105 protein-coding genes and 4 tRNA genes (1 of these 109 cut by a window edge) are annotated in these 113,897 nt (G+C 62.9%); 66 read left to right on the plus strand and 43 right to left on the minus strand.

Translation table 11 applies throughout. The annotated features are described in order from the left end of the window. From QZ634_RS02375 to QZ634_RS02420, 10 genes are all read right to left on the minus strand, one after another. Positions 1-97 carry the beginning of a PAS domain-containing protein gene (locus QZ634_RS02375; protein WP_291985238.1) on the minus strand. Its footprint begins 3,131 nt before the window's first position, so the window shows 97 of its 3,228 coding nt (coding positions 1-97); it begins with the start codon at positions 95-97; its stop codon lies beyond the left edge, outside the window. A 20-nt stretch (positions 98-117) separates the two neighbouring features. Next, a complete protein-coding gene (locus QZ634_RS02380; protein ID WP_291985241.1) occupies positions 118-939 on the minus strand; it encodes a substrate-binding domain-containing protein in 822 nt (273 codons plus the stop codon). A 61-nt stretch (positions 940-1,000) separates the two neighbouring features. Continuing rightward, positions 1,001-2,107 carry a two-component system response regulator gene (locus QZ634_RS02385; protein WP_291985243.1) on the minus strand — a complete coding sequence of 369 codons (1,107 nt, stop codon included), beginning with the start codon at positions 2,105-2,107 and terminating at the stop codon, positions 1,001-1,003. A gap of 132 nt (positions 2,108-2,239) precedes the next feature. Then, positions 2,240-2,632: a hemerythrin domain-containing protein gene (locus QZ634_RS02390; RefSeq protein ID WP_291985245.1), complete on the minus strand. Its 393-nt coding sequence runs from the start codon at positions 2,630-2,632 to the stop codon at positions 2,240-2,242. Positions 2,633-2,949: 317 nt separating this feature from the next. Continuing rightward, positions 2,950-6,378 carry a hypothetical protein gene (locus tag QZ634_RS02395; protein WP_291985247.1) on the minus strand — a complete coding sequence of 1,143 codons (3,429 nt, stop codon included), beginning with the start codon at positions 6,376-6,378 and terminating at the stop codon, positions 2,950-2,952. 157 nt (positions 6,379-6,535) lie between these two features. Beyond that, entirely contained in the window at positions 6,536-8,260 is a 1,725-nt protein-coding gene (locus tag QZ634_RS02400; RefSeq protein ID WP_291985249.1) for a hypothetical protein, read from the minus strand. A gap of 256 nt (positions 8,261-8,516) precedes the next feature. Beyond that, entirely contained in the window at positions 8,517-9,218 is a 702-nt protein-coding gene (locus QZ634_RS02405; RefSeq protein ID WP_291985251.1) for a hypothetical protein, read from the minus strand. A gap of 59 nt (positions 9,219-9,277) precedes the next feature. After that, positions 9,278-10,573, minus strand: coding sequence for an ISL3 family transposase (locus QZ634_RS02410; RefSeq protein ID WP_291985253.1), 1,296 nt, complete (start codon positions 10,571-10,573; stop codon positions 9,278-9,280). Between the two features lie 102 nt (positions 10,574-10,675). Next, the gene (locus tag QZ634_RS02415) at positions 10,676-12,535 is read right to left on the minus strand and encodes an alkaline phosphatase family protein (protein ID WP_291985255.1); all 1,860 of its coding nucleotides are present in this window, start codon (positions 12,533-12,535) and stop codon (positions 10,676-10,678) included. 84 nt (positions 12,536-12,619) lie between these two features. Continuing rightward, positions 12,620-13,696: a metallophosphoesterase gene (locus QZ634_RS02420; RefSeq protein ID WP_291985257.1), complete on the minus strand. Its 1,077-nt coding sequence runs from the start codon at positions 13,694-13,696 to the stop codon at positions 12,620-12,622. A gap of 609 nt (positions 13,697-14,305) precedes the next feature. Here QZ634_RS02420 and QZ634_RS02425 point away from each other — a divergent pair. The 6 genes from QZ634_RS02425 to QZ634_RS02450 all read left to right on the plus strand — a co-directional run bounded on the left by QZ634_RS02425 (position 14,306) and on the right by QZ634_RS02450 (position 22,573). After that, complete coding sequence (locus QZ634_RS02425; RefSeq protein WP_291985259.1) at positions 14,306-16,153, plus strand: type I secretion system permease/ATPase; 1,848 nt, start codon at positions 14,306-14,308, stop codon at positions 16,151-16,153. A gap of 18 nt (positions 16,154-16,171) precedes the next feature. Further along, positions 16,172-17,560 (plus strand): HlyD family type I secretion periplasmic adaptor subunit, encoded by a 1,389-nt coding sequence (locus tag QZ634_RS02430; protein ID WP_291985261.1) that lies wholly within the window; start codon positions 16,172-16,174, stop codon positions 17,558-17,560. Between the two features lie 2 nt (positions 17,561-17,562). Beyond that, a complete protein-coding gene (locus tag QZ634_RS02435) occupies positions 17,563-18,945 on the plus strand; it encodes a TolC family outer membrane protein (RefSeq protein ID WP_291985263.1) in 1,383 nt (460 codons plus the stop codon). 154 nt (positions 18,946-19,099) lie between these two features. Then, on the plus strand, positions 19,100-20,539 hold the full coding sequence (locus QZ634_RS02440) for a heavy metal sensor histidine kinase (protein WP_291985265.1): 1,440 nt from the start codon (positions 19,100-19,102) through the stop codon (positions 20,537-20,539). Positions 20,540-20,639: 100 nt separating this feature from the next. Continuing rightward, positions 20,640-21,782 (plus strand): M12 family metallopeptidase, encoded by a 1,143-nt coding sequence (locus QZ634_RS02445; protein ID WP_291985267.1) that lies wholly within the window; start codon positions 20,640-20,642, stop codon positions 21,780-21,782. Between the two features lie 68 nt (positions 21,783-21,850). Beyond that, positions 21,851-22,573, plus strand: coding sequence for a dienelactone hydrolase family protein (locus QZ634_RS02450; RefSeq protein WP_291985269.1), 723 nt, complete (start codon positions 21,851-21,853; stop codon positions 22,571-22,573). Positions 22,574-22,660: 87 nt separating this feature from the next. Here the strand turns inward: QZ634_RS02450 and pcaF are convergent, their stop codons facing one another. The 6 genes from pcaF to QZ634_RS02480 form a co-directional block, all read right to left on the minus strand. Further along, entirely contained in the window at positions 22,661-23,866 is a 1,206-nt protein-coding gene (gene pcaF, locus QZ634_RS02455; RefSeq protein WP_291985271.1) for a 3-oxoadipyl-CoA thiolase, read from the minus strand. A 163-nt stretch (positions 23,867-24,029) separates the two neighbouring features. Then, positions 24,030-24,431, minus strand: a complete 402-nt coding sequence (locus QZ634_RS02460) for a hypothetical protein (RefSeq protein WP_291985272.1) — start codon at positions 24,429-24,431, stop codon at positions 24,030-24,032. 46 nt (positions 24,432-24,477) lie between these two features. Further along, on the minus strand, positions 24,478-25,110 hold the full coding sequence (gene paaY, locus QZ634_RS02465) for a phenylacetic acid degradation protein PaaY (RefSeq protein WP_291985274.1): 633 nt from the start codon (positions 25,108-25,110) through the stop codon (positions 24,478-24,480). Positions 25,111-25,149: 39 nt separating this feature from the next. Further along, a tRNA-His gene (locus QZ634_RS02470) sits at positions 25,150-25,225 on the minus strand. An 8-nt stretch (positions 25,226-25,233) separates the two neighbouring features. Then, a tRNA-Arg gene (locus QZ634_RS02475) sits at positions 25,234-25,310 on the minus strand. A gap of 69 nt (positions 25,311-25,379) precedes the next feature. After that, a tRNA-Pro gene (locus tag QZ634_RS02480) sits at positions 25,380-25,456 on the minus strand. Between the two features lie 256 nt (positions 25,457-25,712). Here QZ634_RS02480 and QZ634_RS02485 point away from each other — a divergent pair. Continuing rightward, a complete protein-coding gene (locus QZ634_RS02485; RefSeq protein ID WP_043570195.1) occupies positions 25,713-27,353 on the plus strand; it encodes an electron transfer flavoprotein-ubiquinone oxidoreductase in 1,641 nt (546 codons plus the stop codon). Positions 27,354-27,429: 76 nt separating this feature from the next. On the opposite strand, the gene queG is transcribed toward QZ634_RS02485, so the two are convergent. Beyond that, complete coding sequence (gene queG, locus QZ634_RS02490; RefSeq protein WP_291987961.1) at positions 27,430-28,560, minus strand: tRNA epoxyqueuosine(34) reductase QueG; 1,131 nt, start codon at positions 28,558-28,560, stop codon at positions 27,430-27,432. On the opposite strand from queG, the gene tsaE reads away from it, so the two are divergent. The 4 genes from tsaE to QZ634_RS02510 all read left to right on the plus strand — a co-directional run bounded on the left by tsaE (position 28,495) and on the right by QZ634_RS02510 (position 30,893). Continuing rightward, positions 28,495-29,046, plus strand: a complete 552-nt coding sequence (tsaE, locus tag QZ634_RS02495) for a tRNA (adenosine(37)-N6)-threonylcarbamoyltransferase complex ATPase subunit type 1 TsaE (protein WP_366145351.1) — start codon at positions 28,495-28,497, stop codon at positions 29,044-29,046. The two genes, queG and tsaE, sit on opposite strands and share 66 nt — an antisense overlap. Beyond that, positions 29,001-30,353 (plus strand): N-acetylmuramoyl-L-alanine amidase, encoded by a 1,353-nt coding sequence (locus QZ634_RS02500; protein WP_291985278.1) that lies wholly within the window; start codon positions 29,001-29,003, stop codon positions 30,351-30,353. Before tsaE ends, QZ634_RS02500 begins: the two co-directional genes overlap by 46 nt. Before the next feature lie 129 nt (positions 30,354-30,482). Further along, positions 30,483-30,558 (plus strand) — tRNA-Thr (locus QZ634_RS02505). 164 nt (positions 30,559-30,722) lie between these two features. Next, on the plus strand, positions 30,723-30,893 hold the full coding sequence (locus tag QZ634_RS02510) for a hypothetical protein (RefSeq protein WP_291985280.1): 171 nt from the start codon (positions 30,723-30,725) through the stop codon (positions 30,891-30,893). A gap of 132 nt (positions 30,894-31,025) precedes the next feature. On the opposite strand, the gene QZ634_RS02515 is transcribed toward QZ634_RS02510, so the two are convergent. The 3 genes from QZ634_RS02515 to QZ634_RS02525 are packed head-to-tail and all read right to left on the minus strand — an operon-like array spanning position 31,026 to position 32,676. Beyond that, positions 31,026-31,511, minus strand: a complete 486-nt coding sequence (locus QZ634_RS02515; RefSeq protein ID WP_291985282.1) for a copper chaperone PCu(A)C — start codon at positions 31,509-31,511, stop codon at positions 31,026-31,028. Between the two features lie 54 nt (positions 31,512-31,565). Beyond that, positions 31,566-32,195 carry an SCO family protein gene (locus QZ634_RS02520; RefSeq protein ID WP_291985284.1) on the minus strand — a complete coding sequence of 210 codons (630 nt, stop codon included), beginning with the start codon at positions 32,193-32,195 and terminating at the stop codon, positions 31,566-31,568. 13 nt (positions 32,196-32,208) lie between these two features. Further along, a complete protein-coding gene (locus QZ634_RS02525) occupies positions 32,209-32,676 on the minus strand; it encodes a hypothetical protein (protein ID WP_291985286.1) in 468 nt (155 codons plus the stop codon). 278 nt (positions 32,677-32,954) lie between these two features. On the opposite strand from QZ634_RS02525, the gene nosZ reads away from it, so the two are divergent. The 15 genes from nosZ (at position 32,955) to QZ634_RS02600 (ending at position 46,927) form a co-directional block, all read left to right on the plus strand. Continuing rightward, a complete protein-coding gene (gene nosZ / locus QZ634_RS02530; protein ID WP_291985288.1) occupies positions 32,955-35,252 on the plus strand; it encodes a Sec-dependent nitrous-oxide reductase in 2,298 nt (765 codons plus the stop codon). Between the two features lie 91 nt (positions 35,253-35,343). After that, positions 35,344-35,658 (plus strand): cytochrome c, encoded by a 315-nt coding sequence (locus tag QZ634_RS02535; protein ID WP_291985290.1) that lies wholly within the window; start codon positions 35,344-35,346, stop codon positions 35,656-35,658. A 153-nt stretch (positions 35,659-35,811) separates the two neighbouring features. Then, positions 35,812-36,543, plus strand: a complete 732-nt coding sequence (locus QZ634_RS02540) for a c-type cytochrome (protein ID WP_291985292.1) — start codon at positions 35,812-35,814, stop codon at positions 36,541-36,543. 201 nt (positions 36,544-36,744) lie between these two features. Next, entirely contained in the window at positions 36,745-37,734 is a 990-nt protein-coding gene (locus QZ634_RS02545; protein WP_291985294.1) for a hypothetical protein, read from the plus strand. Between the two features lie 3 nt (positions 37,735-37,737). Then, positions 37,738-39,162, plus strand: coding sequence for a nitrous oxide reductase family maturation protein NosD (gene nosD, locus QZ634_RS02550; RefSeq protein WP_291985296.1), 1,425 nt, complete (start codon positions 37,738-37,740; stop codon positions 39,160-39,162). Continuing rightward, a complete protein-coding gene (locus tag QZ634_RS02555; protein WP_291985298.1) occupies positions 39,159-40,061 on the plus strand; it encodes a 4Fe-4S dicluster domain-containing protein in 903 nt (300 codons plus the stop codon). The genes nosD and QZ634_RS02555 overlap by 4 nt, the downstream gene beginning before the upstream one ends. Further along, positions 40,061-41,023, plus strand: a complete 963-nt coding sequence (locus QZ634_RS02560; protein ID WP_291862678.1) for a NapH/MauN family ferredoxin-type protein — start codon at positions 40,061-40,063, stop codon at positions 41,021-41,023. The genes QZ634_RS02555 and QZ634_RS02560 overlap by 1 nt, the downstream gene beginning before the upstream one ends. A gap of 9 nt (positions 41,024-41,032) precedes the next feature. Beyond that, on the plus strand, positions 41,033-41,905 hold the full coding sequence (locus QZ634_RS02565; protein ID WP_291985300.1) for an ABC transporter ATP-binding protein: 873 nt from the start codon (positions 41,033-41,035) through the stop codon (positions 41,903-41,905). A gap of 79 nt (positions 41,906-41,984) precedes the next feature. Beyond that, complete coding sequence (locus QZ634_RS02570; RefSeq protein WP_291985302.1) at positions 41,985-42,392, plus strand: protein NosL; 408 nt, start codon at positions 41,985-41,987, stop codon at positions 42,390-42,392. Positions 42,393-42,402: 10 nt separating this feature from the next. Next, positions 42,403-43,230: an ABC transporter permease subunit gene (locus QZ634_RS02575; protein ID WP_291985304.1), complete on the plus strand. Its 828-nt coding sequence runs from the start codon at positions 42,403-42,405 to the stop codon at positions 43,228-43,230. Between the two features lie 13 nt (positions 43,231-43,243). Further along, on the plus strand, positions 43,244-43,744 hold the full coding sequence (locus tag QZ634_RS02580; protein ID WP_291985306.1) for a TlpA disulfide reductase family protein: 501 nt from the start codon (positions 43,244-43,246) through the stop codon (positions 43,742-43,744). Positions 43,745-43,809: 65 nt separating this feature from the next. Further along, on the plus strand, positions 43,810-44,973 hold the full coding sequence (locus QZ634_RS02585; protein ID WP_291987963.1) for a cytochrome D1 domain-containing protein: 1,164 nt from the start codon (positions 43,810-43,812) through the stop codon (positions 44,971-44,973). 7 nt (positions 44,974-44,980) lie between these two features. Further along, entirely contained in the window at positions 44,981-45,961 is a 981-nt protein-coding gene (locus QZ634_RS02590) for an AsnC family transcriptional regulator (protein WP_291985308.1), read from the plus strand. Then, positions 45,954-46,433, plus strand: coding sequence for an Lrp/AsnC family transcriptional regulator (locus QZ634_RS02595; protein WP_291985310.1), 480 nt, complete (start codon positions 45,954-45,956; stop codon positions 46,431-46,433). Before QZ634_RS02590 ends, QZ634_RS02595 begins: the two co-directional genes overlap by 8 nt. Next, entirely contained in the window at positions 46,430-46,927 is a 498-nt protein-coding gene (locus tag QZ634_RS02600; RefSeq protein WP_291985312.1) for an AsnC family transcriptional regulator, read from the plus strand. The genes QZ634_RS02595 and QZ634_RS02600 overlap by 4 nt, the downstream gene beginning before the upstream one ends. A gap of 36 nt (positions 46,928-46,963) precedes the next feature. Here QZ634_RS02600 and QZ634_RS02605 read toward each other — a convergent pair whose 3' ends face one another. The 4 genes from QZ634_RS02605 to QZ634_RS02620 all read right to left on the minus strand — a co-directional run bounded on the left by QZ634_RS02605 (position 46,964) and on the right by QZ634_RS02620 (position 51,708). After that, positions 46,964-49,207: an AsmA family protein gene (locus QZ634_RS02605; RefSeq protein ID WP_291985314.1), complete on the minus strand. Its 2,244-nt coding sequence runs from the start codon at positions 49,205-49,207 to the stop codon at positions 46,964-46,966. A gap of 15 nt (positions 49,208-49,222) precedes the next feature. Beyond that, positions 49,223-50,056 (minus strand): enoyl-ACP reductase FabI, encoded by an 834-nt coding sequence (fabI, locus tag QZ634_RS02610; protein WP_291985316.1) that lies wholly within the window; start codon positions 50,054-50,056, stop codon positions 49,223-49,225. 320 nt (positions 50,057-50,376) lie between these two features. Next, positions 50,377-51,387: a zinc-binding alcohol dehydrogenase family protein gene (locus tag QZ634_RS02615; protein ID WP_291985318.1), complete on the minus strand. Its 1,011-nt coding sequence runs from the start codon at positions 51,385-51,387 to the stop codon at positions 50,377-50,379. A 30-nt stretch (positions 51,388-51,417) separates the two neighbouring features. Beyond that, the gene (locus QZ634_RS02620) at positions 51,418-51,708 is read right to left on the minus strand and encodes a putative quinol monooxygenase (protein WP_291985320.1); all 291 of its coding nucleotides are present in this window, start codon (positions 51,706-51,708) and stop codon (positions 51,418-51,420) included. Positions 51,709-51,806: 98 nt separating this feature from the next. Between QZ634_RS02620 and QZ634_RS02625 the strand changes: the two genes are divergently transcribed. Continuing rightward, a complete protein-coding gene (locus QZ634_RS02625; RefSeq protein WP_291985322.1) occupies positions 51,807-52,703 on the plus strand; it encodes a LysR family transcriptional regulator in 897 nt (298 codons plus the stop codon). Between the two features lie 409 nt (positions 52,704-53,112). After that, positions 53,113-54,576: a PEP-CTERM sorting domain-containing protein gene (locus tag QZ634_RS02630; RefSeq protein ID WP_291985324.1), complete on the plus strand. Its 1,464-nt coding sequence runs from the start codon at positions 53,113-53,115 to the stop codon at positions 54,574-54,576. Between the two features lie 231 nt (positions 54,577-54,807). Here QZ634_RS02630 and QZ634_RS02635 read toward each other — a convergent pair whose 3' ends face one another. Then, positions 54,808-55,086, minus strand: coding sequence for a hypothetical protein (locus tag QZ634_RS02635; RefSeq protein WP_291985326.1), 279 nt, complete (start codon positions 55,084-55,086; stop codon positions 54,808-54,810). A 784-nt stretch (positions 55,087-55,870) separates the two neighbouring features. On the opposite strand from QZ634_RS02635, the gene QZ634_RS02640 reads away from it, so the two are divergent. The 7 genes from QZ634_RS02640 to QZ634_RS02670 all read left to right on the plus strand — a co-directional run bounded on the left by QZ634_RS02640 (position 55,871) and on the right by QZ634_RS02670 (position 63,700). Continuing rightward, positions 55,871-57,781: a BTAD domain-containing putative transcriptional regulator gene (locus QZ634_RS02640; RefSeq protein ID WP_291985328.1), complete on the plus strand. Its 1,911-nt coding sequence runs from the start codon at positions 55,871-55,873 to the stop codon at positions 57,779-57,781. Between the two features lie 147 nt (positions 57,782-57,928). Then, a complete protein-coding gene (locus QZ634_RS02645) occupies positions 57,929-58,330 on the plus strand; it encodes an OsmC family protein (protein ID WP_291985329.1) in 402 nt (133 codons plus the stop codon). Positions 58,331-58,450: 120 nt separating this feature from the next. Continuing rightward, positions 58,451-59,323, plus strand: coding sequence for a methyltransferase domain-containing protein (locus QZ634_RS02650; RefSeq protein ID WP_291985331.1), 873 nt, complete (start codon positions 58,451-58,453; stop codon positions 59,321-59,323). 82 nt (positions 59,324-59,405) lie between these two features. Further along, the gene (locus tag QZ634_RS02655; RefSeq protein WP_291985333.1) at positions 59,406-59,837 is read left to right on the plus strand and encodes an MAPEG family protein; all 432 of its coding nucleotides are present in this window, start codon (positions 59,406-59,408) and stop codon (positions 59,835-59,837) included. Between the two features lie 163 nt (positions 59,838-60,000). Next, positions 60,001-60,978: an MBL fold metallo-hydrolase gene (locus QZ634_RS02660; protein ID WP_291985335.1), complete on the plus strand. Its 978-nt coding sequence runs from the start codon at positions 60,001-60,003 to the stop codon at positions 60,976-60,978. A 128-nt stretch (positions 60,979-61,106) separates the two neighbouring features. Further along, positions 61,107-61,541: a thioredoxin TrxC gene (trxC, locus tag QZ634_RS02665; protein ID WP_291985336.1), complete on the plus strand. Its 435-nt coding sequence runs from the start codon at positions 61,107-61,109 to the stop codon at positions 61,539-61,541. A 266-nt stretch (positions 61,542-61,807) separates the two neighbouring features. Next, positions 61,808-63,700 carry a DUF4914 family protein gene (locus QZ634_RS02670; protein WP_291985338.1) on the plus strand — a complete coding sequence of 631 codons (1,893 nt, stop codon included), beginning with the start codon at positions 61,808-61,810 and terminating at the stop codon, positions 63,698-63,700. A gap of 88 nt (positions 63,701-63,788) precedes the next feature. On the opposite strand, the gene QZ634_RS02675 is transcribed toward QZ634_RS02670, so the two are convergent. The 5 genes from QZ634_RS02675 to QZ634_RS02695 all read right to left on the minus strand — a co-directional run bounded on the left by QZ634_RS02675 (position 63,789) and on the right by QZ634_RS02695 (position 67,941). Then, complete coding sequence (locus tag QZ634_RS02675; RefSeq protein ID WP_291987966.1) at positions 63,789-64,157, minus strand: phosphate acyltransferase; 369 nt, start codon at positions 64,155-64,157, stop codon at positions 63,789-63,791. A gap of 6 nt (positions 64,158-64,163) precedes the next feature. Continuing rightward, positions 64,164-64,694 (minus strand): GNAT family N-acetyltransferase, encoded by a 531-nt coding sequence (locus QZ634_RS02680; RefSeq protein ID WP_291985340.1) that lies wholly within the window; start codon positions 64,692-64,694, stop codon positions 64,164-64,166. A gap of 94 nt (positions 64,695-64,788) precedes the next feature. Continuing rightward, entirely contained in the window at positions 64,789-65,640 is an 852-nt protein-coding gene (locus QZ634_RS02685; RefSeq protein WP_291985342.1) for an EAL domain-containing protein, read from the minus strand. 50 nt (positions 65,641-65,690) lie between these two features. Beyond that, entirely contained in the window at positions 65,691-67,250 is a 1,560-nt protein-coding gene (gene malQ / locus QZ634_RS02690; RefSeq protein ID WP_291985344.1) for a 4-alpha-glucanotransferase, read from the minus strand. A gap of 121 nt (positions 67,251-67,371) precedes the next feature. Further along, complete coding sequence (locus tag QZ634_RS02695) at positions 67,372-67,941, minus strand: lipid-binding SYLF domain-containing protein (protein WP_291985346.1); 570 nt, start codon at positions 67,939-67,941, stop codon at positions 67,372-67,374. A gap of 420 nt (positions 67,942-68,361) precedes the next feature. On the opposite strand from QZ634_RS02695, the gene QZ634_RS02700 reads away from it, so the two are divergent. Further along, a complete protein-coding gene (locus tag QZ634_RS02700; protein ID WP_291985348.1) occupies positions 68,362-69,546 on the plus strand; it encodes an acetate kinase in 1,185 nt (394 codons plus the stop codon). A 57-nt stretch (positions 69,547-69,603) separates the two neighbouring features. Here QZ634_RS02700 and QZ634_RS02705 read toward each other — a convergent pair whose 3' ends face one another. Further along, on the minus strand, positions 69,604-70,851 hold the full coding sequence (locus QZ634_RS02705; RefSeq protein WP_291985350.1) for a cation:proton antiporter: 1,248 nt from the start codon (positions 70,849-70,851) through the stop codon (positions 69,604-69,606). 642 nt (positions 70,852-71,493) lie between these two features. Between QZ634_RS02705 and QZ634_RS02710 the strand changes: the two genes are divergently transcribed. Then, positions 71,494-71,937, plus strand: a complete 444-nt coding sequence (locus QZ634_RS02710) for a universal stress protein (RefSeq protein WP_291985352.1) — start codon at positions 71,494-71,496, stop codon at positions 71,935-71,937. Between the two features lie 129 nt (positions 71,938-72,066). Here the strand turns inward: QZ634_RS02710 and QZ634_RS02715 are convergent, their stop codons facing one another. The 3 genes from QZ634_RS02715 to QZ634_RS02725 form a co-directional block, all read right to left on the minus strand. Then, positions 72,067-72,972: a glutamate/aspartate ABC transporter substrate-binding protein gene (locus QZ634_RS02715; RefSeq protein ID WP_291985354.1), complete on the minus strand. Its 906-nt coding sequence runs from the start codon at positions 72,970-72,972 to the stop codon at positions 72,067-72,069. 90 nt (positions 72,973-73,062) lie between these two features. Beyond that, positions 73,063-74,475: a DASS family sodium-coupled anion symporter gene (locus tag QZ634_RS02720; protein WP_291985356.1), complete on the minus strand. Its 1,413-nt coding sequence runs from the start codon at positions 74,473-74,475 to the stop codon at positions 73,063-73,065. Beyond that, positions 74,472-74,981, minus strand: coding sequence for a hypothetical protein (locus tag QZ634_RS02725; RefSeq protein WP_291985359.1), 510 nt, complete (start codon positions 74,979-74,981; stop codon positions 74,472-74,474). The genes QZ634_RS02720 and QZ634_RS02725 overlap by 4 nt, the downstream gene beginning before the upstream one ends. A 348-nt stretch (positions 74,982-75,329) precedes the next feature. Between QZ634_RS02725 and QZ634_RS02730 the strand changes: the two genes are divergently transcribed. Continuing rightward, the gene (locus tag QZ634_RS02730) at positions 75,330-76,358 is read left to right on the plus strand and encodes a hypothetical protein (RefSeq protein WP_291985361.1); all 1,029 of its coding nucleotides are present in this window, start codon (positions 75,330-75,332) and stop codon (positions 76,356-76,358) included. A 276-nt stretch (positions 76,359-76,634) separates the two neighbouring features. On the opposite strand, the gene QZ634_RS02735 is transcribed toward QZ634_RS02730, so the two are convergent. From QZ634_RS02735 to QZ634_RS02750, 4 genes are all read right to left on the minus strand, one after another. Next, positions 76,635-78,077: an efflux transporter outer membrane subunit gene (locus tag QZ634_RS02735; protein WP_291985363.1), complete on the minus strand. Its 1,443-nt coding sequence runs from the start codon at positions 78,075-78,077 to the stop codon at positions 76,635-76,637. Continuing rightward, positions 78,070-81,288, minus strand: coding sequence for a multidrug efflux RND transporter permease subunit (locus tag QZ634_RS02740; protein WP_291985365.1), 3,219 nt, complete (start codon positions 81,286-81,288; stop codon positions 78,070-78,072). The genes QZ634_RS02735 and QZ634_RS02740 overlap by 8 nt, the downstream gene beginning before the upstream one ends. A 6-nt stretch (positions 81,289-81,294) precedes the next feature. Further along, the gene (locus QZ634_RS02745) at positions 81,295-82,524 is read right to left on the minus strand and encodes an efflux RND transporter periplasmic adaptor subunit (protein ID WP_291985367.1); all 1,230 of its coding nucleotides are present in this window, start codon (positions 82,522-82,524) and stop codon (positions 81,295-81,297) included. 433 nt (positions 82,525-82,957) lie between these two features. After that, positions 82,958-85,807, minus strand: a complete 2,850-nt coding sequence (locus tag QZ634_RS02750) for an Rne/Rng family ribonuclease (protein WP_291985369.1) — start codon at positions 85,805-85,807, stop codon at positions 82,958-82,960. A 407-nt stretch (positions 85,808-86,214) separates the two neighbouring features. On the opposite strand from QZ634_RS02750, the gene QZ634_RS02755 reads away from it, so the two are divergent. Genes QZ634_RS02755 through QZ634_RS02770 form a run of 4 tightly spaced genes read left to right on the plus strand, consistent with a single transcriptional unit; the run spans position 86,215 to position 89,138 of the window. Continuing rightward, a complete protein-coding gene (locus QZ634_RS02755) occupies positions 86,215-87,207 on the plus strand; it encodes an RluA family pseudouridine synthase (protein ID WP_291985371.1) in 993 nt (330 codons plus the stop codon). Further along, complete coding sequence (locus QZ634_RS02760; RefSeq protein ID WP_291985373.1) at positions 87,191-87,847, plus strand: HAD-IA family hydrolase; 657 nt, start codon at positions 87,191-87,193, stop codon at positions 87,845-87,847. Before QZ634_RS02755 ends, QZ634_RS02760 begins: the two co-directional genes overlap by 17 nt. After that, entirely contained in the window at positions 87,826-88,185 is a 360-nt protein-coding gene (locus QZ634_RS02765) for a Rieske 2Fe-2S domain-containing protein (RefSeq protein WP_291985375.1), read from the plus strand. Before QZ634_RS02760 ends, QZ634_RS02765 begins: the two co-directional genes overlap by 22 nt. 59 nt (positions 88,186-88,244) lie before the next feature. Further along, entirely contained in the window at positions 88,245-89,138 is an 894-nt protein-coding gene (locus QZ634_RS02770) for a S49 family peptidase (protein ID WP_291987968.1), read from the plus strand. Positions 89,139-89,148: 10 nt separating this feature from the next. On the opposite strand, the gene QZ634_RS02775 is transcribed toward QZ634_RS02770, so the two are convergent. Both QZ634_RS02775 and QZ634_RS02780 read right to left on the minus strand, forming a co-directional pair. Beyond that, entirely contained in the window at positions 89,149-89,859 is a 711-nt protein-coding gene (locus QZ634_RS02775) for an SAM-dependent methyltransferase (RefSeq protein ID WP_291985378.1), read from the minus strand. Positions 89,860-89,892: 33 nt separating this feature from the next. Continuing rightward, on the minus strand, positions 89,893-90,477 hold the full coding sequence (locus QZ634_RS02780; protein WP_291985380.1) for a Maf family nucleotide pyrophosphatase: 585 nt from the start codon (positions 90,475-90,477) through the stop codon (positions 89,893-89,895). 188 nt (positions 90,478-90,665) lie between these two features. Between QZ634_RS02780 and QZ634_RS02785 the strand changes: the two genes are divergently transcribed. From QZ634_RS02785 to QZ634_RS02825, 9 genes are all read left to right on the plus strand, one after another. Then, positions 90,666-91,085, plus strand: a complete 420-nt coding sequence (locus QZ634_RS02785) for a YceD family protein (protein ID WP_291985382.1) — start codon at positions 90,666-90,668, stop codon at positions 91,083-91,085. 23 nt (positions 91,086-91,108) lie between these two features. After that, positions 91,109-91,288, plus strand: a complete 180-nt coding sequence (gene rpmF, locus QZ634_RS02790; protein WP_043568578.1) for a 50S ribosomal protein L32 — start codon at positions 91,109-91,111, stop codon at positions 91,286-91,288. 69 nt (positions 91,289-91,357) lie between these two features. Beyond that, positions 91,358-92,371 carry a phosphate acyltransferase PlsX gene (gene plsX, locus QZ634_RS02795; protein WP_291985384.1) on the plus strand — a complete coding sequence of 338 codons (1,014 nt, stop codon included), beginning with the start codon at positions 91,358-91,360 and terminating at the stop codon, positions 92,369-92,371. A 1-nt stretch (position 92,372) separates the two neighbouring features. Next, positions 92,373-93,332, plus strand: coding sequence for a beta-ketoacyl-ACP synthase III (locus tag QZ634_RS02800; protein WP_291985386.1), 960 nt, complete (start codon positions 92,373-92,375; stop codon positions 93,330-93,332). A gap of 17 nt (positions 93,333-93,349) precedes the next feature. Further along, entirely contained in the window at positions 93,350-94,291 is a 942-nt protein-coding gene (gene fabD / locus QZ634_RS02805) for an ACP S-malonyltransferase (protein WP_291985388.1), read from the plus strand. Between the two features lie 20 nt (positions 94,292-94,311). Continuing rightward, positions 94,312-95,058, plus strand: coding sequence for a 3-oxoacyl-ACP reductase FabG (gene fabG / locus QZ634_RS02810; protein ID WP_291985390.1), 747 nt, complete (start codon positions 94,312-94,314; stop codon positions 95,056-95,058). A 118-nt stretch (positions 95,059-95,176) separates the two neighbouring features. Next, entirely contained in the window at positions 95,177-95,413 is a 237-nt protein-coding gene (gene acpP / locus QZ634_RS02815; RefSeq protein WP_291985392.1) for an acyl carrier protein, read from the plus strand. A 116-nt stretch (positions 95,414-95,529) separates the two neighbouring features. Continuing rightward, entirely contained in the window at positions 95,530-96,768 is a 1,239-nt protein-coding gene (gene fabF / locus QZ634_RS02820; protein WP_291985394.1) for a beta-ketoacyl-ACP synthase II, read from the plus strand. Between the two features lie 35 nt (positions 96,769-96,803). Continuing rightward, positions 96,804-97,241: a protein YgfX gene (locus QZ634_RS02825; RefSeq protein ID WP_291985396.1), complete on the plus strand. Its 438-nt coding sequence runs from the start codon at positions 96,804-96,806 to the stop codon at positions 97,239-97,241. Here QZ634_RS02825 and nadB read toward each other — a convergent pair. Then, complete coding sequence (gene nadB, locus QZ634_RS02830) at positions 97,213-98,796, minus strand: L-aspartate oxidase (RefSeq protein ID WP_291985398.1); 1,584 nt, start codon at positions 98,794-98,796, stop codon at positions 97,213-97,215. The two genes, QZ634_RS02825 and nadB, sit on opposite strands and share 29 nt — an antisense overlap. A gap of 194 nt (positions 98,797-98,990) precedes the next feature. Here nadB and rpoE point away from each other — a divergent pair, with 194 nt between their 5' ends. The 13 genes from rpoE to nagZ all read left to right on the plus strand — a co-directional run bounded on the left by rpoE (position 98,991) and on the right by nagZ (position 109,515). Beyond that, entirely contained in the window at positions 98,991-99,590 is a 600-nt protein-coding gene (gene rpoE, locus QZ634_RS02835) for an RNA polymerase sigma factor RpoE (RefSeq protein WP_291985400.1), read from the plus strand. A gap of 138 nt (positions 99,591-99,728) precedes the next feature. Further along, positions 99,729-100,145 (plus strand): SoxR reducing system RseC family protein, encoded by a 417-nt coding sequence (locus QZ634_RS02840; RefSeq protein WP_291985402.1) that lies wholly within the window; start codon positions 99,729-99,731, stop codon positions 100,143-100,145. 79 nt (positions 100,146-100,224) lie between these two features. Further along, positions 100,225-101,685: a DegQ family serine endoprotease gene (locus QZ634_RS02845; protein ID WP_291985404.1), complete on the plus strand. Its 1,461-nt coding sequence runs from the start codon at positions 100,225-100,227 to the stop codon at positions 101,683-101,685. Then, positions 101,682-101,933, plus strand: coding sequence for a glutaredoxin family protein (locus QZ634_RS02850; RefSeq protein WP_291985406.1), 252 nt, complete (start codon positions 101,682-101,684; stop codon positions 101,931-101,933). Before QZ634_RS02845 ends, QZ634_RS02850 begins: the two co-directional genes overlap by 4 nt. Positions 101,934-102,025: 92 nt before the next feature. Continuing rightward, positions 102,026-103,816: a translation elongation factor 4 gene (gene lepA, locus QZ634_RS02855; RefSeq protein WP_291985408.1), complete on the plus strand. Its 1,791-nt coding sequence runs from the start codon at positions 102,026-102,028 to the stop codon at positions 103,814-103,816. A gap of 14 nt (positions 103,817-103,830) precedes the next feature. Then, positions 103,831-104,619, plus strand: a complete 789-nt coding sequence (gene lepB, locus QZ634_RS02860) for a signal peptidase I (RefSeq protein WP_291985410.1) — start codon at positions 103,831-103,833, stop codon at positions 104,617-104,619. Positions 104,620-104,630: 11 nt separating this feature from the next. Further along, positions 104,631-105,002, plus strand: a complete 372-nt coding sequence (locus tag QZ634_RS02865) for a DUF4845 domain-containing protein (protein ID WP_291985412.1) — start codon at positions 104,631-104,633, stop codon at positions 105,000-105,002. Further along, positions 104,999-105,667: a ribonuclease III gene (rnc, locus tag QZ634_RS02870; RefSeq protein ID WP_291985414.1), complete on the plus strand. Its 669-nt coding sequence runs from the start codon at positions 104,999-105,001 to the stop codon at positions 105,665-105,667. Before QZ634_RS02865 ends, rnc begins: the two co-directional genes overlap by 4 nt. Beyond that, positions 105,667-106,551 carry a GTPase Era gene (gene era / locus QZ634_RS02875; protein ID WP_291985416.1) on the plus strand — a complete coding sequence of 295 codons (885 nt, stop codon included), beginning with the start codon at positions 105,667-105,669 and terminating at the stop codon, positions 106,549-106,551. The genes rnc and era overlap by 1 nt, the downstream gene beginning before the upstream one ends. Before the next feature lie 66 nt (positions 106,552-106,617). Then, the gene (gene recO, locus QZ634_RS02880; RefSeq protein WP_291985418.1) at positions 106,618-107,334 is read left to right on the plus strand and encodes a DNA repair protein RecO; all 717 of its coding nucleotides are present in this window, start codon (positions 106,618-106,620) and stop codon (positions 107,332-107,334) included. Continuing rightward, a complete protein-coding gene (locus tag QZ634_RS02885) occupies positions 107,331-108,098 on the plus strand; it encodes a pyridoxine 5'-phosphate synthase (RefSeq protein ID WP_291985420.1) in 768 nt (255 codons plus the stop codon). The genes recO and QZ634_RS02885 overlap by 4 nt, the downstream gene beginning before the upstream one ends. Continuing rightward, on the plus strand, positions 108,095-108,481 hold the full coding sequence (gene acpS, locus QZ634_RS02890; RefSeq protein WP_291985421.1) for a holo-ACP synthase: 387 nt from the start codon (positions 108,095-108,097) through the stop codon (positions 108,479-108,481). The genes QZ634_RS02885 and acpS overlap by 4 nt, the downstream gene beginning before the upstream one ends. Next, positions 108,478-109,515, plus strand: a complete 1,038-nt coding sequence (gene nagZ, locus QZ634_RS02895) for a beta-N-acetylhexosaminidase (RefSeq protein WP_291985423.1) — start codon at positions 108,478-108,480, stop codon at positions 109,513-109,515. Before acpS ends, nagZ begins: the two co-directional genes overlap by 4 nt. A gap of 67 nt (positions 109,516-109,582) precedes the next feature. On the opposite strand, the gene efp is transcribed toward nagZ, so the two are convergent. Next, positions 109,583-110,140, minus strand: a complete 558-nt coding sequence (gene efp, locus QZ634_RS02900; RefSeq protein WP_291985425.1) for an elongation factor P — start codon at positions 110,138-110,140, stop codon at positions 109,583-109,585. A gap of 37 nt (positions 110,141-110,177) precedes the next feature. After that, positions 110,178-111,329 (minus strand): elongation factor P maturation arginine rhamnosyltransferase EarP, encoded by a 1,152-nt coding sequence (gene earP, locus QZ634_RS02905; protein WP_291985427.1) that lies wholly within the window; start codon positions 111,327-111,329, stop codon positions 110,178-110,180. Between the two features lie 157 nt (positions 111,330-111,486). On the opposite strand from earP, the gene uvrC reads away from it, so the two are divergent. Then, on the plus strand, positions 111,487-113,301 hold the full coding sequence (gene uvrC, locus QZ634_RS02910) for an excinuclease ABC subunit UvrC (protein WP_291985429.1): 1,815 nt from the start codon (positions 111,487-111,489) through the stop codon (positions 113,299-113,301). Next, positions 113,301-113,879 carry a CDP-diacylglycerol--glycerol-3-phosphate 3-phosphatidyltransferase gene (gene pgsA, locus QZ634_RS02915; RefSeq protein ID WP_291985431.1) on the plus strand — a complete coding sequence of 193 codons (579 nt, stop codon included), beginning with the start codon at positions 113,301-113,303 and terminating at the stop codon, positions 113,877-113,879. The genes uvrC and pgsA overlap by 1 nt, the downstream gene beginning before the upstream one ends. The last annotated feature ends 18 nt before the right edge of the window (positions 113,880-113,897 follow it).

Consider the following 113,897-nt stretch of genomic DNA (forward strand, 5'->3'; position numbering starts at 1 on the left):
TGACGCTGGCGCGGACATAGAGCAGGTAGACGGCGCTCGGCACGACGGCGACGACCAGCGCCAGCACTGCTGCCAGGCGTGTGAGCAACCTGACCATCGGCTGATGCAGGCCGGCTGTCACTGCACGCCCGCCAGATAGTCATGCGCTTGCAGGATGCGGGCGGCTGTCGGGGAGCGCAGGAAAGCGGCGAAGCGCGCGGCCAGCGCGCCAGGTTGCCGGGGCAGAACGACGGTAAGCGCCTTGCACCAGGGGTAGGAGCCATTCATCAGGTTGGCCAGCGAAGGCGTGACGCCGTTGATCGGGATGACAGATACGCGTGTGTCGGTGGTCTTGAGCATACCCAGCGTCGTCGGGCCCAGCGAGCCGGGGGTGCCCGCGATCAGCTTCAGCGTGTGGAAATCATTGTCGCCGGTGACCATTCCCGGTCGCAGTGCCGCGGCCACGACAGCCTTGTCCATCGTTGGCGACATGCCCCTCAGCACCAGCGTATCGCTCTCGAAGCTCGGGCGCAGGATCAGCCGGATCGGCGACCCGTCGTCCCAGCTTCGCAAGTGCCCTTCATAGATTTGTGTCAGCTGTTCGAGGGTAAAGCCATCCGCCGGTTTCCCGTCGCGCGAAGCGAGGACGAAAGCCGTGTCGGCAAGCAGAAAATGCTCGCCGACGCCTGGCGACTCTCCGGGTTGCAACGGACGCCCGATGACGCCCAGATCGATTCTGCCCGCGGCCAGCGCTTTGAGCGCGCCGCCCGAGCCGATGGGAGGGGAGAGTTGCCTGAGAGTGACCCCTGGCGCCTGCTTGCGAAACTCGTCGAAGAGGAGTTGGATGATCGGCTGCGAGGATCCGGTACCGCCGACCACCAGTTCTTCCGCGCTTGCCGAAAGCCCGGCCAGCAATAGATGGAGCAGGGCGAGCAGCTGCCAGAACGAGCTGCGCATCATTCGCCTCGCTTCAGGGTGAGCAGGCAGCGCGGCCGGCCAGAGGTGTTGGTGTTGATCGCTCTCAGCCCTTCGCTGCGCTGGTCCGTGGGGTTTCGCCAGCAGCGTGCTGGGCGGCAATGGCGAGGAACACGTCCTGGCGGGCAAAGAAGGCGTCGACCACGTCCGGGTCGAAGTGGCTGCTTCGCCCGTTACGAATGATCTGTAGCGCTTCTTCGACGGGGAGTCCTGCCTTGTAGACCCGATGTGCAAGCAAGGCATCAAAGACGTCGGCGAGCGCCATCAGTCGTGCCGAAATCGGAATGACGTCGCCAGCGAGCCCGTCCGGATAGCCCGAACCATCCCATTTCTCATGGTGGTAGTGGGCGATTTCCTTGGCCATGCTGAGGAATTCGATTCGGTGCTCTGCATCCTGCTCGGCCTGTTCGATGGCCAGGTAACCGAGACGGGAATGCGTTTTCATGATTAACCATTCGTCCGCCGTCAGCTGGCCGGGTTTGAGCAGAATGTGGTCAGGAATGCCGACTTTGCCGATGTCGTGCAGCGGTGCGGACTTGACCAGAACCTCAATGTTGTGAGCCGTCAGGAAGGCTGCGAAACGTGGGTGGAAGCGAAGCTGCATGGCCAGCGTGCGAACATAGCCCTGCGTGCGGCGCAGGTGGTTGCCGGTTTCCGGGTCGCGGATCTCGGCCAGCCGCCCCAGCGCGCGAATGCTGACATCCTGGATTTGGAGATTCTCGGCCATCCGCCGGTCGATCTCCCGCTGCAGGCTGTGGTTGTGATCACGCAGCAAGTCACGCGCGGCTTTCAGCTCGATCTGCGCCCTTACCCGCGCCAGGACGATCGACGGCCGGATCGGCTTGGTGATGTAGTCGGCCACGCCCAGTGCCAGTCCACGTTCCTCGGCGCCGCTGCTGTCGAGCGCGGTGACGAAGATCACCGGGATGTCGGCGGTCGCCGGGTTGGCCTGTAATCGGCTGAGTACCTGGTAGCCGTCCATTTCCGGCATCATCACGTCGAGCAGGATCAGATCGGGTCGCGGCTGGCTGGCGGCTGCCTGCAAGGCCCGCTGTCCCGAGTTGACCGCGCGCACCCGATACAGCGGGCTGAGCAGGCCGCTCAGTACCGACAGGTTTTCGGGGGCGTCATCGACGATCAGAAGTGTTGCCATCAGGATCCTGCTGGGGAAGTCACAAGCGGCCAGAATGAATTATGGCCGCTTTGCCAAGCCTGAACTGTGAATAAAGTCTCGCCGCGCGCCGCTGCCTTGCGCAAGCCCGGGCAGATGGCGCAGGGGAAGCGCTCAGTCTTGCTGGTCGAGGCGCAGCTGTGCGGCTGCGAACAGTTCTCGCTCCTCAAAGCGTACGTGCGCCGAGAGCAGGTCGGCAAAACTCAGCAGGGTGGTCGCGTCGGCATCCGGCAAGCGGCCGACCAGGGCACGCAGCTCGGCGTGCTCACGCAATGTGCGCGCGACCAGCGCCTCTTCGCCCGCCTCCAGCATGGCCGGCAGGAGGCCGGATTCCTCGCTGCTGAAATGAGGTTCGAGGGCGGCAGCAAAAACCTTGGTGCAGTTCGCCGCTGCCCCGGCGACCCTCTCCGCATCGCCCGAAGTGGCCGCGCGGCGAGCGTCGAGCGCCAGCTTGAGCGCCGTGTGGTGCTCGCGAGAGAGGTCCTGGAGGGTATCGTGGCGTTTCATTGCAAGGGTCCGTGGTCGTTGTTCGGGAAAGCCCGGAGCGCGCGTGCAAACAACGTCTGGCCGATGTCGGTTGCGCTGGTTGTACCGGAATTCGTGGCGCCGAGCGACAGAGTCTCCGGGCGGGCAGCTGATGCGACAAGCGGCCGCGAGCGCGCGCCGACGATCTGCGATTGTAGCCAATGACCGCCAGCAGTGCCGGCGTTTCGGGTGCGTCGTTTGACGGCCGGCACCGGTAGCCGTGGGAGCGGTGCCGGGCGCGGCGCGCGGCGAGAAAATGGCAGCCCCGGCCGGCGCAGGTTCGATCTTCCTTCTTCCGATCAGTCGACGATTGCTTCAGCGGTTTGCAGACCTGAATAGGCGATGTTGGCCACCGCCATCACGCCGATGGCGATGGCTTTGGATTCCGGATCGTCGTCATTGACCGCGAGGGTGTAGGAAACGCGGGAAATGTAGGAGGTCAGGTTGCTCACTTCTTCAATGATGGCATCAGAGCGGGTCTTCCCGGCTGGCGCTTGCGACAACTCGTAGAAATGCCAACCCGTGCAGGCCAGTGCCGGGATGACGAGAACGGCGTTCACGATTGCTCCGGTTGCCCGCCCATCGGCCGCTTTGAGTTTGCTCATGACGCCTTTGGAGGCGCCGAACTCTTTTTGCAGTGGGCCCGAGAAAACGATCTTGCACAAAATGACCAGACCGGTCGTCGCGGTGCTTATCGTGCTCACGGCGGTCTGCTTTATGGGATCCTTGGGGACCAGGAAGTTGGCAATGCCAACCGAGCCGCCCATGATGATTCCCATGACCGCCGACGGGATGCCCCACGGATTCTCGCCGGATTCCTCGGCCGCCTCGAAGGTGGCCACGAAGTCGCTCATCAAGGACATGAAACCGGCGATCGCGTGGCCTGAAACAAAGACGGCTGTCTGCGCGCTGTCCGATATCTTGAACATGGCCGCGCCCACCGAACCCTGTCCGGCGGGACCAAAACCGTGCTGCAGGTCTTCCAGACTGCGGGTGTTGATCAGGAAGTCGGTGTTCATGTCGTCCGGGAACGGCGCGCTGCCGGCGGCGATTTTGTAAACCACGGTATAAGCCACGGCCGAGATCCAGCAGAACAGGTCGAGGAAGGAGATGTCGGAAATTCCGATTGCATTGAGGATGTCGGAAATGATCGGAATATGGATCTTTGCGTCAAGAATACTCATCGCCGCCGAGGCGACGTCGTGGAGGATCTTCAACAGGGCATCGACAACGACCTTGGCACTGCTGAGTACCCCGTCGACCAGGATGCCAAGCAAGCGCTTGAGCACATCCTCGACGCTGAGCTTCGGGAAGTCATGGGCCAGCGTTTCCAGTCGTGTGATCAGCGTATCGAGCACCTGGCCTTCCTGCTTCAGCGCGTTCAACAGATCGTCGATCAGGTTCTGAACCAGGCTCAGCGACGGTGCACCGCTCTTTATGGAGATGTTGTTCGCGTTGTTCTGGAAATGGTGCGAAAGGTGCAGTGATCCCGAGTTCTGGCCTTGCATCGGATTGCTTGCACTACGACTTGGCGGCTTGGACGCGGCGGGGCCGAGATTCGACCAGTCCTGAATTCCTGCCCAACTGTCGATGCGCGATTCAACGTCGTCGATCATGTTGTCGAAAGCGTGTTCGAAGCTTGCTATCGAATCGACCTGGCCCTGAAGAAAGGCCTTGGTCAAATTGTGGACGACGTCCTTGGTGCGCTTTATATCGTCCCATTCGAACAGGAACTCGACGAACTTGATGATGTCTTGAACCGCTGTCTTGATCGCGTTGAATACCCACACAACGGCACCGACGACCGCTTCAGCGGTATCCAGAATGGCTCGATACACCTTGCCGGCAATCGTGGCGACGAAATGCCATGCTGCTGTCGCTGTATCTTCAATCACCTCGATGACCGCGTCTATTCCGGACTCCAGCCATTGGAACAGATCGCCAGCTGCGACGAGCATGTCATTGCCGAGGTTTCTTGCGGCGGCAGGAGTGGGCGCGGGGCCAGCGGCGGCAAGTGCGAGTGCCCCGGGAGTCGCCGAGCCTATGGAGTCAAAGCTCGTGCCGAGATTGGCCAGCCCTCTGGCAACGCTCTTGAGGTCGTTAGCGGGCGCGCTGGCAACGAGGGGCCTGGTTCTTCCGTTACTCTCGTTGATCGTTGCCGCCTTGAGCTTTCCGCTGTTCCCTTTGTCATCACCCAGTGCCGCGAGTTTGTTGAACGGCGCGACCATCGGGTTGATGGTCACCGAAGCGCCGCTGCCGGTGGATACGGTGAAAATCGTGCCGTTCAGCGTCTCTGTGGACTCGACGATCGTAATGGAGCCAAGGGAGTTGGTCTTGATGTGAATCGGTGTGCTGTCGACGATGTAGTAAAGGCCATTGATATACACTGCACATCGGCTGTTCGCACTCAGGCTGAGCGAGGCATTCTTCAGCGGGAGACGCTGCTCGTCTGCCACCTGAATGGTCGTCGTGTAGGAGTTGAACGAGATGGACTTGCTCGTCGGTGGAACGGGAAGGGTGATCTGGTCGGTCTGCCACAGTTTTGACGTCGACCGGGAAGCCTGAGTAATCCTTTGCAGCTTTCCCGCACCACTGGCGAAGATCGTATTGCCCCCGTCAACCCGATTGACGTAGGGCGATATTTCCTCGATAGCGGAGAGAATTGGCAGCGGAACGCTCCACGCCGAGGGGTGCGAGACCTGCGACTGCAGGCAACTGGTGTAGTAGACCTGGTCACTCGCATTGCGCCCCCAGAGGGTAATCACGCCGTCGTGATACATCGCCGCGAGCCTGCTTGTGTCTGACAGCACATTGCTGGTGATCAAAGGAGTTGCTGTTGCACCGTCGGCCTGGTTGGTGCTGGCGAAGTAGTACAGGGTGCTGCCGCTGAGCGCAAATAGATCCGTCGACAGGTCCGCATTTCGCGTTGCGGCAATGGCGCCGGGCACCACGCCCCCAGGCAGGTTCAGTCGCACAGGTAAGGGCGGGCCAGATCCGTAAACATTGATCACCGGACGAAACTCCAACTGACCGCCTGCCCCCGCGTGACCAGCCGTATACAGACCGTCAACATATCCCTTTGGCAATCTGCCGAGACAGCTGTCATAGCTGTCGACCTCGATATCAATCGGCAGATCGTGCTTGTTCCAGTAGTGTCCGTTGGCTTTGCCGGGGTCGATATAGTATCTGCTGACGTTTTTCACGGTGCTGTTTGGATCGCGAACGATATCAACGACGATGTACTGCACCTTCCCGGTCGTCTCACAAAAGAAGACGTTGGCGATTTCAAGTCTGGACAACGGCGCGCCTGGATCGTCGTACGCGTACGAAACCCAGTTCGGTGAGTCTGCCCATGAAATATCCTTGTTGGAATTGCCGAGAGACAAATACAGGTGGTCACCGGCGCTCGTCGTGACGACCATGGCCAGGCCAAGTGAACCGTTCTGCACGCTTTGTCCGGCGTCGAACGTCCGACAGGTGACGCCGGATTGACCGGAGAAGTCGGCCTTGATCCGAGTACTGCTCAGGTCCGTTTTCGACCAGCCTGCAGCCGACTGTCCACTTGCTTCACGAGTGAGGTAGAAGGCCCCGTCGGTTCCGACAGAGAACAGAAGCGAATGGCCGTCGCTGCTCTGCAAGGCCTCGAACTTCGCCTGAGGCGATATAACCTCGGCTTGCAGGTGGTTGGTCATCATTTCAGCGGAGTAAGTCAGATTCATCTTTTCCATGTCCCAATTCTCCTTGCTTGTGCCGGCTTTATCGCAGGCCTGTCGCCCCTCGGCACTCGTTTCGCGCTTGTCCAGCCTGGACGATCGCCAGCGAAGCAAGCGATCCTTCCTTCAAGCGACCGCATTTCCGGTCGCATCAGAAAAGCAGAGCCTCTTGTCAGCCAGGTTTGACGTAGGTCACAGCAGTAACCAAATCTTGATTTTCGGAAAATTGCACATCCTTGTACGTAAAAACCCTGGCCCCGGGGAAAACGAAATTCTGGATATCTTGTGCGGGAATATCTTTGAGCGTCGTTTTCGCTACGCTATTCGAATAGTTTTTTATTCCTGCGATTTGTTTCTGGGAGCTTCCTCCCGCAAGAATGTCAAAAAACCAGCCATAGTCCGGAGTCGTAGAGCGATCCTGGGTCGAGCTGCTGGCTGTGGATTGAAGCTGACCATTCTGTCCAACCGATAGCGTGTACGTGTCGGTGATCGTCGTATCCACGACGTTTCCCGATGCGGAGGTGTAATCAAACTGGAGATAGATATATAGCACCAGGTGTTGAACGATCGTGATCGTGCTGCCAGCGAAGGAAACCGAGCAATCGTATGAGCTGTGCAGGTCGAATTCACCGTAGGTCAGGCCAGATTTGTCGTGATTGTCGGCGTTGCTGGCGTAGGAAATCTTGAGCACTGTCGGTCCCGTCGGCACGATGATCGAATTCTGTGGAGTTTGCCCCGGCGTCAAGCGCATGTTTGTATCGAGACTCCCCATCATGTGTGCGGTAACCGATGTCCAGGGTTTCAAGCACGAGCGCGACACCTCGGAGGCGAGAAGCGTTCTGTAATAGTTGGCTAGTGTAGTGCGGTTAATCGATATAATGCCGCTTTCATTGTCGACATTGGCGGGATCTACCCAATTCCAGTCGAAACCCGCCGCGCCGGGCAGGTGGTTGTTATTCGCAGCACAGAGATAGTCCAGCGTCACCACCTGTTTCTGTGCCGGGGTCGGGTTGGCTACCACGACGCCGTTTCCGTCACGAAACTGGCTGACTTCACGCTCCATCCCCGTCAGCCGTAGCGACGATCCGTCGGGGGCGTTGGCCACTGCGTGGACCGATAGCACTGGCTCGCCATGGGTCTTGGCGGAGGCGAAATAGAGGTTAACGAAGGACTTGGTCAGGATCAGACCGGCATCGGAAGAGGGGTCGAGGCCTGCAATTCTGGGGATTGACTGGACCACCGCATTGTCGAGATCGAAGAGCAGTTGCTGCAGGCTGAAGGCTCCCGAGCCGAGATTCTTTAGTTGGTTGAGGAGCGCCTTTTTCTGTTCCGGGTGATTGTTGAAATAAGGCGTATCGAGTTCATTGTCGAGCGCCTCATAGACAAGGTTAACCGTCGTGCTGAAGTACCACGGGGTTCCCGACGGTTGCGACCAGACGTTCCAGGAGCCTTGGCCGCCAAAGCCGCTGGGAGGGCTGTTCTGGATGACCTCGAACTCGGAGCAGAAGAGATTGAATCTGACATTGTTCGCAGACGACCCCAGATCGACAATCGCCGGCATATCCTTGGGCATCACGCCTGGCGGCAGACCGAGCTTGAGCTTCAGGCCGACAACAAACATGTTCTTGGTCAGAGTGGCGATTCTCGGGTCGCTGTAATCGGTGCCGTCGGGTATTTCGAAGGGGTCGATGCCGCCGGTCCTGGTCTGCAGATCGTCGAGGCTGATCTGGACGGTCGGATTGCCTTTCGTATCGGCGAGAAAACACAGCGACGCCGTCGGCTGATCGATGGTGTCGAGATACTCCTTGAGACCCGAATTGATGCTTGCCTGGGTCGTTGCGACGACAAAATCGTAGCCATATTTCTGACTTGAAAGAAAGGATTTCTTGGCTGACATGATCTACCTCGCGTTATGGTCGTTCGACTGCAGAGGGGAGGGACGACGTTACCCGATAAAGTGGCAAGGAGAGCACGGCTACGGGAAACGTTGTCGGCCACATGATTTGGCGCCAGGTTTCGCCCCGAAGGAGCGAATTGGCATGCCTGTTGGCGACGGAGTGAAGACGTTGATGTTTGCCAGAGACAATGGCGGGCGGGATGGGGACAGGAAGCGAAACGGCTGCCGCTAAAGGCCGCGTCGCCAGATTTGACAGCTATTTTTCCGGGACACCTTCGATCATCCACAGCGCGTCGTCGGCGGTCGAGTTCCGGGTGGTCATGAACTCGCCCTCGGGAACGATCACCTGCTGGGTATCGTCGTTGACGATGTGCACGGTGCTGCCGTTGCGCAGGGGTGCGCCGTCGGCCGTCGACAGGCGCCATGTGGATGAGCGTGGCGCAAAGTCGGCGTAGTAGTAGTACAGGTCGGTCCGGCTTCCCGAGAAGAGGTGGTCGCAGCGTGTTCCTTTGCTGGTGAGATCCTCGCGGCTCGAAACGAGTGCCACGCAGGCACCATCCGCGACAAAGCCTTGGGTGGTGGATGCATAACCAGCGTTGTCCGGTAGAGCCAGCTTCAGGCGGACTTTGCTGGCTTGCCCCAGGGTAGGTTTCCACTGACCCCACTCGGACTTGAACGCGCTGATGTATCGGTTCGTCTTGACGTGTTTCAGGAACACCTCGTCCCCGTACTTCAGGGCGCCTTCGACGGGCAGGCCGTCCACGACCGGTTCGACGCTCCAGGCGCTGCCGTCCCGATCGGTGCATAGATAGCAGTGGCCGTACAGGGCGTTGTACCTGGAATTCAGGCGCTCGCCGCCATTGACGAGAAACACCTTGTCGCCAAAACATAAGGGCCCTGAAGCCGGGCTGAGCTTGCTGATCGCCCAGGTTTGCTGGCGATCGTATTCGCCTTCCATGTAATCGTTGAAATAGTAGCAATCGGAGGAGTTCTTCCAGTTGCCAAGGACGTTGGGGTTTAGGTCGTTTCGTGTGGAACGGGCAAGAATGGGGCGAAGGGCGAGGCGGGCAAATGAGTGAGCTTTCCAGCGATGAGGTAGGCCATGGCGATGAAGTTTTCGACGCGGCGATAGCCGCGTGCCCTTGCGCGCGCCTCCTGGAGCGCTCGATTCATCGCTTCGACACGGCCATTGTGTTTGCCGGGGTGAAAACCGTTGAGTACGCCAGGAAGGTGCTTGCTGATCGTCCGTCCGAGGCGCTTGAACGGTTCGAGTCGGCAGCGGCTGGCCCAACTGAGCCAGCGCTTGAGCAGGGGCTTGGCCTCGTCAGGTGTCGTGGCGGTGGCGTAGATGGAGCGCAGCGCCTGCTTGATCCGCCAGGCCCGTGCGGTCTTGAGGTTCGAGCGCTGCAACCAGTACATGGTGTCGGTTTGCTTGACGGTCCAGTCGGCGGGTTTCTTGTGCAGGCCCCAGCGGGTGCCTTTGAGTTCGGGCGCGGTCTTGACCTCGGCGCGTCGCACCTCGTCCAGCGCCGTGCTGCTCAGAGCGACCACGTGGAAGCGGTCGAAACAGACCTCGGCTGCTGGAAAGTGCTCGGCGGCGCCGGCCTGGAACGAGCCGCTCATGTCCATGCTGACATGGGTGATCGCGGTGGGCTGGCCACCATGCTCGGTAAGGTCGCTGGCGAACTTTCCGAGCGTGGCCTTGTCTCGGCCCGGCGTGGCAAACAGCAGACGCTGCGCGTCGAGGTCATAAAAAACAGAGATATACGTCTGGCCGCGTTTACTGGCGGTCTCATCGACGCCGATCGCGCGAACCCTGGCATGACTTTCCTGGGCGCGCGCCCGGCCCACATGATGATTGATCACGCGCCACAGTCTGCGACTGCGCACGCGCAGCAGTCGGCCAGCTGCCAAGACCGACATGGTCGGCGCCAGCATCAACGTCAAGGCCTCGAACAGCAGCGTGAAGCGGCTCCCTTCACGCGCCCAGGGAACAGGAATCTGCGTGACCTTGCCGCAACCGGCACAGGCCACTCGCGGCACCTCGGCATGCAGGTGGGCTTCGTACTGAAAGAAATCCATATGGCGCCAGGAACGCGCCAAGCGGTCATGCAGCGGCTGCGCCGCCGCACCGCAAGCCGGGCAAGCATGAATGGCTGCGCCAAATCGGACCTGGAAATCGATCCGTCCGGACTCTGGCTTGAAGATGACCTCAGCTACCTGCCAAGGAGCAACGAGACCCAGAGCCTGGGTGAACAGCGTTTCAATCATGAGGAACCGGTCGCGAGAGGAAAGACCGCCATTGTCCTCCATGCCGAGGGCGGCAGACTGCCTTCCTCGGCCCGGAGCAAGCGTAAGCAAGCGGGCAGCGATGTAAAGGGTTCGGCTGCGCCCGGACTGCGTCCGCCCTTGACATCACCGCTCCCTCAAAACGCGAAACCCATCGCCGGTTCCACACGAAACGACATAGAGCCGGACGTTGTAGGAGCCGAGACCTTCCTCGCTGGAAATGAGTTTGATCGTGTCCTCACTGCCGGTCCCGAGAATCACTCCTTCGTCAGGGCGGTGAGCGGCGTTCTGGCAATAGAAAGTGACCGGAGCTTCGTAGCTGGTCGTGGGAAAGTACTCCGTCGCCGCCGGGTCATCCTTGCTGAATGGCACCACATAGTGTTCGAGAAAGCGTGACACGTACTGGCCCTGGGCGTTCCTGAGACGAAAGCGGTCGTAGAAGTGAACCGGTTCCCCTCTCTTGCGCGCCAGTTTCAGGAAGGCGAGGTCGCTGGCGTCGGTACGCGGCGTGGCCAGGCTGACCAGGTTCGTGAACGTCGGTGCATTTGCCGTGCGCTGGCCAAAATCCTCCGCGGCCTTGTCCAGCCCGCGCCACTCGAGGAGGGTGGCGATGATCGATGTATGGTCGAACGGGATGCTGCCCGGCGAGCGGAACACCGTACCCTTGGCGATGCGAGGAGAGACGAGAATCGCGGGTACCCGAGCACCATAGCGGTCAAAGTTGAAGTCATGCTGGCGCTCGAAGGCGGGCGTCCCCGTGCCCCAGGGCGGTATTGCCGGTGGTGGGGACACGTGGTCGAAAGTGCCGACCGGCTCGTCGAAAGTGATGATCAGCAGGGTCCTTTCCCATGCCTCCGTGTTGGCGATGAGGCTGGAATAGATCTTCTTGAGCAGGTTTTCGCCGGCGTCGAGGTTGCCGGGCGGGTGATAGTCGTTGCCCTGATGAAACAGGTAGGTGGACAGCGAGACGGCCGAATTGCCGGTTCCCTGGTGAGCGATGGTCCACTCCGGCTCGATATAGGTGAAATGTGGCAAACGTCCCTGTCTGGCCGAAACCAGGAACGAATCGAGCGTCGAGAAATGGGCGTTGGCGTTCGGTATCTTGCCGATCTCGGGAAAAAGCCGGTAGGTGTAGTCTGCGCTCACCTCACTCGAACTGAGTGAGCGCAGGTACTCCATCACCATGCCCACTGTCGCGCGCGAGATCAGATTTCCGGGCGCGGCCAGCAGCAATCCCTCGATGGCCACGGCAAGCATGTTGAAATTGATCGGCAGGTAGCCACTCTGCCTGACCACGGACCACGTCAAGCCGGCGTCGTGGAGTGCATTGAAGATCGTCCGTGCCCTGAAGCGGTCGTCGCCGATCAGTTCGCCGGCAACCTTTTCGAGCGCCTTGAGCGCTAGGTTGGTGGCGTCCTCGAGAAAGCCGTTATCGACCAGGCCCATGGACGTCCCGCACAGGGCGAAGGCCCGATTGGTATTGGTTTGCGACGGAACCGAGGAGAACCACAGGTCGCATACGGCGTAGTGCTCGGCCAGTCCGTTGAGTACCGGTAGCTGCGCCGGCGTGTAGCTCTGCATGACCTGCCCCGCGTAGCGTTTGACCGCCGCCGCGTCCTTGCCCTGACTGGCGAGCAATTCTGCGTAATCGCGCACGTAGCCGCGCATCGTCGGTTTGTCGCCGGGGCCCGCCTTCGTAGTGCCGAAGAGTTGCCGGGTGACGTGTTCGAAACTTTCGCCGGGATTGACGTTCGGTACGCCCAGGCCCTCAGCCCCGCGGGTCGGAAGCACCTTGATGTTTCGCGTCTGATCCTCGTTCGCGTAGGCGCTCGGAGTGATCTCCTGTAGCCCGTGATAAGCCGACTCCGACGGCTTGAGCGGAGGCGTGTTGCTGAGCGGCTTTTTGTTCTCGTAGAGCCAGCCCAGCATGCTGTCGAACGATCGGTTCTCGAGCATTAGCAGGACAACGTGTTCAACCTCGTTCATCGCCATGGCCTGCCCTCGGTGTAGGAAGCATGCGAATTACATTACTGCGTCATTGCCGACGAATTCTTCGCGCCGCCGCATCCGCTACTTGCCGCAGTGCTGCTCCTGGTGGTCCGGTTGCTCCTTGCTGTCCCACATTTCGCGCCAGTAGCCGTTGGCGCAAATGACCAGAGCCTGCTGCTTGCCAGCCGGGCCGGCGATGCGCAGGGCGCCGCCGGTGCTGGTGCTGTCCTCGATTCCCTCGCCCATGCCGCTGTCGATCAGGAACAGGATGCCGTAGCGCTGGAACAGCGTTTCTTCCTCCCGGTTCTTGTTGTCAGGGAACTTCACCCGGCCGTATTGGTGGCCCTGGACGATGTGGTTCACCTTCAGCTTGGAGGCATATTTTTTCAACAGGGCTTTCGCGTCGGTGTCCTTGCTGCCGTCCATGAACCAGGGCATCCCGTTCGGGCCCTTCTTGTTCAGGCGCGCTTCGAGGATGGAGTTTTCGTCGCTCAACTCCTTGGTCGCGAAGCCATCCTTGGCAAAGCCATTCTCGATGGCGGTGCTGAGTTCGGCAATGGTCCGGTTGTTGGTATTGCCGCCATGGCTGAAGAACCAATCATTGACCCGCACCGCAATGGGCAAGGCGCACAGGAACTGCCCGACGTCTCCTTGGCAACTGGCGACCTCGACCGGATCGATTTTGGCGGCCCGTAGTTCGTTGGCGAATTCCCTGGTCTTCTTCCCCAACGGGTTGGCCAGAAACTCAGCCTCGTGGTTGCCCATGGTGACGATGACTTGCCCGCCCTGGCGCGCTGCATCGGTTTGCAGGGCGCGCAGCAGCGCAATCACTCCCAGGGAATCGGTCCATTTGTCGATCATGTCGCCGGTGACCACGAGGACCGATTTGCCGCCCGTCCATTTCACCTGGCCCGGCGCGGTCGCCGTGCTTTCGGTGAGCATGGCCGCGGCCAGCACCCCGGCCAGCCGCACCGGATCGCCATGCGGGTCGCCGACTGCGAAGACGGTCTCGGTGGTGTCCAGTTCAACAACCGCCGGATGCTTCAGCCAATCGCGGCTGGCCTTGACCGCGCTGCTCTCGGCGGCGTGGGCTACTTCGCTGAATACGGCAAGGGCGAGGGTGAGCCCGGCAATCTTCGCAAACATGTTCAGTGTCATGTCGAATTCCTTCTGGCGGGAGAAAAAGTGCAGCAATCGGATCTAGTTCACGTTTCAGCTGCTTTGCGCATCATTTAGCCAAAACCGCTAAACAATGGGGTCATAGAAGCAAGGTCCGCGCCACTTCCTGGTAGCCCTTTAACGCCATGAATAGAAAGCGAGTTCTGTAAATGCTGTCAGCTCGCAGGTGGGTCTGAAGCTACCCGCCACGGGTAACTCCAAGCGGCTTGAATCACCGTTGCCGCAGGCCCCGATGGTGGCCAGGATTGCCGCCAGAACAGGGCTGCAGAGGTCGGGCCGGGTGCGCCGAACGCGGCGGAAGCAGTTCGACCCGGGTGGGTCTGTCTTGCCCCAGCTGCCCACGCCCCGGAGATCGGGAAGGCAAAGTGTAGAAGCTAGCGCTGGCGGTAGGCGGGCTGGATTACCCCTGCCGCTTATGTCATCATCACGTCTGGCGAGACCGCGTGCCAGGAGGCGCCAGCCACGCGGGTGGCCTGGCCCTGCTGCCGAGATGACTGCCGAGCTCACCAGCAGTCGACACCTGACCGCGCCGCACGGCGCGCCTGCCCGTTTTTTCTGCCGGGATGTTTTTTTCGAGGAAGCGTGCGCATGACCGGTCCGTCCCAACGCCCCGAGCTAGAGGAGCTGCTGCTGTCTTTTCGGAAGGCCTTCATGACCGTTGGCGCGTTCAGCTTCTTCACCAATCTGTTGATGTTGACGCCGGCGATCTACATGCTGCAGCTCTATGATCGTGCGCTTGGGAGCCGTAATCCGACGACCTTGCTGATGCTGACGCTGATGGCGCTCGGGCTGCTGGCGCTGATGTCCCTGCTTGAATGGATCCGATCGATGGTCCTGGTGCGCGTCGGTGCTCGTCTCGATCTGGACATCAACCAGCGCATCTTCGACGCGACCTTCGAACGAAATCTGCGGCAGGCAGGCCAGAATCCGGCGCAGGCCCTGCACGACCTGGCATCGATGCGCCAGACCTTGACCGGCGCCGGGCTGGTGGCCCTGACCGACGCTCCCTGGATGCCGATCTACCTGATCGCCATCTTCATCATGCACCGTGAACTGGGCGTCTTCGCGCTGATTGGCGTGCTTGTCCTGGTGGCTCTGGCGTTTGTTAACGAGCGCGTCTCGGCGGGGCCGCTGGGCGAGGCGCAAAAGCTGTCGATGGCGGCCAATGCGCAGGCCAACAACAACCTGAGAAATGCCGAGGTGATCGAGGCCATGGGCATGCTGCCGGCGATTCGCGCGCGCTGGTTCAAGCTGCATCGGAAGTTTCTCGAACAACAGGCTCTGGCCAGCGATCGCGCCGGCATGTTGACGGCGCTGACCCGCTTTGCGCGTATCTCGATGCAATCCCTGACGCTGGGCTATGGCGCGCTGCTGGCGATAGAAGGAGAAATCACGCCGGGAATGATGATCGCCGGGTCGATTCTGGTCGGCCGCGCACTGGCGCCGGTCGAAGCGCTGATCGGCAACTGGAAACAGCTGGTGTCGGCACGCGCCGCCTACAAGCGTCTGGTCGAGCTGCTCGGCCTGTACCCGGCGCGGGCTGCCGGAATGCCGCTGCCGAGGCCGCTGGGTGACGTGGTCGTCGAGAACGCGGCGACGGGGGCGCCGGGCAGCAAGACGCTGATCCTCAAGAATGTGAACTTCAAGTTGCAGGCCGGCGAGGTTGTCGCCGTGATCGGTCCCAGCGCTTCCGGCAAGTCGACGCTGGCGCGCTTGCTGGTCGGTGTCTGGCCAACGCTGGCCGGATCGGTGCGCCTGGACGGCTCTGAGATTTTCAAGTGGAACAAGGATGAGTTGGGCCCCTATCTGGGTTATCTGCCGCAGGACATCGAGTTGTTTGGTGGTTCTGTCGCCGAAAACATCGCCCGTTTTGGTGAAATCGATTCGGACCAGGTTCTGGCGGCGGCGCAGGCTGCCGGCGTTCACGACTTGATCCTGCTGTTGCCGAACGGCTACGACACACCGCTTGGCGAGGCGGGTAGCGCCCTGTCGGGTGGCCAGAAACAGCGCATCGGTCTGGCCCGTGCGCTTTACGGCGACCCGGCGTTTATTGTCCTCGACGAACCAAATTCCAACCTCGACGATCAGGGCGAGGCGGCCCTGGCCGAGACGATCCGGCGCCTGAAAGCGAAGAAGCGGACAGTGGTCATCGTCACCCACCGGATGACCACCCTGGCGGTTGCCGACAGCATTCTGGTGATGCAGGAGGGAACGGTGAAGGCACACGGTCCGCGCGACCAGATTCTGGCGGCGATGCGCTCAGCCAACACCGCGAATACGCCCAATCCGCCGCCTGCCGCCCCTGCGCCAACGGCGGCGAGCGCAGCAAATTCACCGCCTTCATCGCCAGCCGGGCAGAGCGCGGTTGCGGCACGATCGGCGACGACTGCGGCGGCGGCGAGCGGTCTTCCGTCGACGCCGGTCGTTGGCGTCTGATTGGCGAGGCACAGAACGATGGCCAACAACTTGTTCGAAGGCAGGAAAGCTGGCGACAGTGAGATTACCGAAGTGAGCGATCTTTCCGCCCGGCCAGCCAAGGCGGGCGCCAGCGACGTCGACATCAATCATCACCGGGTTTCCCGAATCGGCTGGTTGGTCCTGGTTCTGGGCTTCGGCGGCTTCATGCTGTGGGCGGCGCTGGCTCCGCTCGACCAGGGCGTGCCCGCCAGCGGCCAGGTGGTGGTCACCGGAAATCGCAAGACCGTACAGAATCTGGGGCCGGGGATGGTCGAGGCGATCCTGGTCAAGGACGGGGATGAAGTCAAGAAGGGCGACGTTCTGCTGCGGCTCGATCCGACGACCGCGCGCTCGCTGCATCAAGTCACCCATAGTCAGTGGCTGGTGGCCAAAGCCACCGAGGCGCGCCTGCTGGCCGATGTGGCGGGGCAATCGGAGATCGTTTTCCCCGCGGAGCTGTTGAAGAGCAAGGACGATTCGCGGGCGGCCAGCGCGATGGCGGTGCAGACGCAGCTTCTGCGTTCCCGGCAGGCGGGACTCCAAGCCGAGCTGGGAGCGATGCAGAATACTCTGGCGGGCCTGCAGTCGTACGCCAAAGGCCTCGAGGCCACGCGACGCTCGAAGGAGGAGCAGGCGCGGCTGCTGCGCGAAGAACTGAAGGGGCTGCGCGAATTGGCGGCCGAAGGCTACCTGCCGCGCAATCGTCTGTCGGAACAGGAGCGCCTGCTGGCGCAACTTAACGGCGCGATTTCCGAAGACCTCGGGAATCTTGGGCGCGCGCAGCAGGGCATCGGCGAAACACGAATGCGCATGGTGGCGCGGCAGCAGGAGTACCACAAAGAGGTGGAGAGTGCGCTGGCGGAGGTGCAGAAGGAAACCACCTCGCTGGAGAGTCGGCTCGAGGGTCTGGCCTTTGAACTGGAGAACACCACCGTGCATGCGCCGAGTGAAGGCATCGTCGTCGGTCTCAGCGTGCATACCGTTGGCGGCGTCTTGGCGCAAGGTACGTTCCTGATGGACATCGTGCCGAAGAACGAGCCCTTGCGAATCGAGGTGCATATTCCCACCGACCTGATCGACAAGGTGCGCTTGGGCCTGCCGGCGGATATTACCTTTCCGGCCTTCAACCAGCGGACGACGCCGCAGATTCCCGGCGAGTTCGTGCAGGTTGACGCCGATGCGACCACCGATCCGCAAGGCAAGGTGCCGCCGTTTTACCGCGGCAAGGTGGTGGTCACGGAAGCCGGCATGAAGAAGCTGAAACTGCACGAAATCAGGCCCGGGATGCCGGCCCAGGTATTCGTCAAGACGGGCGAACGGACGATGCTCAACTATCTGTTCAAGCCCCTCGTCGACCGAATGCACGCCGCGTTGACCGAGGAATGAGCATGCACAACCGCCTTTTCCGGCTCGCTGCCTGCGGCCTGGCGCTGTTGTCGTCGGGCGCCTTCGCTGCCGGTCTCCTCGACGCCTATCGTGCCGCTCGCCAGCACGACCCGGCCTTTCAGGCAGCGCGTTTCGAGCGCGACGCCGGCCAGTACGCGATCGACATCGGGCTCGCCGGCCTGCTGCCGACGGTTTCGATCACGGGCAGCTACGCCAAGAACACCGGTGAGCGGGAGTCGACGCTGGCCGACGTGACGCAGGACCTCGACTACTACGACAAACAGGCGGCGCTGACGCTGCGCCAGCCGCTTTTCAACTACGAGAGCTACGTGCGCTATCGGCAGGGCGGCGTGCAGGCTGCCTACAGCAATGCCGTATTCGATCGCAAGGAGGCGGAGCTGGCGAGCAAAGTGTCAACCGCCTACTTTGAAGCCCTGCTGGCGCTCGAGCGGCTGACGCTGAGCGAGGCCGAAATCGTTGCCTATGGCGCCCAGCGCGAACTGGCCGAACGTCGGCGGCACGGTGGGGAGGGGACGATTACCGAGATCGCCGAGGCCGAGTCGAGGCTCGAGTTTGCCCGCGCCGGCCGTGCCGAGGCGCTCGATCGGGTGGCGGTGACCCGGCGCGTACTGGAAGGCATCACCGGTACGCCGATGAACGATCTATGGGTGCTGCGGCCGGATTTCATTCCGACCGGCATCGTACCAGGCCTGCTCGACGAATGGTCGGCGCTGGCGCAGGAGCACAACCCGGAGATTCGTGCGCGGAGAAAGCTTGTTGAGCTGGCTGGCCTGGAAGTGGACCGCGCGCGTGCCGGCCATTTGCCGCAACTGGATCTGGTGGCGCGGGCGCTGAAAGCCGAGAACGAGACCATCTCGACGCTCAACCAGAAAAGTTCGATCGCCACCGTGGGGGTACAGATCAATATTCCGCTGTTTGCCGGTGGCCGGGTGAACGCCCTGACCGGGCAGGCGATCGCCAATCGCGGGCGGTCGATGGCCGAACTCGACCTTGCCACGAACGACGCCATGGTCGAGGTCAAACGCCAGTTTCTGGCCGTCGAGACCGGTGTTGGTAGAGTGGCTGCGTATCGCAAGGCGGTTGACGCCAGCGTCGTTGCCGTCGAAGGGACCAAGCGCGGGATGCGGGCCGGAATCCGCACCAATACGGACGTTCTTGACGCCGAACGGCAAATGTTTTTTGCCCAGCGCGATCTCGCGCAGGCGCGTTTCGAATTTCTTGCCAGTACGCTACTCTTGAAATCGGCTGCCGGAGTTCTCTCGGAAAAGGATTTTGCTGAGATCGAGGCGCTGCTCGTGCCGCAGTACGAGGGTGGGCGACCGGCACCCGTGTCGGTCAAGCGTTCCGGCGGGCCGTCGTCGTAACGGCGACCAGCGAGCACGAAAAAACGACGAGGCCGGGAGTTCCACGACTTCCACGATTTCTGCGCGGCGCAGGCTTGGTTTGGCATGCGCAAAGCAGTGCTGCCTGTGATCTGCTGATCCTGGGCAGCATGGCTTTGCGCCTCGGGGGGGCAGAGTGCGACTAGGCGGCGAGCGATCGATCACTTTTCGACTGACGCTGCTTTTCGCCACGGTTTCGGCCGCGGTCCTGCTCCTGCTCGGCTTCCTGATCGGCAACTCGGTCGAACGGCATTTCGAGGAGCAGGATATGGAAGTGCTCACCGGCAAGCTGCGCCTGACACAGCACGCTCTCGAAAAAGTGCGTTCCGAAGCCGATCTGGCTCTCGTTCCGGAGCGCCTCGATGATTCGCTGGTGGGCCACTCCGGCCTGGCGATTCTGGTCATCGATCCCGCCGGGAAAACCCTGTTTGCCAGCCACGGCGGGGATTTCCCGCCGGCGCTTCTCGAGCGGGGCGCGCAGGATCCAGCAGCGGAGCGGTTGGCGCCGATGGTCTGGAGAACGCGCACGGCACTGCCCTTGCGCGGGATCGCGGCAGCCGCGCGAACCGGCATCGCCGGTGCGCCGTCGGCCGTCGTCGCTGTGGCCATCGACATTTCCCACCATGAGCACTTCATGGCTGCTTTCAGAACCACCCTGTGGTCGTTCGTGATCCTCGCCGCCGCCTTGAGCGGCTTTCTCGGTTGGGTCGTCGTGCGCCGCGGACTGGCGCCCCTGCAAGCGATCAAGCGCCAGGCAGCGGGTATCACGGCGCAGCGCCTCGATGCGCGGCTTGCTGCCGCCGCCGTGCCGGTCGAACTCGCCGAACTGGCCAGGACGCTGAACGAAATGCTCGCCCGACTCGAAGATTCGTTTCGCCGGCTGTCCGATTTTTCTTCTGATCTGGCGCACGAACTGCGTACCCCGGTGAGCAATCTGTTGACGCAAACGCAGGTGACGCTGGCCAAAGATCGTTCCCTCGACGAGTACCGCGACGTCCTGGCGTCGAACGCCGAGGAGTTCGAGCATCTGGCGCGCATGATTGCCGACATGCTCTACCTGGCCAAGGCGGATAATGGTCTGATCGTTCCCAACCGTGAATCCTTCGAACTGGGTGAGGAGGTCGAACGATTGCTCGAGTTCTACGTCGTGCTGACTGAGGAAAAGGACCTGACGGTGAGTCGGTCGGGGAGCGGCGTGGTTTTCGGCGATCGGCTGATGTTGCGTCGAGCGATCAGCAATCTGCTTGCCAACGCCATTCGTCACGCGCCGGCCGGCGGGTGGCTTGCAGTGCAGGTCGACGCAAGCGATCCTACGCTGATCACTCTGGCGGTGGAAAACTCCGGGGCGACGATTCCGGAGGAGCATCTGGCACGTCTCTTCGACCGCTTCTATCGTGTCGACGCATCGCGCCAGAATCTGGGCGACGGCGCCGGGCTGGGGCTGGCGATTACGCGCTCGATCGCGCGCGCACACGGCGGCGAAGTGCGGGTCAGCTCGCAGCACGAACGCACCCGCTTCGAGTTGCAGCTTCCGGCAGCAAAGGCCAAAGGCGATCGGCCGCTTGACCTGGCTTGATTGCAGGGCGCATGCTGGCGGCGCAGCGGAAGTCTCTGCGCGCTGGCCGCGCGGACGCTGAGAGTGGCAGTTCCTCAATCTATTCAGACAGGAGAACAAAATGCCAACGGATTCCAAGGTGGTCGCGAAAGCAGCCACGAAAGTTGCGTCAGGGAAGGCCAGCCAGGCAGTGCCCGAGAGCGCCGCTACCGGCTTGCGCTATTGCTGTCAGCCCGTGCAGCATCCACGGCAGTTCGACCCCGCGGTCGATGTACTGCGTTCGCGTGCGATATTGGCCGGCGGCAAGAAATGGGTCAACGGAACGCAGTTGACCTACTGTTGTTTCAAGGCCGGGCATGCCGTCGCCAACGCCTGGAAAGGCAAGGCCACCGACATCGAAGAAGTGCGCCAGGCCTTCGCTGCCTGGTTCAAGCTGGGCATCGGCATCAGCTTCAAGGAACTTGCCGAGCCCGAAGACGCGATGCTGCGCATCGGCTTTGCGCCGGGAGACGGCTCGTGGTCCTATGTTGGCCGCGATAATCTGGGGATTCGTGACCCGCTGCAGCGAACGATGAATTTTGGCTGGGCGCTGAACACGACCTACGGACGCGATACCGCACTGCACGAGATTGGCCATGCGCTAGGCCTGGAACACGAGCACCAGAACCCCTTCGCAGGGATCACCTGGGATACCAACGCCGTGCGCAATTATTTTCAGGGGCCGCCGAACAACTGGGATGCGCAGACCATCGAGTGGAACATCCTGCGCAAGATCAGCCCGGGCGAAGTGAAAGGCACCAACTGGGACCCCAATTCGGTGATGGAGTACGCTTTTGGCGCCGGCCTGATCGTCGAACCCGCAGCCTATCGTGCGGGCTTGCAGCCCAAGGGCGGGCTGTCGGCGGCCGACAAGACGTGGATCGTCGAGTCGTATCCGGGGGCTGCTCCGACGCAGAAGATTCCGGAACTCGAAGTCGGCTTGTCGCAAAAGCTGGCGCTCAGGGCCGGCGAAACGCGCGTCTTCGATTTCGCGCCGAAAATGTCGCGGACCTACAGCATCGCCACCTTCGGCAGTGCGGACACGCTGATGGTCCTTTTCGAGGTCCGGAGTACCGGCAACGTGCAGATCGGCGGTGACGACGACAGCGGCAGCGACCGCAACGCGAAAGTCGACATGCGCCTGATCAGGGGGCGCCGTTACCAGATTGGTATCCGCCTGTACTACGCGCAGATGGCCGCCGAAACAGCGGTGATGGTCTGGTAATGGTCTGCTCATCGTCGGGCGGCGTCGCGGATAGGGGTTACCGGCTTCGTCCGCAGCCCGGCGCGTAGATGAGTGGGGCGGGTGCATGCCGATTGCTGGGCGAGGTGCCGGTGCTCATCGTTCACCCGCCAGGAGGGGCGGCGCCTTTACCGACGGTGCTGTGGTTTCACGGCCTCGGCGCAGACAAGGAGTCGCACCTGCCCGAACTGCAGCGCTTTGCCGCGGCAGGCCTGTTGGCGATCGGCGTCGATGCGGTGGGTCACGGGCAGCGACGGCTGCGCGATTTCGAGCAGCAGTTCGCCCGGCCGCCTGAACAAAGGGAGCAGCTTTTCAATACGCTGGTGGCGCAAACGGTCGCCGAGCTGCCCGGCCTGTTCGACGCGCTGGTCGACAGCGGTCTGAGCGATGGGCAGCGACTTGCCGTCGCCGGGGTTTCGATGGGAGGCTGCATCACTTACGGCGCGGCCAGCCGTGATCGCCGCCTGCGTGCGGCGGTTGCGCTGCTCGGCTCGCCGGCCTGGTTGTTTGCGCAAGAGGGCGACGTTCCCGTGGCGCGCTTCTTTCCGACGGCGCTGCTTTCGATTACCGCCGAGAACGACTGCGTTGTTCCGCCGGCAGCGGCACGGACCCTGCACGAAGCGCTGGTGATTCGCTACGCGTCACACCCGGAGCGGCTTGATTACCGGGTCATTGCTGGCGCCCCGCACTTCATGAACGCCGACGACTGGGCCCGCGCGGTGGGTGACGCCAGTGCCTGGCTCGCCCGCTTTGTTTGCCGATCGGTTGGCTGATCGGGCCGGGGCTGCTACGGCGCCGGCGCAGATCGTCTGGTGGCAGCGGCTGGCGGTAGCACGGCGGGCTTCCGGCCGAGAGTCGGCTCAGACGCGCTCGATGATCATCGCCACGCCCTGGCCGACGCCGACGCACAGGGCGCACAGCGCGTAGCGGCCGGAGCGGCGGCGGAGTTCCCAGGTGGCGGTGGCCACCAGGCGGGCGCCGGTCATGCCGAGCGGATGGCCGATGGCAATCGCGCCGCCGTTCGGGTTGACGTGCGCGGCGTTGGTCGGGATCGACAGGTCGCGCAGCACAGCGATGCATTGCGCGGCAAAGGCTTCGTTGATCTCGATGACGTCCATCTGGTCCAGGCGCAGTCCGGTCCTGGCGAGCAGCTTGCGGATCGCGGGCGCCGGACCATAGCCCATGATGCGCGGTGCGACGCCAGCGGTGGCCATGCCCACGACGCGGGCGCGCGGTGTCAGGCCGTGCTTGAGGGCGGCTTCCTCGCTGGCCATGAGCAGTGCGCAGGCGCCGTCGTTGATGCCTGCCGAGTTGCCGGCGGTGACCGTGAGTCCGGGACCGTTGATTCCTTCGCGCTTGGCCAGTCGTGACAGGGTCATGTCCGGCCGTGGGTGTTCATCGGTGCTGATGACGTTCGAGCTGCCTTTCTTCTGCGCCAGGCGGACCGGGATGAGCTCGTCGGCAAAGCGCTCGGCTTCGTGCGCGGCACCCCAGCGTTGTTGCGAGCGCAGGGCGAAAGCATCCTGGTCGGCGCGCGAAACGCTGAATTTGGCGGCGACGTTGTCGGCCGTTTGCGCCATCGAGTGCGTGTCGTGGAGTTTTTTGAGCAGCGGGTTGACGAAGCGCCAGCCGAGCGTCGTGTCGTGGATCGCGGCGCTGCGCGAGAACGCGCTATCGGCCTTGGGCATCACGAAAGGCGCCCGCGACATGCTCTCGATGCCGCCGGCAATCATCAGCTCGGCTTCGCCGGCCTTTATCGAGCGAGCCGCCAGGCCGATCGCATCCATCCCCGAGGCGCAGAGGCGGTTGACCGTCGTCCCGGCGACTTCGACCGGCAGGCCGGCGAGCAGCCCTGCCATGCGCGCAACGTTGCGGTTGTCTTCGCCGGCTTGATTGGCGCAGCCAAAGATCACGTCATCGACCAGCGACCAGTCCACGCCGGCGTTGCGGTCGATCAAGGCGCGAATCGGCAGCGCAGCGAGGTCATCGGCGCGCACGCCGGAGAGCGCACCGCCATAGCGGCCGATCGGGGTCCTGACTGCGTCGCAGATAAGAGCTTCGTTCATTTACGGGGATTCCTTGAAGTGGTCGAGCGCGTACGCGCTGGTGTCGACCGGGGCTGCGGGGGTTGGCGCAGGCGACAGCAGACGGACGTGTTGCGCGGCGTGGCGTCGACCGTCTGTAGTGAGTGCGGGGGAAGTGCCGGAAGCGACCGTCGAGGTCGAGGCCTCATTGCAGATTTCCTTGAACCGCGCCCGTCATCGGGGCGGCGGTGCCGGTTGACGAGCGGCCTGCGCCGTCGTCGGCTGCGCGTGCTTCGCTTTCGCGCGCCAGGCTCAGGCAGTCGATCGGGCACGCCGAGGCGGCCGGTTTCCGGTTGGATCTATTGCAGGGGTAGGCAAGGGCCGAGTCGGCGAGCGTGAACAGAGAGCGATCGTGACAGGTAGGATGGCCGTCGACCATATCCCGTCGCACGCACATCGTCAATCGCGAGTAAGCCAGGCAAATGCTGATCCCTTGCGGGTCAATCCGTTTGCTGGTCGCGTTACCGCTGCAGATGGCGCTCGCCGGCTGTTCGGCGCGGAGGAGTGCGCGGTCGTGATTGGCGCTCGCGCTGCCAGGCTCAGGCATGAAACATCTTTCGGAAAGGAACCTGGCGCGCAAGGCGGGTCGGTGGCTATTGCCTGTCGCTGCCCGGCGTATGTTTGCGTAACTCGATCAGTGGCTGCACGCCGGGCAGGTCGAAACGTTTGCGGTCCGGCTCGACTGCGCTCAGCGCTTCGGTCTCGACCAGCGTTGCCAGCGAGCGTTGGGTGAGTTCCTGATAGGTCAGCGTTCCTTCGACTTTCCAGGCCATCTCCTGCTCGCTGAGCCGGCGCATGACCTTGGCCGGAACACCGGCGACCAGCGAGCGCGGTGGAACGTCCATTCCGGCTCTGACGAAGGCGCACGCGGCGATGATCGACGACTCCCCGACGACCACGTTGTCCATGATCACCGCATTCATGCCGACCAACGCGTTCCTGCCGATGCGGCAGCCGTGCAGCACGGCGCCGTGGCCGATATGGCCATCCTCCTCGATGATCGTATCGCTGCCGGGGAAGCCGTGCATGACGCAGGTGTCCTGCACATTGACGCCGCGCTCGAGAATCAGGCGTCCGAAGTCGCCGCGCAGGCTGGCACAGGGGCCGACGTAACAGCCGGGCCCGACGATCACATCGCCGATGAGAACGGCAGACGGATGAACGTAGCTGCTGGGATCCACGACAGGAATGATTCCGTCGATGGCGAAAACGCGTGGGCGGTTCATGTGGATGCTCCAGGCAGGGGCCGGCGCCATTCGAGTTCTTGGGGCGATGTACGGGACTCGAACCCGTGACCACTGGAATCACAATCCAGGGCTCTACCAACTGAGCTAACACCGCCACTGATCTGGCGCGCCCGGCGAGACTCGAACTCACGACCCCCGGCTTAGAAGGCCGGTGCTCTATCCGGTTGAGCTACGGGCGCAAGTGCGAGGCTTCCTTGAGAGGATTTCCCGCGAGTACCGCCTGTACCGCTTATTGATGCTGGTGCCACTGGTCGGGGCGGTGGGATTCGAACTCACGACCCTCTGCTCCCAAAGCAGATGCGCTACCAGGCTGCGCTACGCCCCGAGGAAGCGCGCATTCTACAAGCTGGCATCACGGGGGTCAATGACGTCCGGCATGAATTTGATGACCTGGAAATCGCCAGGACGTTTGGCTTTGTGCGCTTCCATGCAGTGCGCCGACCTTGACCGCGCTTTCCGCCTGCGGTATATCGCTGAGAGTGCGTCAAGCGACGGCGGCAGCGGGCGCGGAAAGAACGATTCCTTGATCGTCGTGCCGACGGTCGGTACCTACGAAAACTGAGAAACCTTGGGGAGCGGCAATGGAACGTGAAGCGATGGAGTATGACGTAGTGATCGTCGGCGCGGGGCCGGCAGGCTTGAGTGCGGCGATTCGCCTCAAGCAGCTCGATTCCGAGCTGTCGGTCATGGTGCTGGAGAAGGGCTCGGAGGTGGGTGCGCACATCCTCTCCGGCGCGCTCTTCGAGAGCCGCGCGCTCGACGAACTGCTTCCCGACTGGCAGGCCATGGGTGCGCCGCTGCAGACCCCGGTCAGCGAGGATCAGGTCTATCTGTATCGCAGCGAAACGGCGGCGGTCAAACTGCCCGCTTTCGCCGTCCCGGCACCGATGCACAACGCCGGCAACTACATCATCAGCCTGGGTAGCCTGTGCCGCTGGCTGGCCGAACAGGCGGAAGCGCTGGGGGTCGAGATCTTTCCCGGCTTCGCAGCCGCCGAGCTCCTCTATCACGACGACGCCTCGGTAAAAGGCGTGGCCACCGGCGATCTCGGACGCGACAAGAACGGCGAGCCGAAGGAAGGTTTTCAGCCGGGCCTCGAGTTGCACGCCAAGTACACGCTTCTTGCCGAAGGCGCGCGCGGACAGCTGGGCAAGGAATTGATTGCCAGATACGATCTTGCGGCCGGTGCCACCGCCCAACACTACGGCCTCGGCATCAAGGAACTGTGGCAGATCGAGCCGGCGAAACACCAGGCGGGCCTGGTCGTTCATGGTGCGGGCTGGCCGCTCAGCGAGCACGGCGCCACCGGTGGTTCCTTCCTCTACCACATGGCCGACAATCAGGTCGCCGTCGGGCTGATCGCCGACCTCAACTACGCCAATCCCTATCTCTCGCCGTTCGAGGAATTTCAGCGTTTCAAGTCGCAGGCCCAGATCAGAAAGTATCTGGAAGGGGGCAAACGCCTGTGCTACGGCGCGCGAGCGATTACCAAGGGTGGCCTCAACAGCCTGCCAAAGCAGACTTTTCCGGGCGGACTATTGATCGGCTGTGACGCCGGTACGCTGAATTTTGCCAAGATCAAGGGCATTCATACGGCCATGAAATCGGCGATGCTTGCCGCCGAAACAGTTCACACTGCGTTGCAGGGGGGCGATCAAGGGCACAGCGATCTGCTCGCGTACGAGGAGAACTTCAAGGCTTCCTGGCTGTATGCCGAACTCCACCAGGCGCGCAATTTCGGGCCGGCCTTGCACAAGTTCGGTACTTTCCTGGGTGGCGCCTTCAACTGGGTTGAGCAGAATCTATTCGGTGGCCGCATGTTCTTCACCCTAAAGGACGAGACGAGTGACCACGAACAATTGCAGCCCGCTGCCAGCCATCAGCCGATCGAGTACGCGCGGCCCGACGGCGTCCTGAGTTTCGATCGCCTGTCGTCGGTATTCATTTCCAATACGGCGCACGAGGAGGAGCAACCGGTCCATCTGCAGTTGCTCGACAGCAGCAAGGCGATTGCCGTCAACTTCAAGGAATACGCTTCGCCCGAGCAGCGCTATTGCCCGGCGGGTGTCTACGAAATCGTCGAAGAGGCAGCCGGCCCGCGTCTGCAGATCAATGCGTCGAACTGCGTCCACTGCAAGACCTGCGATATCAAGGATCCGACGCAGAACATCCGCTGGGTGGCGCCCGAAGGAGGCGGCGGGCCGAACTATCCGAACATGTGAGCACTTGGCGCCCGGGCAGGTGCGCCGCTTCTGGCCCTGCCCAGGGGTAGTCCGCGAGGCTGCCGCCCGCTGACTGTCAGCCGGTCGATGCGCGATGCCGGGCAAGCGCCCAGGCCACGTGCTCACGCAGCATCGGCGAGGGGTCATCCTGGCGCGAGGACAGCGCCGCGACGATCGCTGGCGCGCTGGGTGCATTGCCGAGGGCGACAGCGATATTGCGCAGCCAGCGCAGGTGCCCGATGCGGCGAATCGGGCTGCCGGCGAGGCGGGCGTTGAAGTCCTCCTCGCTCCACGCAAAAAGCGTGGTCAAGGGCGTCGCATCGAGACCGTTGCGCACGGCGAAGTCGGGGTCGCCGATGCGGGCGAAACGGTTCCACGGGCAGCACAGTTGGCAGTCGTCGCAGCCGTAGATGCGGTTGCCGATCAGCGGTCGCAGGACGACCGGAATGGCGCCGTGCAACTCTATCGTCAGATACGAAATGCACAGGCGTGCATCCACTTCGTAGGGGGCAACGATGGCCGCGGTCGGGCAGGCGTCGATGCAGCGACGGCAGTGGCCGCAATGGTCGGCAATCGGCGCGTCGGCGGGTAGCGGCAGGGTGCTGTAGATCTCGCCGAGGAAGTGCCAGGAACCGTCGCGTGTCAGCGACAGCGTATGCTTGCCGCGCCAGGCGATGCCCGCCTGACGGGCGAAGTCGGTTTCCATGACCGGCGCCGAATCGGAAAACACGCGGCAGGCAAAGGGCTCTGCCAATTCCAGGGAGGCAACTTCCTGACGCAGGAAGTCGGCAAGTTTCTGCAGCCGCTGCCGGACGGTCTTGTGGTAGTCCCGGCCGAGTGCGTAGCGCGAGACATAGGCCAGCTGCCCATCGTCGAGCACCGCTTGTCCGTCGACAGCGGCGGGCCAGTAAGGCAGCCGTACCGAAATGACCGACAGCGCGCCCGGCAGCAGGAGCTGCGGCGTCGCACGCAGGGCCGCATGTTTAGCCATATAATCCATTTCGCCGTGCCGGCCCAGCGCAAGCCAGCGCATCAGCCACGGCGCCGCCGCTGCCACATCGGCCCTGGCAATGCCGATCGAGGCAAAGCCGAGTTCCTGACCCAAGTCCTTGATTTTTCGCGCCACTTTGGCGTAAGTAGCGTGCTGGTCGGCGACGCCGCCGTCGGCGCCTGTTTGGGAGTTCCCTTCTTGCATAGCAGCGATGATAACCAGTCGGCTCTCAGCCTGCATCTTCCAGACGATGCGGCGACCGCCAGCCTTGGCCGCCGACTGGCGCCCCTGCTGTCGCCGGGGATGGTCGTCTGGCTCGACGGCGACCTTGGCGCCGGGAAAACTTCGCTGGTCCGCGCCATGCTGCACTTGCTCGGCCATGTCGGTCCCGTCAAAAGCCCTACGTATACACTGGTTGAAATTTATGTGATTTCGAGGATATACTGGTATCACTTTGATTTCTATCGGTTCAAATTTCCAGAAGAGTTCGTGGATGCAGGGCTTGGCGAGTATTTCCGTGACGATGCCGTGTGCTTGGTCGAGTGGCCGGACAAGGCTGCAGGCCAGGTGCCTGCGGCCGACCTCGTCCTTGTCTTCCATATTTGCACGAACGGTCGGACGCTGGATGTCGTTGCGAATACCGAGGAGGGACAAAAATGTCTGAAAGCGCTGAAGAGCGGTTGGCAGGACGCCGGCGACTGATCAAGTTTGCCGGTGCTTCGCTGTTTCTGACAGTCAGCCCCGTATCGCGAGCTTCCGCCAACAGAAGTCCAGGCGTTCTTGCCGTTCGCATCTGGCCGGCACCAGAATATACGCGCGTGACGATCGAGCTCAGCGCGCCATTGAAGTACACCCATTTCACGGTGAAGAATCCAGACCGCCTGGTCGTGGACCTGGAAGGTATCGAGTTGACCAGCGTGCTGGAGAGCCTTTCCAGGAAAGTGCTGCCGGACGATCCCAACATCAAGCTGGTGCGCGCCGGGCGTTACAAGCCGGGAGTTGTTCGCCTGGTGATGGAACTCAAGACAGAGGTTGCACCGCAGGTTTTCGAACTGGCTCCGGTGGGCGACTACGGGCATCGCCTGGTCCTTGACGTCTATCCTTCGACGCCGCCAGACCCCTTGCTTTCGCTTCTCGACAGCAAGGATTGGCAGGCGCCGGTCGAGAACCGGTCCGGGATCACCGCCGAGACGCGTGCCGACGCGATCGCCGAGGCCAAGGCAGACGCGAACTCGCCCCAGCTCGCCGAGCCCCGGCCGGCGAGCAAGAGTCGTGGCCGGCCGGTTATCGATCGCCTGGTGACGATCACCCTCGATCCGGGCCACGGTGGCGAGGATCCTGGCGCCATCGGGCGCGGTGGCAGCTACGAGAAGCACGTCACGCTGGCAGTGGCCAAGCGCTTGCGGGCGAAGATCGCGGCCCACCCCAACATGCGCGCCGTCCTCACCCGCGAGTCCGACTTCTTCGTCCCCTTGGGCGATCGCGTGCGGAAGGCGCGTCGCATCCAGTCCGATCTCTTCGTTTCGATCCATGCCGACGCCTTTGTCAGGCCGGACGCCAATGGGTCGTCGGTGTTCGTTCTTTCCGAAAGCGGGGCGTCGAGTTCGGCGGCGCGTTATCTGGCACAAAAGGAAAACGCTTCCGACCTGATTGGCGGCGTCAATATCGATACCAAGGATCCGGTCCTGGCGCGTACGCTGCTTGATCTGTCACAGACAGCGACAATCAGCGATAGCCTCAAGCTCGGCAAGGCGGTCCTCGGGGAGATTGGCGGTATCAACCGCTTGCACAAGGCAAGCGTCGAGCAGGCTGGTTTCGCCGTTCTCAAGGCGCCCGACATTCCGTCGATCCTCATCGAAACCGCCTTCATCTCGAATCCGGAGGAGGAAAAGCGCCTCAACGACGACGCCTACCAGGATAAGCTCGCCGAGGCAATTTTCTCGGGAATCAAGAAATACCTGGCCATGAATCCGCCGCTGGCCAAGTCAACGCTGGCTCGACTTGATTAGTCTGACCTCTCCTCTCGGCAGTGCGCGAGTTGACCGGCCAGGGGGGTCTGCGCAGCGCTAAATAGAGGTTCCAAATATCCGTCGGCGCTGCTAGAATGCCGACCCTGCACGTGCTTCAAGGATCACCGTGCCGCTGTAGCTCAGTCGGTAGAGCAGCGCATTCGTAATGCGAAGGTCGACAGTTCGATTCCGTCCAGCGGCACCAGTAAATCAAACGCTTAGCCCGACTCACAAGGTCGGGCTTTTTGCGTTGTGGCGATGCTGCGAGCCGCCTTTTGTCAAAAACAACTGTACATACGTACAGTTTGCGGTTACTCTTTGTTCCGTTGCAGTGGGTTTCGATTGGACTCGACGGAGGAGGGACTGACCATGAATCGCATTCAGAAATTGTTTGAGCAGATCGCCGGTGTCTATCAGGCGGAGACGCATCGCTGGGCTGTTGCGCAGGAGATCTTTGCGACACCGCGGGTGGATGTCGCTGCTTTGCAGAAACCGGCCTGCTGGCGCAGGAAGTCCCGAATCTACGGCACGCGGCGTTAGCCGCGGAACGGCCCGTGGTGCCCTTCTGCGGCAGCAGTACGCGCTGGCCTGATTTGCTGCCCCATGTGCCGGGCCGTCACCCGCGCCGGGCGTTGGCGCGAACGACGGCGGCCGGCGCAGCTGCTCCCTCGCTCAGTGCTTCATCGCGCCGTGCTCGGGCGGGTTCTCGGCTTTCATGACCGTTTGCGGTTTTTTTACCGGTGCGTCAAGCAGCTTTGTGCTGTTGTCGTCGAAGCGCAGGGTGAGGGGCACGGTTTCGCCCTCGCGCAGTGGCTGCTGAAGGTCGAGCAGCATGACGTGGTAGCCGCCGGGCTTGAGTTCGGTCTGCGCCGCAGCCTTGATCTCGATCTCCGCGACCTGGCGCATGCGCAGCATGCCCTGGTCGTTAAGGTGCGTATGCAACTCGCCCCTGCTGGCCAGCGGGCTTTCTGCCTTGATTAGCTTGCGGTCGCTGGTGCCGTTATTGACGATGGTCATGAAAGCGGCGGTGTTGGGCGTTCCCGGCGGCACCATGCGCACGTAGGCGTCGACGATGGTCAGGTCGGTTTCGCTGGCCAGGGCCGGCAAGGGGGGCGTAATCGCTGCCGCAAGGACGAATAGGGTAGGCTGCAAACGCATGGCGGGGATTTCTCCTGTCAGTACAAGTCAGTGATCGAGGGGCTTTGGCCGCCTTCATTTGGCCGCCACCGGCGGCAGGTGTTGGCGGATGGCGGCGAGGATCTGTGCCGGCGTCGAGGCGTGGGGCAGGGTCAGTGCGAGTTTCCCCTGAGTGTCGATCAGGTAGGTTGCGGACGAGTGGTCGACGCTGTATTGCCCCTGGTCATTCGGCGACTGCGCTTCGTAGCGGGCACCATAGCGCGCGGCGACGCTGGCAATCTCGTCCTGCGTACCGCTCAGGCCGATCAGCTTCGGGTGAAAGTAGGGTGCGTACTCCTGCAGGCGGTCAGCGCTATCGCGTTGCGGGTCCACCGAGATGAACAGGGCTTGCACCTGCGGCTGCTCGCTGGCTTCCAATCCGGACAGCGCCTGGGCGATCAGCGCCAGCGCGGTCGGGCAGACGTCGGGGCAGTAGGTATAGCCGAAGTAGAGCAGGACGACCTTGCCGCGATAGTCGGCAAGTGCGACCGGTCCTTGCGGCCCCTGCAGCATGAAGTCGCCTCCCGCTGGCGTCGCTGCTGCCAGGCGCGCATCCTGAACAGCCATGACGGTCGCCGGCGACGGCGGATCCCAGAAGGCGGTCACGAAAACCAGCGTCGCGCTCAGCACGACAATCAGGGCGATCAACGGCAGGCGGCTTCTCATGCGCGCGCCCGCATCAGTTGCTCGTCTGGAGGCGGAATGGCACGGCAACCAGCGCCTTGCCGGTATCGACCAGTACCGTCACATCCCATTGCATGCTCCCGGTGATGCATACCGGCAGACTGGCCTGCCCAGAAAAGCGCTGCTTGTCGCCCGGCTCGCTCACCAGCTGCGGCCGGTTATAGCCCATTTTCATTTCGCTGCCGGCGAAATCGACCTCGATCCTGCGCACTTCAGTGCCGCTGACAGTCGCCCGCAATTGCAGGGGCTTCAGTGATGGGACAGGCCGTGGTTCGATGGAGAACTCGAGTTGGCCGCCGTCAGGCAAGTCGGCCGTGCACGACCGCTGGTTCAGATCGCAGCTCGATAGCGCTAGCGCGATATCGGCCTTCGGGCTGAGCAGCGGCGCCAGCTTGTAGCCAATGACGCCGAGGATCGCCAGGCCGAGCAGGATCGCGGCGTCGAGCAGCAGGTTCTTGGTCATCTGGGAAGTGTCGGCTCAGTGGCTGCTTGTTGCAGGTCGATCAGGTAGGTGCCGCGGTCTCCGGGGTAGCAAGGGCTGGGCGCCCGCGCGAGTGCGTACGGCAACGACATGGCAGACCGGTGATTGTGCAAAGGCGAGGCGCGGCGAAAATTGATGCACCTCAAATTATCGCGCAGCGCTTGTCCGCACAATGTGCGACATATTGCCGCAGTGGCGCCATGGCGCCGGGCAATACGGACGGGAAAGCTAAACCGCAATTGCCCAAAGGGAGAGAAAGAATGGAATTTCGCACGAAGCAAGTCGCGTCGATGCTGCTCGCAGCAGGGCTCGGCTTCGTAGCTTCCGGCAGCACCTACGCTGCCGAATCACTACAGGATGTGATGAAGCGTCGGAGCCTGTCGCAGCAGGACCTGCTCGCCGCCGCCAAGACCTATGTGCCGACCGGAAAGCGCGACGAATTCATCGCTTTCTCGTCCGGTGGCCAGTCGGGACAGGTCATCGTCTATGGTGTGCCGTCGATGCGCATCCTCAAGTACATCGGCGTGTTCACGCCGGAACCCTGGCAGGGCTACGGCTTTGACGAAAGCTCGAAGGCGGTTCTCGCCCAAGGCAAGATCGACGGCAAGGACATTACCTGGGGTGACACGCACCACCCGGCGATGTCGGAGACCCAGGGTCAGTACGATGGCCAGTTCCTGTTCATCAACGACAAGGCCAACCCACGCCTGGCGGTGATCGACCTGCGCGATTTCGAAACCAAGCAGATCGTCGTCAACCCGATCTACAAGTCCGAGCATGGCGGCGCTTTCGTCACGCCCAACACCGAGTACGTGATCGAGGCTGCGCAGTATGCGACGCCGCTGGCGAACAAGAAGTTCGAGCCGCTCGAAGAGTTCAACGAGAAATACCGTGGCGGCGTCACTTACTGGAAGTTCGATCGCAAGGAAGGGCGCATCGATCCGGCGCAGTCGTTCTCGATCGAGTTACCGCCGTACAGCCAGGACCTGTCGGATGCCGGCAAGGGGCCGTCCGACGGCTGGTCGTTCACCAACTCCTTCTGTACAGAGCGTTACGTTGGTGGTATCGAAAAGGGTCGCCCTCCCTATGAAGCGGGTTGCTCGGCCAAAGACACCGACTACATGCACGTGATCAACTGGAAGAAAGCCGCCGAGCTGGTGGCTGCCGGAAAGGCCAAGAAGATCAACGGCCACAATGTCCTGCCGCTGGATGTTTCGGTCAAGGAAGGCATTGTCTTCCTGGTTCCGGAGCCGAAATCGCCGCACGGCGTTGACGTCACTCCGGACGGCAAGCTGATCACCGTTTCCGGCAAGCTCGACACGCACGTTTCGGTCTACTCCTTCGAGAAGATCATGGCCGCGATCAAGGCCGGAAAGTTCGAATCGAAAGATCCCTACGGTCTGCCGGTGATCAACATGCAGGACGCGCTGCATACGCAGGTCCAGCTCGGCCTTGGCCCGCTGCATACGCAGTACGACTCCAAGCCCTGCGTGGCCTACACCTCGCTGTACGTTGACTCGCAAGTCGCCAAGTGGAACTACTGCGAAGGCAAGGTGCTCGACAAGATCAGCGTGCACTACAACATTGGTCACCTGATGACCATGGAAGGCGATTCCATGGATCCCAAGGGCCGCTACCTGGTGGCGCTGAACAAGCTGTCGATCGACCGTTTTGCTCCCGTCGGTCCGCTGCATCCGCAGAACCACCAGTTGATCGACATCAGCGATGACAAGATGCAGCTGCTCTACGACATGCCTCTGCCGCTGGGCGAGCCGCATTACGTGGTGGCCATCGAAGCGAGCAAGCTGAAGCCTGGCGTCCGTTACAAGGTCGGTACCGACAGCCGCACCGACAAGAAGCATGCCGGTGCCGTCCGGGCAGGCGAGGAGAAAACCGTCCGCACCGGCAACAAGGTTGAAGTCTTCGGTACGCTGATCCGTTCGCACATCACGCCGGAAACGATCGAGGCGGAAGTTGGCGACGAGATCATCATCAACCTGACCAACCTTGAGCGCGCGCAGGACGAAACGCACGGCTTTGCAGTGTCGACCTACAACGTGCATGCCTCGATCGAGCCGGGCAAGACCGTGCAGGTCAAGTTCAAGGCTGACAAGGAAGGCGTCTATCCGTACTACTGCACGGAGTTTTGCTCGGCGCTGCACCTCGAGATGCAGGGTTACCTGCTGGTCAAGCCGAAAGGCTGGAAGCCGACCAAGACCGCGATGTCTGCCGGTACCAACTACAGCGAGGCGGATTACAAGGCCCAGCTGAAGAAGGTTGTCGATACGCAGGCGGTGATCGACTCGGTGGTTGGCTACATCACCGGTGTCAATTACAAGGACTTCCCGGATGTGGTCGCGATGATGGACGACGCCGTCGATCAGCTGGGCAAGATCAAGGATGCCAAGGCCAAGGCTGACGACGCTGCTGGCAAGAAGGACTGGAACAACGCTACGCTGTGGACCGAGCAAATCTGGCAGTACCAGGTCAAGGCGGCCGATCTCGGCCTGCGTGCCAAGACCTATCTTGAGCAGAACGGTGCCAAGAAGGCCAAGTAGGTCAGGCAAGTCGTGTTGATCTGACTCAAGGCAACTCAGCGGGGAGCGGAGTTACTCTGTTCCCCGTTTTCTTATGCGAAAAGGAATGACCATGAACAAGCTGATGGCTGTAGTGGCGATGGCGACGCTGGCGGCCTCGCCGGTACTGGCGGCTGATGACGGTGCCAAGCTGTATGCGGAGAAGACCTGCGGCGCGTGTCACGGGCCGACGGGCAACAAGACCTTGATGCCCGACTACCCGAAAATTGCCGGACAGAACGCCAAGTATCTCGAAAAACAGATGCTCGACATCAAGAGCGGGGCGCGGGCGAACGGCAACTCGGCGGCGATGAAAGGTGTGATGCCGCTGGTCAGCGACGAGCAGATCAAGGTACTGGCCGAATATCTCTCGAAGCTCAAGCCCTGAGTCCTGCCGGTCCATTGACGCCTGCGGGTCGAACCGCGCGCTGATGGGGCGCAGGTTTCGGTTGCAGGCGTGACTTGATTAGTATCAACGCCAAACGTATGGCTGCTTGGTAGATTGGCAGCTGTGGATTCTCAAATACGAGGGAGTGAGCAAATGAAGAAACTGATTCTGGCCGTTTCGCTGGCGATGATCGCGGCGGGTGCTGCGCATGCCGGACCGCCACCACCCAAGGCGCACGGCATCGAGGACAAGACCTACAAGTGGAACGCCCAGGAGGGCGAGAAAATGGAGGCCTTGAAGCTCAAGGGCGACAAGACGCGCGGAGAGGAGGGCTACGAGGTCTGCGGCGCCTGCCACCTGCCGTCCGGCGCCGGTCGTCCCGACGGCACCTTCCCGCAGCTGGCCGGTCAGCACACCACCGTGCTGATCAAGCAGATGGCCGACATCCGTGCCGGTCTGCGCGACAACCCGACGATGTACCCCTTTGCCGCGACACTGATCGATCCGCAGGAACTGGCTGACGTGTCGGTGTACATCGAATCGCTGTGCATCCCGACCGAGCACGGCAAGTACGAGGGTCCGGATGCTGCAGCACAGCTGGCCACCGGCAAGGGCCTTTACGAGAAGGAATGCAAGGAGTGTCACGGTGCGAACGGTGAGGGTGTCAAGGACAAGTTTTACCCGGTGATCGCCGGCCAGCACTACAAGTACCTGCTGCGCCAGATGACCGAAATCCGCGACGGTCACCGCCGCAACGCTAACCCGGACATGGTCAAGGTCATCAAGAAGTATGACGACAAGCAACTGGTCGCCATTTCGGCCTATCAGTCCAGCTTGGTCATGCCGGGCAATATGTGCAAGCCGAAGACCGCGGCCAAGAAGTAAGTAGCAAGCAGGCTGCTTCGCCAAGCAGTAAGGAGCGCGTTCTGTCGCTGCCAAAGCCCGTCCGCAGGTCCTGCGGCGGGCTTTGCTTCCAGGAAAGTATAAGTAATGAATAATATTCTGCAGGCCGCCGCTGCACGGCAGGGATCGACACCGGCGTCGCCGGTAGCGTACGGCACAAGCGCTATGAACGAGGATTGAACAATGTCAGCCGCAGCACCCAGCAAGCAGAATTTCGTCGTCGCCGCGCTTACCGCGCTGGCCACGGCGTTGATGATCGCCGCTTTCTTTGCCCCGATCTGGTGGGTCTCCCTGACCGCACCGAACTATCCACCCGACGCCTTCCCCGACGGCATTCGCATCCATTTCCACTTCGACGGCGTCTACAACGGCTGCAAGGCGGCGGGCAAGGGGACGCGTATGGATAGCGAGATCATCCAGAAAGAGCTTGCGCACGACGACGAGCGCTACAACCCGATCACCGACAAGAACAAGGACGTCAACAAGGGCGCTGAAGGTCTCGACTGCGTACACGAGATGAACACCATCAACCACTATGTGGGGATGTTCCCGATCGCCACCGGCGCGCCGGTCGAGAAGCCGCTGGCCAAGTTCTTCTTCGCCTTCTTCACGGTGATGCTCGTGGGCTTCATGGTGCCCCGCCGCAAGCCGCGCTTGCTGGTGCTCGCTGCCGGCTTTGCTGCGGTCGCCGGCTGGATCATTGTCGACCAGTATGTACTCGGCGGTCTGGAAGCGCACGTCGCGCACTACGTCAGCGAAACGGCGACTTTCTTCAACGAGCCCGAGAAGATCCAGGGATGGGGCGAAAACGTGACCACCATCACGCATGTGGTGATCGCCGGCACCCTGCTGGCGATGCTGGTGGTCCTCGCCGGCGTCGCTCGCCTGCCCAGTTTTTCGCTGCTGCTGGCGTTGATTCCGGCGCTGTTGCCGGTCTTCTTTGTCATCACCTACGCCGGCTGGCTGTGGTTCTTCGGCCACAACATGCATCCCTGGGGAGCTTTCACGGTCAAGCCCTTCATGCCGACCGTCTTCGGCGAAGGCAAGGTCGCGCAGTTCTCGACCTACTCGTATCCGTACTGGGGCTACGGGCTGCTGCTGGGCGTCATGGTCTGCCTCTTGCTCGCCCTGCTGATCCGGCGCAAGCAGATGCGCGAGGGGTCTGCGGAGTAGCCGATGCTTGGCCGTTTGCTCGTCGCAGGAGTCGCCTGCGGGCTGGCTCTGGTTCTCTTCCCGTCACCCGGCGGCGCCGAGGACGCGCTCACCGCGTTGCGTCGTACCGGCACTGTGGGGAGCGGGGCTGCGCTCGCCGCCGAGCCTGTCGATAGTCGCCTGGGCGCGATGGCCGAGCCCGCCGCAGCCGCTTGGGGCGGGCTCAACGAGAAAGCGCCCATCCCGACCGAGGCGCGGGTCAGCGGCCTTCCGTTCCTGCAGGAGCTGATCAACCAGGCGCCTGCGGGGTCGGTGCTCAAGCTCAAGCCGGGCAGGTACTCGGGCCCGGTGGTCGTGGACAAGACCTTGAGCATCGATGGCGGCGGCGCGGCGACGGTCGATGGCGGGGGCAAAGGAACCGTCTTTGTCCTGCAGGCCAATGACGCCGTGCTGCGTGACCTGCAGCTGACCAATTCCGGCGTTTCACACGATTCGGACGACGCCTGCCTGAACGTCCGCGGCGACCGCAACGTCATCGAGAACCTGCGCATCGACGATTGCCTGTTCGGCATCGATCTGAAAATGTCGAATGAGAACGTCCTGCGCGGCAACCGCATTCGTTCGAAGCCTTTCGATCTCGGCACGCGCGGCGACAGCCTGCGCCTGTGGTACAGCCACCGCAACCTGATCTCCGACAACCTCATCGAGGATTCACGTGACATGGTTGCCTGGTACTCGAATGCGAACCACTATCTGAACAACGTTGCGCGGCGCAGTCGCTATTCGATCCATTTCATGTTTGCCGCCGACAATCTCGTCGAGGGCAACCGCTTCTACGACAATGCCGTCGGCGTCAACGTGATGTATTCGGGGGGCGGGGCGATCCGCAACAACCTCTTCTCGCACGCCAACGGTCCCACCGGCATGGCGGTGGGCTTCAAGGAGGCTTCCAACGTGCTCGTCGAGGGTAACGAGATCGTCTACTGCGCGGTCGGGGTCGGTCTCGACATGTCGCCATTCGAGCCGGACACGACGATCACCATTCGTGGCAACCGCATCGCCTATAACGGCATCGGGGTCAGCTTCCTGTCCGACAAGAAGGGCACCATCATCGAGCACAACGTCTTCGAGGGGAACCTGACGCAGGTGGCCATGGGCGACACCGGCAGCGCCAGCCGCAACCTCTGGCGCGGCAACTACTGGGACGACTATCAGGGCTTCGACCGCGACCAGGACGGCGTCGGCGACCGCCCGCACGAACTCTACGCCTATACCGATCAGTTGTGGATGGAGGTGCCTTACGCCCGCTTCTTCCGCAACGCGCCAATGATGGAAACGCTCGATTTCCTCGAACGCCTGGCGCCGTTTTCGACCCCGGTGATGCTGCTGCGCGACGAGCAGCCGGTTTTCAACAAACCGCCGGAGACCAGCAAGAGGTCCGTCAAATGAACGACAAGAGGGAAACTGAAGCAGCATCTGAAGCTGCGCCGCTTTCGCCCGTGGGTGAAGCCGCTCCGGTGGTCAACAACCGGCGCGCCAGGGCGCCGGTCCGCAAGCAGGCCAACCGGCGCAAGTTCATTCGCTCGGCGGTGATGGTCGGCGGGGTGCTCGGCCTGGCGATGCTCGGCTACATCCCGGTGGCCAGTGCCAGGAAGTCACGTCTGCGCCCCCCCGGCGCACTCGAGGAAAGCGATTTCCTGTCCTCGTGCATCAAGTGCGGCCAGTGCGTCCAGGTCTGTCCGGTGGCGGCGATCAAGCTTGACGACATCGACCAGGGCTTCGGCGTCGGCGTGCCGTATATCGACGCCCGCGAGCAGGCCTGCGACTTCTCCTGCGACGCCGTGCAGTGCATTCTGGCGTGCCCGACCGGTTCGCTGACCTACACCAAGCCGCCGGCTCTGGAAATCCGTGCCGGCATGCCGCTGGCGCAGGCGCCGGTGCTCAAGGCCAAGGAAAACGACCCCGAGCCGACGCTGAACCTCAGCGAGCGCATCGGCGTCGCCCGTCTGGCACACCCCGAGTCGTGCCTGGCGGTACAGGGCAAGGGCTTCAGTGGGCAGGCGCGCGGCGCGGATTTTCGCGGCCACCTGCGCTACGTGGCGGTCGACCGCTGGAAGCCGGTGCTGGTACGCGACCACCCCTACCAGCGCGATCTCTGCGACCTCTGTGTCACCGAGTGTCCGATCAGGGACGCCATCCACATGAAAGAGACGATCGCCGCCGACGGCAGCAAGCAGTACCGGCCCGAAGTGCTCGAACAGTGCGTCGGCTGCGGTGTCTGCGAGATGATCTGCCCGGTCGAACCGGCGGCGATCGTCGTCGATCAACGCCAGCCCTGGAGTGCGTGATGAGCCACCTTGAACGTATTCGGGTAATGTTCGGCGCGGCGCCGGAGAAACCCGCCGTCGTGACCCCGGAAGCGAAACAGGTGCACAGCCTGAAGCGCATGACCAAGGCCGACTTCGAGGCCATCAAGCAGCACGCGCGAGACCATGAACTGGTGACCCACAAATGGCGCAACCGCCGCTGGGCCGTCCTCATTCTCGCCAACCTCTTGTTCACCTTCTCGTTCTGGCTCGATATCCAGGTTCTCGAAGGCGCGCTGACCGCCTCGCGCTTCGTTGGTTTTCACCTCATCGACCTCAACTCGGCCTTGCAGGTGATGCTGGCGCACAAGCACATCATCGTCAATCTGTTCATCGGCACGGCGACGGTCTTCGTCCTCTGGGCCGTGCTCGGCGGGCGTTCGTTCTGCTCCTGGGTGTGCCCCTACCATCTCCTCGCCGAGTGGTTCGAGTGGCTGCACCTGAAGCTGGTGAGCAAGAAACTGGTCAGCGACCACGAGTTTCATCGCGGTACGCGCACCGTTTTCTGGGTCGTCTTTGCCTTGCTGGCGGTGGTCAGTGGCTACACGGTCTTCGAGACCATTTCGCCGACCGGAATCCTGTCGCGAGCGCTGATCTACGGTCCCTCGCTGGCGCTCGGCTGGGTCCTGCTGCTGCTTGTTTTCGAAGTCGTTTACTCGCGCCGCGCCTGGTGCCGTTACGTCTGCCCGATCGGCCTGACCTATGGTATCGTGGGCGCCGTTTCGCCGGTGCGCGTCGAGTACCGGCTGGACAAGTGCTTTCACGAAGGTGATTGCCGCAAGGTCTGCCTGGTGCCGCACGTCCTCGACGTGGTGATCAAGGGCCGGGCCGCCGAGATGACCACCCCGATCGGACCCGACTGCACGCGCTGCGGGCTGTGTGTCGACGTTTGCCCGAGTGGCGCGCTGGTCTTTGACGTCAAGGGCTTGAGCAAGCTGCTCTGAAGGTTGTCAATGATCCGTTTTGAAAACGTCGGTAAGGACTTCAGGAAGATCCGTGTACTCGACGGCGTCGAACTCGATATCGCGCTTGGCGAACGAATCGCCCTGATCGGCTCGAATGGCGCCGGCAAGACGACCTTGATCCGCTGTCTGCTCGGCGAGTACACACATCAGGGCAAGGTGACCATCGACGGCCAGCAGCCGCGCGCCGAGCGCACGCAGGTGCTTGGCAAGGTCGGTTTCGTGCCGCAGTTGCCACCGCCGCTGAAGATGCCGGTCGGGCAGCTGGTCAGTTTTGCGGCCGCTGTCTGCCGCTCCGACAGCAAGCGAATCTTCGCGGTCGCCAGGCGTCTCGGGCTGGACGTCGCACCGATCCTGACACGGCCATTCAACCGCCTGTCCGGGGGGATGAAGCAGAAGTTGTTGATTGCCATCGCCCTTGGCCGTGACGCGCAGGTGCTGGTGATGGATGAGCCGGCCGCCAACCTCGACCCCGAGGCGCGGCACATCTTCTTTTCCCTGCTTGCCGAGCGACTCGAGAACACGACGATGATCATCTCCAGCCACCGCCTCGACGAGGTCGCGCCACTGGTCAATCGGGTGGTCGAGATGGACACCGGCAGGATCGTCCTTGACGATCGCGTTGCCGAGGATTCCAAGCTCTCGGCCCTGTTCCAGGTGCACCTGACGCTGGCTCGCGCCGACGCGGCCATCGCCAAGACGCTGAGCGCCTGGCAGTTTGCCGACCGCGGCGCCGGCGTCGAGTGGCACGGCACGGTTTCCGGGCCCGACCGCCTGCGCTTCATGGGGACGGTGTCGCGCTACGTCGGACTGTTGTCGCGCATCGAGATGAAGGAAGTCGACCCGGCGGTCGTCCTGCAGTGAGGTACAGACAGCAATGAAACGACGGCGCTTTCTCGGAATTCTTCCGGCCGCGACTCTTGGCCCCTGTTGCAGGTCGCTGGTGGGCGTTGCGGCTGGCTGGTCGCTGACCGCCTGCAGTGGCGAGCCGAGCAGCGGCCCGATCCAGGTCAAATGGGATAGAGACGCCGACCCGCGTTGCGGAATGATCATCAGCGACAAGCGTTTCGCGGCGCAGATTCGTGATCCTCAGGGCAAGGCGTGGAAATTCGACGACATCGGTTGCGCGATGTTCTGGCTCTCGCAAAGGCCGTTCAACGAGGACACGCCGAACACCGAGTTCTGGGTCGCCGACTATCGCATGGGCGGCTGGATCGATGCCCGCCAGGCGCATTATCTTCCCGGAAAAAAAAGTCCCATGGGCTACCAGTTTGGCGCTGTCGCGCGTCCGGAGGCCGATGCGGTTTCGTATCAGGAAATGAAAGAGCGCATTCTGGCGCGCGGCCAATGAAGCGACGCCAATGAATTCACTTCTCCTGACCGCCCGGCTGGACATCGTCGAATCGCTGCGTGCGCGCTGGTTCCTGCTCTACAGCCTGGTTTTCGGTGGCATCGTCGCTCTGCTCTTCGCTTTCGGCCTGACCGAGTCGCGGGTGCTGGGCTTCATCGGCTTGTCGCGGCTGCTGGTGACCTATATCCAGCTGACCATGGCCATCCTGCCGATCTTCGTGCTCATCACCACCGTGCGTTCGGTGGCCGGTGACCGCGAAGCCGGCGTCTTCGAATACCTGCTCTCGCTGCCGGTGTCGCTGTCGGCGTGGTTCTGGGGAAAGATCCTCGGGCGCTACGTGACCATCTTCCTGCCCGTTTTCGTGGCCATGCTAGGGGCCGTTCTTTGGGCGCAGTTGAAGGCCATCGAAGTGCCCTGGGAAATGTTCTTCTATTACACCGGCCTGCTGGCGGCCATGGCCTGGTGCTTTCTCGGCATTGGCATGCTGATCTCGACGCTGGCGCGCAGCACTGACGTCGCGCAGGGTGCAGCGTTCATCGTCTGGCTGAGCATGCTGCTGTTCCTCGACCTGATCCTGCTCGGGGTGATGATCCAGGGCCGGGTCGCCCCCGAAGTCGCCGTCGGCATCGCCTTGCTCAACCCGCTGCAGGTCTTTCGTACCGCTTCGCTGGCCATGTTCGATCCACAACTGATCGTCCTCGGGCCGTCGGCTTACGTCATCCTCGACCTCTTCGGCAGCAGCGGCTACCGCTTCTACGCCTTGCTCTACCCGCTGGCCATCGGTTCGCTGGCCGCGCTGGCCGGTTTTCTGACCTTCCGTCGCAGTGACCTGCCTTGAGCGCGAGACAGCGATGAAGCGCCTGCTGCTTACCCTCGTGCTCGCTGCGCAAGCCTTTTCAGCGGCTGCCGCCGAGCCGCCGTCGACAGCGCCGTTCTTTGCCTTGACCCTGCCCGCGCTTGACGGGCCCTCGGTGGCGCTGGAGTCGTTCAGGGGCAAGCCGCTGCTGGTCAATTTCTGGGCGCGCTGGTGTGGCCCCTGCCGCAAGGAGATTCCCGATCTGGCCGCGCTGCAGGCGAAATACCGAGGCCGGGGGCTGCGGGTGGTTGGCATAGCTGTCGAGGATGCCGACAAGCGCGAGCAGTTGCGCGAGTTCGGCCGCGCCTACGAGATGAACTACACTTCGCTGATCGGCGGCAGCGAGGAGAGCATAGAACTGATGAAGGCGCTGGGTAATGGCAATGCGGGCCTGCCGTTTACGATCGTCATCGACCGTGCAGGCCGCATCCGCAGCAGCGAACTCGGCGCCATGGATCAAGCGGAGATGGAAGACGCCGTCGGGCCGATTCTTTGAGGGGTCGAGCGGCGGGCACTGTCCTTTTTTTATGCGCCGATGGCGCGGTTAGAGTGAAGACCATGATGAGAAAACTGTTCTCCCTGTTGTCGATTGTCGTGCTTGCCGGCTGTGCGGCGCCACCTTTGCGCGGCACGGGCGACCTCGGGCTGGTGATCGAACGCGCCAGTGGCCAGGTCAGCCTGGTCGATACCAGCCAGGGCAAGCCGTACGCCACCGTTGGTGGACTCGGCGATCTCTCGCACGCGTCGGTCGTCTACTCGCGCGACGGACGCTACGCCTACGTCTTCGGCCGTGACGGCGGGCTTAGCAAGGTCGATTTGCTTGAAGCGCGGATCGTCAAGCGTATGCTGCAGTCGGGCAACGCCATCGGCGGCTCGATTTCGCAGGACGGTCGCATCGTCGTCGCGCAGAACTACAAACCGGGCGGGATCAAGGCGTTCGATTCGGAGACCCTCGAACTGCTCTCCGAAGTGCCGGCCGAATACGCGCCGGGGAGCTTCTCGAAAGTGGTCGGTCTGGCCGATCTTTCCGGCAACCGCTTTGCCTACGCGCTCTTCGATGGCGGCGAAATCTGGGTCAGCGATTTCTCCGATCCGCGCCATCCGACCACCCAACGCTACCCCGCCGGCCGGCAACCTTACGACGGCTTGGTGACGCCCGACGGGCGCCATTACCTGGTCGGGCTGTTCGGCGAGGACGGTGTCGCCCTGCTCGACACCTGGACGCCGGAGAAGGGAACGCGGCGGATTCTGAACAATTACGGGCGCGGCGAAGAGAAACTGCCGGTTTTCAAGATGCCGCACCTGCGCGGCTGGTCAATGGCGCAGGGAAATGCCTACCTGCCGGCCATTGGTCGGCACGAAGTGCTCGTCGTTTCGGGCAGCAACTGGCAGGAAGTTGGCCGCATCGCCGTCAAGGGACAACCGGTGTTCGTCATGGCGCGCCCTGATGGTCGGCAGGTGTGGGTCAATTTCGCCTTTCCTGACAACGGTTGGGTGCAGGTGATCGACACGCTGAGCGGCAAGGTGGTGCACACGCTCGAGCCGGGCAAGGCGATTCTGCACATGGAGTTCACGCCGCGTGGTGAGCAGGTCTGGCTTTCCGCCCGTGACGACAACAAGGTGGTGATCTACGATACGGCGACGCTGGCCAAGGTTGGCGAGTTTGACGCCCAGGCGCCGAGCGGCATTTTCTTCACCAGCCGCGCGCAGCGCACGGGATTCTGAGAAGGCAATGACTGACGAGGCGATCGATTTTCGTTTGCTGAACGACTTCCAGAGGGACTTTCCGCTGTGCCCGGCGCCGTTCGCCGAGTTGGCGGCGCGCCTTGGCGTTGCTGAAGGCGCTGTATTGCGGCTGCTCGAGGCGCTGCGCCGCCAGGGCAAGATCGCGCGTGTCGGGGCCGTCTTCGCACCCAAGCGAATCGGCGCCAGCACGCTGGCGGCGATGGCCGTGCCGCCGGAGAAGCTTGCTGCGCTTGCCGAGACGGTGAATCGCTTTCCGGAGGTGAACCACAACTACGAGCGCGAGCATCACTACAACCTCTGGTTCGTCGTCACCGCCGGTTCGGAAGGCCGCCTGCAGGCGGCGCTCGGGGCCATCGAGCAGGCGGCCGGCTGCCCGCTCCTGCGCCTGCCCTTGCTGCAGGAATACCACATCGACCTCGGTTTTTCGCTCGACGGCAAAGGCAAGAAACCGCTGACGGCTCCGGTGTGCCGGCAGGCGTTCGTGGCGCCCCGGCCGCTCGACGAATTCGAGCGTCGGCTGGTGATAGCCTTGCAGGAAGGCTTGCCGTTGTTCATCCGGCCGTTCTCGGTGCTCGCCAGTCGCGTTGGCTGCGACGAGAGTGAGGTTCTCGAACGCATCCGTCGCTGGTGCGCCGAGGGCATCATCAAGCGCTTCGGAGTGATCGTCCGGCATCACGAGCTTGGCTACCGGGCCAACGCCATGCTGGTCCACGACATTCCCGACGAAGCGGTCGCCGAGACGGGAGAAATCCTCGCCCGGGAACCGGGAGTGACGCTCTGCTATCAGCGTCCGCGGGTGCTTCCGGAGTGGCGCTACAACCTGTTCTGCATGATTCACGGCCAGGTTCGCGCCGAAGTCGAGGCACGGATCGCCGAGTTGCGCGCGCGCCTGCACCTCGAGGACTACGCGCACGCCATTCTCTTCTCGCTCACCCGCTTCAAGCAGAGCGGCGCGCGCTATGCGTGAAGCGGCGAGCATCGACGCCATCGATCGGGCGATCATCGATGGCTTGCAGGGAGGTTTTCCGATCTGCGAGCGGCCCTACGCCGAAGTCGCCACGCGCTTGGCGATCAGCGAGGAGCAATTGCTCGGCCGCTTGCAGGCCATGCTCGACGCGCGCGTCCTGACCCGTTTCGGGCCGATGTTTCAGGTCGAGCGCATGGGGGGGGCTTTCGTCCTCGCCGCGATGCGCGTTCCCGAAGCAGACTGGCAGCGGGTGCTCGAAGTGGTCAATGCCTTCCCGCAGGTGGCGCACAACTACCGCCGCGAAAGCGACCGCAACTGCGACTTCAACATGTGGTTCGTTCTGGCCACCGAAAGGGCCGACGGGATTGCTGCCGCGGTGCGCAGCATCGAGGAAGCGAGCGGTCTGCCGGTTTTTCCCTTCCCCAAGCTGCAGGAATACTTTGTCGAGATGAAGCTGGCGGTGCGCACATGAGCGGTGTGCCGGCGCGCTCGGTCGACGCCATCGATCGCCGCCTGATCCTGGCGACGCAGAGCGGGCTGCCGCTGGTCGTCCGGCCGTATCACCAGCTCGCCGAACAAGTGGGCATTGCGCCGGAAGAGGTCATGGCGCGGCTGACGAGAATGCTCGACAGCGGCATCATCCGCCGCATCGGCGCCGTGCCCAACCACTACGCCATCGGCTACACCGCCAACGGCATGAGCGTCTGGGACGTCGCCGACGAGCGTATCGACGAACTGGGCGCGCGCATCGGCGCACTCGATTTCGTGACCCACTGCTATCACCGTCCGCGCAAGTTGCCGGAATGGCCCTACAGCCTGTTCGCCATGGTCCATGGCAGCTCGCGCGCCGAAGTGCAGGCCAAGGTTGCCGAAATCGCCGAGCTCCTGGGTGCCGAATGCCGCGCCTACGACGTCCTTTTTTCGACCAGCATTCTCAAGAAGACGGGACTCAGAATCGGCGTCTGAAGGCACGCCTCCTACCGATTCCGCCGCGTCCCCGTCTCACTTGCGCTCGTCGCCGCCAAAGAGCTTGCCGAGAAAGCGCTCCGCTTCTTCGACCAGGGCGGCGCCGATGTCGGCGCCGCGACGGGTGAGGGCGTCGCTGGCGACATCCTGTAGGCTGACCGAGTAGCGCAGCTCGTCGGCTGGCCCGCTCACCTGCACCGGCACCGGGAGCCCCTCCAGCGCCCGCAGCAGCTTCGAGCCTTCTGCAGGATTCTCGGCCATCATGACGCGCAGCGTGTAATCGAGCGTCTTCGACAGCAGGTCGAACTGGCCGTAACCGCCGAGTGCGAGTCTTGGCGCCGCACCGTCGAGATCGTCATTGCGCGCGACACCGTCCGCCAGCTTGACGGTGCCGTCCAGGTGCGACAGGAGGGTGCGTTGGGAGCGGTCGAACCGTCCGGACTGCTTGCCGCCGTCACGAAGGATTTCCTTCAGCTGGCCGAGGACCGCCGAAAGGTCGATACCGACCAGGGCGACATCGCGCAGTGCGAAGCGCAGCGTTCCCTGCGCGGCACGCGTCAGCTCGGCGCGTGAACGGCCGCTGCTCGACAACGCCAGGTCTACGTTGCCGCGGCCGCTGAGATCGTTGCGGGCGAGTGCGTCGCGGGCCAGTGCGCCGAAGTCGACATCGTTGAACGCCAGGTTCAGGGACAGCTGCGGGACTTGTGTGTCGAGGCTGAAATCGCCGTCGGCCCGGCCGCCGTACAGTTGAGCGCTCACCGGCGCGAGCGTGGCGCGGCCGGCTGCGCTATGGACGCTCGCGTGTACGGACGCGGCCTTGATTCCGCGTGCCTGCAACTGCGCGATCTGCAGTGTTCCGTCGAGGCGCAGCTCGCGCAAGGGTGTCAGGTCGAAGGCGGGCTCCGCTGGCACGGCTACGGGTGCGGCCGTTGAAATGCGAACGATGTGCTCGGCTGCGGCGCTGTTCTTGCCGCGGTTGCTGCTCGCCGCTTGCGCGGCGGGTGCCGGTTCTTGCCTGGCAGCCTCCAGCGTGACGGGCCGGGCTGGCGCCAGGTAGGAATCGAGATTGAGCCGGTCGGCGTTCAGGGCGAAGGCGATCTCCGGTCGCGCGAAGTACGCCAGCTCGATGCTCGCCTTGAAACTGGCGTCGCGGGCGCTGGAGGCGAGTTCGAGGGTGGCGTGTTGCCGCCTGGCGTCGAGCGTCATGGCGCCGGAAAAAGGCAGCTGTGCCTGTCCTGCGGGCAACAGCGGGTCGGTGAGCGCAAGTTCGCCGTCGAGCTGCGCCAGGGTCAGCGTCTGTTCTTCGAGATTGGCGTTGAGCGGACCGCGGACGCGCGCATGCATGCTTGCCGGACCATCGCGCCGCGTCGCCGTGAGCAGGAAGTTCTCGGCGACCAGTGACGACCTTGGGCCAGAAAGGCTGTCGAGCTTGAGCTGGGCATTGAACGGCTGCGTGCCGGCCCGCGACGCACTGAGCACGATGGCGCCGCTGCTCAGCTTTTGCCTGTCGAGCGCAATCTCTTCCGCGCTGGCCGCCAGAGTCCAGGCGTTGGCGGCGTGCTGGCCATCGGCGTGCAGTTCGAGCTGCGCGGCAGTGATCGTTTCGCCCTGGCGCGACAAACGGCCGGTTTCGAGCGTGATCGCCGATAGCACGAGCGTCTTTCCGCTGGCGGCATCGTGCACCGTGATCGCGGCGTCGCTGAGCACCAGGTGCCCGATTTCCCAGTTTGTCTCGCCGCCGGCCCTGCGATGTTCTGCTGTGCCGGCGGCTGGTGCCGCCGCGGTGTTCGCTGTCTCCGCTGTATCCGCTGTCTCCGCTATGTCCGATGCGCCAGGCGCTGCGCCTTCCGGGGGCAGCGCGGGCGCTTCGTGCTCCCCCCGCAGGGTCACCGTTGCCCGCGCCTGTCGCAGGTGCATCGACTCGATGACGATTTCCTGGCGCAGCAGGGGGAGCAGCGCAATTTCCATGCGTGCCGACGCGAAGCTGAGGAACTCCGCTTCGCTGTCCGCGGCCGACAAGCTGCTCGCCGGCAGGTCGATGGCCAGCGTCGGAAAGATCGACAGCCCAAGATCGCCGTTCAGGTGCAGCCTGCGCCCGCTGTGCGTGCTGACCGCGTCTTCGATCTCCGCCTTGTAGCGATTGACGTCGAACAACGCGATGGCCAGGGAAACGGCCAGCACCAGGAGCGCCGTAGCGGCGGCGCTGATGATCAGCAGGCGGCGGCGCCAGCTGCTTGTCGGTGGCTGCGCGCGTGTCTCAGTGCCGCGCTCGGCGCTCAACGCCCGGTCCTAAACTCAGCCAAGCACGTGGTAGCCGCCGTCGACGTAGGTCGTGTCGCCGGTGATCAGCTTGGCATAGTCGGTGGCCAGGAATGCGGTCGCCATACCCACGTCCTCGATGGTCACCAGTGCGCGCGACGGCGCGCGCTCGGCGGCTTTCTCCATCAGTTCGTCGAAACGGCCGATACCCGATGCCGCGCGCGTTGCGATGGGTCCCGGCGAGATCGGGTTGACGCGAATTCCCTTGGGACCCAGTTCCGCGGCCAGGTAGCGCGACGTCGCTTCGAGCGCTGCTTTCACCGGCCCCATCACGTTGTAGTTCTCGACCACCTTCTCGGCACCGAAGTAGCTCATGGTGAACAGTGTGCCGCCGTTCTTCATCAGCGGTTCGGCGAGCCTGGCCATGTGGATGAACGAATGGCAGGAGACGTCCATGGCCATCAGGAAGCCCTCGCGAGAGCAGTCGGTCACGCGGCCATGCAGATCCTCGCGCGGCGCAAAGGCAATCGAATGCAGGGCGAAGTCGAGCACGCCCCACTGCTTTTCGACGGCTGCGAAGACGGCTTCCAGTTGTCCTTCCTCGCGCACGTCGCAGGGCAGATAGAGCGACGGCGGGACGTCGAGCGCCTGGGCCAGCGGCTCGGTGAAGCGCCGCGATTTTTCATTCAGATAGGTGATGCACAGCTCGGCACCGAGGCCACGAAAGGCCTGCGCGCAGCCCCAGGCGATCGACTGGTCGTTGGCGATGCCGAGGATGATTCCTTTCTTGCCGGCCAGTGGCTGCTGGCCAAGCTCGCGCTGAGTGCGCAGCCTGTCGAGCAGTCGTGTGTTGGTCTCTTTATCGGTCATTGCTGGTTCCTTCCTGTTTCAACAAATGCGCTGAGCGTATGACGGATCGTGCATCGCTCGTCGGAGTGGGTAGCAGCCATGATCGTAACACTGCCAGCGGTCGCGCTGCAGGTCGCCAGCAAGCGGCAACCGGGGCGCCGGCAATGGCCGATCTCCGCCAGGCGTACTGGATGCTTCGCCAGGCTCCTTCGCCGCGAAGCCGCCACTGGCCGCTTCGCGGTGCAACGGCGACGAAATCCCGCAGGTGAAAGGAGCCCGTTGGGCCTCAATGAGGGCCGAACGGGGCGTTGATTTCCAGCCAGAACAGGCGGGTTGCGATTTCAGAAGGATTGAACGACGATCTTGCCCTTGGACTGCCCGGTCTCGATGAGCGCATGCGCCGCGCGGATGTTTTCCGCGTTGATCGGGCTCAGGACCTTGTCGAGCGTCGTGCGCATGCGCCCGGCGTCGATCTCGTTCGCCACATGGGTCAGCAGCCTGTGCTGCTCGATCATGTCCGCTGTCTGGAACATGGCGCGGGCGAACATGAACTCCCAGCGCAGGCTGGCGGCCTTCATCTTCATCCCGGCCATCGGCATCGGCAGGTCGGTGTCATCGATCGTGACAATCGCACCTTGCGGCCGGATCAGTTCGACCGCCGCTTCCCAATGGCGCATGTCGTTGAAGATTGCGACGTGATCGACATGCTCAAAGCCGAGCGCCCGCACCTGTTCAACCATGGGTTGGCGGTGATTGACGACATGATCCGCGCCAAGCTCTCTGACCCAGATTTCCGTCTCCGGGCGCGACGCCGTGGCGATGACGACCAGCCCGGCCGCCTTGGCCAGTTGAATGCCGATCGAACCGACACCACCGCCGGCACCGATGATGAGCACCGACTGTCCCGCGTCTGCACCATCGCGATCAATGCCCAGACGGTCAAAGAAAGCCTCGTAGGCGGTGATCGTGGTCAGCGGCAGCGCCGCCGCCTCGGCGAAGCTGAGGCTCTTCGGCTTGAAGCCGACAATGCGCTCATCAACCAGTTGAAATTCGGCATTGGAACCTGCGCGGGTAATGTCGCCGGCGTAATAGACTTCATCGCCGGGTTTGAACAGGGTGACCTCCGAGCCTACCGCTTCGACAATCCCGCTGGCATCCCAGCCAAGGACGCGAGGGGACTCTTCTATCTTTTCCTTGGGGCTGCGAACCTTGGTGTCGACCGGGTTGACGGATATGGCCTTGACCGAAACGAGAAGATCACGACCGGCTGCCGAGGGCTTGGGCAACTCGACGTCAAGGAAGGCTTTCGGGTTGTCGACCGGAAGGTAATGGGTAAGAGCGACTGCTTTCATTCGTGAATCTCCTGGTGGCCAAGCTTGCGCTCAGCCGATGTGGGTCATTTCGTTGAGCGTGAATTCCGCGACGGCGCCGTCGGTGGCTTGCAGATAGGCAGCAAGGTGCGGGGCATTCATGTGCGCCTGCCACAGCTCGCGCGACTCCCAGTTTTCAAAGACCATGAAATGCGTCGGATGGTCGTTGTCGCGGTGCAGGTCATACTGTAGGCAGCCCTGTTCGGCGCGCGTGATCGGCAGGAGCTTTTCCAGCTCTGCCTTGACCAGGTCAATCCGATCGGGGTTGGCGTGGATGTTGGCTACGATGGTCAGTTTGGTCATTTCCTTCACTCCTTTGTCCGTGGTGGGAGAACTATAGCTGTTTGCAAAGACCGGATAAACTGGCAGGATACGAAAAGATAATCCGGAAAACCCGTACAATGCTGCTCAACAACATCGCCCTGTTCCTGCAAATCGTCGAGAAGGGTGGCCTGGCGGCAGCTGGGCGTGAAGCCGGGCTTTCGTCGACCACCGTATCCGAGCGGCTTTCTGCCCTCGAGGCTCATTTTGGCGTTGTCCTCCTGAACCGCACGACACGCGCGATCAGCCTGACCGAGGAGGGGCGCACGCTGGTCGAAGGTGGCAAACGGGTTCTCGAGGAGATCGAGGATCTGGGAACGCGCATCCGCCTGGGTGCGCAAACTCTCTCCGGTCCGATCCGCATCAGCGCTCCAAGCGATATCGGGCGGACCCTTGTTGCGGCCGAAATCAGCCGCTTCCTGGCAGAACACCCGGCCATCTCGATCGAGCTTCTGCTTTCCGACGCCTACGTCGATATTGTGGGTCAGGGTTTCGATATGGCTGTGCGCTTCGGGTCGGTCACCGACAGTTCTTTGCGCGTCAGGAGCCTGGGTCAGAAACGGCGCGTGCTCTGCGCCGCGCCGACCTATCTTGCACGGCGGGGTAGCCCGCAAGAACCCGTGGACCTGAAGGATCACAATTGTCTTGTCATGCGATTTGGCCAGAATCTCGACAACGTCTGGCGCTTCGGTCCGGACACGAAGCCGCAGTTCGTCACCGTGCGCGGCGACCGGGTGGCCAATGACGGGGCGCTCGTGCGGCAGTGGTGCCTTGCCGGTCACGGGATCATGCTCAAGTCGGAACTCGATGTCGGGCCGGATATCAGGGCTGGCAAGCTGCTTGAGCTTCTTGCCGAGCACGCTCAGCCCGCCTCACCCCTGCAAATGCTGTTTCCCCCCAGCCGGGCTCAGCCAAGGCGCGTGCGCGCACTTGCCGACCGGCTCGCCCTAAGGCTGGAGGGATCGGGGGAAAGCTGAGCCATGGCTTCCCGCGTGTGGTCGGCGTCGGTTACCAGGACCGCGTACTCCGGGAGTCGGGCCGAGCGGCCGGTCTCTGAGGAGTTACCTGCCGTTCGGGCAGCTCAATCTTTTTCGGGCCTGCTACGGCGTGTCGAAACATTTTACAGTTGTCGTCGCGACAGGCCAGTCGGCGGCGCGTCCGGCGAACGAAAACGTATATAAATTAGAACATTAAAAATATCGGCATAAATTTTGCTTTTGTGATTCGTGGCCGGCGACAGCCGGCCTGGCTCGTGCGCAATGCAATTTCGTGGTTGCCAGAAGATTGGGTGGCGATGGGTAGGCAGACGCATGCTTTCCCTCGTGCGGTTTGCAAACTCTGGCGTCCCCCTTTTTTCAGTTCAGATCTTCACTTCTGGGAACCCCAATGACCATAACGAATAGGTTCTTGCGTCGCGCTGCGATGCTTGCTGCCGCAGGTCTTGCCACCGGCTTCGCTTCCACGGTCGGTGCCGTGGTGGTAGTCACGGATCCTTGCACGGTCGCCGCATTCAATTCCTGCTACATCGGCGTTGACGGAACGGACACGCAGACGTTGACCACGACCGCGGGGCCGTACAACTTCGTCGGTCTCGGCGTTGTCGCCGCCGAGCCGGGTATTACGCCGCCCTCACCACCGAACACCGGGCCAGTGAGCGGTACGCTCAATGTGAACGCCGGTGGGTCGATTTCCCTCAACTATCTCCCCGGTACCATTGGTGCGCCCACTTTCCGTCCGGTGGACAACAGCGTGCTGCTCGGGGTATCGGGAGGTTCCTCGGGAACGCTGAACGTCAATGGCGGCTCGGTCACCACCCCGATCCTCATCGTGGGCAACGATTTCGGGCGCCTCGCCTCGACCGGCACGGCGAACATTTCCGCCGGAGGTAAGGTCACCGCGATGCTTGACAGTGGTTCCGGTGGGCCAATACCTGGTCAGGCGGCAGTCAACATCGGGCGCGGGGCTGGCAGCACGGGGACGGTCACGGTGGCTGGCGCAGGGTCCGAGTTGAATGTGAATGCGGGCAATGGCGCGACTCAGACGAGTACCGGTGGCCACATCAGTGTGGGAAGGAGCGGCTCGGGAAGCATCAGCGTTATGGACGGCGGGCAGGTGCTTGGATCGAGGGCTTTCAGTACTATCTTCGGCTCGACGTCAGACCCCGCCGGAACTACCAGCATCCTGGTAGACGGCGCTGGGTCCAAGCTCACGGCAAACCAGATCTTGCTGGGTGTGGGATTGGGAGCTTTCCCCGGTGGCAACTTTGGCGCCTTGCCCGTGCCGGACTTCAATAGCCTCAACCACGGGACTGGAACGCTCAACGTGCGCAATGGCGGCGAGGTCGTGGCGAATGTGTCCGTGGGTGCCGGTGGTACGCTCCGGGGTAACGGAACCATTACCGGCAATGTGACGAGCACGGGCACCGTGGCCCCGGGCAACAGTCCCGGTACGCTGAAAATTGCCGGTGATTTCACCCAGACCGGAGGAGTGTTAGAGATTCAGATCGCGAATGCAACTGACTTCGACATCATCGACGTGGACGGCTTTGCGTCGCTGAATAACGTCTTGATTGAGTTTCTGTTTATCGATGGCTACGCCCCGACGGCCGGGACGTCGTACAACTTCCTTCAGGTGGGTCCGGGTAGCCTCCTGACCAACGTCGGCGCGACTTATCAATATGCGGGACTGCAGCCCGGGTTCGACTATGCTGTCACCAGCGACAACGGCGCGATGACGCTCGTCGCACGGAACAATGGCGTCGCCGTCCCTGAGCCGGGGACCCTGGCGCTGCTGCTCGCCGGACTGTCCGGGTTCGCTGTGCGGCGCCGCGCCGCGCTGCGCCATGGGTGATCGGCGGCTTCCCTGCGTCGTGCGCTGATGGTCTGCAGCAGAGCCGAGCAAAGGTCGGGCGGGGCTTGTCAACCCCGCCCCCATCCGGGGCATGGCCTGCGGCAGACTTTTGACGTGGTCTGTCGCCGGTTGACCGTGAAGTCGCGATTTGCGCCGGATCAGCAGTTGCCCGGATGTTCAACCAGGCGGTAGTGGCCAGTGGCTGAAAACGCCTCCGGACGCAACCGCAGTTCAGTGCCCGTGCGAGCGCTTGTTGTGGGCCTTGGCGACCACCGGCTCGGGCTCCGCGGGCGGGTGGCGAACCACCGCCACGAGTTCGTCAGGCTCGTACCAGAACTCGCCCAGGGGACCACTCAGACGGCCGGTAATCAGCAAGATCAGACCATCCACGACATTGACCTGGGTGATCGTTTCCCAAGTATCGGTTGGGTGTTTGCTGGTGCCGAGACCGTTGTAGATTAAATCGCCGAGCCGGACTTCGGCCGCGGCAATCTTGATTCTGGTTGTCATACCCGCTCCCTCCTGGACCGCCCGCCGCCCACGCACGGACATTGGCCGACCATGCGTCTTTCTTGGTGTAGTGCTGCATTCCTGACGAGACTATCAGCGACCTGTAGAGCAGCGTGAAACCCTTGCGGTGGCTGGAGTTCACCTGCTCCAAACGGCTGCCCCGTCGCCAAATCCGGGCAACCATCCCCCCGCCCTCGTCATTGCGAGGAGGCGCAGCCGACGCGGCAATCCAGTTCCATTCTCTGACTGCTGGTGCGCCACATCAGCCCAGGGAAAAAATAAAACCTCTGGATTGCCGCGTCGGCTACGCCTCCTCGCAATGACGTGCGGGACGGTCTGGCGCCGCCTTTTCCGACGACACTTTCAGCAAGTTGGACGGCAATTTGAAACCATGTCGTCGCTGGAGTTCACAAGTTCCATACTGCGTGCAACACCACACAGGCTCGCTATCGCCCGATGAATCGGGCTCCTACCGGAAGGAGTTGCGCGTGCTTTTCCTGCGTCGCGATTGGTCGGACGATCGCGGCCAAGACGGGTACGGAAAATGGCCGCTGTCTGTGGGCGTGAGGGGCTGGCCCGGACTGCACCGGGATCCAGGTCTGGCGCAGCCGTCCAGGGGAGGGAAGGCACGGGGCGGCCGTCAAGATTTGCCGCCGCCTTGGGAAGCCTCGCACAAGCAGCGGCTGGCGCCCGCCGCTACGCACTGGCAGCCAGGTTTTCCACGGTAGGCCGGGCCTTGGCCTATCATTGAGCGTCCCATTCAATTGCGAAGGCGTCCAGGGCCATGCCGAAATTCCGTCTGACGCTGCTCGGCGGCTTTCGCCTCGACGACGAGGACGGCCGGGAAATGGCCGTCGCCTCGCGCAAGGCGCAGGGCATGCTTGCCGTTCTCGCCGCCCACAGTCCTGCTGCCGTCACGCGCGAACGCATCGCGGCGATCTTTTGGGGTGACCTCGCGGAAGAGCGCGCTCGCCACAGCCTGCGCCAGGTGCTCACGGCCCTGCGGCGGGATGCGCCGATTGTCGAGGCGAGCGGCGAGACGCTCCGCCTGGATACGCGTGTGTGCACGTCCGACCTGGCCGAGTTCGCCGCGCTCGCGGTGAGTACGGACGGCGCGGAACTTGAGCAAGCGTTGACGCTCCACGGCGGACCTTTTGTCGACGGACTGGCGACGAAAGAGGAGGCGTTCGAGGACTGGCTGTGCGCCGAGCGCACGCGGCTGGCGAAGGTGGCGGGGGACGCGATGATGCGGCTGGCCGCACACCATGCGGGGAAAATGGAGCATGAGAACGCCGTACGGCTGCTGCGTCGGCTGCTCGCCGGCGATCCCGTGAACGAGGGCGCCCAGCGCGCCCTGATGCGGGCGCTGGACGCCCTGGGCAGGCGCAGCGAAGCACTTTCCCAGTACAAGCTGTGCAGGGATCTGCTGCGGAAGGAGCTGCAGATCGAACCCGACGCGGCAACGCAGGCGCTGCACGAGGCCATGCGCCAGGCCAGCGCCACGCTGCGCGGCGGCGAAGACCGCGGGCAACCGGTCCTTGCTGTCCTGCCGTTTGCCAATGTCGCGCGCGCGCCCGAACTCGAGTCGCTTGCCGTGTCGATGGCCGATGAGATCAGCCGACAGCTGTCGCGTACACCGGGGTTCAGGGTCGTCGTGCAGCCAGCGGTCGTTGCGGCGATGCAGCCGAATCCGGACGATCTGGTTCAGCTCGCGCGGGTCCTGGGTGCAACTTATCTGGTCACCGGCAGCCTGCGCCGGCCCGAGAGCGGGTGTCTGCGCGTTGCACTGCAGATCGTCGACGGAGAAAAGGCTCAGTACCTGTGGAGCCTGCAACACGATCTGGCGTCGTGCGGGGCCAGTTCCGAGGTCGACGACTTCGTTGCCGCGACCGCGGCCAGGATCGAACAGCAGCTCAGCCTCGCCGAGGCCGCAGCGGGCGCTGCTCACGGCGACCGGCAGGAGGCCTGGCACAAAACGCACCAGGGGGCGAGTGCCCTGTTTTCGGCCGGGTGGTCGGAAGCCGCGGTGGACACCGCCGTGCGCTTCTATCGGGAGGCGATTGCGCTCGATCCCGGACTTGCGCTGGCGCGTGCGCACAAGGCGATGATCATCGCCTTCGCCCATGACTGGGGGTTGCTGCACGGCGTGCAGGCCCGGGAGGAGGCGTTCGCCGACGCGGAAAAGGCGTTGGAGCTGGAGCCGACGCGCTCCGAAGTGCTCGGCATGGCCGCCTGCGCCATTGCCCACCTCGGCGATCCGGAGCGCGCGGTGCCGCTGCTGGAGCGGGCGATCGAGGAGAATCCGAACAACGCGCAGGCCTGGGCAGCGCTCGGCGCGACGCGGCTGCTGCAAATGCAGTTCGAAACCGCCGTCGAGGTACTGCGCCGCGGTCTGCGCACCAGTCCGACCGACTACCGTCGCTCGGTGTGGCTGACGGCGCTGGCCAGTGGTCTGGTCCGCCTGAACCGGCTCGACGAAGCGCTCGACGCGGCGAATGGCGCTTGCCGGGCGGACGCAAGATTCTATCCGGCGCGAATTGTCCTGGCCATGGTCCTGAACAAGCTCAGCAAGGATGGCGAGGCGGTCAAGGCGCTCGCCGAGGCAAGGCGCATACGTCCGCAACTCACGCCGGCCGAAATGCGGCGCTTTGTCGGCGGCGCCCTCGATCGCCTCGCCATCTCGTCCGGATGCTGAAAGATCGCGCGGCATTTGACGGCGAATTGACGACCGTTTGACGCTTTCCGGGACGCGTGATTGACGCCCCTGCAAGAAACTCCTTACGAGCCCCTGACCGGCAGCAAGCGCTCACCGGTCGATCGACAACCAGTAAGGAGAAGACAAATGAACCAGCAAGCCATGCAAGTTGCGCTGCAACGCGCCGAGCACGTTTTTTCGAAGCATCCGGCAACGGCGCAGATGAGCACGATTGCGCGGGCGACCGTCCGCGACGGCATGCGCTGTGAATTCAGCGAAGACGACTGGACCTTCGTCGCCGACATGCCCAAGCCCATTGGCGGCAGCGCCAGCGGACCGACGCCGAGCACCTTTGTGCGCGCCGCGCTGAGCACCTGCCTGGCGATCGGCTATTCGATGCGCGCCGCCTACCTCGGCGTCCCGATTCGCGGCGTCGAGGTCGAGCTGCGCGCCGAGGCGGACATTCGCGGCCCTGTTCTGCGGTCAGGCCGAAGTGCCGAACTATCGCTCTCTCGCCTATCTCGTCACCTTCGACAGCGACGCGCCTGAAAGCGACCTGCAGCGGGTCATCGACGAGGCCGACGAGCGCAGTCCGGACCTGCAGCTGTTCAGGAAGGCCCAGAGTCTGAGCCGCGAAATGCGCGTCCTGCGGCCAGCGGCGGTAGCGTGATGGACGCGCGCCTGCAACGCCGTATCCAGCGCTACGGCTGGGACCACGCCGTCGATTTCTATGACCAGCACTGGATGAGCCAGCTGCTGCCCGCGACGCAGGGCGTGCTCGAGCGCGCAGCCATCGAGCCGGGCGATCGCGTCCTCGACGTGGCGTGCGGAACGGGCGTCCTGGCGATTGCGGCGGCGACCGCGGTCGGCAACGATGGCTCGGTGATCGGAATCGATCTGTCGGGGAAGATGGTAGACGCCGCGCGTGCCGCCGCTTCGGCTCTCGGTCTCGACAACTGTCGCTTCGAACGCGGTGACGGCGAGGCGCCACCCGATCCGGAGGGTGGTTTCGACGTCATCCTGTGCGGTCTCGGGCTGATGTACATGCCGGACCCGGAGCGAGCGCTCGCGGTGATGGCACGGAGGCTCGCGCCCGGCGCCCGCCTGGCGGTATCGGTCTGGGGGCAACGCAGTCATTGCGCCTGGGCGGAGATCTTTTCCATCGTCGACGCGCGCGTCGAATCCGAGGTTTGCCCACTGTTCTTTCGCACCGGCAGCGGCGATACCCTGCATCAGGCGCTCCACGCTGCCGGCCTGAGCGGGGTGGCGAGCGAACGTCTATCCGTGGTTCTGCGCTATGGCAGCGCCGCCGAAGCCTGCGACGCGGCCTTTCTCGGGGGGCCGGTCGCCCTTGCCTACTCACGCTTCGATGCGCCGACCCGCGCAGTGGTGCGCGCCGAGTATCTGCGCTCGCTCGAATCCTGCAGACTCGGCGAGGGCTATGCGATTCCGGGCGAGTTTCTTATCGGCTACGGTGTCAAACCGGCGGCGGTCGGAAGTCAGCCAGCGAAAAAAGTTCGCCGGAAGGGGACGGCACCATGACCCCGAAGACGATTTCCGCTTGCCGGATCACCTGGGAAAACAAGACCGACAGGTCAGACCGCTTTCGTTGGGAGCCAGCGCCATGAGCCTACCCGTGTGGATGTTGCTTGGATTTGCCGCGTGGACCGTGCTGTTGTTGTTGAGCACGGTTGGCGTCTATCGCTGGAGTCTGATTCTGGCGGGCCGTGTACCGATAAGCAGCTTCCGGGCCGATCAGGTCGAGGGATCAGATCGCTACAAACGCGCGATGCGGGCACACGCAAACTGCATCGAGAATCTTCCGGTTTTCGGCGCCATCGTCGTCGCGCTGCACGTCGGTAACGTCGGCGGCACGCTTGTCGATGGGCTGGCAGCGGCGATTCTCGTTGCCCGCGTGATGCAATCGCTGGTGCACGTCTGTTTCGTCCAGACCGACACCGTGACAGCGCTCCGCTTCGCCTTCTTTCTGGTGCAGATTGTCGGCTATCTGGTGTTGATTGGGGTCCTCGTCGCCAGGCTGGGCGGTGGCGTGTAACCGGCGCCTGCGGCGCAGGTCGGGGCGCGAAGCTGTCTGGCACCCTGCCGAGCAGTGCCGCGAGGAGTTGTTGCCGCGCGCAACGAATTCACGCGCTGAGAGTCGGACAGGTTGCGGCCGGCACGGCAGGGTCGCGTCACCCACCCGGAATGAGGAGAGGAGAATGAGGAAGGCAGGTCTTGTGCGTGCTGCGCTGACGCTCGCCACCGTGGTCAGCACGGCTGGCTTGGCGCAGGCAGCGGGCGGAGTGGTGAAGGTGACGCCCCTGGGCAGTCACGACGGCGAGTTCTGCAGCCTGGACCGGGCGATCGTCTTCGAAGACCCGGACGGAACCCGTATCCTGTACGACGCAGGCCGCACCGTTCGCGGTCCCGACGATCCCCGCCTCGGCAGGATCGATGCGCTGCTCCTGAGCCACGTCCATGGCGACCATCTGGGAGACCGGATCCAGCCCTACGCGAACGCGGGGGAATGCGGCAAGCCCGATTTCTCGGTCAAGGTTACGCCCAATTCGAACACGGCAAACATCGTCGTGGCGAAGAAGGCCAGGCTGCTGGTCGGTTCGGAGATGAGCAGCTTTTTCGCCAGCCGGATAAAGGAGCTGGGCGGCGACCCGAAACAGGTGCAGCTGGTGAGCTTCGGCGCCAGCGCGAGGGTCGGCGGGGTGCAGGTGACGACGGTTCCGGCCGCGCACGGCAACGGCCTGCAGCCGGCATTCCTCGACCCGGCGCATGGCGACGCCCTGGCCAGGAACGGGCTGACCGCGTACGTCGGGCCGCCGACCGGCTACGTGCTGCGCTTCAGCAACGGTCTCGTCGCCTATCTCTCCGGCGACACCGGAATCACCGCCGAGCAGGATCTGGTCGTGCGCGGCTACTACAAGGCGAATCTTGCGGTGATCAACATCGGCGACGTGTTTACCACGGGACCGGTGGAGGCCGCCTACGTCAGCAATGAACTCGTCAAGCCGAACTCGGTCATCGTCTCACACGCCAACGAGGCGTCGACCCGGGACGGCAAGTTGCTGCCGGACACCAGGGCCGCGGCGTTCAGGATGGCCAGCAAAGTGCCGACGCACCTGCCGCTCAGCGGGGTGACCATGGCCTTCGACGGCAAGGGAACGTGCGTGGCTGGCTGTTGAGCGGCACTGCCCGTGCGCGCTCGCCAAGTGCTGGGGCAAAGCTTGTCGCGGCGGCCGAACGGAGGCTTGAAGGCGGGGCCAATGGCACCATGTAGGTGATATCGATCCTGGAGCCTCCGCCTGCCGCCATGAGTACCTCGAAAATTGTGGTCTGCCCGCATTGCCACCGCCCGAACCGGGTGCCTGAAGAGCGTCTAGGCGATGGCGGCCAATGTGGTCACTGTCGATCGCCGCTGTTTGACGGGACGCCAACCGCGCTGAATGCAGCCAGTTTCGACCGCCATGTCGAACGCTCGGAACTGCCGATCCTGGTCGACTTCTGGGCACCGTGGTGCGGCCCCTGTCGGGCCATGGCGCCGGCGTTCGCGGCGGCTGCAAGGCAACTCGAACCCGCCGCGCGCCTGGCCAGGGTCAATACCGAGGAAGAGCAGGGGCTTGCCGCCCGCTTTGGCATCCGTTCGATTCCGACGCTGGTCGTTTTCCGGAACGGCCGGGAAATCGCCCGTCAGGCCGGGGCGATGGATACGGCGAGCATTGTTCGCTGGTTGCGGTCGCTGCACTGACGGCTGTTCTCTTGCCCGGGTAAGAAGCATTTCCGCGGTCTTCGGCCAAGCATGCGCTTGCCTGTCTGGCGCATCGCGCCGACCGCCTGCAAGCGCTGCGGCGCGCCTTTCGGCAAGCCCCGCCGATGCCTTTCGTCAATCAGATAAAGCTTTGAACACAAGCAAGTTTTTACTGGTTGTCTGACATATTTCCCGGGTGGTCGGCCTGCTACAATCGTTCCCGTTCTGTTGAGTTTGTTGGATTTTTTTACCGGGAGCAGGTTGTCATGAACGAAGTTGATGTGGGCTTTCAGATCCCCTTGTCCGTGCAGGAAATTCTGGAAGCATGTCCGAAATTTACCGTGGCCAGTACCTGGCAGGAGTTGTACGAGCTGGCGACGCGCGACGCCGTGAATGGCGTCCATGAGGTGGCCTACGAAGTGCCTGGCCGGGGCCGGGTGCTGGAGGCCAACGTGTGTCGGGTCAAGAACGGCATTGCGGCCAATTACGTCGAGCCCTACATGCGCCGCCGCGATCCCGATTGCATGGTCATCGCCGACGACCTGCCGACCGACAAGCCACGCTTCGAGGACCAGTACGGCGAGTCTTTCGAGCCACTGCGCGGCGAAACCTTTGCCTGGCTCAAGACCCAGGAGCTGGCGCTGTTTCCGTTTATCGCGGGAGTTCCGGGCATGGGTATGGATGCTCTGGTGGTGGCTCCGGCCAACGCCGGCTTCTTCGCCCTCGGGCTGGCCTTGCTGCAGGGGATCATGGACGAGAAGGCCTTGTCGCCGGACTTTGACCCGAAGGCCGTGATCTTCGTCGCGCCACCGTTCCGCCATACCCATTTCAAGGGCAAGCAGATGGTGGTGCACAACCGCCGTCCCGGTCGGCACGAATTGTTCAGCTACAACCTCTATCCGGGCCCGAGTGCCAAGAAAGGCATCTACGGCGTACTGCTCGCCCTCGGTGAGCGGGAGCACTGGCTGACCGCGCACTGTGCGACGGTGCAGGTCATCACCCCCTATGCGAACAAGCTGTGCATCATGCACGAGGGTGCCAGCGGCGGTGGCAAGAGCGAAATCCTCGAACAGGTCCATCGCCAGAAGGACGGGGCGCTGTTGCTCGGCACCAACGTCCTGTCGGGCGAACGTCGCACCCTGGTGCTGCCGCACAACTGCGAACTGCGCGCGGTGACCGACGACATGGCCTTGTGCCATCCCTCGCTCGGCAAGAACGATGGGCGCCTGGCGTTGATCGATGCCGAACAGGGCTGGTTCGTTCGCGTCAATCACATTACCCGCTACGGGACCGACCCCAACCTCGAGAAGATGACCATCCATCCCAGCGAGCCAATGTTGTTTCTCAACATCGACGCCCACCCGGGAAGCACGGCGCTGATCTGGGAGCACATCGAGGACGAGCCCGGCAAGCCGTGCCCAAACCCGCGCGTCGTCATACCGCGCAAGGCGGTGCCGGGCGTCTATCAAGGCGCCGTCAGTGTAGACATTCGCAGCTTCGGTGTGCGCTGTCCGCCGAACACCAGCGAAAACCCGACCTACGGTATCGTTGGCATGTTCCATCTGCTGCCACCGGCGCTGGCGTGGTTGTGGCGGCTGGTCGCACCGCGTGGGCATGCCAATCCCAGCATCGTGGCCACCGAAGGCATGACTTCGGAGGGCGTGGGTTCGTACTGGCCCTTCGCTACCGGACGCATGGTGGACCAGGCCAACCTGCTGCTCGACCAGATCGTCGCCACACCGCGGATGAAGTACATCCTGTGTCCGAATCAGCACGTTGGCGCGTGGGAGACCGGCTTCATGCCGCAATGGATCGCCCGCGAATATCTCGCTCGTCGCGGTGGCGCACACTTCGCGCCAGAGCAGGTCACTCCGTCGCGCTGTCCGCTGCTCGGCTTTGCGATGAAGAGCGTGGTGGTCGAGGGGCAGACCATTCCCGGGATCATGCTGCAGGTCGAGAAACAGCCGGAGGTCGGCAACGAGGCCTATGATGCGGGTGCCAAGCAACTGACCGACTTTTTTCATGATGAGCTGAGGCAGTTCCTGCAAGACGACATCAATCCGCTGGGCCGCAAGATCATCGAATGTTGCCTGGCAGGTGGTTCGGTCGAAGACTACGTGGCCCTGTTGCCGATCCAGGTTCTCGAAGAGGACGATTGAGGCAGGCGTCCGGCAAATCCGACGAATCTGAAGATTCCGACCCCTTGCGGCGCGTGCAGTCTCACGACCGCACGCGCCGTCGCTCCTTTCAGTTAACCGCCATGCCGGCACTCTCGTGCCGGGCAGCGGCGACCATCACCGCCACGGCGGACGAGGCCAGCCGGGTCATCAGCGAGTCCGCGTGGCTGGTGAGGATGATCGGCACTTTCGCGCCGAGCACGATGCCGGCCGCGTCAGCACCGGCGAGGAAGGATAGGCTCTTGGCGAGCATGTTGCCTGCTGCGAGATCGGGGACCACGAGCACATTGGCACGGCCGGCCACCGGTGACTTGATCTTCGTGATGGCTACCGATTCCAGGCTGATGGCGTTGTCGAGCGCCAATGGACCATCGAGGATTGGTCGTTGGCTGGCTGCTGGTGTCAGTCGGGTTGCTCGCTGGCGCCGAACACGGGCCAGCGTCGCTCAGCTCGCTTCGAGGTGCAGCCGGCAAAGGCGAACGCTGAAGTCGTCCGGGTCGTTGCTGATCGTGAAACCGAGGCTGGCCGCGAGCCGCAGCATCGGCTGGTTGGCGGCGAGTACGAAGCCTTCCATCTCGTGCAGCCCGCGTCGTCTGGCCGCATCGATCAGCGCGGTCATCAGCACCCGCCCGAGGCCGGTGCGGCCGTGGTCGGCGGCAACGGTGATGGCGAACTCGCAGCGCGATGGATCGTTCCCGATCATGGCGATGCAGGTTCCCACGATGTCGATCCCGTCGGCCGCCGGAACCGTCGCCACGATGCCGATCCCATGCTCCGGGATCGTGGCGAGCGCCTTGCGCAGCCGCTCGACATTCGGCTCACTCACGGTGCGCATGAAGCGCATGTAGCGGGCATCCGGGCTCATGCGCGCGAAGGTCTGCAGGAGTTCAGACTCGTCGGAGGGGCTGATGGCACGCAGATGAACGCTGCGCCCGTCAGGCAGGGTGGCGTCGAAGGGGACGAAAGTGTCGTTCATCGTCGCAAGCACCATGTCTGCGCGAAAAGGTTGCGGCTATCGGTCGCGTGCTCATCCGGTCGGACGTGGTCGCTAGGCAAGGCGTCGCGAATGATCATTGGCGCGGTTTTTTGCCGGCGGATGGTTCAGCGGGCTGCGCCCGTAACGATGGCGCCAGAGGGCTTTCCTGCTGCCCGGCGGTGGCTTGTCGCGCTCTGGTGTACCAGGCGATGAAGTCGCCGACGGCGAGTGGCGGCGAGAAGTGGTAGCCCTGACCCCATTGCACGCCCGCGGCGCGCAGCGCCTGCAACTGGGCGTCGGTCTCGATGCCTTCGGCGACGACGACCAGATCGCTGGCCTGCAGGAGTCCGGCCAGGCTGCGCAACCAGTCCGGGTGCGGGCACTCGGCGGTAACCTGGGCGGTCAGCAAGCGGTCAAGCTTGATGATATGGAAGTCGCAGCGCGAAATGAGCGCCAGATTGGTGCCGCTCATCGTCACGTCGTCGAGGGCCAGCTGGATGCCGCCGTGATACATGCTGTTCAGGGCCATCAAACCGAGTTGGTCGGGAATTCCGCGCTCGGTCACTTCGAGAATCAGCTGCGAGCGAAACTCGCCGAGACCGGACTTGACGGCTGCGTACTCGAGGCCGCCGCGACCGAGGATTTCGGGCGGTACATTGAGGCTGAGGTGTGCCTCGGGGTGTGCGCGTAGCCAGCCACCGACTTCCACGGCCAGGGTGTCGATCAGCCAGTAGGTGATCAGCCCGGAGAGCGGGGTATTCTCCGCGCGCGGGATGAAATCGTCGGGAAGAACGACGGCGCCGTCAGGGCGCCGCCAGCGGATGAGCGCCTCCGCCCCCAGGCAGGTCTGATCGCCGAGGGAAACGATGGGCAGGTACTCGATGAAGAACTCCCCCTTGTTCAGGCCATCGCGAATCGCGTTCAGCTCGGTCGAAGGTAGCGTCATGCGCTGACGGTCCTGGCAGGGGTAATGTTCAGGCGGTGGCCTGGCGGCGATCAGCTTTCGTCCACTTCAACGGGGTGCTGGCTCTCGTAGTCGCGGCCGTAGAGGCTGGTCAGATCGGACAGGCGTTCGGCGTGCCATGCCTTGACCTGATCCCAGCGATAACGCCATTCCCACGATCCTTCGCCGACACTCGGCTGGTTCATGCGGTGCGCGGTATCGAGGGCCAGCGCATCCTGCATCGGTATGACGCAGAACTGGGCGACCGAGGAAAAAGCGAGGCGGATCAGATACCAGCACAGTTCTTCGCTGCTCTCACTGCCCACGCCGAGATAGGCGTGCACGCGGTCCTTCTCCTTCTGTTCGAGCGATTCCCACCAGCCGCAGGTGGTGTCGTTGTCGTGCGTGCCGGTGTAGACGACGGTATTGGCGTCGTAATTGTGCGGCAGATACGGGTTCCTTGCGTCGTCACCGAAGGCGAAGTGGAGGATGCGCATGCCCGGCAGGCCGACGTCCTGGCGCAGCTTTCTGACTTTATCGGTGATGATGCCGAGGTCTTCGGCGATGATCTTCAGCCTGCCGTTCTCGTCGGCCAACTCGCGACGCATGGCGGCGAATACCGCTTCGCCTGGCGCCGGTTGCCAGACGCCGTCGATCGCCGTTTCGGCGGCGGCCGGGATTTCCCAGTAGGATTCGAAGCCGCGGAAATGATCGATGCGCACGATGTCGCACAGCTTCATCGTCTGCCGCATGCGTTCAATCCACCAGCGATAGCCCTCGGCAGCATGCGCCGACCAGAGGTAGAGCGGGTTGCCCCAGCGCTGCCCGGTTTCGCTGAAGTAGTCCGGCGGTACGCCGGCGACGACGCGCGGATGACCGCTCTTGTCGAGGTCGAAGAGCCCCGGATTGGCCCAAACATCGGCGCTGTGCCCGGCGACGAAGATCGGCAGGTCGCCTACGATCTCGACGCGATTGGCGTTGGCGTAGGCCTTGAGCTTCGCCCACTGCGTGAAAAAGCACCACTGCGAGAATTTCCAGAAGTTGATCTCTTCGCCGTGCGTGACTTCCGCTTCGCGTAGTGCAGCCGCTTCGCGGTGCGCGAGCGCTGCCGGCCACTCCTGCCACAGGGTGCCATTTTCGCCCTGGTGGGCGATATCCAGGGCCATGAACAGTGCGTAGTCGTCGAGCCAGGCGCGCGAATCGGCGCAGAACTTCTGGTATGCCGCGTGCTCGCGCGTCTTGCTGCTGGCGAAGAAGCGGCCGGCGGCACGCCGCAACTGGCCCATCCTGAAGGGCCGTACGCCAGCGTAATCGATGCGCTGCTCGGGAAAAGCCGGCGCTTCGGCGAGGTCGGCTTCGCTTAGCCAGCCCGCTTCGTGCAGGCTTTCGAGGTTGATCAGCAGTTCGTTGCCGGCGAAAGCCGACGGGCTGGAATAGGGCGAGTTGCCCGGCCCGAGGCCGGTCAGCGGCAGCAGTTGCCATAAAGTCTGCCCACCGGCGACCAGCCAGTCGACGAAGTGAAAAGCAGCGGCGCCAAGGTCGCCTGAACCGTGCGCTCCGGGGAGAGACGTCGGGTGCAGGAGAATGCCGCTTTGGCGGGGAGGTGAGTTCATCCGGGTCCTTTTTTTCTAGGCGAGGGCCGTCGCGCCCGGGTGAGCGAGCAAAGACGGCTATTGGGTGCGTTGGTCAGTGGCGCGGTCTTCTGGCGGCCGAGACGGGCAGAAAAGACGATGATCAATCGGGCAGTCGGGTAATCTTGTTGCCCTGCAGGCCAATGCCGGCCATCAGCCCGGTCTGGCCAAAGATCAGCGCGTAGATGTCGTCCTTGGCCGTCGTCGAGGTCAGTGATTTGGCCATGCCCTGGTCGACGACCACAATGGAGGGGCCGACGCCGACTTCGAAGCCTTCGTTCTCGCCGAGGGCATTGAGCGCGCGGTCGTTCATGAAGAACATGGCATAGCCGTACTGCTGCGCTCCAGCTTGCAGTCCATACGATGCGCCGGACGTGTTGTAGTAGCCAGTGGCTTTGCCGTCTCTGAAAAGCACGCCGTCTCCGTATTGCCCACCGACGATGAGGCCAGCCTTGGTGATCTTCGGAAAAACGAGGACGGCGACCGCGTCCCTGGACAAGCCCTTGGCGACGGGTTGCTTGGCGATCAGCTTCTGATAGGCCTTGCGCGCGTCTCGTTCAAGTGCCGAATGGTCTGCCGCGAGGGCGGTCGTTGAGGCCAGCATCGCGGTCATGGCGGCAAGCAGCAACCAGCGGCAGGATGACGAGAATTGCGAAAAAAATGTCCTGTTCATGGCGCTATCCCGGGGAAGTGGTTGTGGAAAGTTCGTGCACGCGGCGTGTCGAAGCGTGATGATAAGCCAAAGTCTGCCCTTGCGGCTCGCATTGACGACGCGATCTCATCCCGCCGCCATGGCTTGCCCAAGGCGTTCGCGGTTGCGCAACGATACGCTAGAATGGCTATTCGCGTGCGCCGCCGAGCCAAGCCGCTGTCACCGCGGTTTTCGCGCGAACTTCGACGCGAGCGTAGTTTTTTCGCCGCTGCAACGCCACTGTCCGACCATAACGAGTGCACGACTACATCATGACCGTTTCGATCACCCTTGCCAGCCGTGCCGAAAGCCGGCGCGCCAATCTTCCCTCACCCGCCGTGGCCGCCGTGCCAAAGGCCAGTGCCGCCATGGCGCCGCGTGCGACGCGAGCGGGAGGCTGAGATGGGGAGCGCGATTCTGGTCCTCAATGCCGGTTCATCGAGCCTGAAATTCTCGCTTTTTGACGTCGGCGCTGCGGGCGTCCTCAGCGCCCTCGCCGTCGGCCAGGTCGAGGGACTTGGAACGGCACCGCGCCTCAAGGCCAAGGGCCCCGATGGCCAAGTAATTGTTGATGAACGGCGGAGCACGACGGAAATCGGCAATCACGCGCAGGCATTGCAGGAGATCGCCGCGCTCCTGGGTTCCCACTTCGTCGGAAGGGATCTGGTGGGGGTCGGCCATCGCGTGGTGCACGGTGGTCCGGAGTATTCGGCACCCATGCTGATCACGCCCCAGGCCATGGAAGAGCTCGCGGCTTTCGTGCCGCTGGCACCGCTGCATCAGCCGCACAATCTCGCGGCCATCCGCGCCGTGGAGCAGGCGAGACCCGGCTTGCCGCAAGTCGCCTGCTTCGATACCGCTTTTCATCGCACCCAGAACGAGGTCGGGCAGCTCTATGGTTTGCCCTACGAGTTCTACGAACGGGGTATCCGACGTTACGGTTTCCATGGCCTGTCGTACGAGTACATCGCTGCGACCCTTCCCGAGGTCGCTCCGGAAATCGCCGGCGGGCGTGTCGTAGTCGCCCATCTCGGCAGCGGCGCCAGCATGTGCGCGATGCACAACGGCCGCAGCGTCGGCAGTTCGATGGGCTTTACCGCGCTCGACGGGCTGATGATGGGTACGCGACCGGGCAACCTGGATCCGGGCATCGTCCTCTATCTATTGCAGCAGGAAGGCATGAGCGCGAAAGAGGTCGAGGATCTGCTCTACAAGCGTTCCGGTCTGCTTGGCCTGTCCGGTATCGGCAACGACATGCGCGTCCTGCAGGAGAGTGACTCGCCGCGCGCTCGGCTGGCGATTGATCACTTTGTCTATCGCATCAGCCGCGAACTCGGTGGGCTGGCGGCCGTACTCGGCGGCCTCGACGCTCTCGTGTTCACCGCCGGCATTGGCGAAAACAGCGCTCTGATTCGCCAACTGGTTTGCCAACAGGCGCAATGGCTGGGCATCGACCTCGACCCGCTGGCCAACGAACAGATCGTTGCGCGCATCAGCAGCGTCGGCAGCAAGGTTTCCGCGTGGGTGGTGCCGACCAACGAGGAATTGATGATTGCGCGTCACACGCGGCAGCTGCTCGGGCTGTAATCACGGCCGCAAGCCAGCGGGTGCCGGGCGCTGCGAGAGCCGTCCGGGTGGCGATACCTAGTGCGTCGCCGGGACCACGACGGCCGCGTGTTCTGGTGCGTCGGGTGGCAGCGCTTCGTTGCTGCGCGCGTAGCGTTCGATGCCCGGCTTGGCACTCAGACCATGCGCGACGATGCTCATCAGCACGGTGGCCATGACCGCCAGACGGATGGTGGTTTCGCCGGGCAGGTTGGGCTGCTGCTCCAGGTACACTAGGCCCAGCACGATCGACGCCAGGCCGCGCGGGCCGAACCAGCCGAGGAAAAGTATGGTCGCTCGACTGAGTCCGATGCCGGTAACCGCGACGCTTACGGGCAGCATGCGTACCAGCGTCAGGCTGAGCAGCGCATAGAGGATGATGGCCGGCGTGAAATCGTGCCAGTTGCGCGCAAAAAGCAGCCCGAACAGGAAGAAGACGAAGAAGTTGAAGAGTTGGCCCCAGCCTTCGGTGAATTCGACGCTGTGCCGTCCGACCTTCGGGAAGCCGACCTGCGCCGCCAGTCCCGCGACGAAGGCGGCGATGAACATGCTTGCGCCGGACTCCTCGGCGGCAAGTATGCACAGCAGCGGCATTGCCACCACGCCAAGCTGGCCAAGCTCCGGCGACATCCACTGTCGGCGCTGCGCGAGTCCCATGAGCAGGCCGCCGCCCAGCCCGATCACCAGCCCGATGGCCGTTCCGTAGCCGATCTGTTCGACGAGAAAACGCGCGAGTACGCCACGCGTACCCGCGCCTTCCTCGACCGCTGCGGCGAGGGCGATGAAGAGCATGAGGAAGGGGACGGCCAGTCCGTCGTTGAGCCCGGCCTCGACATTCAGTGCCTGGCGTATGCGCGCCGGTACCTGCGGGCTGTTGACGATGACCTGCCCCAGGCCGGCGTCGGTCGGCGCGAGGATCGCCGCCAGGATGCCGGCCTCCCACCACGAGAGGCCGGTGAAGCATGCCATCGCTGCCACCGCCCCGAGCAGGATGGTGAACAGCATGCCGACGCTGAGCAGGCGCGCCGGCAGCTTGTGGTTGTCCTGCAAGGCACGCCGGCTGATGTGTGATGCGTCGGTAAACAGGGTCATTACCAGCCCTACTTCCGCGATCAAGAGGAGGGCCTTGCGGTCGAGGGACAGTTCCCTGGACGCTTCGGGGAAGAGCAGCATCAGCGCGCCGGCGGCGGTGAAGAGTATTGGCGCGGTGATCAGCGTGCTCGCCAGCTTGCGCGATATCAGACTGTAGCTGAAGACCAGGACGATGAAGGCAGCGGCGATCGACATGTGGGCGTATTGTCGAGGCGAACAGCCATCAAGCGGGCGCTGACGGTCTGCACGCGACGTAAAACGGGATTCATTCTGATCTGCCCGTTCGTGGCCGTCAAGCAGCGATTGGCATTCATTTGTCACGCTCCGCGCCGGGCCGGAAGCGCTTCTCCGCTCAGCGGTGCACGCTCGTTTTGGCGGCGGCACTGAGGCCGCACGGGGTCAGTCAGGCGGCGCGTCGTGTGCAGCACGCCTGCGCACGCTGGACGAGGATGCGGAAATCATCATGGTCGAACGCGGGCAGCCTTGGCGACGGCTACCGCTACGGCAATCAGCGGCCTTGGCGACCAACACCGATCCTGCGTTTGCCCTTGCCGAACAAGGCGGGGAGGGTCGCTCGTCCACGCGATTGACCGCGATTCATCGACGCCCATATACTGCTTTCAAAATCGTGGGCTTGCGGATCCCCTTGGCGTGGCGCATGCCTGCCGGACGGCCGGGATCTCTGAGGTGGAGGGAAGGTGCCTGAGGGCACGCTTTCTTCTTCCGTTCGCTATCGGGAGGGCTGGCGTCAAGGTGGTGGTTTGGCGGTTTCCCCGCTCCTGCAAGAGAGGCGGGGTACGTCCCCTCGCAGCGTGCCAATTACTCGGAGAACACAAGATGTTCAAGAATATTCTCATTCCCACCGATGGTTCGGCGGTGTCACGCAAGGCCATCAAGGCGGGCATCAAGCTGGCGCAGGCGCTCGGCGCGAAGGTCACCGGTTACTACGGGATCGTGATGTTGCCGCCGTCGGTCTACGGCGACGGCGATCTCATCGAGAAGGATGTGGTGAAAACGCTTGACCGGCTGGCCCGGGCCACGGGCGAGAAGTACCTCGACGAGATCGCTCAGGCCGCTGCGGCGGCCGGGGTCGAGTACACGGGGCTGATCAGCAAGCCGGCGTCGGCGTACGAGGGGATCATCGAGGCAACGAAGAAGAAGCGCTGCGACGCTGTCTTCATGGCCTCGCGCGGGCGCAGCGAATTCAAGAAGCTGCTCCTCGGCAGCGTCACGCACAAGGTGCTGTCACACTCAACGGTGCCGGTGATCGTCTACCGCTAACGGCGACGATCCGACGCGGAGGCTGCCTCGTCGCGGCAGCGTTTGCGTCCACGCCTGGGCGTCGGATGACCTCAGCCTGCCGGAGCGCTTTTCCCCCTGGCTCGAAGCCCGATCGTAGCTAATTCGTACCTAATCGTAGGCCTTGTCGTTGGGCGACTTGTACAGCTTCTTGAGCGCATACGAGAGGGCGAAGTTGAGGTTCAGGCCCTGCGGCGGGATCGGCTGCAGGAACCACCTGGCGTAGAGCTTCTCCGCTTCGCCCGAGGTCATCACCTTGGCCAGCGCCTCATCGACGACTTTCTTGAACGCCGGGTCATCCTTGCGCAACATGCAGCCGTAGGCTTCATACGATTGCGGCGTTCCGACCACCGCCCAGTCGCGGGTGTTCCTGGCTTTTGCCAGTTCCCCGTAGAGCAGCACCTCGTCCATTACAAAGGCCGCCGCACGGCCGCTTTCCAGGGTCAGGAACGCTTCCCCGTGATCCTTTGCGCTGATGATCTTCATCTTCATGTTGCTGCTTTCGTTCATCTTGCGCAGCAGGCTTTCGGACGTCGTGCCGGCCGTGGTCACGACAGTCTTGCCGGCCAGGTCGGGGAAATCCTTGATCGCCGAGCTGGTCCTGGTCATCAGACGGGTCCCGACGACGAAGATGCTGTTCGAGAAGGCGACCTGTTTCTGCCGTTCGGTGGTGTTCGTCGTTGAACCGCATTCCAGGTCGACCGATCCGTTCTGGACGAGCGTGATGCGATTCTCGGAGGTGACCGGCAGCAGCTTGATGTCGAGCTTGGCGAGCTTCAATTCGGCCTTGATTGCCGCCACCGCCTTGAGCATCATGTCCTGCGAGTAGCCGACTACCTGTTGCTTGTCGCCGTAGTAGGAGAAGGGGATCGACGACTCGCGATGGCCGAGCGTGATGACTCCGCTATCCTTGATTTTCTTCAGCGTCCCGGTCAATTCCTGCGCCAGGACCGGCGCCGACATCAGGGAAGTGGCAAGCGTTGCAGCAATGGCGAAGCGCCGCGAAATGGTGAACATCGTCTCTGTCTCCTTTACTATCGGAAAATTGGTCGCCGTTGGTCGGGACGACGGCGGCGAGCGTGTGCAGAGCGTCCCGCGGTGTCCCGGCTAGCCGACCCAGAGAATCCACGGGGTGCCAATGACCAGAAACACCAGGGTGCAGAAACCGGTTGTCGCCAAGCCCAGGCGATAGAGTTCGCTCTGCTTGAGATAGCCGCTGGCGACGAAGATGATGTTCTGGCTGCCGCCTTGCGGGGTGATCACCGAAAAGTAGCTGCTCGCAAAGAGGAGCGCATAGGCCATCAGGGCGACCGGAACACCTGACTTCACCCCGACGTCGAGAAACACCCCGAGCAGTGCCAGAACCTGCGCATTCTGACTGACGAAACCGAAGTGCAGCAAGACATAGATGACCAGCAAGGCGACGTAGGCGACCGGCCAGGCGAGGCCTTCGAGCCCGACGGCCAGGCGCTCGCCGACGTAGCCCATGAAGCCCATTTCGTTGAGTTGCCCGCTCATGCCAAAAAGCACCGCCAGCCAGATGAAAGTAACCAGTGTGCCGCCCTGCTTGCTCATGTCATCCATGGTCAGAACGCCGGTGATCATCAGCGTGGCCAGACCGGCGAGGGCAATTGCCGTCAGGTTCAGCTTGTAGGGAGCGGCCAGAATCCAGCCGGTGACCATGATTGCGAAGGTGATCGCCGTGATCCACTCGTGGCGTGACATCGGTCCCATGGCCTGCAGTTCCTTGCGCGCGTGCTCTGGCGCGTCCGGGGTGCTGGTAATTCCGGGCGGGAAAAGACGATAGAGCAGCAGCGGCAGAAGGGCGATCACCAGCAGACACGGCACGGAGGAGGCGAGCAGCCACGAGCCAAAGTCGATTTTAAGCCCCTGTTCGGCGGCCAGCGACGCTCCGACCGGATTGCCCGAGGTGGCGGTGAACCACAGCGCCGACGTGATGGCCAGGCTGGCCATGCCGCAGAACATCAGGTAGCCGCCGAGGCGGCGCTTGTTCTCGTCATCGGGGGTCGAGCCGCTGTTCTGCGCTAGCGCCAGGATGATCGGGAAAAGGACGCCTCCGCGCGCGGTATTGCTCGGGAAGCCGGGAGCAATGAGGGTATCGGTGATGAAGATGCTGTACGCCAGGCCGAGGGTAGATTTCCCGAATACCGTGATCACCCGCAGACTGATCCGCTTGCCGAGTCCGCTTTTGACCACCGCCTGTGAAACCAGGAAAGCCGTCACCACCAGAAGGACGATGGCGTTGGCGAAGGCGCCGTAGGCCTTGGCCGGAGTCAGCGTGTTGGTCAGCACCACGATGGAACAGGCGAGCAGGGCCGAGGTGAACAGCGGGAAAACATTGAGGACCACGGAGGTGATCGCCGAGGCGAAGATGGCAAAGAGGTGCCAGGCCTCAACGGTCAGCCCTTCCGGAACCGGCGCGAACCAGAGGCCAAAGAAGAGGATCAGCAGACCCGCCAACTTCACGATCTTTCCCGTTCCGAAAGCGGCTGTACTCATTTTTGACCTCCTGCAGGGGTGGGAGCAACCGCATGGGGCGAGCCGAGGCGGGCCCAGCCATTCAGACCGACGACCCGACCGGTCAGTTCGTTGCCTTCGATAGCGCCGAGGCGCTTCCATTTGAAGTTGTATTCACCGCTTATCCCGGCGTAGCGACCGGTACCGCCTATAAATTTTCCTTCGATCAGCTGGCCGGGGCCAAGGCCTTCGCCGCTCAACTCGCTGAAGACTTTTTCGCCATGCTCATCAGTCCATACGCTGCGCCCCTGCATGCCGGTGGTGGTGTCGGAAAAGGCGATGACCTGGGCTTGAAAACCGCGATTTATTCGCTCCTTGCCGCTCAGTAACAGCGACCCGCTGAGCTGGAAGACGCTGGCCTGCTGGCCCGGTCCGAGGTCTAGCGCATGGCGAATGCCAATGGTGGTCCAGGTGCCGGTGAAGGTGCGCTTGTCGTCTGTCGCCATCGGCGCCGCAGTCGTCGCAGTCGTCGCAGTCGTCGCAGTCATCGTAGGCGTAGTCGTGGCTGTGGTCGCAGTTGCCGCAGGCGGAGCGTCCGCCTGGCCACAGGCTGTTACCAGGAGAATGCTGAGCAAGGCGATACTTCGCCAGCAATGGCGTGTCGATGATTCGCCGGTTGAACGCATGATCGTCCCTCCTATGGAAAAAAGAAGCGGCAAAAGGCAAGCCTTCGCTCCGCCAAGACGTCGGCAGGTGGCCCCGCACCTTCGGGACTCTGGATTCGAGATTAGCACTTTGCTTTGTGCACGGCGAAGTTTTCTTGCGCCGCCCTTGACTGCGTCGAGGAGGTGCTGATGTCGTAATATGCGGTCATCGCAGTGACGGAGTGAAATGCCATGGGTATTCTCGACTGGTTCAAGAACCGACCGGCTCAATTCGACCCCGACCGCGTGTCTGACGAGATGATTCGTGGGGCAGTGGACAAGGCGATCACCTTGACCAACCCGCGTCTCAAGCTGCTGCCGCACTGCCACAAGCGCCTGACGCCGTCCGTCGAGACGACCATCGAATTTCTGCGTGCGCTGGTCCAGTTGCTGCCGGCCGCGCGACCGCTTTCGTCGGTCGTCTGGGCTCGTGATCCGGCTTTGCGGGCGTTCTTTGTCTCGCCGTCCGATATTCCGGCCGTGCTTGGCAGTTCGGACAATCTGCGCACGCTGTTCGACAAGTTTCCGGAGCTTGACGAAGCCTATCTCGTCCTCGGCATGGCGCTCAAGGAACAGCGGGTCTTCGGAATGGCGCTGCACGGAGGAATGGTGCGGCGCGACGTGGCTCAGACCAGTATCAGCTTCTCTGATCACCGGGCACGCTTCTGCGGTGGCGACGATTCGCGCCTGCGCCGCATCGTGGGGGTCGGGGTTTACGAGTATCTGCTTGCCCAGGCCTTGTCGGAGATCGGCGAGGAGCGTGTCGAAAGGCAGGAACTGCAGGCAAGTCGTTCGCTGATCCGGGCACGCCTGAGATTGCTTCAGCAACACGGTCCGGGCCTGGGGTCGATGTTCGGTGACGCTCCGGCCGCAGCCAGCGAGCAGGCCAGGCTGCAGGCTCAGCTGCTGGAGAACGAGCGACAACTGGAGGTGATGGGGGGCAGTGAGTCGGTACTGGAAGCGGAACTCGACTGCCTGAAGGCGCTACTTGACAACCCGCAGCGTTACCTGCGCGTCGAGCCGCGGCACTTGCGGCTCAGCAAGATGAACGTCGTGCTCGATGGAGCGAGTACGGATACTGCTGCTGACGTCGATTTTTGCTTTGCGGAGCTGCGCGGCTCGCCGCCAATGCGGAGAGCCTTCGTCCTGGCGCGCGTCGCGCGCAGCGAAGTACCCGCGCCGCAGACGATCGATTTTGCCGATGCGAGCCGTTACCTCTGACGGGTAGAGCGTCCCCGAGGGGCCTGTGTGCCGGTGGGCAGCGAAAACACGGAGCCGGTTTCCGGGTCGGGAACCGGCCGCCGAGCGATGCTTCAGAACACTTCCGCAACGTTCGTTGCCGATTTGGATTTCTTGCTCGTCGGTTTCTCCTGATGGGTGGCAGTGGGTCGGTTGTACCCGGGGTCAATGCCGCAAGAGCGGCTGGCGCCGGGAACGGCCTGGCGATCGGGGATTGTTCGAGGTCCAGGCATCATGGCAGTGTCACCAGTGGCCGGCCTAGCGAGTCGTGGGGCCCGGATCGTGCGCAGCATCGCTGGCGGTTACCGCATCGGCCACTCCTGCAGCCTCGTTCACCCAGCCGCCGCCCATTGCCAGGTAGAGGTTGATCATCGCCTGGAACTGCGTCTGCTGCGTCTGCGTGTATTGCAGCTGAACGTTGAACAGGCTGCGCTCGGCGTCGAGCACCTCGATGTAGCTGGTGTAGCCGTTGTCGTAGCGCAGCCGGGCGGTCGCTGAATACTGCTGCAGCGCTTGCACCTGCTGCTTCTGAGCGCGCAGCTGTTGGCGTGTGCGGTCCTGGTTGATCAGTGCGTCGTTGACCTCCCGAAAAGCCTCCTGGATCGCTCGCTGGTAGGCGAACAGCGCTTGCTGCTGTGCCGCCTCGGCTTCCTGTACCTGACCGGCAATGGCGCCGGCCGTGAAAATAGGCATGGTGATCGGCGCCGAGTATTGCCAGACCTTCGATTGGCTGTTGAATAGCTGGCTCAGTCCGTTGCTGGCATAGCCGAGGAGACCGGTCAGCGAGATGGTGGGGAAGTAGGCGGCTTTGGCGGCGCCGATCAGCGCATTGGCGGCGATCAGTTTCTGCTCGGCCAACTGGATGTCGGGCCGGCGCTCGAGTAGATCGGAGGGCAGGCCGGCGGGGATCGTCGGCAGCGTGAGTTGATCGATGTTCTTGCCACGGGCGATGGGCCCGGGATTGCGACCGAGCAAGACGCTGAGGCCGTTCTCCTGCTGGGCGATCGCCTTTTCGATCGGCGGGATGCTGGCAAGCGCTTCATCGTACTGCGACTTGTTCTGGCTCAGTTCGAGCGTCGAGATGACGCCGCCCAGGTAGCGCTCCTGGAAGACGTCGTAGGACTCGCCGCGGCTTCTTGCCGTCGCCTGCGCAATTTCCAGCTGGCGATCGAGGTCGCGAAGGTTGATGTAGGCGGCGGCGACGCGACCGACCAGCGACAGAATCACCGCCCGGCGGGCATCTTCGCTGGCCAGCAACTGTGCCTTGGCGGCTTCGTTGAGGCGGCGGATTCGCCCCCAGATATCGATTTCCCAGCTTGCGGCGATCACCGCCTGGTAGCTGTTGTAAGTGGACGAGCTGCTCGCGCCGGGAAGCGTCGCGCGCTGTCGGCTAGCCTCGTAGCCGGCGCCCACCTGCGGGAAGAGTTCGGCGCGCACGATGCCGTAGCGTCCGGCGAACTCGTCGATGCGCGCGGTGGCGATCAGCAGATCGTGGTTGTTGCGCAAGGCGTTGTTCACCAGATCGTCGAGTACCGGGTCATCGAACTGCTTCCACCAGGCAGTGTTGGCGAGGTCATTCGCGGCCTTGTCGCTGAGGCGCCAGGCGGGCGGTGTCTCGACCTGTGGGCGAAGGTAGTCGGGACCGATCATGCAGCCGCTGGCGAGCAGCGCCAGCAGGGCCGCGAGCAGGGATTTACGCATGATTCTCGCCCTCCTTTCCTGCGCTGGGCGGCGGGAGCATGGCCGCAGGAGCGTGGCCATGCTCGCCAGCATCGTCGTCAGGGTGTTGATAGGGGCCCGTATGGCCCTTGTGCGCCAGCTTCTCGACGACGTAGAAGCACACCGGGACGATGAAGATGGCAATGCAGGTCGCCGCCAGCATGCCGCCGATTACCGCTCCACCCATTACCTGCCGTGAAATCGCACCGGCACCGGTCGACAGGGCCAGCGGCACGAGGCCGAAGATGAAGGCGAAGGAGGTCATCAGGATTGGCCGAAGGCGGAGCTGCGCGCCCTTGAGCGTCGCGTCGGCCAGCGACAGCTCGCCTTTTTCGTACTCCATCTTGGCAAATTCGACGATCAGGATGGCGTTCTTGGCGGCCAGGCCGATGAGCATCACCAGGCCGATCTGTGCATAGATGTTGTTCTCCTGGCCGCGCAGCAGCAGTGCTGCGAAAGCGCCGGCGACGGCGATCGGTGTACCGAGAAGGACCGAAAACGGCAGCGACCAGCTCTCGTATTGTGCTGCCAGGATCAGGAAGACGCAGAGCAGCGAGAAGCCGAAGATGACCATTGGCGAGACCCCCTGCTGTGCGCGCTTCTCCTGGTAGGACATGCCCATGTAGTCGTAGCCCATGTCGCTGGGCATGGTCTGGGCGAACACTTCCTCGAGTGCCTTCATGACCTGATCGGAGCTGTAGCCGGGGGCCGGCGAGGCGTTGATCTGGGCGCTCCGGTAGAGGTTGTAGCGCATCGTGAACTCCGGTCCGGCGATGTTGCGCACCGAGGTCAGCGCCGACAGCGGTACGGGTTGTCCGTCCTTGTTGCGCACATAGAACTGGCCGATGCCGTCGATATTGGTACGGTAATCGCCCTCGGCCTGCAGATAGACCTGCCACTGGCGCCCAAAGCGGTTGAAGTAATTGATGAAGCCGCTACCCAGGAAGCTTTGCAGCGTCTTGTACACATCGTCGATATTGACCCCTTGCTTGAGGACCTTGTCGCGGTCGACGTCGACGAAGAGCTGCGGCACGGTGGGCCGGAATGTGGTCGACACGCTCGCCAGTTCGGGACGCTTTCTGGCCGCTTCGACGAACTTGGTGGTGTTCTCGGCGAGGAAGGCGATGTCCTTTCCTGCGCGGTCCTGGAGGATGAACGTCGCGCCGCCCGAGGTTCCGACGCCGGGAATTGCCGGCGGCGGGAACGAGAAGCCGATGGCCCCGGGAAGGCCGCCGAGCTTCTTCGTCAGCGCCGCCTTGATCGCTTCGTATTGCAGTTCTGGCGTCTTGCGTTGGGCCCATTCCTCGAGGGTGATGAAGAAGAAGGCACTGTAGGTGTTCTGTACCTGGCTGAGCATGTTGTAGCCGATGACCGTCGTCGTGTACTTGACGCCCGGAACCGCCATGATCAGTTCTTCGGCCTGTTTGGCGATTTCCCGGGTGCGCTGCAGGGAAGCCGCGTCGGGGAGCTGGATGCCGGCGTAGACGTAGCCCTGATCTTCATCGGGAAGGAAGCCGACGGGGGTCATCTTGCCGAGGAACCCGGCCGCGACGGCGATGGCAAGGAGAAAGAAAAGGCTGACCGCGCTCTTGCGGATGGCCAGCCGGCAGGTTCCGACGTAGCCGCCGGTCAGCCGGTTGAAGCCGTTGTTGAACCAGTCGTAGAACTTCTGGACCGGGCCCGTTCCCCTGACCTTTGGTTTGAGAAGCAGCGCGCAGAGCGCCGGACTGAGCGTCAGTGCGTTGAACGCGGAAATGATCACCGACAGCGCAATGGTGACCGCAAACTGCTGATAGAGCTGGCCGGTGATACCGGGAATCATCGCTGTCGGTACGAACACCGCCGACAGGATGACGGCGATGGCGATCACCGGCCCGGTGACTTCGTCCATCGCCTTCATCGTCGCCTCCTTGGGCGACAAGCCTTTCTCGATATGGTGCTCGACGGCTTCGACGACGACGATCGCGTCGTCGACGACCAGACCGATGGCCAGGACCAGACCGAACAGCGACAGCGTGTTGATCGAGAATCCGAAGACCGGGAAAAGCATGAAGGTGCCGACCAGCGAGACCGGCACGGCGAGCAGCGGGATCAGCGTCGCGCGCCAGCCTTGCAGGAAGGCGAAGACGACGATGATCACCAGGACGATGGCCTCGAACAGCGTGTGCTGGATGGCGGTGATGCCTTCGGTGACCGAGAGCGTGGTATCGAGGGCGACGACGTAATCGAGGTCAGGAGGAAAACTCTTCTTGATGGTTTCCATCAGTGCCTTGGCGCCGTCTGCCGCTTCGAGAGCGTTTGCGCCGGGCATCTGGTAGAGGGCGATCAGCGTCGCCGCCTTGCCGTTGAGCCGGCCTTCCATGTTGTAGGTCTGGGCGCCGAGTTCGATGCGTGCGACATCGCGAACGCGGACGATCGAGCCGTCCGGGTTGGCGCGCAGCACGACGTTGCCGAACTGCTCTTCATTTTCCAGCCGCCCCTGTGCACGTACCGCGTAGGTGAATTCCTGCCCCGCCGGGGCCGGTTCGGCACCGACCGTTCCCGCCGGATTGACGGTGTTCTGCGCTTTGACCGCGTTGATGATTTCGGGAATGGTGATGTTCAGCTTGGCCAGCTGGTCGGGCTTGACCCACAGGCGCATGGCATACTGGCCGGCACCGAAGACGGTGACGCTGGCGATGCCCTTGACGCGCGTCATCTGGTCGTTGATGTTGATGAACGCGTAGTTGGAAAGGAAGACGCCGTCGTAGGTGTCGTTCGGCGAGTAGAGCGCGAACATCACCAGCGGCGAGGCGGTCGACTTCTGCACAGTGACGCCGAAGTTGCGCACGTCCGCCGGCAGTTGCGAGTCGGCTTGGTTTGACCGCATCTGGGTCAGAATCTGGTCGGTGTTGACGTCGGTGGCAATGTCGAAGTTGACGGTGAGCGACGCCTGGCCGTTGTTGGCGTTGATCGAGTACATGTAGTTCATGTTGTCCACGCCCGACATCTGCTGCTCGATCGGGGTGGATACCGCCTGTTCGACGGTCAGCGCGTCGGCGCCGGTGTAGGTGGCGTTGACCTTGATCTCCGGTGGCACGATATTCGGGAACTGCGCAACGGGAAGTCCAGCCATGGCGACCAGACCGATCAAGGTCATCAGGATCGAGAGGACCATGGCGACGATTGGCCGATTGATGAAGAACTTGGCCATGGCCGCTTACCCCTTGCTTTCGGGCGCAGGCGCCGCGGGTTTGTCCCCTGACGTGGCCGCCTTGCCGGCAGCCGGCGGCGCCGGCTCGAAGGCCTTCGGATTGACCATGCTCCCGTCCTTGACCTTCTGGGTGCCTTCGGCGATCACCTTTTCGCCAGCCTGCAGGCCACTGGCGATGATCCAGTCCGAACCGATTCGCTCGCCAACCGTTACCGGACGAATGGCGACCTTGTTGTCGGCGCCGACGACGGCCAGCAGGTATTTGCCCTGAATTTCGGTGACCGCTCGCTGCGGCACCAGCAGCGCTCCTTTCTGGACCGACATCGTCGCCCTGATGCGGCCGTACTGGCCGGGGCGGAGCAGTCGGTCAGGGTTCGGGAAGAGGGCGGCACCTTTGAAGGTGCCGGTTGTCGGGTCGACCTGGCGGTCGAGGAGCGAGAACTCACCTTTGTGCGGGTACGCCGAGCCGTCTACCAGGATCAGCTCGAGGGGTACCACCTGGCGTTTTCCGTCGTTGGCGATGACCGCTCTGGCAAGGGGAAGATACTCGCGCTCGCTGATATTGAAATACACCTTGATCGGATCGACGGTCGAGACCGTGGTCAGCTCCGTTGCCACGCTCGGGCTAAGCAGGTCGCCGATCTGAGCCTTGGCGATGCCGGCAATGCCGTCGATGGGGGACGTGATGCGGGTGAAGCTGAGGTTCAGTTTGGCGGTCTGCAGCGACGCCTCGGCGGCCTCGAGCGAGGCCTTGGCCGACAACTCGGCGCCGGTGGTATCGTCCAGATCCTTCTGGCTGAGGGCGTTCTTGGCAGCCAGAGGCTTGACCCGCGCCAGATTCGCCTTGGCCGTCTGGTAGAGAGCCCTTTGTTGGGCACGCATCCCCTGCGCCTGATCGACCGCTGCTTCGAAAGTGCGCGGGTCGATCTGGAAAAGCAACTGCCCCTTCTTGACCCAGTCGCCTTCGGTGTAGTTCTGCTTGATCAGGTAGCCGGTGACCTGTGGACGGATGACGGCATTGACATCGCCGTCCAGCGAGCCGATCCACTCCCGGTAGATCGGGACGTCCTTCTGGGTCGCGGTAGCCACTTCAACGGTCGGTGGCGCTGGCGGCGTGGCCTCTTCTTTCTTGCCACAGCCGGCGCTGAGCAGCAGTGCCGCGCTGGCCAGGCCGGCAGCTGTGTAGCCGAGTGCACGACGACGCGCGGACGAAAGGAGGGATGGGGTAAAGGTCATGACGGCTCCTGCGTGGGAACAGTTGGAGTGGTTTGCTGCTGCTCAGGAACTTCCCGAAGTCGACGAGAGTGATCGATACGGCCAGACGCGTCTACTTCTCCTTCCTGTTGGGGGAAAGGGTAAGGGCGCGAGAAAAGCGTCAGTATAAGTGACAAATTATGCCGAATGCGGGCTTGCCAATACGTTCCAGTAGCCTCTTGACATCCGAAGCGTTGGGGGTGGTGGGTAGGGGGGGTTGCCCAGCCAGATGGGGGAGCGAGGAAGCTTTGGTCCAGGTGGCGGTTCGCGAGAGCGTTGGCCAGGCGAGTGCCTGCTTGTTTCGGCCTGGCTTGCTTCGTGCGAGGTTCGGGCCGGCCCTTCTCGAAGCAGGGTTTGTGTACCCTGGCCAAGAGAAACGCCGGCCCTTACCGGTAAGCGCTGTCCGACGACGCGTTTACTTCTGGGTTTCGACCATCACCAGCGGCTCGTCGGCAACGACCACGGACGTGCGCTTGCGGCGTGGCGTGCTGGCCGGCGGCGTTTCGGTCACGTCTTCGGTTTGCGGCGACTGGACCTTGTCGGTGCTCGTTTCGATCATCACCAGCTCACTACGCTGGTCCGCTGCCGGTGCGGCGGGTGCCTGCACGACTGACTCAACGACATCGCTTGCCGCCGGGCTACCGATTGCCGGGGCGGGCTCGGCGTCCGCTGGCACTTCAGCGACGGCGGCCGTTTCGATCACGACTGGCGCTTCGGTTGCGGCTGGCGCCTTGGCCGGCGCGGGTGATTCGGTTGCGTTTGCCGTTGCGACTTCGCTCGCCGCCTGCACCGTAGGCGCTCCGTCCTGGCCTGTGCCTGGGGCCTCGACCAGGGCCGGCGGGGCAACGATGGCAGCGACCTCGGCTGGGCCGGAAATAATCGGCGCAGGCGTTTGTGCAAGCTCGGTAACCAGGGCCGGGGTAGCCGGCGGGGTGGCGACCTCGGCAGTCGTAAGCGGTGGAGTGACGACCTCGGCAGGCGTCTGCGGTGTCGGCTCGGTGACGATCGGCACGCTTGCGGCCTGCTGCTCCTGGGCTGACGCGGGAGCGGTGCCTGTCGCCGGCGCGCCGTTTGCTGACGCTTCAGTACTCAGGAGGTCGAGCTGGTTCTCGGTTTTCTCGCCGCGTTCGCGTCGACCACCACGACGCCCACGGCGACGAGGGGCGCTGCCGTTCTCGCCGGCTGCCTGTTCGGGTGCCGGGCCGTTGGCCTGTTGAGGGGCCGTTGGCGCAAGCGCGTTGCTGACTTCTTCGCCTGGCGCGGTGGTCTGGTCCTTGCGCTCGCCGCGTGCTTCGTTGCGCCCGCGACGGGGCTCGCGCGGTTCTCGCGGTTCGCGCGTTCTCGGGGGTTCCGGGCGGGGCTGCGGCGCGTTCTGTTGCGTCGCCGTTTCGTTCTGCTCGCGAGTGCCGCGCGGTGCAGGCGCTTCACGCGTCTCGTCGCGGCGATTGTTGCGAGCGTTGCCGCGGCGGGGGTCGCGCTGCGGGTCACGCGGCGAGCTGCCGGCGCGAGCCGGTCTTGCCGGTGCGGGTGCCGGTTCGGCTGCCGCCGGTTCAGGCTTGTGCTGGAACCAGGAAATGATTCTGTTCAGGAAGCCGCTTGCCGGGCCGTCCGGCTTCTCGGCCACGGGCGTTGGTAGTTCAGCGCGCATCGGTGCTGGCTGCGCCGCCGTAATGCCCTTGATCGCCGCCTCGGGGCGGGTCGCCCGGGCGTCGGCGATGGCCGTCGCGCTACCGTCGTCAACCGTTGGCATTTCGACCATGCGGTACGAAGGCTGCTGCTGTTCGTCGTTGACCAGTTCGTCCTGGCGAACGCGGACGATGGTGTGCTGTGGCGTTTCCAGGTGCATGTTGGGAATCAGCAGGATACTGACCTTGTGCCGCTGCTCGACTGCCTGGACGTCGGTGCGCTTCTCGTTGAGCAGGAAGGTGGCGACGTCAACAGGTACCTGTGTGTGCACTGCCGCCGTGTTGTCCTTCATCGCCTCTTCTTCGAGGATGCGCAGAATGTGCAGGGCCGCTGATTCGGTACTGCGGATGTGCCCAGTCCCCGAGCAGCGCGGGCAGGCGATGTAGCTGGTTTCGGCGAGTGCCGGGCGCAGGCGCTGGCGCGACAGTTCGAGCAGCCCGAAGCGGCTAATCTTGCCCGTCTGTACGCGCGCACGGTCAAAGCGCAGCGCTTCGCGGACGCGGTTTTCGACGTCACGCTGATTGCGCTGACTTTCCATGTCGATGAAGTCAATGATGATCAGGCCACCGAGATCGCGCAGGCGCAACTGGCGGGCCACTTCTTCTGCGGCTTCGAGGTTGGTCTTCAGCGCGGTTTCTTCGATGTCGGCGCCGCGCGTCGAGCGTCCAGAGTTGACGTCGATCGACACCAGCGCTTCGGTATGGTCGATGACGATGGCGCCACCTGACGGCAGGCTGACCTGACGCGAGTAGGCGGATTCGATCTGATGCTCGATCTGGAAGCGCGAGAAGAGCGGCACGTCGTCGTGATAGCGCTTGATGCGGTTGACCGTCCCGGGCATCACGTGGGCCATGAACTGACCCGCCTGTTCGAATACATCGTCGGTATCGATCAGGATCTCGCCGATATCCGGCTGGAAGTAGTCGCGAATGGCGCGGATCACCAGGCTGCCCTCCTGATAGATCAGGAAGGCTCCCTTCTGCTGTTGAGCGGCGCCCTCGATCGCTTTCCACAGCTGCAACAGGTAGTTGAGATCCCATTGCAGTTCTTCGGCGTTACGGCCGATTGCCGCCGTACGGGCGATCAGGCTCATGCCGGGCGGAACTTCCAGCTGATCCATTACGTCGCGCAGCTCGGCGCGCTCGTTACCCTCGACACGGCGCGAGACGCCGCCGCCGCGGGGATTGTTTGGCATCAGGACCAGATAGCGGCCGGCGAGACTGACGAAGGTCGTCAGCGCCGCTCCTTTGTTGCCGCGCTCGTCCTTGTCGACCTGGACGATCAGCTCCTGGCCTTCGCGAAGCGCTTCCTTGATTGTCGCGCGGCTTGCTTCTACACCGGGCTGGAAGAAGGCGCGGGATACTTCCTTGAACGACAGAAAGCCGTGCCGTTCGGATCCGTAATCGACAAACGCCGCTTCCAGGCTGGGCTCGATGCGGGTAATGACTGCTTTATAAATGTTGCTCTTTTTCTGTTCCTTGGCGGCCGATTCAATGTCCAGATCAATGAGTTTCTGACCGTCGACAATGGCGACACGCAGTTCCTCGGCCTGTGTCGCGTTAAAAAGCATGCGTTTCATAATAAATTGGGCTCCCACGCGCTCTCACGGGGGAATTGCCTGCTCCAGGCAGCGACGGATTAGTTGTTTGGTGGGTTGCTTGAGGGGCTCTCCGATAGGGCAACTAATAGGGCTAGCTCGCCGACTTGCTTAGTCGTCTGGCCTTTGAAATTCAAGGACTCCGGAATCTGCCTGGGGCGGTCCGCAGGTGCTGGGCGCGCGCAGTTCAAGTAGTATCGCTACTTAGTGGTGAGCGTACTTAACCAGGTGAATCGCGTTGAGTGATCTTGCGCAGATTGGCGCAAGCGAGGCGGCTGATGCCTGCCGGAAAGTGCGTCGCAATTGCTTTAGAATCGGCGCCGCTGGACGGTCTCACGGGTCAGCGCCTCTTTCAACTCTAGACGCAAAACGAGAGAAGTATATTCAAAATGGCCGAAGTTAGCAAAAGCTCCGTGATTCAGGAGCTGATCACCGAGAACGAACACGGACAGCGGTTGGACAACCTGCTGCTGAAGAAGTGCAAGGGGGTGCCCAAGAGCCACGTGTACAGGATCGTGCGCAGCGGCGAGGTACGCGTGAACGGGCGGCGGACGGCGGTCTCCTATCGCTTGCAAATCGGCGACGTGGTGCGCATTCCGCCGATGCGCACGGCCCAGGTCGAGCAGGAAGTGGTGGACGGGGCAGCGCTCAAGGCGCAGCTGCCGGTGGTCTATGAAGACGAGGGCTTGCTGATCGTAGACAAGCCGGCGGGTCTTGCCGTGCACGGGGGGAGTGGGGAGAGCTTCGGCGTAATCGAGGCGCTGCGCCGGCAGCGGCCACAGGCACGCTTCCTCGAGCTGGCACACCGTTTGGACCGCGAGACTTCCGGCTTGCTGCTGATCGGAAAGAAGCGTTCAGTGTTGCTGGCTCTGCACGAGATGTTCCGCGCCGGTGCCCGCGGGGGCAGCGAGCGTGGCGCCGACAAACGCTATCAGGTATTGGTCAGCGGGCGCTGGATGGACCCCTTGCGCAACGTCCGCTTGCCCTTGCTCAAGTATCTGTTGCCCTCGGGCGAACGTCGGGTTCGTGTCGCCGAGGGCGGCAAGGCAGCACATACCGTGTTTCGGCTACTGGCGCGCTGGGAGCATTTCAGCCTTCTCGAGGCAGAACTGAAAACGGGGCGGACGCACCAGATCCGCGTTCATCTCGCGCACCTCGGCTTTCCCATCGCTGGTGACGAGAAATACGGCGATTTTGTGCTCAATCGAACGCTGGCCAGGGAAGGTCTCAGGCGCATGTTTCTGCACGCCGCGAAAATGACCATGGCGCATCCGCAGGACGGTCGCGAACTGGTGCTCGAAGCCGCCCTGCCGAGCGCCCTGGCGCAGTTCATTGGCAGCGTTGCAAAAAAGGAGAGGCAGGACTATGGCGAGCAGATTTGAGCTGCTGGTCTTCGACTGGGACGGCACCCTGCTCGATTCGGCCGCGGCCATCGTCGCCGCCATCCAGGCGGCGTGCTCTGACCTGGGCCTGCCAACCCCAGCCGACGAACGGGCACGGCACGTGATCGGGCTCGGTCTGCACGATGCGCTACGCTACGCGGTGCCGAATCTGCCCGAGGAGCGCTATCCCTTGATGGTTGAACGCTATCGCCACCACTATCTCCAGCATGACCACGAGTTGCAGTTGTTCGACGGTGCGGCAGCCTTGATTGGCGAACTTGCCACGGCCGGCTTCCTGCTTGCCGTGGCGACCGGGAAGAGCAGGCTGGGGCTCGATCGCGCCTTGCAAAGCAGTGGCTTGGGCGGCTATTTTCATGCCTCGCGCTGCGCCGACGAGTGCTTTTCCAAGCCGCATCCACAGATGCTCGAGGAGTTGATGGCTGAGTTGTCCGTCGACCCGGAGCGAACGCTGATGATCGGCGATACGACACACGACCTGCTGATGGCAAGGAATGCCGGCGTCGCCTGCCTGGCCGCGGGCTACGGCGCGCACCCGGGAGCGGCGCTGGATGCACTCGGCCCATTGGCTCGCTTGCAGGCGATAGAGGAGGTGGCGCAATGGCTGCGGATGAACGCCTGATCTGCCGGTCTGCCGATTTGATCGACGCTGGCCCTGGCGTTCGTTTCACCGTTCGGGTGCAGGGTGTCGAAGAACCGGCGTTTGCCGTGCGCTTTCGCGGTCGTGTTGCCGCCTACCTCAATCGCTGTGGCCACGTAGCCGTCGAACTGGACTGGCAGCCCGGCGAATTCTTCGATGATTCCAAGCTATACTTGATCTGCGCCACCCATGGCGCGCTGTACGCACCGCAAGACGGTCGCTGTCTGGGCGGCCGCTGTAACGGTAGGGGCCTGACACGGCTACCCATCGAAGAGCGCAATGGCGCCATCTACTACACCCCAAGCGAGCAAGAACCGTGACGAGTCCTGAAAACGAACCCCAATGGGAGCGGCAGTTGTTGGAGAAATTGGCCTTGGCGATGCTGCAGGAGCAGCGAGTGAAACGGCGCTGGGGAATTTTCTTCAAATTGGCTGGCTTGTCCTATCTGGTTGCCGTGCTGGTCCTGCTGGTTGACTGGGGTGATACCGAGACGCTTACCGATGGCCGGCGGCATACGGCGGTCGTGAATCTCAGTGGCACGATCGCCAGCGGCGGTGAAGCCAGCGCCGAGAGCATCACCGAAGCTCTGCGCTTTGCGTTTGGCGACAAAGGAACTGCCGGCGTCGTGCTGCGCGTCAACAGTCCCGGCGGCAGCCCGGTGCAAGCGGGTATTGTCCACGACGAAATTCGTCGCCTGCGCAGCAAGCATCCGCAGATTTCGCTTTACGCAGTGGTCGAAGATCTTTGTGCCTCCGGTGGCTATTACGTGGCTGTGGCAGCGGACCAGATCTTCGTCGACAAGGCCAGCATCGTCGGGTCTATCGGCGTGCTAATGGACGGCTTCGGCTTCACCGGGACGATGGACAAGCTCGGGGTCGAGCGTCGCTTGCTGACGGCCGGGGTGAACAAGGGCTTCCTCGACCCGTTCTCGCCGCAGGATGCGGAGCAGAAACGACACGCACAGGTCTTGCTGGGCGAGATCCACAGTCAGTTCATCGAAGTCGTCCGCAAGGGGCGCGGTACGCGGCTGAAGGAAACGCCGGAGATGTTCACTGGCCTGATGTGGACCGGTACGCAGAGCGTTCAACTGGGGCTGGCAGACGGTTTCGGTACCGTCGGCTCAGTGGCCCGGGACGTGATCAAGGCCGAGCGAATCGTCGACTTCACGCTCAAGGAAAATATCGCTGAACGTTTCGCCAAGCGCCTGCGTGCCGACGCCTCGCTGGGCGTGGGATCTATGCTTGGCGCGATCGGCATGCCGGACTTGCGTTGACACGCAGCGGCTAGGCCTGCAGCAGGAATACCGTCGGGCGGCGATTGATATTCGGTAGCGACTGGCGCTGCCACGCGCCGACCCGGCGGGTGGTGATCTGCTCGCTTTCCAGCGTCAGGTCGGTGGCGATGCAGACGCGCGTCTCGCGGGCGCAGGTCTTGAGTATGGATTCGAGCACTTGCTGGTTGCGGTAAGGCGTTTCGATGAAGATCTGTGTCTGCTGCCCCCGTCGCGATTCCTTCTCCAGTTCGCGTAGGCGCTTTTCTCGCTCGCCAGGCGTGCTCGGTAGGTAGCCGTGAAAGACGAAGCTCTGGCCGCTCAGCCCGGAGCCCATCAAGGCGAGCAGGATCGATGACGGACCAACCATCGGCACGATCTGGATGCCTTCCTGTTGCGCCAGAGCGACCAGTGCGGCTCCCGGGTCGGCGACCGCCGGGCATCCCGCTTCAGAGATCAGACCGACGTCGTTGCCGCTGAGCAGCGGTGCCAGAAGGGCGGTCAGCTCGCTGGCTGGTGTGTGTTCGTTGAGTTCCTGAATCGATATTTGCTGCACAGGCAGGTCGGACGGCAGCAGTTTGAGGAAGGCGCGCCCCGATTTGGCATTCTCGGCAACGAAATGACGAAGTCCCTGTGCGCGGGCCAGTACGGATTGTGGCAGGACCGCAGCGACGGCGGTGGGGCCGAGCGGAACAGGGATCAGATAGAGCCGCCCCGTGTTCATAGATCACCTTAGATTTTATCTGTAATGTGCTGATTATAATATAGAGATGTTCTCTTCTCGCAGCAGATCGCAAAGGGCTATCAGGGGCAGGCCGATCAGCGCGTTGGGGTCTTCGCCGTCGATCCTGGCGATCAAGGCGATTCCCAGCCCTTCCGACTTGGCGCTGCCCGCACAATTGTACGGCTGCTCCTTGCGCAGGTAATTTTCGATTTCATCGTCTGTCAACTCGCGAAAGCTGACCACTGTCTTTACGCCGCGCAGCCGTGCCCGGCCACTGCTGGCGTCCAGGAGGCAGAGGCCGGTAAAGAAATTGACGCTGCGGCCACGCATGGCCCGCAACTGCCGTACGGCGTTGGCGTGGCTTCCCGGTTTACCGAAGACCTGGCCGTCACGGTGCGCTACCTGGTCGCTGCCGATGATCAGGGCGTCGGGAAAAAGCGCGCAGACTGCCCGCGCCTTGGCTTCGGACAGGCGCAAGGCGCTGGCTTCAGGCGCCTCGCCGGACAGTGGCGTTTCGTCGACGGCGGGGTCGGCGCTTTCGAATGGCACGCCGAGGCGAGTCAGTAGTTCGCGTCTGAACGGCGAGGTGGAGGCGAGAATGAGCTGCTTTCCGGGCATCTGAAGGCCGATCGCGGCATGAAATCCAGGGTGCCACCGAAGAAATTGCGAAATAGCCTCTTTTCCGGCGCCGCCGCTTTGACTTCAAAAGCCGAAAATAATATCATGCCGCCCTTATGTCGCGACGCGTGCTCATTGATAGTCTGGCTTTCGGGCTCGAGGAAGGTTCTCTACAGGGCGAAGTGCCCGTGGCGAAGCTGGCACGTTTGACTGACTTGCTGGCGGACTCGACGGGTTGTCTGAGGTATCGGGTCGAAGGTGGTATGGGGTCTTGCGGCCGCTCGCTGCTGGTGCTTCAGGTGGACGGTGTGCTGTCGCTGTGCTGCCAGCGCTGTCTGGAGCCGCTGCTGTACCCGCTGGCGTTGCGTAGTTTGCTCGAATTTGTGGCGAGTGACGGCGATCTGTCGCAGGAGGAGCTGGAGGATGACTCCAGGGACTTTCTTCCGGCCGAGAAGGAGCTTGATGTGCTCGCTCTGATCGAGGATGAAATTCTTCTTGGGCTTCCCTCGGTGCCTCGCCACGACGATTGTGTGCCGCCCGGTGGTGCGCGCGAGTTGACGAAAGAGTCGCCATTTTCAGTTTTGGCCGGCCTCAAGGGCCGGGCTTAGTGAGTTGATTTTAGGAGTTTGTCATGGCTGTTCAACAGAACAAGAAATCCCCGTCCAAGCGCGGCATGCATCGCGCGCACGACTCCCTGGGCAGCCCGCCGCTGGCCGTCGAGCCGACCACCGGCGAAGTGCATTTGCGCCACCACGTCAGCCCATCGGGCCACTATCGCGGCAAGAAAGTCGGCAAGGGCGCGGGCGAGTGATGCCCTTGGATAGGGCAGGCAGGTTCCCGTAATGGGAAGCTGCCTGCCTTTTCTTTCGTCTGTCTTCTGATGACCATTACCGTCGCCATCGACTGCATGGGCGGGGATCACGGCCCTCAAGTCACTGTTCCCGCAGCGCTCGAGTTCGTTCGTGATCAGCGAGACGTGCGTGTGATCCTGGTCGGTCTAGCCGAGCGTATCTGCCCTCTGGTCGGCGACGTGGCCATTGGTCGTGTGGTCATTCATCACGCCAGTGAGGTCGTCGCCATGGACGAGGCGCCGTCGGTGGCGCTGCGCACCAAGAAGGATTCGTCGATGCGCGTGGCGGTCAGTCTGGTCAAAAGCGGCGAGGCCGATGCCTGTGTGTCGGCGGGCAACACCGGCGCCTTGATGGGCATATCCCGTTTCGTGCTCAAGATGCTGCCCGGCATCGATCGACCGGCGATCTGCGGCATTCTGCCGACCATGAACGGGCATACGCATGTGCTTGACCTAGGTGCGAACGTCGATTGCAGCCCTGAACACCTGCTGCAGTTCGGAATCATGGGTGCTTCTCTGGTTTCGGCGGTCGAGCATCGCGATCGACCAACGGTCGGCATCCTGAATATCGGCCAGGAAGAGATCAAGGGTAACGATGTCGTCAAGCGCGCTGCCGAATTGCTCTGGGATTCCGGGCTGAATTTCGTTGGTAATATCGAAGGCGACGGTCTCTACAAGGGACAGGCTGACGTGGTTGTCTGCGATGGCTTTGTGGGCAATGTTGCGTTGAAGTCCTCGGAAGGTCTGGCGCAGTTGCTAGCGACCTTCCTGCGCCAGGAGTTCCGACGCAATCTGTTCACCAAGCTGGCGGCGGTGATCGCCTTGCCGGTGGTCAACCGCTTCAAGAACCGCGTCGACCATCGCAAATACAACGGCGCCACCTTGCTCGGTTTGAAGGGCATTGTCGTCAAGAGTCACGGTTCGGCCGATGCTTTCAGCTTCGGGCAGGCGCTGCAGCGTGCCGCGGAAGAGGCGCGCAGTGGCGTTCTGGCACGGATCAGTGAGCGTGTCGTGCAACAACAACCGCTTCTGGAGATCGCATAGCATGTTCTCCCGCATTACCGGTATCGGCAGCTTTCTGCCGGGTCCGCCGGTCAGCAACGATGATCTCGCGAGTCGGGGTATCGATACCAGCGATGAGTGGATCGTCAGTCGAACCGGAATCAAGTCTCGTCATCTTGCCGCGAACGGCGAGAGCGCCAGCGACCTTGCCCTTGAGGCGAGCCGCCGGGCGCTCCTTGCCGCCGGCCTGGATGCCGCCGATCTGGACTTGATCATTGTCGCGACCTCGACCCCGGACTTCATTTTCCCGAGCACGGCGTGCTTGCTGCAGGGCAAACTGGGCAATCGTGGCGCGACCGCGTTTGATATCCAGGCGGTTTGCAGCGGTTTCGTGTATGGATTGACGGTGGCCGAGAAGTTCATTCGTTCGGGAAGTCATCGACGGGCTCTGGTGGTCGGCGCGGAAGTGTTTTCGCGCATTCTGGATTGGTCTGATCGGGGCACCTGCGTGCTGTTCGGCGATGGTGCCGGGGCGGTCGTGCTCGAAGCTTCGGACAAGCCGGGAATTCTGGCCACAGCCTTGCATGCCGACGGTGCCCATCACGGGATCCTGTCGGTTCCCGGTAGCATCTGCGGTGGCAAGGTGACCGGCGATCCCTTCCTGCGCATGGATGGGCAGGCGGTCTTCAAATTTGCCGTGCGCGTGCTTGCTGAAGTCGCGGACGAGTGTTGCCGGGCTGCCGGCATCGCGCCGTCGGAGATCGACTGGCTGATTCCCCATCAGGCAAACGTTCGCATCCTAGAAGCGACCGCGAAGCGCGTCAAGATGCCGATGGACAAGGTGGTGGTCACCGTCGATCGGCATGGCAATACCTCGGCGGCATCCGTTCCACTGGCCCTCGATGAAGCGGTTCGAGACGGGCGCATCAAGGCGGGCCAGAAAATCATGCTCGAAGGCGTCGGTGGCGGCTTCACCTGGGGCGCCGTGCTCCTCGAACTCTAGAAGAGGGACCGTACAAGATGGGTTTTGCGTTTGTTTTTCCGGGCCAGGGCTCGCAATCGGTCGGGATGATGGCCGCTTATGGCGACTCGCCTGTGCTGCGAGCGACTTTCGACGAAGCATCGGCGGCGCTTTCTCAGGACCTCTGGCAATTGCTGGCCGATGGTCCGAGCGAAGCCTTGGCGCAGACGGTCAACACGCAGCCGGTAATGCTCACTGCCGGTATCGCTATCTATCGTCTGTGGCTCGACCGCGGTGGCAAGTTGCCGACCGTCGTCGCCGGGCACAGCCTTGGCGAATACTCGGCGCTGGTTGCTGCCGGCGTCCTCGCCTTCAAGGACGCTGTACCGCTGGTTCGGCTGCGTGCAGCCGCGATGCAGGAAGCCGTGCCGGTGGGCGCCGGAGCGATGGCTGCCATTCTCGGTCTCGACGACGACAAGATTGCCGAGGCCTGCATCGAGGCAGTCGCCGCGGCAGGCGGCGGCCAGGTCGTCGAACCGGTCAATTTCAATGGCCCGGGACAGACGGTCATCGCCGGCAGCAAGGCTGCGGTCGAGCTTGCCTGCGAAGGCTGCAAGGCGCGTGGCGCCAAGCGTGCGCTGTTGCTGCCGGTTTCGGCGCCGTTTCACTCGTCCCTGATCCGACCGGCAGCCGACAAGTTGGCCGCCCGGCTCGCCGAACTGGACTTCGCCACGCCACAGATTCCGCTGATCAACAATGCCGATGTGGCAATCGAGTCGGATCCAGTCAGGATCAAGGATGCTCTGGTTCGGCAGGCATACTCGCCGGTGCGCTGGGTTGAGACCATCCAGAAAATGGCCGGCATGGACGTGACGACGGTCGCCGAATGTGGGCCGGGCAAGGTTCTGGCAGGCTTGACCAAGCGTTGCGCAGCCACGCTGGCGGGCGTTGCGCTGGCTGATCTGGCGGCTGTCGAAGCCGCCGTCGAAGACCTGGGATAGGCACGATAGGCACGATGGGGATGGCAATGCTTAACGGAGAAGTGGCGCTGGTGACCGGCGCCTCACGCGGCATCGGCGAGGCGATTGCGCTCGAACTGGGGCGGCTTGGCGCCACCGTGATCGGTACGGCAACGACTGGCGAAGGGGCAGCGAGAATCTCCGCGGCTCTGGCGGCTGCCGGCTGCAAGGGGGAGGGCGCTGTCCTCGAGGTCCGCGATGGCGAGCAGATCGAAGCGCTGATAAGGCATGTCGAGCAGACCCACGGTGCGGTCTCGGTGCTGGTCAATAACGCCGGAATTACGCGCGACAACCTGTCGATGCGTCTCAAGGACGACGAGTGGGAAAGCGTGCTCGATACTAACCTGAAAGCGGTTTTCCGCCTTTGCCGGGCAGTGATGCGCGGAATGATGAAGGCCCGGCATGGTCGAATCATCAATGTCACCTCGGTCGTCGGTCATGCCGGCAATCCGGGCCAGGCCAATTACTGCGCTGCCAAGGCCGGCGTCGCCGGCTTGAGCCGCTCACTGGCGCGCGAGTTGGGTAGTCGCAACATCACCGTCAATTGCGTTGCGCCAGGTCTTATCGATACGGACATGACGCGCGCGCTGGACGACAAACAGAAAGCGGTGCTGCTCAGTGGCGTTCCGCTTGGTCGGCTCGGCTCGCCGCAGGAAGTTGCGGCGGCGGTTTCTTTCCTGGCGTCGGCAGGGGCTGCCTACGTTACTGGCACGACAATTCACGTCAACGGCGGCATGTTCACTGGCTGAGACCGCTTGTGGACGAGACAGCGTCCTGTCGGACGGACTGATGATTGGTAAGTTTGGGCCATTTTGCTAGAATGGCGCATTTCTGTTTCACTTATGAACTCTGAGAAGGAGCACTTTTATGGAAAATATTGAGCAGCGTGTCAAGAATATCGTCGCCGAACAACTCGGGGTCAATGAAGCGGACATCAAGAACGAATCGTCGTTCGTCGATGATCTTGGCGCTGATTCGCTCGATACAGTCGAGCTGGTGATGGCTCTGGAAGAAGAGTTCGAGTGCGAGATTCCGGATGACGAAGCCGAGAAGATCACCACCGTTCAGCAGGCCATCGACTACGTGACTTCGCACAAGAAGTAAGTCTCCCGCTCGACGCTACCCACGATCCCTGCGGTCAGGCTCTGCAAAGGGCTCTCCCCGGCAGGGAGCGATGGCGAGCGTTCCCGCTTCCGCACTTTCTACCCTCGGAGCATAAGTTGGCACGTCGCAGAGTCGTTATCACTGGCCTGGGTATTCTTTCTCCGGTTGGCAATTCCGTTGAAACGGCCTGGCAGAACATCATTGCCGGACGCTCTGGCATTGACCGGATCACCCGTTTTGATGTTTCCAGCTTTCCCGTGCAGATTGCCGGCGAAGTGCGCGACTTCGACATTGGCCAGTACCTCTCGGTCAAGGAAGCGCGGCGCATGGACGTTTTCATCCATTACGGTATGGCGGCCGGCATTCAGGCGATCCGCGACGCCGGGCTGGAAGCGCAGCCGGCGCAAGCCGAGCGCGTCGGGGTTTCGATCGGTTCCGGGATTGGCGGGCTGCCGATGATCGAAGGGACCTGCGACGACTTTGCGGCCGGTGGTGTGCGCAAGGTGTCGCCTTTCTTTGTGCCTGGTTCGATCATCAACATGATCTCCGGTAACCTGTCGATCATGTACGGCTACAAGGGCCCCAACATCTCGCTGGTCAGCGCGTGTTCGACGGGGACGCACAGCATCGGCGATGCTGGCCGTCTGATCGAGTACGGCGATGCCGACGTGATGATTGCCGGTGGCGCTGAAGGCTGCCTGTCGAAGCTTGGCCTGGGGGGCTTTTGCGCTCCACGTGCCTTGTCCACGCGCAACGACGATCCGCAGACTGCCAGCCGTCCGTGGGACAGGGACCGTGACGGCTTCGTTCTCAGTGAAGGCGCGGGCGTCGTGGTGCTGGAAGAATACGAGCACGCCAAGGCACGCGGTGCTCGGATTTATTGCGAGCTGGCGGGCTTCGGCATGAGCGCCGATGCCAACCACATCACCGCACCGTGCGAAGACGGTGAGGGCGCGGCGCGTTGCATGACCAATGCCTTGCGTAGCGCGGAGCTGAATGCCGAGGACGTGCAGTACGTCAATGCACACGGTACTTCGACGCCCTTGGGCGACAAGGCGGAGACCATTGCCGTCAAGCGCGCTTTCGGCGAACACGCGAAGAAGCTGGTCGTCAATTCCACCAAGTCGATGACCGGCCATCTTCTCGGCGCTGCGGGCGGCGTCGAGGCGCTGTTTTCGGTGCTTGCGGTCTACCATCAGATTTCGCCGCCGACCATCAACCTCTTCAGTCCCGGAGAGGGTTGCGATCTCGACTATTGCGCCAATGAGGCGCGTCAACTCAAGATCGATGCGGCAATTTCGAACTCCTTCGGCTTCGGCGGTACAAACGCCACCGTCGTCTTCAAGCGGATCTAGGCTCCTGGCGCCCTGACGGGCGGCGTGCGCATGGCATGCACTTCCCGATGCACATCGCGTTGCGCCGCTCGCGTCTCCTGTTTGTCCTGAACCTTGTGCTGCATGCCCTGGCTACGGCTTCAGTGTTGCTGATGCCATGGCCGCCGAGCGTCCGTTTTCTGCTGCTGGCGCCACTCGCCTTGTCGCTGTGGCAGCAGGCGTGGCGCCCCTCGAGAGTCATTGGCCTGAGTCTGGCGGAAAGCGGTGAGCTGACCTGTGGATTCGCCAACGGTGAGCAGATCTCGGTACGCGTCCAGCCCGACACGGTCGTCTTCAGCCGGTTGGTTGTCTTGCGCGTTCGCGACAGTGGTACGGCTCGGCTTGATACGCTTGTGCTGTTGCCAGACAGCATGCCGGGCGAGCAGTTTCGCGTGCTGCGTCTGTGGCTACGTTGGCGTGTAGACGCTAGCGGTCAGCTCGAAGGCGGCGTCTGAGTACCGTGTTACGTGCGCGCTCCAGCGTGTGGGGATAATTGCGGCTGGAGTGCAATCCTCGGCTTTCGTGCCGCCGCAGGGCGCAGCGAATGATCAGGTCAGCGGTCACCACCAGGTTGCGCAGCTCGATCAAATCGTGGCTGACTCGGAAAAGCGAGTAGAAATCGTCGATTTCCCGGATCAGCAGGCGGATTCGGTTCTGGGCGCGCTGTAGGCGTTTGGTGGTCCGCACGATCCCGACGTAGTCCCACATGAAGCGCCGCAGCTCGTACCAGTTGTGGGCGATGACGATTTCTTCATCGGGATCGCTGACGCGGCTGTCGTCCCAGGGTGGCAGCTCCGGCAGCGGGCCGTCGGCTTGTTCAAGAATGTCATTGGCCGCCGCTTCGGCGAACACCAGGCATTCGAGTAGCGAGTTGCTGGCCAGGCGATTGGCGCCGTGCAGGCCGGTGCAGGAGGCTTCTCCGGCGACATACAGGCCGGCGACATCGGTGCGTGCGCGCAGGTCGGTAAGCACTCCGCCGCAAGTATAGTGCGCTGCCGGAACCACCGGGATTGGCTGGTGGGTAATGTCTATACCCAACTCGTGGCAGCGGGCCATGATGTTCGGGAAATGCTCGGCGAGGAAGGCGGCTGGCTTGTGCGAGATGTCGAGATAGACACAGTCCAGGCCGCGCTTCTTCATTTCGAAATCGATGGCTCGGGCGACCACGTCGCGTGGCGCGAGTTCGGCGCGTGCATCGTGTCTGGGCATGAAACGCCTGCCGTCAGGGAGCAGCAGCCGTCCGCCTTCACCACGAACGGCTTCCGAAATCAGGAAGGACTTGGCCTGCGGATGATAAAGGCAGGTCGGATGAAACTGGATGAACTCCATGTTTGCTACGCGGCAGCCGGCACGCCAGGCCATGGCGATGCCGTCGCCGGTGGAAGTGTCTGGATTGGTCGTATAAAGATAGACCTTGCCGGCACCGCCGGTGGCGATCAGGGTGTGTCGGGCGGGCAGTGTCAGTACGTCGCCGTTGGCGGTATCCAGCACATAGGCGCCGTAGCAGCGCCGTCCGGTGAGCCCCAGTTTTTCACTGGTAATCAGATCGACGGCGATGTGCTGTTCGAGAATCGTGATATTGGGATGTTGACGAACCTTGTGCGTCAGGGTGGTCTGAACGGCCAGGCCGGTGGCGTCGGCGACGTGGATCACCCGGCGGGCACTGTGGCCGCCCTCCTGGGCCAGGTGGTAGCCATCCTGGTCGCGGGTGAAAGGGACTCCCTGTTCGATCAGCCAGTCGACCGCTCGGCGCCCGTTCTCGATCACGAAGCGCGTCGCCCGGGGGTCGTTAAGCAGTGCGCCGGCGGTAATCGTGTCGCGGATGTGCGCTTCGATCGAGTCGCGATTGTCGAGCACGGCCGCGATTCCGCCCTGTGCCCAACTCGAAGCGCTGTCTTCCAGTGCGCGCTTGCTGATCAGCGTGACCTTGCGCGACGGTGCCAGCCGTAGGGCGGCCGCCTGTCCAGCCAGGCCACTGCCAATGATGAGAACGTCGGAGCAAAGCGCCACGCTGGAGATCCTGCCAGTAAGGGGGTGCAACTATAGCATGTGCGTCGTGGTGCAATAACTCCGCCCATCCCTGCCATTTCCAGGCAGGCGCGGGCGGCCGTCGCTGCTCACGCACTGTTACGATGACAAGTGAACGCTTGCGCTATACTTTTGCGCAAATAACGATATCGTCTTCGACAGGATAAGCAGAGAGCATGAGTGAACGCGAGATTGACCAGTTGCTGGTCGAACGCGCACAGGCCGGCGATAAACACGCATTCGAGCTTTTGGTTGCGAAATACCAGCGCAAGCTCGCACGCTTGTTGTCGCGTTTCGTACGGGACGCGGCTGAGGTCGACGACGTTGCGCAGGAGGCGTTCATCAAAGCTTATCGCGCTTTGCCGTCGTTTCGCGGTGATAGTGCGTTCTATACCTGGCTTTATCGAATTGGCATCAATACGGCGAAGAACTATCTGGTCGCCCAAGGGCGGCGCGCACCGACATCGACCGAATTTGATGCCCAGGACGCCGAGAATTTCGAGGACGCCAGCCAGTTGCGCGACATCAACACGCCGGAAAGCCTCTTGCAGTCGAAGCAGATCGGCGAGACGATCAATGCTGCCATGGACGGTCTCCCGGACGAATTGCGCAGTGCGATCGTCCTGCGCGAGATCGACGGCTTGAGTTATGAGGAAATTGCGGTGGCGATGAGCTGTCCGATCGGCACCGTGCGCTCACGTATCTTCCGCGCTCGCGAGGCGGTAGCCGAGAAGTTGCGACCGCTGCTCGATACCGCTGCCGACCGCAGGTGGTAGTCATGCGCAACAGGCATTTCGTGGCGCTTTCGAGGGTGCCTGGTGACGGATCTTGCTTGCATTGCGTTTTGCCCGATGCACGGAGGCTGCGCCGCAGACGCGCGCTGAGCATCATCGTGACCGAGAGGTGATTGGACAATGGCCGGTGCGTGGGGGACGGTGTCTGCGGTAGAGGGCGAGCACGCCTTGGTACGCATGGACGAGAGCGGCTGCGGTCGCTGCCGCGAAGTCGGCGGCTGCGGTGGCAACCATCTGGCCAAGCTGTTGTGCGCCACGCCGCGCACTTTCCGGGTACCCAACCCTGAACGGCGCGCAGTGGGTGAGCACGTTCGCGTGCGTATCGGCGCCGGCTCGCTTCGCCGCAGTGCGCTTGCTGCCTATGTCTTCCCCCTGCTGGCGCTGTTGATCGGGGCGCTGGCCGGTTCGGCCTGGGCAGGCGAGTTGGGCGCCATCGGCGGTGCGCTTGCCGGTTTGCTGGTCGGCTGGCTGGGCTTGCGCCGTGCGCAACGGCGTGATGCTGCCGACCCGCGCTGCCAGCCATCGATCACATCTTGATCTTCCTTTCTGCCGTCCCCAGATCCGTTGTATTGCTGCCGGTCTGATCGGCACTGACACTCAGGAGGTACTTGGTGCCATGAAACAGCTGTTTACGGCTTTGTTGTTGAGCGTTTTTTCGCTGCTTGGGCAAGCCCAGAGTCGCGGCTTGCCCGACTTCACCGAGTTGGTCGAGAAGCAGGGGCCGGCGGTGGTGAATATCAGTACCACCCAGACGGCACGTAGCAATGGGCGCGGCGCGCATCCGTTCCCGTTTGATGAAGACGATCCCATGTTCGAGTTCTTTCGGCGCTTCATTCCCCGCCAGCCGGGAGTGCCCGGCGTGCCGGGGATACCGGGCCTTCCGGGTGAGCCGCGCGAGTTCCAGAGTCGTTCTCTTGGCTCCGGGTTCATTGTCAGCGCCGATGGTTACATCCTGACCAATGCGCACGTTGTCGATGCTGCAGACGAGATCCTCGTTCGCTTGACCGACAAGCGTGAGCTGAAGGCGAGAGTCATTGGTGCCGACAAGCGTAGCGACGTGGCGCTGATCAAGATTGAGGCGACATCGCTGCCAACGGTCCGTCTTGGTGACCCGAATGCGCTCAAGGTCGGCGAGTGGGTGGTGGCCATTGGTTCGCCGTTCGGCTTTGACAATAGTGTGACTGCCGGAATCGTCAGTGCCAAGGGGCGTTCGCTGCCACAGGAGAACTACGTGCCCTTCATCCAGACCGATGTGGCGGTCAACCCGGGCAATTCCGGCGGGCCGCTGTTCAATCTCCAGGGCGAGGTGGTCGGCATCAACTCCCAGATCTACAGCCGTTCCGGGGGCTTCATGGGCATTTCATTTGCCATTCCGATCGACGTGGCGATGGATGTGCAGGCACAGCTGCGCGCTGCCGGCAAGGTCAGCCGCGGCCGCATCGGGGTTGTCATCCAGGAAGTGAGCAAGGAGCTGGCCGAGTCCTTCGGTCTGAGCCAGGCGATGGGCGCCGCGGTCAACGCCGTCGAGAGCGGCGGGCCGGCGGACAGGGCAGGTGTCGCCGCCGGCGACGTGATCCTGAAATTCGACGGGAAAACCGTCAATAGCTCCAGCGATCTGCCACGCATCGTCGCGGCGACCGCGCCGGGTAGCAAGGTCAAGATTCAGCTGTGGCGCAAGGGGGCCAGCCGCGAGGTGAGCGTGGTGGTCGGTGAAATTCCTGACGAAAAGCTTGCCGGTCGCGCGGCCAGAAGTGGCAAGCCGGCCGAGCGCGCTGCCAATCGGCTCGGTCTGCTGGTCTCCGAACTGACCGCGGAGCAAAAGCGCGAACTCAAGCTCAACCATGGCCTGTTGATCGACGATGTTCGCGGCAATTCGGCGCGCGCCGAGCTACGGCCCGGCGACGTCATCCTGGCCATCATCTCGCGCGGCACGAGCACCGAGTTGACCGGCGTCGAGCAGTTCAACAAGCTGTTGGCAGCGCTTGACAAATCGGCCAACGTGACCCTTCTGGTGCGGCGCGGTGAGGTGCAGACTTTCGTCACCATCAAGGGCCTCGGCGACAGGCGCGCCGAGTGAAGCCGACGACTCGCCTGACGCTTATTTCGCGGCGCTACTGTCATCTTTGTCAGGACATGGAAGCGGCCCTGGCAAGCCTTGCGGAGGAGTTGGATTTTGCGCTCGAGGTGCTCGATGTCGACGCCGACGCGGCGCTGGAAAAGCGCTACGACGAATTGGTGCCGGTCCTCCTGCACGATGGCCGCGAGCTTTGCCACTACTTCCTCGAGGTCAGCAAAGTCCGTGATTATTTGAGCAAAATCGGCTAGAATCCGCGCCTTCAGGCAGTTCGACCAAGGGTGCCCACCGGCACCCTTTTTTTCAGGGGCGGCGCGGCCGAGACGGCGCCGACACGAGGTCCATGCAACACATCCGCAATTTCTCCATCATCGCCCACATCGATCATGGCAAGTCGACGCTCGCCGATCGCATCATCCACCTTTGCGGCGGCCTTTCCGATCGCGAGATGGAGGCGCAGGTGCTGGACTCAATGGCCATCGAACGCGAGCGCGGGATCACCATCAAGGCCCAGACCGCAGCGCTGCAGTACCGGGCGCGCAGTGGTGAGATCTACAACCTGAACCTCATTGACACCCCGGGGCACGTTGACTTCTCCTACGAAGTATCGCGCTCGCTCTCCGCCTGTGAGGGAGCCTTGCTGGTCGTCGATGCCTCACAAGGCGTCGAAGCACAGACCGTCGCCAACTGCTACACGGCGATCGAGCTTGGCGTCGATGTCATGGCGGTTCTGAACAAGATCGATCTGCCTTCGGCGACGCCGGACAAGGCGCGCCAGGAAATCGAGGATGTGATCGGCATCGACGCCAGCGACGCGGTATTGACCTCGGCAAAAACGGGCCTGGGCGTCGAAGACGTCCTGGAAGCCATCATCGAGCGCATTCCCGCACCCAAGGGTGACCCGGAGGCGCCGCTCAAGGCACTGCTGATCGACGCCTGGTTCGACAACTACGTTGGCGTGGTGATGTTGGTGCGTGTCTTTGACGGCACGCTGCGGCCGAAAGAGAAAATTCGCCTGATGGCCACCGGCTCTGCGCACCTCTGCGAGCAGGTCGGCGTGTTCACCCCCAAGGCGGTGCCCCGCGATGCCTTGCGTGCCGGCGAAGTGGGTTACATCATTTCCGGGATCAAGGAACTGCAGGCCACCAAGGTCGGCGACACGGTGACCCTGTTTGACCGGCCGGCTGCACAGGCTTTCCCGGGGTTCAAGGAAATCAAGTCGCAGGTCTTCGCCGGTCTCTATCCGGTGGAGTCCAATCAGTACGATTCGCTGCGCGAGGCACTCGAGAAGCTGACGCTGAACGACGCTTCGCTGCGTTACGAACCCGAGGTCTCGCAGGCGCTCGGCTTTGGTTTTCGTTGCGGCTTTCTCGGCCTGCTGCACATGGAGATCGTCCAGGAACGTCTCGAGCGCGAGTTCGACCAGGACCTGATCACCACGGCACCAACGGTCGTCTATGAAGTGCTGCTGCGTGACGGCAGCGTCGTTCAGGTGGAGAACCCGGCCAAGCTGCCGGATCTGTCAAAGACCGAGGAAGTCCGCGAACCGATCATCACGATTACCGTCTTCGTGCCGCAGGACTACCTGGGCAACGTCATCACCCTGTGCAACCAGAAACGCGGCAACCAGGTCGACATGACCTATCACGGTCGTCAGGTGCAACTGGTTTACGAGATGCCGATGGCCGAAGTGGTGATGGATTTCTTCGACCGCCTGAAGTCGGTTTCGCGTGGCTACGCTTCGCTCGACTACGAGTTCAAAGAGTATCGTGCGGCCGACGTGGTCAAGCTCGACATTCTGATCAACGGTGAAAAAGTCGATGCCCTGTCAGTCATCCTGCATCGCAGCAACGCCATCTATCGCGGCCGTGAACTGGCGGCCAAGATGCGTGAGTTGATCCCGCGGCAAATGTACGATGTCGCCATTCAGGCCACCATCGGCGCCAACATCATTGCCCGTGAGAACGTCAAGGCGATGCGCAAGGACGTCACCGCCAAGTGTTATGGTGGTGATATCTCGCGCAAGCGGAAGCTGCTCGAGAAGCAGAAGGCAGGCAAGAAGCGCATGAAACAGGTCGGATCAGTCGAGATTCCACAGGAGGCTTTCCTTGCTGTGTTGCGTGTCGGCAAGTAGAGGGGAGTGAGCCAGTGAATTTTGCATTGATCCTGTTGATCCTGTTGCTGGTCAGCGGTGCCGTCTGGGCAGCGGATGCCTTCTTTTTTCGCAAGCGCCGGGCGGTCGACGCCAGCGAGCCGTGGTGGGTCGAGTATGGGGCAAGTTTCTTCCCGGTCATTCTGGTCGTCTTCGTGCTGCGCTCGTTCATCGTCGAGCCATTCAAGATCCCGTCCGGCTCGATGATTCCGACGCTGCTGGTCGGTGATTTCATCCTCGTCAACAAATATACGTACGGAATTCGTCTGCCGGTTGCCAATCTGAAGATCATCGACATTAACAGTCCGCAGCGGGGTGACGTGATGGTCTTTCGCTATCCGGAGGATCCCTCGCTCGACTACATCAAGCGCGTGGTCGGCATCCCCGGAGACAAAGTGGCCTACCAGAACAAGAAGCTGACGATCAATGGTTTACCCGTACCGCTGGAGGAGGTCGAGGATTATCTGCATCCGGAACGGCTGTACTACTCGGAGCAATTCGTCGAGAAACTGGGCGACGAGGGACATCGAGTGCTCAATGATCGGGATGCTCCGGCGTTCATTCCCCATCCCGCGCAGTTCCCGAACCGCGGGAATTGCACCTACAATAACGTCGGCGTGATCTGTACCGTGCCGCCGGGCGAGTATTTCGTGATGGGCGACAATCGCGACAACAGTCGTGACAGCCGCTTCTGGGGTTTCGTGCCCGAAGAGAATATTGTCGGCAAGGCTTTCTTCATCTGGTTGAATTTCAGTGATTTCAAACGGATTGGCTCGTTCGGTTGAGGACTCACACTATGACTATCAAGCGTCAGCGTGGTTTGGCACTTTCCGCTCTTCTGCTGTGGGGCATCGTAATTGGGCTGGTCGCCATCCTCGTCATCCGAGTACTTCCCGACGTGATCGAGTATTTCAAGATCAGGCACGCGGTCAAGGTAGTGGCCGCTGAGTCCTCGGGTAAGACCGTCCCCGAGATTCGGCAGGCTTATGGCCGCTATGCTGAAGTCGAGCATATCAAGACCTTCGGCCCGGCTGATCTGGATGTCTTCAAGGAGGACAACCAGGTGGTCGTTGGCTTTGCCTACGAGAGACGTATCCCGCTCGTTGGCAATGTCAGTCTTCTGATCGATTTCGCCGGCTCGTCGTCGGCACGCGACTCCGGACAATGACCGAACGCAGATTCGAAAAGGCGTTCGGTTACAGCTTCCGGGATGGCGAACTCCTGCAGACGGCCCTGACGCACCGCAGCTACTCTTCTCCGCATAACGAGCGCTTCGAATTCCTCGGTGATGCCGTTCTCAATGCGGTTATAGCACGGCGCTTGTTCGAACAATTCCCGACGCTTCCCGAAGGCGATCTGTCGCGGCTACGGGCCAACCTCGTACGTCAGGACAGCTTGCACCAGCAAGCGCTGGCGCTCTCATTGGGCGACTATCTGCTGCTTGGAGAGGGTGAGCAGAAGAGCGGTGGGCATCGACGCCCGTCGATCCTGGCCGATGCCCTCGAGGCGCTGTTTGGCGCAGTATGGCTGGACGCCGGTTTCGACGCGGCCAGCGAAGTGATCCTTCGTCTGTACCAGGACATGCTCGCGCAACTGGCTCCAGGAGAAGGGATCAAGGACGCCAAGACGCGCTTGCAGGAGTACCTGCAGGGCCGACGCCTGGCTTTGCCACAGTACGCGCTGACCAACACTGCGGGCGAAGCGCACGCGCAGCATTTCACGGTTACGTGCACCATCGACGCTTTGCGTGTCTGCAGCGAAGGTAGCGGCAGCACGCGCCGTGCGGCAGAACAGGTGGCTGCCGAACGCGCGCTCGAAGCGGTGGCCAGCTGATGAGTGAAATCCGCTCTGGACGGATCGCCATCGTCGGTCGCCCCAACGTCGGCAAGTCGACGCTGCTCAACGCTTTGATCGGCGAAAAGGTGAGCATCGTCTCGCGCCGCGCCCAGACCACTCGCCATCGCATCATGGGCATCCTCACCGCGGCAGATGCACAGTATGTCTTTGTCGATACACCAGGTTTCCAGACCCGGCACGTCAACGCGCTCAACCAGGCGATGAACCGTGGCGTCAGGCAGGCGCTTGCCGAAGTGGACGTCATCCTGTTTGTCGTCGAGGCCTGCCGCTTTGACGACCGTGATCGGGCGGTACGCAAACTGCTGCCCGAAGGCTGTCCGGTGATCATCGTGGTGAACAAGATCGACCAGATCAAGAACAAGGCCGAGCTCTTGCCGAATCTCACGCAACTGGCTGGCGAGGGTGAGTTTACGGCCATCGTTCCGGTCAGCGCGACGCGCCGCGCGCAGCTCGATGCGCTGCTTGGCGAAGTGCGCAAGCACTTGCCGAACGACGAGCTGCTCTTCGCTGAGGACGAGATCACCGACCGCAGCGAAAAATTCCTGGCTGCCGAGTACATTCGTGAAAAGCTCTTTCGCCTGATTGGCGACGAGCTTCCGTACGGCGCCACCGTCGAGATCGAGCGCTTCGTCATCGACGGTGAGCTGCGCCGCATCAGCGCGGCAATTGTCGTCGACCGTGCCGGACACAAGTCAATTGTCATCGGAAAGGGTGGCGAAGTGGTCAAGCGAATTGCCTCCGAGGCGAGACAGGACATGGAGCGGATGTTTGGCGGGCCGGTCTTTCTGGAAGTTTTTGTCAAGGTCAACTCGGGTTGGGCCGACGATGCGCAATTACTCAAGAGCCTGGGCTACGAATAGGACGCATCGTGCCTCGCGGCAAGACGCGCCGAAGAGCTCGATGCTGGCCGGCGAGCGGGTCGGGACGTGAATCCGCGGCACAAGGTCGATGGACAGCCGGCGTTTGTGCTGCATGCCTACCCTTACAGCGAAACCAGCCTCATCGTCGATGTCTTTTCGCGCGACTTCGGGCGCGTGGCGCTGCTCGCGCGTGGCGCGCGGCGGCCGCGCTCGGTCTTGCGGGGCGTGCTGCTGGCTTTCCAGCCGCTTGAAGTCGGCTGGGCGGGCAGGGGTGAGGTGCAGACGCTGATGAGAGCCGAATGGCGGGGCGGACAGCCCCTGTTGGCGGGAAAGGCGCTGTTTTGCGGCTACTACCTGAACGAGCTGTTGATGCACCTGCTGCCCCGAGAGGATGCGCATGCCCGTCTTTTCTCGGTCTATGCGGAGACTTTGCGCCGTTTTGCCGCTGGCGCGCAGGAAGCGGACCTACGCTGCTTCGAACGGGCGCTCCTGCAGGAACTGGGCTACGGGCTGATGCTCGACACCGACGCCGACGGTGTCACGGTCGAGGGTACCGCGCACTACGGCTACGAGATAGAGCGCGGCCCGGTACGCCTTGCCGGGCCGGGCGACTCGCTGCTCGCGGTGAGCGGCAGGACGCTGCTCGACCTGGCGCGGGAGGACTTTTCCGATCCCCGCTCGCTGGCCGAAGCCAAGCAGCTGATGCGCACGCTGATTGGCCACTATACCGGCGGCAGGCCCCTGGCAAGCCGCCGGATCTTCAGGGAGCTACAGGAACTATGATCGAACTTGGCGTCAATATCGACCACGTGGCGACGATCCGGCAGGCGCGCTGCACCTACGAGCCCGATCCGGTCTGGGCGGCGGTCGAAGCGCACCTCGGTGGGGCCGATGGGATCACCATCCACCTGCGCGAGGATAGGCGACACATCCAGGACGCCGACGTCGAGAAACTGCGCGAGCTGGCGCAGATCAAGCTCAACCTTGAACTGGCTGCGACCGATGAAATGATCGCCATCGCCTGTCGCGTCAAGCCGCAGATGGCGATGCTGGTGCCGGAAGGTCGGCACGAAGTGACTACCGAAGGCGGGCTCGACGTCCTCTCGCAAGAGCCCACGCTGCGCCGGTCGGTGGCCCGTTTGGCGGACGCCGGCATCATCAGCAGCGTCTTTATCGACGCCGACCCTGCGCAGGTGGAAGCCGCCGCACGCATCGGTGCGCGCGTCTGCGAGATCCACACCGGCCCTTATGCACACGCTTTCTACACCCAGGGGCGAGATCCCGAAAGCCCCGCGGTCCTGGCAGAGATCGAAAAGATCAGCATCGCCGGCGCGGTGGCGCGCCAGCTCGGGATGCGTTTCAACGCCGGGCATGCGCTCAACTACTTTAACGTCCAGCCGGTGGCGCAGTTGGTCGGCATCCGCGAGTTGCACATCGGCCACGCGATCATCAGCCGGGCGATTTTCGTCGGATTGCGCGAGGCAGTCCGGGAAATGAAACGCCTGCTGCGCGAGGCGCAGGCGCTGCCGCCGGCAACGGCCACATGATCGCGGGTGTCGGCACCGACATCGTCGCCGTGGCGCGCCTGGGTGGGCTCTACGAGCGGCACGGCCAGCGCGCGCTGGCCAAGCTCTTGTCGGCGCGGGAATGCACGGAGTTTGCGCGTGCCCACCAGCCGGCGCGCTTTCTCGCCAAGCGTTTCGCCGCCAAGGAAGCATTCGCCAAGGCGCTCGGGATCGGTCTGAGGTCGCCGGCGACGCTGCCGAATATCGCGGTCGTTCATGATTCGCTGGGCCGCCCCCTGTTCGAGTACGCAGCACCGCTGGCCACTCTTCTCGCCCAGCGTGGGTGGGTCGCCCACCTCTCGATAAGCGACGAGAACGACTATGCTGTTGCCTTTGTAATCATGGAGCAGGCAGGGACACCATGAATGAAGCGAACTCACCCATCCAACGGCCGCTCGGCCCGCTGATGATCGACATCGCCGGGCTTGGCCTGTCAGATCTCGAACGCCAGCGTCTGTGCCATCCACTGGTCGGCGGTCTGATTCTTTTTTCCCGCAACTACCAATCGCCCGAGCAGCTCGAACAGCTGACCAGCGACGTCCACGCCCTGCGCGAACCGGCACTGCCGATTGCCATCGATCACGAGGGGGGCCGGGTGCAGCGCTGCCGGCACGGCTTCACGCCTCTGCCGGCGATGCGCCGTCTCGGCGAGTTGTGGGACCGCGACCCGCGGGCTGCTTTGATGGCAGCCGGCGAGCTGGCTTATGTTCTCGCTGGCGAACTTCGCGCGCGCGGCGTCGATCTGTCGTTTACGCCGGTACTCGATCTCGACTGGGGGAGAAGCAGCGTCATCGGTGACCGTTCCCTGCATGGCGACCCGGCGGTTGTTGTCGAGCTGGCGGCGGCGTTCATCGCCGGTTTGCGCAGTGCCGGCATGGCCGCCTGTGGCAAGCACTTTCCCGGGCACGGCTGGGTCGAGGCCGATTCGCACGTCGACCTGCCGGTTGACACGCGTCGGCTGGACGAGCTGGCGCCCGACCTCGAACCCTACCGGCGCTTGCCCCTCGACGCGGTCATGCCGGCGCACGTGATCTACCCGCAGGTCGATTCCCGCCCGGCGGGCTTCTCGCCTGTCTGGATACGCCTGCTACGCGAGGAACTGGGTTTCGACGGGGTGATCTTCAGCGATGACCTGTCGATGGCCGGGGCCAGCGTCGCTGGCGACATCGTCGCGCGCTGCACGGCCGCCTGGGACGCCGGTTGCGACATGTTGCTGGTGTGCAATACCCCGGAATCGGTCGGCGACCTGCTGGCACGCTGGCGACCGGTCGCCGATCCGCAGCGCGCCGCACGGGTGGAGCGCCTGTCCCCGGTGACCCAGGCCGTCGATTGGGCCAGCCTGCAGCAGGAAGACGTTTATCAGTCCGGGATCAAGGCCGCGCGACAACTGTCGGCCTGAGGAAAAAAACAGGCCGCCGAGGCGGCCTCCTCTTGCCGATCGCAAGCGGTCGCCGCGTGGCGGATGGCTAGCGAACGCGCGAGCGGTATTCGTTGGAGCGGGTGTCGATATCGATCTTGTCGCCAATCTCGACGAAAGCGGGGACCGGCAGCTCGAAACCGGTGGCCAGACGGGCCGGTTTCATGACCTTCCCCGAGGTGTCACCTTTCACTGCAGGCTCGGTATACACGACTTCGCGAACGACGCTGCTCGGCAGATCGACCGAGATCGCCTTGTTGTTGTAGAAGACTGCCTCGCAGGGCATGCCATCTTCGAGATAGTTGAGCGCGTCGCTCATGCAGTCGGCTTCGATTTCATACTGGTTGTACTCGGCGTCCATGAAAACGTAGAGCGGATCGGCGAAGTACGAGTAGCTGACTTCCTTGCGCTCGAGCTGGATGACGTCGAACTTGTCGTCGGCGCGATAGACGGTTTCGCTCGGGGAGTCGGTGAGAAGATTCTTCATCTTCATCTTGACCACCGACGCGTTGCGACCGGATTTGACGTACTCGGTCTTCAGAACCACCATCGGGTCATTGCCGACCATGAAGACGTTGCCGGCGCGAAGCTCTTGTGCTGTTTTCATAGCGCATTCCAGAAAACGGTTGGGGGGAAACCCAAAATTATAGCCTGGAACGGGCAAAGCGCAGCAGGCGAGTGCTCAAATCATCCTCTCTGGCAAGTGCCTTTTGCCACCGTCGTGCGTGCTCGCGCAGCGTCGGCAGACACAACGCGAAGTTCTGCCAGTGCGCGCCGTCGACGTGCCCCACGTTCCACGCGTGCCAGAATTCGCGCACGGCGGTCGCGCTCACCGCCGGCAGGTCGGTGCAGTAGAGGTTCAGGAAAGCGTCGAGCTTGGCAAGGTGGGCGCCTTCCTGCTGCGGGTAGATGTGCCAGACCATTGATCGTGCTGCCCATTGCGCCCGCAGGAAGGAATCTTCGCCGCGGACGAAATTGACGTCGCAGAGCCACAGCAGGTGGTCGTAAACGCTCTGGTCGAGGAAGGGAAGGAGGCGAATTTCAAGCACGCCGCGGCGCACGACATCGCCGGCCCGGAGCGGGTGGCCGGCGTAGCTTTCGATCGCCTTCAGCGGGCGCGAGAGTGGCGCCAGGCAGCAGACAGGCGTCGGCGCGTCCTGCCAGATCCGCAGCAGTTCGCCGATGGCTGGATTCTCATAGGCGAACAGCGACACCAGCAGGCTGCCCGCAGGCGGTGGCCCACCGCCTGCCTGGCGCCAGAAGGCGGCGTGTTGGTCGGCGCTGGCGGCGAACTGCTGGCGGCGGGCGAGAAGGTCGTGCTCGCGCAACAGACCGCCGGTTTCGCGGGTGAATCCGGGAAAGAAAAAGAACTTGTTGAGCGGCAGTCGCGGGTGCGGCGAGGGCAGCGTATGGCAGCCAGCCACCCAGGCTTCGGCGCTCAGATAGTCGAGGTTGATCCAGACAGGGCTCGGCGATTGCTGCGCCATGGCGGCGATGAAAGCCTCGGGGATTCGGCAGGCAAAAGTTTCCAGGACCACCGCCGCAGGGGGCGAGGCGACGAAAGGCGCTTCCCAGCGGCGGACGTCCACCCCGTGCAACTCCTGGATCGACAGCAGTGCGTCCGCTTCCGGAAGCAGCGCCCGGAAGGTCTCCATGTCATCGACCCACAGGCGCACGTGCAACTGCCAGTCGCTGGTCAACTGCCTGGCCAGGCGCCAGCAGACGCCAACGTCGCCGAAATTGTCGATGACCTTGCAGAAGATATCCCAGTCGGGTCGAGTAACGGTGTTCGGCATAAGGGCGGGCGAGTGCTGCGAAGGCGCGCCGTGGGGCGCAGAAATGGGGGCGCTGGGAGCAGGGCAAGCGGGCGTGGTAACATCGAATGTGCCGGGTTTCGCTACCTCGTGCCGCCCCTCGCCATCCTACGCCAGCCGGCGGCCGCCGCGAACGCCAATGCCCCCCTTCGACGCCAAACCTCTTCTGGCCACGCTGACCGAACTGCCTGGCGTCTATCGGATGATCGATGCCGGCGGCACGGTGCTCTACGTGGGCAAGGCAAAAAACCTCAGGAAACGCGTTGCTTCGTATTTTCGTGATCGCCACCCGAGTCCGCGGATCGCGCTGATGGTGGCGCAGGTTGCCGCTGTCGAGACGACGGTGACGCGATCGGAGGGCGAGGCACTGCTCCTCGAAAACAATCTGATCAAGAGCCTGGCGCCGCGCTACAACATCCTCTTTCGGGACGACAAATCCTACCCCTACATCGTCCTGACGCGTGACCGCTACCAGCGTCTGGGTTTCTTTCGCGGCGCGACCGACAGGCGGGCCGACTATTTCGGTCCCTTTCCCTCGTCGCAGGCCGTGCGCGAGAGCATTCATCTGCTGCAGAAGATGTTTCGTCTGCGCACCTGCGAAAATGCGGTGTTCAACAACCGCTCGCGGCCGTGTCTGCTGTACCAGATCAACCGTTGTTCCGGGCCTTGCGTCGACCTGGTGGCGCCCGAGCGCTATGCCGAGGACGTCGAGATGGCAACGCTGTTCCTGCAGGGGCGCCAGCAGGATGTGATCGGACGCCTGTCGGCGGCCATGGATCAGGCGGCGGGAAGACTTGCTTTCGAGCAGGCGGCGATCTGCCGCGATCAGATACAGTCCTTGCGGCAGGTACAGGAAAAGCAGTACGTGGAGAGCGGCAGGGGCGGCGATGTCGACGTCGTCGTCGCCATTGAGGAAGCGGGCATGCTGTGCGTCAATCTGGCGATGGTTCGCGGTGGGCGCCATCTCGGCGACAGGCCGCAGTTTCCCAGCAACTCGGCGGATTCGTCGCCGCGCGAAGCGCTGAGCGCATTTCTTGCGCAGCACTACGCCGTGCACCCCATCCCGTCGCGCGTGCTGGTAAACTTGTCTCCAGGTTATGACGAGGGTGCCGACTGGCTCGGCGAAATGGCCGGTCGGCCGGTCAAGGTCGCCCAGCCACGGCTGACGGTGCAGCGCATCTGGGTGGAAATGGCCGAGCAGAACGCCCGCCTGGCGATCGGTGCACGGCACAGCGCGCTGTCCCGGCAGGGCGATCGTCTTGCAGCGCTCCGCGAGGTACTGGACCTTGACGTCGAGGACGGCAAGGAAGCGCGTATCGAGTGCTTCGACATCAGTCACACGCAGGGCGAGGCGACGGTCGCTGCCTGCGTCGTCTATCAGGGGAGCGGCATGCGCAAAGCGGACTACCGCCGCTTCAATATTGAGGGCATCCAGGCCGGCGACGACTGCGCGGCGATTCGCCAGGCGGTCTTGCGGCGCTACGCCAAGCTACTGACCATTGACGGCGCCGTACCCACGCTGATCCTGATCGACGGTGGTCGCGGCCAGGTCAGCTCGGCGCTATCGGCACTCGAGGAGCTTTCTCTGGCGGATCTGCCCTTGTTGGGCGTTGCCAAGGGAGAGGCGCGCAAGCCGGGACGGGAAACGCTGATTTTCGCGGATGGCCGCGAGCCGTTACAATTGCCGTCTGAGCATCCCGCGCTGCATCTGATCCAGGAGGTCCGCGACGAGGCGCATCGGTTCGCCGTTTCCGGCCATCGCGCCAGACGCGGCAAGACGGCGCAGTCTTCGCGACTTGAAGAAATCGGTGGCATCGGGCCCAAGCGTCGCAAGGGGCTGATTTCGCGTTTTGGCGGTTTGCAAGGTATTGCCGATGCCGGGATCGACCAACTGACCGCCGTCCCAGGGATTAGCCGAGAGCTCGCCGAGAAAATTTACGCAGCGTTGCACTGATGCCACTGAACATACCGATTTTGCTGACCTGGCTACGGATCATCCTGATCCCGCTGCTGATCGCCATCTACTACGTTCCCGAGTCCTGGGTGCAGTTCGTCGGGCGCGATCCGGCGGCGACAGTCGTCTTCGTGGTCGCTGCGGTCACCGACTGGCTTGACGGCTATCTGGCGCGGCGCTGGCAGCAAACCTCGGCTTTCGGCGCCTTCCTCGACCCGGTCGCCGACAAGTTGATGGTCGCCGCCGCGCTGATCGTGCTCGTGCAACTGGGGCGACTCGACGCCATCCTGGCGGCGATCATCATCGGCCGCGAGATTACCATTTCCGCCCTGCGCGAATGGATGGCGCAGATCGGCGCCCACCGCAGCATCGCTGTTTCGATGATCGGCAAGATCAAGACCACCGCCCAGATGTTTGCCATTCCCTTTCTGCTCTATCACGCGCCGCTCAAGGGCTTAGACGTCTTCCAGGCCGGTACCTGGCTGATCTACATCGCCGCCGTACTCACCCTGTGGTCGATGGGCTACTACATGCGCATGGCCTGGCCGCACCTGATCGAAGAGGACAGAAAGCGTTAGCCGCGAATGCGAAAGCGC

Origin of the sequence: Candidatus Accumulibacter sp. ACC007 (assembly GCF_907163205.1) — a bacterium.
GTDB lineage: Bacteria > Pseudomonadota > Gammaproteobacteria > Burkholderiales > Rhodocyclaceae > Accumulibacter > Accumulibacter regalis.

Coding starts and splice junctions, on each gene's coding strand:
- QZ634_RS02695 (WP_291985346.1), bottom strand. CDS start 67,941: ATGAACAGGACATTTTTTTCGCAATTCTCGTCATCCTGCCGCTGGTTG.
- QZ634_RS02670 (WP_291985338.1), top strand. CDS start 61,808: ATGAACGAAGTTGATGTGGGCTTTCAGATCCCCTTGTCCGTGCAGGAA.
- pgsA (WP_291985431.1), top strand. CDS start 113,301: ATGCCACTGAACATACCGATTTTGCTGACCTGGCTACGGATCATCCTG.
- QZ634_RS02390 (WP_291985245.1), bottom strand. CDS start 2,632: ATGAAACGCCACGATACCCTCCAGGACCTCTCTCGCGAGCACCACACG.
- QZ634_RS02385 (WP_291985243.1), bottom strand. CDS start 2,107: ATGGCAACACTTCTGATCGTCGATGACGCCCCCGAAAACCTGTCGGTA.
- QZ634_RS02420 (WP_291985257.1), bottom strand. CDS start 13,696: ATGACACTGAACATGTTTGCGAAGATTGCCGGGCTCACCCTCGCCCTT.
- QZ634_RS02585 (WP_291987963.1), top strand. CDS start 43,810: ATGAGAAAACTGTTCTCCCTGTTGTCGATTGTCGTGCTTGCCGGCTGT.
- QZ634_RS02515 (WP_291985282.1), bottom strand. CDS start 31,511: ATGCGTTTGCAGCCTACCCTATTCGTCCTTGCGGCAGCGATTACGCCC.
- QZ634_RS02765 (WP_291985375.1), top strand. CDS start 87,826: ATGGCTGCGGATGAACGCCTGATCTGCCGGTCTGCCGATTTGATCGAC.
- QZ634_RS02780 (WP_291985380.1), bottom strand. CDS start 90,477: ATGCCCGGAAAGCAGCTCATTCTCGCCTCCACCTCGCCGTTCAGACGC.
- QZ634_RS02415 (WP_291985255.1), bottom strand. CDS start 12,535: ATGAACGAGGTTGAACACGTTGTCCTGCTAATGCTCGAGAACCGATCG.
- QZ634_RS02770 (WP_291987968.1), top strand. CDS start 88,245: ATGCTGCAGGAGCAGCGAGTGAAACGGCGCTGGGGAATTTTCTTCAAA.
- QZ634_RS02405 (WP_291985251.1), bottom strand. CDS start 9,218: ATGGAAGGCGAATACGATCGCCAGCAAACCTGGGCGATCAGCAAGCTC.
- rpmF (WP_043568578.1), top strand. CDS start 91,109: ATGGCTGTTCAACAGAACAAGAAATCCCCGTCCAAGCGCGGCATGCAT.
- fabG (WP_291985390.1), top strand. CDS start 94,312: ATGGCAATGCTTAACGGAGAAGTGGCGCTGGTGACCGGCGCCTCACGC.
- QZ634_RS02720 (WP_291985356.1), bottom strand. CDS start 74,475: ATGAGTACAGCCGCTTTCGGAACGGGAAAGATCGTGAAGTTGGCGGGT.
- QZ634_RS02620 (WP_291985320.1), bottom strand. CDS start 51,708: ATGACCAAACTGACCATCGTAGCCAACATCCACGCCAACCCCGATCGG.
- QZ634_RS02655 (WP_291985333.1), top strand. CDS start 59,406: ATGAGCCTACCCGTGTGGATGTTGCTTGGATTTGCCGCGTGGACCGTG.
- QZ634_RS02590 (WP_291985308.1), top strand. CDS start 44,981: ATGACTGACGAGGCGATCGATTTTCGTTTGCTGAACGACTTCCAGAGG.
- fabI (WP_291985316.1), bottom strand. CDS start 50,056: ATGACCGATAAAGAGACCAACACACGACTGCTCGACAGGCTGCGCACT.
- QZ634_RS02755 (WP_291985371.1), top strand. CDS start 86,215: ATGGCCGAAGTTAGCAAAAGCTCCGTGATTCAGGAGCTGATCACCGAG.
- nosD (WP_291985296.1), top strand. CDS start 37,738: ATGCTTGGCCGTTTGCTCGTCGCAGGAGTCGCCTGCGGGCTGGCTCTG.
- uvrC (WP_291985429.1), top strand. CDS start 111,487: ATGCCCCCCTTCGACGCCAAACCTCTTCTGGCCACGCTGACCGAACTG.
- QZ634_RS02600 (WP_291985312.1), top strand. CDS start 46,430: ATGAGCGGTGTGCCGGCGCGCTCGGTCGACGCCATCGATCGCCGCCTG.
- QZ634_RS02650 (WP_291985331.1), top strand. CDS start 58,451: ATGGACGCGCGCCTGCAACGCCGTATCCAGCGCTACGGCTGGGACCAC.
- plsX (WP_291985384.1), top strand. CDS start 91,358: ATGACCATTACCGTCGCCATCGACTGCATGGGCGGGGATCACGGCCCT.
- QZ634_RS02645 (WP_291985329.1), top strand. CDS start 57,929: ATGAACCAGCAAGCCATGCAAGTTGCGCTGCAACGCGCCGAGCACGTT.
- earP (WP_291985427.1), bottom strand. CDS start 111,329: ATGCCGAACACCGTTACTCGACCCGACTGGGATATCTTCTGCAAGGTC.
- QZ634_RS02510 (WP_291985280.1), top strand. CDS start 30,723: ATGAATCGCATTCAGAAATTGTTTGAGCAGATCGCCGGTGTCTATCAG.
- efp (WP_291985425.1), bottom strand. CDS start 110,140: ATGAAAACAGCACAAGAGCTTCGCGCCGGCAACGTCTTCATGGTCGGC.
- QZ634_RS02800 (WP_291985386.1), top strand. CDS start 92,373: ATGTTCTCCCGCATTACCGGTATCGGCAGCTTTCTGCCGGGTCCGCCG.
- era (WP_291985416.1), top strand. CDS start 105,667: ATGAGTGAAATCCGCTCTGGACGGATCGCCATCGTCGGTCGCCCCAAC.
- QZ634_RS02715 (WP_291985354.1), bottom strand. CDS start 72,972: ATGTTCACCATTTCGCGGCGCTTCGCCATTGCTGCAACGCTTGCCACT.
- QZ634_RS02395 (WP_291985247.1), bottom strand. CDS start 6,378: ATGGAAAAGATGAATCTGACTTACTCCGCTGAAATGATGACCAACCAC.
- paaY (WP_291985274.1), bottom strand. CDS start 25,110: ATGAACCGCCCACGCGTTTTCGCCATCGACGGAATCATTCCTGTCGTG.
- QZ634_RS02525 (WP_291985286.1), bottom strand. CDS start 32,676: ATGACCAAGAACCTGCTGCTCGACGCCGCGATCCTGCTCGGCCTGGCG.
- trxC (WP_291985336.1), top strand. CDS start 61,107: ATGAGTACCTCGAAAATTGTGGTCTGCCCGCATTGCCACCGCCCGAAC.
- acpS (WP_291985421.1), top strand. CDS start 108,095: ATGATCGCGGGTGTCGGCACCGACATCGTCGCCGTGGCGCGCCTGGGT.
- QZ634_RS02625 (WP_291985322.1), top strand. CDS start 51,807: ATGCTGCTCAACAACATCGCCCTGTTCCTGCAAATCGTCGAGAAGGGT.
- QZ634_RS02700 (WP_291985348.1), top strand. CDS start 68,362: ATGGGGAGCGCGATTCTGGTCCTCAATGCCGGTTCATCGAGCCTGAAA.
- QZ634_RS02540 (WP_291985292.1), top strand. CDS start 35,812: ATGAAGAAACTGATTCTGGCCGTTTCGCTGGCGATGATCGCGGCGGGT.
- QZ634_RS02825 (WP_291985396.1), top strand. CDS start 96,804: ATGCACTTCCCGATGCACATCGCGTTGCGCCGCTCGCGTCTCCTGTTT.
- QZ634_RS02750 (WP_291985369.1), bottom strand. CDS start 85,807: ATGAAACGCATGCTTTTTAACGCGACACAGGCCGAGGAACTGCGTGTC.
- QZ634_RS02705 (WP_291985350.1), bottom strand. CDS start 70,851: ATGTCGATCGCCGCTGCCTTCATCGTCCTGGTCTTCAGCTACAGTCTG.
- QZ634_RS02430 (WP_291985261.1), top strand. CDS start 16,172: ATGGCCAACAACTTGTTCGAAGGCAGGAAAGCTGGCGACAGTGAGATT.
- QZ634_RS02400 (WP_291985249.1), bottom strand. CDS start 8,260: ATGTCAGCCAAGAAATCCTTTCTTTCAAGTCAGAAATATGGCTACGAT.
- fabD (WP_291985388.1), top strand. CDS start 93,350: ATGGGTTTTGCGTTTGTTTTTCCGGGCCAGGGCTCGCAATCGGTCGGG.
- QZ634_RS02760 (WP_291985373.1), top strand. CDS start 87,191: ATGGCGAGCAGATTTGAGCTGCTGGTCTTCGACTGGGACGGCACCCTG.
- acpP (WP_291985392.1), top strand. CDS start 95,177: ATGGAAAATATTGAGCAGCGTGTCAAGAATATCGTCGCCGAACAACTC.
- malQ (WP_291985344.1), bottom strand. CDS start 67,250: ATGAACTCACCTCCCCGCCAAAGCGGCATTCTCCTGCACCCGACGTCT.
- QZ634_RS02500 (WP_291985278.1), top strand. CDS start 29,001: ATGTCTGAAAGCGCTGAAGAGCGGTTGGCAGGACGCCGGCGACTGATC.
- QZ634_RS02460 (WP_291985272.1), bottom strand. CDS start 24,431: ATGCCTGAGCCTGGCAGCGCGAGCGCCAATCACGACCGCGCACTCCTC.
- QZ634_RS02730 (WP_291985361.1), top strand. CDS start 75,330: ATGGGTATTCTCGACTGGTTCAAGAACCGACCGGCTCAATTCGACCCC.
- rnc (WP_291985414.1), top strand. CDS start 104,999: ATGACCGAACGCAGATTCGAAAAGGCGTTCGGTTACAGCTTCCGGGAT.
- QZ634_RS02555 (WP_291985298.1), top strand. CDS start 39,159: ATGAACGACAAGAGGGAAACTGAAGCAGCATCTGAAGCTGCGCCGCTT.
- QZ634_RS02410 (WP_291985253.1), bottom strand. CDS start 10,573: ATGGAGGACAATGGCGGTCTTTCCTCTCGCGACCGGTTCCTCATGATT.
- QZ634_RS02630 (WP_291985324.1), top strand. CDS start 53,113: ATGACCATAACGAATAGGTTCTTGCGTCGCGCTGCGATGCTTGCTGCC.
- QZ634_RS02560 (WP_291862678.1), top strand. CDS start 40,061: ATGAGCCACCTTGAACGTATTCGGGTAATGTTCGGCGCGGCGCCGGAG.
- QZ634_RS02885 (WP_291985420.1), top strand. CDS start 107,331: ATGATCGAACTTGGCGTCAATATCGACCACGTGGCGACGATCCGGCAG.
- QZ634_RS02435 (WP_291985263.1), top strand. CDS start 17,563: ATGCACAACCGCCTTTTCCGGCTCGCTGCCTGCGGCCTGGCGCTGTTG.
- QZ634_RS02710 (WP_291985352.1), top strand. CDS start 71,494: ATGTTCAAGAATATTCTCATTCCCACCGATGGTTCGGCGGTGTCACGC.
- nosZ (WP_291985288.1), top strand. CDS start 32,955: ATGGAATTTCGCACGAAGCAAGTCGCGTCGATGCTGCTCGCAGCAGGG.
- QZ634_RS02545 (WP_291985294.1), top strand. CDS start 36,745: ATGTCAGCCGCAGCACCCAGCAAGCAGAATTTCGTCGTCGCCGCGCTT.
- QZ634_RS02580 (WP_291985306.1), top strand. CDS start 43,244: ATGAAGCGCCTGCTGCTTACCCTCGTGCTCGCTGCGCAAGCCTTTTCA.
- QZ634_RS02445 (WP_291985267.1), top strand. CDS start 20,640: ATGCCAACGGATTCCAAGGTGGTCGCGAAAGCAGCCACGAAAGTTGCG.
- QZ634_RS02615 (WP_291985318.1), bottom strand. CDS start 51,387: ATGAAAGCAGTCGCTCTTACCCATTACCTTCCGGTCGACAACCCGAAA.
- QZ634_RS02535 (WP_291985290.1), top strand. CDS start 35,344: ATGAACAAGCTGATGGCTGTAGTGGCGATGGCGACGCTGGCGGCCTCG.
- QZ634_RS02740 (WP_291985365.1), bottom strand. CDS start 81,288: ATGGCCAAGTTCTTCATCAATCGGCCAATCGTCGCCATGGTCCTCTCG.
- nagZ (WP_291985423.1), top strand. CDS start 108,478: ATGAATGAAGCGAACTCACCCATCCAACGGCCGCTCGGCCCGCTGATG.
- rpoE (WP_291985400.1), top strand. CDS start 98,991: ATGAGTGAACGCGAGATTGACCAGTTGCTGGTCGAACGCGCACAGGCC.
- QZ634_RS02725 (WP_291985359.1), bottom strand. CDS start 74,981: ATGACTGCGACGACTGCGACGACTGCGACGACTGCGGCGCCGATGGCG.
- QZ634_RS02685 (WP_291985342.1), bottom strand. CDS start 65,640: ATGACGCTACCTTCGACCGAGCTGAACGCGATTCGCGATGGCCTGAAC.
- QZ634_RS02660 (WP_291985335.1), top strand. CDS start 60,001: ATGAGGAAGGCAGGTCTTGTGCGTGCTGCGCTGACGCTCGCCACCGTG.
- QZ634_RS02635 (WP_291985326.1), bottom strand. CDS start 55,086: ATGACAACCAGAATCAAGATTGCCGCGGCCGAAGTCCGGCTCGGCGAT.
- QZ634_RS02640 (WP_291985328.1), top strand. CDS start 55,871: ATGCCGAAATTCCGTCTGACGCTGCTCGGCGGCTTTCGCCTCGACGAC.
- QZ634_RS02865 (WP_291985412.1), top strand. CDS start 104,631: ATGACTATCAAGCGTCAGCGTGGTTTGGCACTTTCCGCTCTTCTGCTG.
- QZ634_RS02425 (WP_291985259.1), top strand. CDS start 14,306: ATGACCGGTCCGTCCCAACGCCCCGAGCTAGAGGAGCTGCTGCTGTCT.
- QZ634_RS02485 (WP_043570195.1), top strand. CDS start 25,713: ATGGAACGTGAAGCGATGGAGTATGACGTAGTGATCGTCGGCGCGGGG.
- QZ634_RS02595 (WP_291985310.1), top strand. CDS start 45,954: ATGCGTGAAGCGGCGAGCATCGACGCCATCGATCGGGCGATCATCGAT.
- QZ634_RS02775 (WP_291985378.1), bottom strand. CDS start 89,859: ATGAACACGGGGCGGCTCTATCTGATCCCTGTTCCGCTCGGCCCCACC.
- QZ634_RS02735 (WP_291985363.1), bottom strand. CDS start 78,077: ATGCGTAAATCCCTGCTCGCGGCCCTGCTGGCGCTGCTCGCCAGCGGC.
- pcaF (WP_291985271.1), bottom strand. CDS start 23,866: ATGAACGAAGCTCTTATCTGCGACGCAGTCAGGACCCCGATCGGCCGC.
- QZ634_RS02575 (WP_291985304.1), top strand. CDS start 42,403: ATGAATTCACTTCTCCTGACCGCCCGGCTGGACATCGTCGAATCGCTG.
- QZ634_RS02380 (WP_291985241.1), bottom strand. CDS start 939: ATGATGCGCAGCTCGTTCTGGCAGCTGCTCGCCCTGCTCCATCTATTG.
- lepA (WP_291985408.1), top strand. CDS start 102,026: ATGCAACACATCCGCAATTTCTCCATCATCGCCCACATCGATCATGGC.
- QZ634_RS02745 (WP_291985367.1), bottom strand. CDS start 82,524: ATGACCTTTACCCCATCCCTCCTTTCGTCCGCGCGTCGTCGTGCACTC.
- QZ634_RS02565 (WP_291985300.1), top strand. CDS start 41,033: ATGATCCGTTTTGAAAACGTCGGTAAGGACTTCAGGAAGATCCGTGTA.
- QZ634_RS02520 (WP_291985284.1), bottom strand. CDS start 32,195: ATGAGAAGCCGCCTGCCGTTGATCGCCCTGATTGTCGTGCTGAGCGCG.
- QZ634_RS02845 (WP_291985404.1), top strand. CDS start 100,225: ATGAAACAGCTGTTTACGGCTTTGTTGTTGAGCGTTTTTTCGCTGCTT.
- QZ634_RS02450 (WP_291985269.1), top strand. CDS start 21,851: ATGAGTGGGGCGGGTGCATGCCGATTGCTGGGCGAGGTGCCGGTGCTC.
- QZ634_RS02680 (WP_291985340.1), bottom strand. CDS start 64,694: ATGAACGACACTTTCGTCCCCTTCGACGCCACCCTGCCTGACGGGCGC.
- QZ634_RS02840 (WP_291985402.1), top strand. CDS start 99,729: ATGGCCGGTGCGTGGGGGACGGTGTCTGCGGTAGAGGGCGAGCACGCC.